Source organism: Bacillus sp. GBSW19, assembly GCF_002998655.1.
Lineage (GTDB): Bacteria > Bacillota > Bacilli > Bacillales > Bacillaceae > Bacillus.
In genome coordinates this window covers 575,422-690,764 of record NZ_PVRF01000001.1, presented here as the reverse complement: position 1 = coordinate 690,764, position 115,343 = coordinate 575,422, and the positions used below count along the sequence as shown (strand labels likewise).

117 protein-coding genes and 1 riboswitch (2 of these 118 only partly in view) are annotated in these 115,343 nt (G+C 42.5%); of the genes, 2 read left to right on the top strand and 115 right to left on the bottom strand.

Annotation, left to right across the window (positions count from 1 at the left end; genetic code table 11):
- From C6344_RS03655 to C6344_RS03280, 76 genes are all read right to left on the bottom strand, one after another.
- On the bottom strand, window positions 1-3,725 hold the 5' portion of the coding sequence (locus C6344_RS03655) for a PolC-type DNA polymerase III (RefSeq protein WP_240667871.1). Its footprint begins 529 nt before the window's first position; the window shows 3,725 of its 4,254 coding nt (coding positions 1-3,725); its start codon is at window positions 3,723-3,725; its stop codon lies off the left edge, out of view.
- A 134-nt stretch (window positions 3,726-3,859) separates the two neighbouring features.
- Window positions 3,860-5,557 carry a proline--tRNA ligase gene (locus tag C6344_RS03650; RefSeq protein ID WP_060596281.1) on the bottom strand — a complete coding sequence of 566 codons (1,698 nt, stop codon included), beginning with the start codon at window positions 5,555-5,557 and terminating at the stop codon, window positions 3,860-3,862.
- A gap of 80 nt (window positions 5,558-5,637) precedes the next feature.
- Window positions 5,638-6,903, bottom strand: coding sequence for an RIP metalloprotease RseP (gene rseP, locus C6344_RS03645; protein WP_095285177.1), 1,266 nt, complete (start codon window positions 6,901-6,903; stop codon window positions 5,638-5,640).
- A 6-nt stretch (window positions 6,904-6,909) separates the two neighbouring features.
- Window positions 6,910-8,061: a 1-deoxy-D-xylulose-5-phosphate reductoisomerase gene (gene dxr / locus C6344_RS03640; protein WP_060596277.1), complete on the bottom strand. Its 1,152-nt coding sequence runs from the start codon at window positions 8,059-8,061 to the stop codon at window positions 6,910-6,912.
- Window positions 8,062-8,100: 39 nt separating this feature from the next.
- On the bottom strand, window positions 8,101-8,895 hold the full coding sequence (locus tag C6344_RS03635; protein WP_060596276.1) for a phosphatidate cytidylyltransferase: 795 nt from the start codon (window positions 8,893-8,895) through the stop codon (window positions 8,101-8,103).
- Between the two features lie 12 nt (window positions 8,896-8,907).
- Window positions 8,908-9,690: an undecaprenyl pyrophosphate synthase gene (gene uppS / locus C6344_RS03630; protein WP_034662319.1), complete on the bottom strand. Its 783-nt coding sequence runs from the start codon at window positions 9,688-9,690 to the stop codon at window positions 8,908-8,910.
- A gap of 129 nt (window positions 9,691-9,819) precedes the next feature.
- A complete protein-coding gene (frr, locus tag C6344_RS03625; RefSeq protein ID WP_003212469.1) occupies window positions 9,820-10,377 on the bottom strand; it encodes a ribosome recycling factor in 558 nt (185 codons plus the stop codon).
- 1 nt (window position 10,378) lies between these two features.
- Window positions 10,379-11,101: a UMP kinase gene (pyrH, locus tag C6344_RS03620; RefSeq protein ID WP_008344767.1), complete on the bottom strand. Its 723-nt coding sequence runs from the start codon at window positions 11,099-11,101 to the stop codon at window positions 10,379-10,381.
- A 134-nt stretch (window positions 11,102-11,235) separates the two neighbouring features.
- Window positions 11,236-12,117 carry a translation elongation factor Ts gene (gene tsf / locus C6344_RS03615; protein WP_012009978.1) on the bottom strand — a complete coding sequence of 294 codons (882 nt, stop codon included), beginning with the start codon at window positions 12,115-12,117 and terminating at the stop codon, window positions 11,236-11,238.
- A 91-nt stretch (window positions 12,118-12,208) separates the two neighbouring features.
- Complete coding sequence (gene rpsB / locus C6344_RS03610) at window positions 12,209-12,943, bottom strand: 30S ribosomal protein S2 (RefSeq protein ID WP_003212093.1); 735 nt, start codon at window positions 12,941-12,943, stop codon at window positions 12,209-12,211.
- Between the two features lie 155 nt (window positions 12,944-13,098).
- The gene (locus C6344_RS03605) at window positions 13,099-13,638 is read right to left on the bottom strand and encodes a hypothetical protein (RefSeq protein WP_060596274.1); all 540 of its coding nucleotides are present in this window, start codon (window positions 13,636-13,638) and stop codon (window positions 13,099-13,101) included.
- 21 nt (window positions 13,639-13,659) lie between these two features.
- Entirely contained in the window at window positions 13,660-14,427 is a 768-nt protein-coding gene (locus tag C6344_RS03600; protein ID WP_012009976.1) for a FliA/WhiG family RNA polymerase sigma factor, read from the bottom strand.
- A gap of 24 nt (window positions 14,428-14,451) precedes the next feature.
- Window positions 14,452-14,952 carry a chemotaxis protein CheD gene (locus tag C6344_RS03595; RefSeq protein WP_106030845.1) on the bottom strand — a complete coding sequence of 167 codons (501 nt, stop codon included), beginning with the start codon at window positions 14,950-14,952 and terminating at the stop codon, window positions 14,452-14,454.
- A complete protein-coding gene (locus tag C6344_RS03590) occupies window positions 14,952-15,578 on the bottom strand; it encodes a chemotaxis protein CheC (RefSeq protein ID WP_034662328.1) in 627 nt (208 codons plus the stop codon). The genes C6344_RS03595 and C6344_RS03590 overlap by 1 nt, the downstream gene beginning before the upstream one ends.
- A gap of 12 nt (window positions 15,579-15,590) precedes the next feature.
- Complete coding sequence (locus C6344_RS03585) at window positions 15,591-16,052, bottom strand: chemotaxis protein CheW (protein ID WP_034662331.1); 462 nt, start codon at window positions 16,050-16,052, stop codon at window positions 15,591-15,593.
- A 24-nt stretch (window positions 16,053-16,076) separates the two neighbouring features.
- Window positions 16,077-18,107, bottom strand: coding sequence for a chemotaxis protein CheA (locus C6344_RS03580; RefSeq protein WP_060596272.1), 2,031 nt, complete (start codon window positions 18,105-18,107; stop codon window positions 16,077-16,079).
- A 5-nt stretch (window positions 18,108-18,112) separates the two neighbouring features.
- On the bottom strand, window positions 18,113-19,186 hold the full coding sequence (locus C6344_RS03575) for a protein-glutamate methylesterase/protein-glutamine glutaminase (RefSeq protein WP_060596270.1): 1,074 nt from the start codon (window positions 19,184-19,186) through the stop codon (window positions 18,113-18,115).
- A complete protein-coding gene (locus C6344_RS03570) occupies window positions 19,183-20,088 on the bottom strand; it encodes a MinD/ParA family protein (RefSeq protein ID WP_106072718.1) in 906 nt (301 codons plus the stop codon). The genes C6344_RS03575 and C6344_RS03570 overlap by 4 nt, the downstream gene beginning before the upstream one ends.
- Window positions 20,085-21,200, bottom strand: coding sequence for a flagellar biosynthesis GTPase FlhF (gene flhF / locus C6344_RS03565; RefSeq protein ID WP_060596268.1), 1,116 nt, complete (start codon window positions 21,198-21,200; stop codon window positions 20,085-20,087). The genes C6344_RS03570 and flhF overlap by 4 nt, the downstream gene beginning before the upstream one ends.
- Window positions 21,200-23,233 (bottom strand): flagellar biosynthesis protein FlhA, encoded by a 2,034-nt coding sequence (flhA, locus tag C6344_RS03560; RefSeq protein ID WP_106072717.1) that lies wholly within the window; start codon window positions 23,231-23,233, stop codon window positions 21,200-21,202. The genes flhF and flhA overlap by 1 nt, the downstream gene beginning before the upstream one ends.
- Window positions 23,234-23,262: 29 nt before the next feature.
- Window positions 23,263-24,351, bottom strand: a complete 1,089-nt coding sequence (flhB, locus tag C6344_RS03555; RefSeq protein WP_106072716.1) for a flagellar biosynthesis protein FlhB — start codon at window positions 24,349-24,351, stop codon at window positions 23,263-23,265.
- Window positions 24,348-25,127 carry a flagellar biosynthetic protein FliR gene (fliR, locus tag C6344_RS03550; protein ID WP_012009967.1) on the bottom strand — a complete coding sequence of 260 codons (780 nt, stop codon included), beginning with the start codon at window positions 25,125-25,127 and terminating at the stop codon, window positions 24,348-24,350. Before fliR ends, flhB begins: the two co-directional genes overlap by 4 nt.
- Window positions 25,128-25,133: 6 nt before the next feature.
- Window positions 25,134-25,403: a flagellar biosynthesis protein FliQ gene (fliQ, locus tag C6344_RS03545; protein ID WP_003211206.1), complete on the bottom strand. Its 270-nt coding sequence runs from the start codon at window positions 25,401-25,403 to the stop codon at window positions 25,134-25,136.
- Between the two features lie 16 nt (window positions 25,404-25,419).
- On the bottom strand, window positions 25,420-26,085 hold the full coding sequence (gene fliP, locus C6344_RS03540) for a flagellar type III secretion system pore protein FliP (protein ID WP_007499580.1): 666 nt from the start codon (window positions 26,083-26,085) through the stop codon (window positions 25,420-25,422).
- Window positions 26,078-26,737 carry a flagella biosynthesis regulatory protein FliZ gene (gene fliZ, locus C6344_RS03535; protein WP_066030907.1) on the bottom strand — a complete coding sequence of 220 codons (660 nt, stop codon included), beginning with the start codon at window positions 26,735-26,737 and terminating at the stop codon, window positions 26,078-26,080. The genes fliP and fliZ overlap by 8 nt, the downstream gene beginning before the upstream one ends.
- Window positions 26,738-26,755: 18 nt before the next feature.
- Window positions 26,756-27,118, bottom strand: coding sequence for a chemotaxis protein CheY (gene cheY / locus C6344_RS03530; RefSeq protein WP_007499584.1), 363 nt, complete (start codon window positions 27,116-27,118; stop codon window positions 26,756-26,758).
- 27 nt (window positions 27,119-27,145) lie between these two features.
- Window positions 27,146-28,270 (bottom strand): flagellar motor switch phosphatase FliY, encoded by a 1,125-nt coding sequence (gene fliY, locus C6344_RS03525; protein ID WP_106041899.1) that lies wholly within the window; start codon window positions 28,268-28,270, stop codon window positions 27,146-27,148.
- Window positions 28,260-29,258 carry a flagellar motor switch protein FliM gene (fliM, locus tag C6344_RS03520; protein ID WP_003212239.1) on the bottom strand — a complete coding sequence of 333 codons (999 nt, stop codon included), beginning with the start codon at window positions 29,256-29,258 and terminating at the stop codon, window positions 28,260-28,262. Before fliM ends, fliY begins: the two co-directional genes overlap by 11 nt.
- Before the next feature lie 32 nt (window positions 29,259-29,290).
- A complete protein-coding gene (gene fliL, locus C6344_RS03515; protein ID WP_034662353.1) occupies window positions 29,291-29,719 on the bottom strand; it encodes a flagellar basal body-associated protein FliL in 429 nt (142 codons plus the stop codon).
- Entirely contained in the window at window positions 29,716-29,931 is a 216-nt protein-coding gene (gene swrD, locus C6344_RS03510; protein ID WP_034662354.1) for a swarming motility protein SwrD, read from the bottom strand. The genes fliL and swrD overlap by 4 nt, the downstream gene beginning before the upstream one ends.
- A 37-nt stretch (window positions 29,932-29,968) precedes the next feature.
- The gene (flgG, locus tag C6344_RS03505; RefSeq protein WP_066030908.1) at window positions 29,969-30,760 is read right to left on the bottom strand and encodes a flagellar basal body rod protein FlgG; all 792 of its coding nucleotides are present in this window, start codon (window positions 30,758-30,760) and stop codon (window positions 29,969-29,971) included.
- Window positions 30,761-30,777: 17 nt separating this feature from the next.
- The gene (flgD, locus tag C6344_RS03500; RefSeq protein ID WP_106047793.1) at window positions 30,778-31,224 is read right to left on the bottom strand and encodes a flagellar hook assembly protein FlgD; all 447 of its coding nucleotides are present in this window, start codon (window positions 31,222-31,224) and stop codon (window positions 30,778-30,780) included.
- The gene (locus tag C6344_RS03495; protein WP_066030909.1) at window positions 31,224-32,546 is read right to left on the bottom strand and encodes a flagellar hook-length control protein FliK; all 1,323 of its coding nucleotides are present in this window, start codon (window positions 32,544-32,546) and stop codon (window positions 31,224-31,226) included. Before C6344_RS03495 ends, flgD begins: the two co-directional genes overlap by 1 nt.
- Complete coding sequence (locus C6344_RS03490; RefSeq protein WP_066030910.1) at window positions 32,547-33,245, bottom strand: MotE family protein; 699 nt, start codon at window positions 33,243-33,245, stop codon at window positions 32,547-32,549. It lies immediately after the preceding gene.
- 11 nt (window positions 33,246-33,256) lie between these two features.
- Window positions 33,257-33,700 (bottom strand): flagellar export protein FliJ, encoded by a 444-nt coding sequence (fliJ, locus tag C6344_RS03485; RefSeq protein WP_034620036.1) that lies wholly within the window; start codon window positions 33,698-33,700, stop codon window positions 33,257-33,259.
- A gap of 8 nt (window positions 33,701-33,708) precedes the next feature.
- Window positions 33,709-35,025, bottom strand: coding sequence for a flagellar protein export ATPase FliI (fliI, locus tag C6344_RS03480; RefSeq protein WP_034662365.1), 1,317 nt, complete (start codon window positions 35,023-35,025; stop codon window positions 33,709-33,711).
- Window positions 35,022-35,786, bottom strand: coding sequence for a flagellar assembly protein FliH (fliH, locus tag C6344_RS03475; protein ID WP_034662367.1), 765 nt, complete (start codon window positions 35,784-35,786; stop codon window positions 35,022-35,024). The genes fliI and fliH overlap by 4 nt, the downstream gene beginning before the upstream one ends.
- Window positions 35,779-36,795, bottom strand: a complete 1,017-nt coding sequence (gene fliG, locus C6344_RS03470; protein ID WP_008344808.1) for a flagellar motor switch protein FliG — start codon at window positions 36,793-36,795, stop codon at window positions 35,779-35,781. The genes fliH and fliG overlap by 8 nt, the downstream gene beginning before the upstream one ends.
- 11 nt (window positions 36,796-36,806) lie before the next feature.
- A complete protein-coding gene (gene fliF / locus C6344_RS03465; RefSeq protein ID WP_060596256.1) occupies window positions 36,807-38,399 on the bottom strand; it encodes a flagellar basal-body MS-ring/collar protein FliF in 1,593 nt (530 codons plus the stop codon).
- A gap of 49 nt (window positions 38,400-38,448) precedes the next feature.
- The gene (gene fliE, locus C6344_RS03460; RefSeq protein ID WP_007499609.1) at window positions 38,449-38,766 is read right to left on the bottom strand and encodes a flagellar hook-basal body complex protein FliE; all 318 of its coding nucleotides are present in this window, start codon (window positions 38,764-38,766) and stop codon (window positions 38,449-38,451) included.
- A gap of 11 nt (window positions 38,767-38,777) precedes the next feature.
- On the bottom strand, window positions 38,778-39,230 hold the full coding sequence (flgC, locus tag C6344_RS03455) for a flagellar basal body rod protein FlgC (RefSeq protein WP_012009953.1): 453 nt from the start codon (window positions 39,228-39,230) through the stop codon (window positions 38,778-38,780).
- Window positions 39,230-39,619 (bottom strand): flagellar basal body rod protein FlgB, encoded by a 390-nt coding sequence (gene flgB / locus C6344_RS03450; RefSeq protein WP_012009952.1) that lies wholly within the window; start codon window positions 39,617-39,619, stop codon window positions 39,230-39,232. The genes flgC and flgB overlap by 1 nt, the downstream gene beginning before the upstream one ends.
- A gap of 287 nt (window positions 39,620-39,906) precedes the next feature.
- Entirely contained in the window at window positions 39,907-40,686 is a 780-nt protein-coding gene (gene codY / locus C6344_RS03445) for a GTP-sensing pleiotropic transcriptional regulator CodY (protein WP_012009951.1), read from the bottom strand.
- Between the two features lie 34 nt (window positions 40,687-40,720).
- Window positions 40,721-42,121: an ATP-dependent protease ATPase subunit HslU gene (hslU, locus tag C6344_RS03440; RefSeq protein WP_106030838.1), complete on the bottom strand. Its 1,401-nt coding sequence runs from the start codon at window positions 42,119-42,121 to the stop codon at window positions 40,721-40,723.
- Window positions 42,122-42,137: 16 nt separating this feature from the next.
- Window positions 42,138-42,683: an ATP-dependent protease subunit HslV gene (hslV, locus tag C6344_RS03435; protein ID WP_003211247.1), complete on the bottom strand. Its 546-nt coding sequence runs from the start codon at window positions 42,681-42,683 to the stop codon at window positions 42,138-42,140.
- 14 nt (window positions 42,684-42,697) lie between these two features.
- Entirely contained in the window at window positions 42,698-43,615 is a 918-nt protein-coding gene (gene xerC / locus C6344_RS03430) for a tyrosine recombinase XerC (RefSeq protein WP_060596252.1), read from the bottom strand.
- Window positions 43,616-43,677: 62 nt separating this feature from the next.
- Window positions 43,678-44,982: an FADH(2)-oxidizing methylenetetrahydrofolate--tRNA-(uracil(54)-C(5))-methyltransferase TrmFO gene (gene trmFO, locus C6344_RS03425; protein ID WP_034662383.1), complete on the bottom strand. Its 1,305-nt coding sequence runs from the start codon at window positions 44,980-44,982 to the stop codon at window positions 43,678-43,680.
- A 70-nt stretch (window positions 44,983-45,052) separates the two neighbouring features.
- A complete protein-coding gene (gene topA, locus C6344_RS03420) occupies window positions 45,053-47,128 on the bottom strand; it encodes a type I DNA topoisomerase (protein ID WP_060596250.1) in 2,076 nt (691 codons plus the stop codon).
- A 193-nt stretch (window positions 47,129-47,321) separates the two neighbouring features.
- Window positions 47,322-48,224 (bottom strand): DNA-processing protein DprA, encoded by a 903-nt coding sequence (dprA, locus tag C6344_RS03415; RefSeq protein ID WP_034662389.1) that lies wholly within the window; start codon window positions 48,222-48,224, stop codon window positions 47,322-47,324.
- Between the two features lie 63 nt (window positions 48,225-48,287).
- Window positions 48,288-49,190: a succinate--CoA ligase subunit alpha gene (gene sucD, locus C6344_RS03410; RefSeq protein ID WP_003212080.1), complete on the bottom strand. Its 903-nt coding sequence runs from the start codon at window positions 49,188-49,190 to the stop codon at window positions 48,288-48,290.
- A 22-nt stretch (window positions 49,191-49,212) separates the two neighbouring features.
- The gene (gene sucC, locus C6344_RS03405; protein ID WP_012009945.1) at window positions 49,213-50,373 is read right to left on the bottom strand and encodes an ADP-forming succinate--CoA ligase subunit beta; all 1,161 of its coding nucleotides are present in this window, start codon (window positions 50,371-50,373) and stop codon (window positions 49,213-49,215) included.
- 176 nt (window positions 50,374-50,549) lie between these two features.
- Complete coding sequence (locus C6344_RS03400) at window positions 50,550-50,825, bottom strand: FlhB-like flagellar biosynthesis protein (protein ID WP_003211418.1); 276 nt, start codon at window positions 50,823-50,825, stop codon at window positions 50,550-50,552.
- On the bottom strand, window positions 50,822-52,558 hold the full coding sequence (locus tag C6344_RS03395; RefSeq protein ID WP_106072715.1) for a glycosyltransferase: 1,737 nt from the start codon (window positions 52,556-52,558) through the stop codon (window positions 50,822-50,824). The genes C6344_RS03400 and C6344_RS03395 overlap by 4 nt, the downstream gene beginning before the upstream one ends.
- A 27-nt stretch (window positions 52,559-52,585) precedes the next feature.
- Window positions 52,586-53,350: a ribonuclease HII gene (locus tag C6344_RS03390; protein ID WP_106072714.1), complete on the bottom strand. Its 765-nt coding sequence runs from the start codon at window positions 53,348-53,350 to the stop codon at window positions 52,586-52,588.
- A 76-nt stretch (window positions 53,351-53,426) separates the two neighbouring features.
- Complete coding sequence (gene ylqF, locus C6344_RS03385; RefSeq protein WP_106072713.1) at window positions 53,427-54,275, bottom strand: ribosome biogenesis GTPase YlqF; 849 nt, start codon at window positions 54,273-54,275, stop codon at window positions 53,427-53,429.
- Window positions 54,276-54,363: 88 nt separating this feature from the next.
- Window positions 54,364-54,711, bottom strand: a complete 348-nt coding sequence (gene rplS / locus C6344_RS03380; RefSeq protein ID WP_003212364.1) for a 50S ribosomal protein L19 — start codon at window positions 54,709-54,711, stop codon at window positions 54,364-54,366.
- Between the two features lie 137 nt (window positions 54,712-54,848).
- A complete protein-coding gene (trmD, locus tag C6344_RS03375) occupies window positions 54,849-55,583 on the bottom strand; it encodes a tRNA (guanosine(37)-N1)-methyltransferase TrmD (protein WP_012009939.1) in 735 nt (244 codons plus the stop codon).
- Window positions 55,580-56,104, bottom strand: coding sequence for a ribosome maturation factor RimM (rimM, locus tag C6344_RS03370; protein WP_060596242.1), 525 nt, complete (start codon window positions 56,102-56,104; stop codon window positions 55,580-55,582). Before rimM ends, trmD begins: the two co-directional genes overlap by 4 nt.
- An 8-nt stretch (window positions 56,105-56,112) precedes the next feature.
- Complete coding sequence (locus tag C6344_RS03365; RefSeq protein ID WP_106072712.1) at window positions 56,113-56,499, bottom strand: YlqD family protein; 387 nt, start codon at window positions 56,497-56,499, stop codon at window positions 56,113-56,115.
- 103 nt (window positions 56,500-56,602) lie between these two features.
- Entirely contained in the window at window positions 56,603-56,848 is a 246-nt protein-coding gene (locus tag C6344_RS03360) for a KH domain-containing protein (RefSeq protein WP_106030835.1), read from the bottom strand.
- On the bottom strand, window positions 56,848-57,120 hold the full coding sequence (rpsP, locus tag C6344_RS03355) for a 30S ribosomal protein S16 (RefSeq protein ID WP_003212139.1): 273 nt from the start codon (window positions 57,118-57,120) through the stop codon (window positions 56,848-56,850). The genes C6344_RS03360 and rpsP overlap by 1 nt, the downstream gene beginning before the upstream one ends.
- 105 nt (window positions 57,121-57,225) lie before the next feature.
- The gene (ffh, locus tag C6344_RS03350) at window positions 57,226-58,566 is read right to left on the bottom strand and encodes a signal recognition particle protein (RefSeq protein ID WP_066030917.1); all 1,341 of its coding nucleotides are present in this window, start codon (window positions 58,564-58,566) and stop codon (window positions 57,226-57,228) included.
- A 13-nt stretch (window positions 58,567-58,579) separates the two neighbouring features.
- Window positions 58,580-58,912, bottom strand: a complete 333-nt coding sequence (locus C6344_RS03345; RefSeq protein ID WP_012009935.1) for a putative DNA-binding protein — start codon at window positions 58,910-58,912, stop codon at window positions 58,580-58,582.
- 141 nt (window positions 58,913-59,053) lie between these two features.
- On the bottom strand, window positions 59,054-60,040 hold the full coding sequence (ftsY, locus tag C6344_RS03340) for a signal recognition particle-docking protein FtsY (protein ID WP_060596238.1): 987 nt from the start codon (window positions 60,038-60,040) through the stop codon (window positions 59,054-59,056).
- Window positions 60,041-60,062: 22 nt separating this feature from the next.
- Window positions 60,063-63,623 carry a chromosome segregation protein SMC gene (gene smc / locus C6344_RS03335; RefSeq protein WP_106072711.1) on the bottom strand — a complete coding sequence of 1,187 codons (3,561 nt, stop codon included), beginning with the start codon at window positions 63,621-63,623 and terminating at the stop codon, window positions 60,063-60,065.
- A gap of 105 nt (window positions 63,624-63,728) precedes the next feature.
- The gene (gene rnc, locus C6344_RS03330; RefSeq protein ID WP_060596236.1) at window positions 63,729-64,472 is read right to left on the bottom strand and encodes a ribonuclease III; all 744 of its coding nucleotides are present in this window, start codon (window positions 64,470-64,472) and stop codon (window positions 63,729-63,731) included.
- A gap of 184 nt (window positions 64,473-64,656) precedes the next feature.
- Window positions 64,657-64,890: an acyl carrier protein gene (acpP, locus tag C6344_RS03325; protein ID WP_003212028.1), complete on the bottom strand. Its 234-nt coding sequence runs from the start codon at window positions 64,888-64,890 to the stop codon at window positions 64,657-64,659.
- A gap of 81 nt (window positions 64,891-64,971) precedes the next feature.
- Window positions 64,972-65,715, bottom strand: a complete 744-nt coding sequence (fabG, locus tag C6344_RS03320; RefSeq protein ID WP_060596235.1) for a 3-oxoacyl-[acyl-carrier-protein] reductase — start codon at window positions 65,713-65,715, stop codon at window positions 64,972-64,974.
- Window positions 65,715-66,659: an ACP S-malonyltransferase gene (gene fabD, locus C6344_RS03315; protein WP_066030920.1), complete on the bottom strand. Its 945-nt coding sequence runs from the start codon at window positions 66,657-66,659 to the stop codon at window positions 65,715-65,717. Before fabD ends, fabG begins: the two co-directional genes overlap by 1 nt.
- A gap of 15 nt (window positions 66,660-66,674) precedes the next feature.
- Window positions 66,675-67,673 carry a phosphate acyltransferase PlsX gene (gene plsX / locus C6344_RS03310; protein WP_034662420.1) on the bottom strand — a complete coding sequence of 333 codons (999 nt, stop codon included), beginning with the start codon at window positions 67,671-67,673 and terminating at the stop codon, window positions 66,675-66,677.
- A 15-nt stretch (window positions 67,674-67,688) separates the two neighbouring features.
- On the bottom strand, window positions 67,689-68,255 hold the full coding sequence (fapR, locus tag C6344_RS03305) for a transcription factor FapR (protein ID WP_024424199.1): 567 nt from the start codon (window positions 68,253-68,255) through the stop codon (window positions 67,689-67,691).
- Between the two features lie 112 nt (window positions 68,256-68,367).
- Window positions 68,368-70,416, bottom strand: a complete 2,049-nt coding sequence (gene recG / locus C6344_RS03300) for an ATP-dependent DNA helicase RecG (RefSeq protein ID WP_106072710.1) — start codon at window positions 70,414-70,416, stop codon at window positions 68,368-68,370.
- Window positions 70,394-71,296, bottom strand: coding sequence for an L-serine ammonia-lyase, iron-sulfur-dependent, subunit alpha (sdaAA, locus tag C6344_RS03295; RefSeq protein WP_034663849.1), 903 nt, complete (start codon window positions 71,294-71,296; stop codon window positions 70,394-70,396). Before sdaAA ends, recG begins: the two co-directional genes overlap by 23 nt.
- 20 nt (window positions 71,297-71,316) lie before the next feature.
- The gene (sdaAB, locus tag C6344_RS03290; RefSeq protein WP_034662425.1) at window positions 71,317-71,979 is read right to left on the bottom strand and encodes an L-serine ammonia-lyase, iron-sulfur-dependent subunit beta; all 663 of its coding nucleotides are present in this window, start codon (window positions 71,977-71,979) and stop codon (window positions 71,317-71,319) included.
- A gap of 149 nt (window positions 71,980-72,128) precedes the next feature.
- On the bottom strand, window positions 72,129-73,802 hold the full coding sequence (locus C6344_RS03285) for a DAK2 domain-containing protein (RefSeq protein WP_106072709.1): 1,674 nt from the start codon (window positions 73,800-73,802) through the stop codon (window positions 72,129-72,131).
- A 15-nt stretch (window positions 73,803-73,817) separates the two neighbouring features.
- Window positions 73,818-74,180 carry an Asp23/Gls24 family envelope stress response protein gene (locus C6344_RS03280; RefSeq protein ID WP_003211680.1) on the bottom strand — a complete coding sequence of 121 codons (363 nt, stop codon included), beginning with the start codon at window positions 74,178-74,180 and terminating at the stop codon, window positions 73,818-73,820.
- 271 nt (window positions 74,181-74,451) lie between these two features.
- Between C6344_RS03280 and rpmB the strand changes: the two genes are divergently transcribed.
- Complete coding sequence (rpmB, locus tag C6344_RS03275) at window positions 74,452-74,640, top strand: 50S ribosomal protein L28 (protein ID WP_003212514.1); 189 nt, start codon at window positions 74,452-74,454, stop codon at window positions 74,638-74,640.
- A gap of 69 nt (window positions 74,641-74,709) precedes the next feature.
- On the opposite strand, the gene spoVM is transcribed toward rpmB, so the two are convergent.
- The 17 genes from spoVM to C6344_RS03190 all read right to left on the bottom strand — a co-directional run bounded on the left by spoVM (window position 74,710) and on the right by C6344_RS03190 (window position 92,277).
- A complete protein-coding gene (spoVM, locus tag C6344_RS03270; RefSeq protein ID WP_008354550.1) occupies window positions 74,710-74,790 on the bottom strand; it encodes a stage V sporulation protein SpoVM in 81 nt (26 codons plus the stop codon).
- A 71-nt stretch (window positions 74,791-74,861) separates the two neighbouring features.
- Entirely contained in the window at window positions 74,862-75,506 is a 645-nt protein-coding gene (locus C6344_RS03265; RefSeq protein ID WP_106072708.1) for a thiamine diphosphokinase, read from the bottom strand.
- Between the two features lie 60 nt (window positions 75,507-75,566).
- The gene (rpe, locus tag C6344_RS03260) at window positions 75,567-76,217 is read right to left on the bottom strand and encodes a ribulose-phosphate 3-epimerase (protein WP_106038753.1); all 651 of its coding nucleotides are present in this window, start codon (window positions 76,215-76,217) and stop codon (window positions 75,567-75,569) included.
- A 3-nt stretch (window positions 76,218-76,220) separates the two neighbouring features.
- Window positions 76,221-77,117, bottom strand: coding sequence for a ribosome small subunit-dependent GTPase A (rsgA, locus tag C6344_RS03255; RefSeq protein ID WP_106072707.1), 897 nt, complete (start codon window positions 77,115-77,117; stop codon window positions 76,221-76,223).
- Between the two features lie 12 nt (window positions 77,118-77,129).
- Complete coding sequence (gene pknB / locus C6344_RS03250) at window positions 77,130-79,085, bottom strand: Stk1 family PASTA domain-containing Ser/Thr kinase (RefSeq protein ID WP_060596223.1); 1,956 nt, start codon at window positions 79,083-79,085, stop codon at window positions 77,130-77,132.
- Window positions 79,079-79,849: a Stp1/IreP family PP2C-type Ser/Thr phosphatase gene (locus C6344_RS03245; RefSeq protein WP_034662439.1), complete on the bottom strand. Its 771-nt coding sequence runs from the start codon at window positions 79,847-79,849 to the stop codon at window positions 79,079-79,081. Before C6344_RS03245 ends, pknB begins: the two co-directional genes overlap by 7 nt.
- Before the next feature lie 3 nt (window positions 79,850-79,852).
- Window positions 79,853-80,935 carry a dual-specificity RNA methyltransferase RlmN gene (gene rlmN / locus C6344_RS03240; protein ID WP_034662441.1) on the bottom strand — a complete coding sequence of 361 codons (1,083 nt, stop codon included), beginning with the start codon at window positions 80,933-80,935 and terminating at the stop codon, window positions 79,853-79,855.
- A 3-nt stretch (window positions 80,936-80,938) separates the two neighbouring features.
- Window positions 80,939-82,282 (bottom strand): 16S rRNA (cytosine(967)-C(5))-methyltransferase RsmB, encoded by a 1,344-nt coding sequence (gene rsmB, locus C6344_RS03235; RefSeq protein WP_060596222.1) that lies wholly within the window; start codon window positions 82,280-82,282, stop codon window positions 80,939-80,941.
- Entirely contained in the window at window positions 82,269-83,222 is a 954-nt protein-coding gene (gene fmt / locus C6344_RS03230) for a methionyl-tRNA formyltransferase (protein WP_060596221.1), read from the bottom strand. Before fmt ends, rsmB begins: the two co-directional genes overlap by 14 nt.
- Window positions 83,223-83,227: 5 nt before the next feature.
- Window positions 83,228-83,710, bottom strand: a complete 483-nt coding sequence (def, locus tag C6344_RS03225) for a peptide deformylase (RefSeq protein WP_034662448.1) — start codon at window positions 83,708-83,710, stop codon at window positions 83,228-83,230.
- Between the two features lie 15 nt (window positions 83,711-83,725).
- Window positions 83,726-86,134 carry a primosomal protein N' gene (gene priA / locus C6344_RS03220; protein WP_106072706.1) on the bottom strand — a complete coding sequence of 803 codons (2,409 nt, stop codon included), beginning with the start codon at window positions 86,132-86,134 and terminating at the stop codon, window positions 83,726-83,728.
- The gene (coaBC, locus tag C6344_RS03215) at window positions 86,131-87,348 is read right to left on the bottom strand and encodes a bifunctional phosphopantothenoylcysteine decarboxylase/phosphopantothenate--cysteine ligase CoaBC (protein WP_060596219.1); all 1,218 of its coding nucleotides are present in this window, start codon (window positions 87,346-87,348) and stop codon (window positions 86,131-86,133) included. The genes priA and coaBC overlap by 4 nt, the downstream gene beginning before the upstream one ends.
- A gap of 117 nt (window positions 87,349-87,465) precedes the next feature.
- Window positions 87,466-87,669 (bottom strand): DNA-directed RNA polymerase subunit omega, encoded by a 204-nt coding sequence (gene rpoZ / locus C6344_RS03210; RefSeq protein WP_003211647.1) that lies wholly within the window; start codon window positions 87,667-87,669, stop codon window positions 87,466-87,468.
- A gap of 3 nt (window positions 87,670-87,672) precedes the next feature.
- A complete protein-coding gene (gmk, locus tag C6344_RS03205; RefSeq protein ID WP_003212381.1) occupies window positions 87,673-88,287 on the bottom strand; it encodes a guanylate kinase in 615 nt (204 codons plus the stop codon).
- Between the two features lie 9 nt (window positions 88,288-88,296).
- Window positions 88,297-88,566: an extracellular matrix/biofilm regulator RemA gene (gene remA / locus C6344_RS03200; protein ID WP_008344898.1), complete on the bottom strand. Its 270-nt coding sequence runs from the start codon at window positions 88,564-88,566 to the stop codon at window positions 88,297-88,299.
- A gap of 76 nt (window positions 88,567-88,642) precedes the next feature.
- Window positions 88,643-89,518, bottom strand: a complete 876-nt coding sequence (locus C6344_RS03195) for a YicC/YloC family endoribonuclease (protein WP_060596218.1) — start codon at window positions 89,516-89,518, stop codon at window positions 88,643-88,645.
- 83 nt (window positions 89,519-89,601) lie between these two features.
- Entirely contained in the window at window positions 89,602-92,277 is a 2,676-nt protein-coding gene (locus tag C6344_RS03190) for a calcium-translocating P-type ATPase, SERCA-type (protein ID WP_066030926.1), read from the bottom strand.
- 164 nt (window positions 92,278-92,441) lie between these two features.
- Here C6344_RS03190 and C6344_RS03185 point away from each other — a divergent pair, with 164 nt between their 5' ends.
- A complete protein-coding gene (locus C6344_RS03185) occupies window positions 92,442-94,151 on the top strand; it encodes an Rqc2 family fibronectin-binding protein (RefSeq protein ID WP_060596217.1) in 1,710 nt (569 codons plus the stop codon).
- A gap of 30 nt (window positions 94,152-94,181) precedes the next feature.
- On the opposite strand, the gene C6344_RS03180 is transcribed toward C6344_RS03185, so the two are convergent.
- The 22 genes from C6344_RS03180 to ileS all read right to left on the bottom strand — a co-directional run.
- Window positions 94,182-94,685, bottom strand: coding sequence for a precorrin-2 dehydrogenase/sirohydrochlorin ferrochelatase family protein (locus tag C6344_RS03180; RefSeq protein ID WP_060596216.1), 504 nt, complete (start codon window positions 94,683-94,685; stop codon window positions 94,182-94,184).
- Window positions 94,666-95,451 (bottom strand): sirohydrochlorin chelatase, encoded by a 786-nt coding sequence (locus C6344_RS03175; RefSeq protein ID WP_106072705.1) that lies wholly within the window; start codon window positions 95,449-95,451, stop codon window positions 94,666-94,668. The genes C6344_RS03180 and C6344_RS03175 overlap by 20 nt, the downstream gene beginning before the upstream one ends.
- Window positions 95,452-95,524: 73 nt before the next feature.
- Window positions 95,525-96,280 carry a uroporphyrinogen-III C-methyltransferase gene (gene cobA, locus C6344_RS03170; RefSeq protein ID WP_034662468.1) on the bottom strand — a complete coding sequence of 252 codons (756 nt, stop codon included), beginning with the start codon at window positions 96,278-96,280 and terminating at the stop codon, window positions 95,525-95,527.
- A gap of 29 nt (window positions 96,281-96,309) precedes the next feature.
- On the bottom strand, window positions 96,310-96,903 hold the full coding sequence (gene cysC / locus C6344_RS03165; protein WP_034662471.1) for an adenylyl-sulfate kinase: 594 nt from the start codon (window positions 96,901-96,903) through the stop codon (window positions 96,310-96,312).
- 14 nt (window positions 96,904-96,917) lie between these two features.
- Complete coding sequence (gene sat, locus C6344_RS03160; RefSeq protein ID WP_034662474.1) at window positions 96,918-98,054, bottom strand: sulfate adenylyltransferase; 1,137 nt, start codon at window positions 98,052-98,054, stop codon at window positions 96,918-96,920.
- Window positions 98,055-98,111: 57 nt separating this feature from the next.
- A complete protein-coding gene (gene cysP, locus C6344_RS03155; RefSeq protein ID WP_106047778.1) occupies window positions 98,112-99,176 on the bottom strand; it encodes a sulfate permease in 1,065 nt (354 codons plus the stop codon).
- Window positions 99,177-99,189: 13 nt separating this feature from the next.
- Window positions 99,190-99,891, bottom strand: coding sequence for a phosphoadenylyl-sulfate reductase (locus C6344_RS03150; RefSeq protein WP_034662479.1), 702 nt, complete (start codon window positions 99,889-99,891; stop codon window positions 99,190-99,192).
- Window positions 99,892-99,927: 36 nt separating this feature from the next.
- Window positions 99,928-99,987: a DUF2292 domain-containing protein gene (locus tag C6344_RS19090; protein WP_240667870.1), complete on the bottom strand. Its 60-nt coding sequence runs from the start codon at window positions 99,985-99,987 to the stop codon at window positions 99,928-99,930.
- A 157-nt stretch (window positions 99,988-100,144) separates the two neighbouring features.
- A riboswitch (SAM riboswitch) is annotated at window positions 100,145-100,247 on the bottom strand.
- 139 nt (window positions 100,248-100,386) lie between these two features.
- Window positions 100,387-101,025 (bottom strand): orotate phosphoribosyltransferase, encoded by a 639-nt coding sequence (pyrE, locus tag C6344_RS03140; RefSeq protein WP_106047776.1) that lies wholly within the window; start codon window positions 101,023-101,025, stop codon window positions 100,387-100,389.
- 7 nt (window positions 101,026-101,032) lie between these two features.
- Entirely contained in the window at window positions 101,033-101,737 is a 705-nt protein-coding gene (gene pyrF / locus C6344_RS03135; RefSeq protein WP_066030934.1) for an orotidine-5'-phosphate decarboxylase, read from the bottom strand.
- Window positions 101,709-102,641, bottom strand: coding sequence for a dihydroorotate dehydrogenase (locus C6344_RS03130; RefSeq protein WP_066030935.1), 933 nt, complete (start codon window positions 102,639-102,641; stop codon window positions 101,709-101,711). Before C6344_RS03130 ends, pyrF begins: the two co-directional genes overlap by 29 nt.
- Entirely contained in the window at window positions 102,635-103,411 is a 777-nt protein-coding gene (locus tag C6344_RS03125) for a dihydroorotate dehydrogenase electron transfer subunit (RefSeq protein WP_060596209.1), read from the bottom strand. The genes C6344_RS03130 and C6344_RS03125 overlap by 7 nt, the downstream gene beginning before the upstream one ends.
- Window positions 103,408-106,623 (bottom strand): carbamoyl-phosphate synthase (glutamine-hydrolyzing) large subunit, encoded by a 3,216-nt coding sequence (gene carB / locus C6344_RS03120; protein ID WP_066030936.1) that lies wholly within the window; start codon window positions 106,621-106,623, stop codon window positions 103,408-103,410. The genes C6344_RS03125 and carB overlap by 4 nt, the downstream gene beginning before the upstream one ends.
- Window positions 106,608-107,702, bottom strand: coding sequence for a carbamoyl phosphate synthase small subunit (locus tag C6344_RS03115; RefSeq protein ID WP_034662495.1), 1,095 nt, complete (start codon window positions 107,700-107,702; stop codon window positions 106,608-106,610). Before C6344_RS03115 ends, carB begins: the two co-directional genes overlap by 16 nt.
- Window positions 107,699-108,985, bottom strand: coding sequence for a dihydroorotase (locus tag C6344_RS03110; protein ID WP_060596206.1), 1,287 nt, complete (start codon window positions 108,983-108,985; stop codon window positions 107,699-107,701). The genes C6344_RS03115 and C6344_RS03110 overlap by 4 nt, the downstream gene beginning before the upstream one ends.
- Entirely contained in the window at window positions 108,969-109,892 is a 924-nt protein-coding gene (locus tag C6344_RS03105) for an aspartate carbamoyltransferase catalytic subunit (RefSeq protein WP_106061518.1), read from the bottom strand. Before C6344_RS03105 ends, C6344_RS03110 begins: the two co-directional genes overlap by 17 nt.
- 130 nt (window positions 109,893-110,022) lie before the next feature.
- A complete protein-coding gene (locus C6344_RS03100) occupies window positions 110,023-111,351 on the bottom strand; it encodes a solute carrier family 23 protein (protein WP_106072704.1) in 1,329 nt (442 codons plus the stop codon).
- A gap of 155 nt (window positions 111,352-111,506) precedes the next feature.
- On the bottom strand, window positions 111,507-112,049 hold the full coding sequence (gene pyrR / locus C6344_RS03095) for a bifunctional pyr operon transcriptional regulator/uracil phosphoribosyltransferase PyrR (protein WP_024424234.1): 543 nt from the start codon (window positions 112,047-112,049) through the stop codon (window positions 111,507-111,509).
- A 170-nt stretch (window positions 112,050-112,219) separates the two neighbouring features.
- Window positions 112,220-113,134, bottom strand: a complete 915-nt coding sequence (locus tag C6344_RS03090) for an RluA family pseudouridine synthase (protein ID WP_106072703.1) — start codon at window positions 113,132-113,134, stop codon at window positions 112,220-112,222.
- Entirely contained in the window at window positions 113,131-113,598 is a 468-nt protein-coding gene (lspA, locus tag C6344_RS03085; protein ID WP_012009890.1) for a signal peptidase II, read from the bottom strand. Before lspA ends, C6344_RS03090 begins: the two co-directional genes overlap by 4 nt.
- A 94-nt stretch (window positions 113,599-113,692) precedes the next feature.
- Window positions 113,693-114,067, bottom strand: a complete 375-nt coding sequence (locus C6344_RS03080) for a TraR/DksA family transcriptional regulator (protein ID WP_060596201.1) — start codon at window positions 114,065-114,067, stop codon at window positions 113,693-113,695.
- Window positions 114,068-114,227: 160 nt separating this feature from the next.
- Window positions 114,228-115,343, bottom strand: the 3' portion of a protein-coding gene (gene ileS / locus C6344_RS03075) for an isoleucine--tRNA ligase (protein WP_060596200.1). The gene runs 1,650 nt beyond the window's last position; 1,116 of the gene's 2,766 nt are visible here — the last part of the coding sequence; its start codon lies beyond the right edge, outside the window; its stop codon occupies window positions 114,228-114,230.

Genomic DNA, 115,343 nt, shown 5'->3' with positions numbered 1-115,343 from the left:
TATTTGATCTTTTTACAAGAATCAATATACCAGTTCGGTACATTATTATTCTTCATTTCTTCTTCCCATTCAGGGGGAAGTCCCTTTCCTTTACGAACAGACTCCATGATTTTAAATGCGAGTGACGGCTCTAAGCCCTGATAGATGAGATAGACCATAATATCGTCACGACACCCAATCACTTCACTTAGTTCACACGTTTTATTGTGAATGAGTTCTTGCGCGTTTCCGAGCCATACATCCGTCCCGTGTGATAGTCCAGAGATCTGAACGAGCTCTGAGAAGGTCGTTGGTTTTGTATCCTCAAGCATTTGCCGAACAAACCTTGTCCCAAACTCCGGAATACCGAGTGTACCTGTTTTACAGCCAATTTGCTCTTCTGTTACACCTAGAGGCTCTGTTCCTTGGAAAATTTTCATCACTTCTGGATCGTCTGTTGGAATCGTTTTTGGATCGATTCCGCTTAAATCCTGTAGCATACGAATAACCGTTGGATCATCGTGCCCTAGTATATCAAGCTTGAGCAAGTTGTCATGGATTGAATGGAAATCAAAATGCGTCGTTTTCCAATCAGAACCTGTCGCATCTGCTGGATATTGAATTGGTGAGAAATCATAAATGTCCATATAATCCGGCACTACGATAATACCGCCTGGATGCTGGCCCGTTGTCCGTTTGACCCCTGTACAGCCTTGGACAAGCCGGTCGATTTCTGCGCCCCTCATATGAAGATTATGATCTCCAGCGTAGCCTTTCACGTAACCATATGCTGTTTTTTCTGCAACAGTACCAATCGTACCTGCTCGGTATACATACTCTTCACCGAACAGCTCTTTCGTATAGTTATGTGCAATCGGCTGATATTCACCTGAGAAGTTCAAGTCGATATCAGGGACTTTGTCTCCTTTAAAACCTAAGAACGTTTCAAACGGAATATCATGTCCGTCTTTTTTGTACGGCGTACCACATTCTGGACAGTCTTTGTCAGGAAGGTCAAAGCCTGAACCAACAGATCCGTCATTAAAGAACTCCGAATGCTTACAGCTTGGACATACATAATGCGGAGCAAGTGGGTTCACTTCGGTAATCTCTGTTAATGTTGCAACAAGAGATGAGCCGACAGATCCCCTTGAACCAACAAGATATCCATCATCAAGTGATTTCTTTACAAGCTTATGAGAGATTAAGTAAATAACGGCGAATCCATGGCCGATAATACTTTTTAATTCTTTCTCAATACGGTCTTCTACAATTTTCGGCAAATCATCTCCGTAGATGCTGCGCGCCATTTGATAGCTCATTTCCCGTATTTCTTCATCTGCACCTTCAATTTTTGGTGTGTATAGGTCATCTTTGATTGGTTTAATGCTTTCGACCATCTCAGATACTTTTTTCGTATTCGCCACGACGATCTCTTTCGCTTTTTCGTCTCCTAGGAAGGAGAATGCTTCAAGCATTTCATCTGTCGTTCTAAAATGAACTTTTGGCAGTTCGTGACGGTTAAGCGGATTTGCTCCACCCTGTGATGAAATTAAGATTTTACGATAAATTTTGTCTTCTGGATGCAGATAATGCACATTTCCAGTTGCCACGACTGGTTTATTGAGCTTTTCGCCAAGCTTCACAATGTTTGTGATGATTTCTTTTAACGCACGTTCATCTCGAACAAGCTCCAGCTGCAGCAGATGCTGATACACTTCTGGCGGATGAACTTCTAAATAGTCGTAAAATGCTGCAATGTCTTCCACCTCATCAGGTGATTTTTGCATCATCCCTTCAAAGACCTCACCCTTATCACAGGCAGACCCGATAATTAAACCTTCTCGATATTTCTCAAGCTGTGAGCGCGGAATGCGCGGCACCCGGTAGAAATAATGAATATGAGAAAGAGAAACAAGTTTGAATAAATTTTTCAGACCGGTCTCATTTTGTGCGATCAGAATGGCATGGTAAGGACGTGAGCGCTGGTAGGCATTAGACTGACCCATGTTTTCATTCAATTGATCGTGATAGGCAATTTCTTTTTCAGCCGCATCTTTTAGCATCTTCAGCATGAGGTAGCCTGTCGCCTCTGCATCGTAAATGGCCCGGTGATGCTGCGTCAGTTCTATATCGAACTTTTTACAAAGTGTATTGAGCCGGTGATTTTTAAATTCAGGGTAAAGGAATCGGCCAAGTTCAAGTGTATCAATCACAGGGTTTGACGCTTTATCTGTTTTTAACAGGCGTTTGTACGCTGCATTTAAAAAGCCCATATCAAAACTTGCATTGTGCGCAACAAGGATATCTTGTCCAATCCATTCTTTGAAATCGCGCACGACATCGACGACATCTGGAGCATCTCTGACCATATCATCCGTAATACCCGTTAATTCGATCGTTGTCGCTGATAATGGGTGATGAGGATTTGCAAATGCCTCAAAGCGGTCAATGATTTCCCCGCCTTTTATTTTCACTGCTGCCAGCTCAATGATCGTGTCATAAACGGCTGAAAGTCCAGTTGTCTCTACGTCAAATACGACATACGTCGCGTCATCTAACAAACGGTGCTCCGGATTATAGGCAATGGGTACTCCGTCGTCGACCAAGTTGATTTCCACACCGTACATCATTTTGATGTCATGTTTTTTACTTGCTGCATACGCATCTGGGAAGGATTGTACAACCGCATGATCCGTCAGGGCAATCGCTTCATGTCCCCATTTTTTTGCTTGTTCCACCAGCCTGCCAATGCCAGTGACAGCATCCATTTGGCTCATTGGGGAATGCAAATGAAGCTCGACACGTTTTTCACCCTCAGGTGCCGTATCCTCTTTCAGCTGAGGTTTCATTTCATTGACGTCATTGGCAATCATGACAAGGTCTCTGACAAACGTATCGTTTTGAATGCTTCCTCTTGCTTTGACCCACATGCCTTTTTTCAATGATTTCATCAGCTGGGCATCTTCTTTTTCTCTTGCAAACATTTTGATTAAAATACTGTTTGTATAATCTGTAATCTTAAAGATACAAAGCGTTCTGCCGCTTTTCAGCTCACGCGTTTCTGCATCGAATACGTAGCCTTGAACGGTGATTCTTCGTTCCTCATCCATAATACTATCAAGCGTACGAATTTCTTCATTGTCTTTAATTTGATAGCCAATCATGAGAGGACCAGACGGAGCTTCATCCTGCTCCTCACTTTCCTTCTTCTCCATCTCAGTGAGGGCTTGCATCGCTCTTTCTTGATCTTCAGCAAGCTTTTGTTCTCTGAACTTCTGAATCTCTTGATCTGATACAAAAATTTCTGTATCGAATTGCAGCTCTGGAAAGCCCACTTGTTTAAAAGCAGCCTGGAGCATTGGGCTGTACTTCTTCTTGATGGCCAAAGCCTCTGTTTCGCTTTTCGTTTTGATGATGATTTTATGTCCAGACAGCGATGGTTTTTGCTGCTGAAGCAAGCTGATGATTGGAGGAGAAATTCCTTGAAGCTCTTCCACACAATGTGACCAATACGATTGAACGAGCTCTTCAGAGATGTTCGGATCATTGACTTCAATCGTACAAGTGACTTGTGCAATATGAGAAAATGCATTTGTCAGCCTGCTGAGAAACATCGCATATACCTTGTAAGGCAGAAGCGCCTTAAATTTAAAAAGGAAATGCCACGTTTTCGTCGCCTTATGCACCGTCAATTTGACGATTTCTCCTTCTTCAAAGTAACGACTGAGGTCATCATCTGTCATTTGAATCTGATTGAGTAATATATGAAATTGCCGCCGTGTGATCGGTAATTGTTCATCCAAGACAGAACCCTCCTTTTGTCAATCAGAAAGGTACCTCTTTTCTACAGGAGGTACCTTCATTTTTTTGTTCGTTTTTATGCTTGGCGTATAAATGAAATCAGCTCATCAACAGATACTTCATGTGATTCACCTGATTTTCTAAACTTCACTTCAACAATGCCTTCTTCTGAACGTTTTCCGCAGCTAATGCGAATTGGCAGCCCAATTAAATCACTGTCTGCAAATTTTACTCCGGCACGCTCTTGGCGGTCATCGAAAAGTACGTCAAAGCCCTCATCTTCTAAGCGCTCGTATAACGTTTCAGCCAGCTCTTTTTGAGCATCGTTTTTCATATTTAATGCAAGGAGATGAAGGTCATATGGCGCAACAGTTTCGGGCCAAATGATTCCTTTCTCATCGTGATGCTGTTCAACAATTGCTGAAAGAGTTCTAGAGATACCGATACCATAGCATCCCATAATCATTGGCTGCGCTCGTCCATTCTCATCGAGGTACGTCGCATCCATTGACTCAGAATAACGAGTGCCTAGTTTAAAGACTTGTCCTACTTCAATCCCTTTGGCAAATTGGATTGTGCCTTCTCCATCTGGAGAAACATCTCCTTCTTGAATCAAACGAAGATCTGTGAATTCTTTCACTGATACATCACGCGCAGGATTGACATTGACATAGTGATAATCCGCTTCGTTTGCACCTGCGACAGCATTTGTCATGCCTTTAACCGCAAGGTCTGCATAAATATCGACTTCTGCTTCCAGCTTCACAGGACCAACAAATCCAGGCTCTGTTCCAATGACTTCTAGTACTTCTTCGCGAGTAGCAAGCTCTACAAGCTGTGCTCCTACCAAGTTTTTCACTTTCACATCATTTACTTCATGGTCGCCTCTAGTCAGGATTAGAACATACGCATCATCTGCTTTAAACAAAACAGATTTGATACAAAGAGAAGAATCAACTTCTAAAAATCCAGCGATGTCTTGAATCGTTTTCACTTGCGGTGTGTGGACTTTTTCAAGTTCTTTGAAGTCCGCAGGATTTGCTTCTTCTCCGTGATAAACAGCTTCAGCCATTTCAATGTTCGCAGCATAGGAAGATGTGTCAGAGTATGCAATTGTATCTTCTCCTACTTCTGACAGTGCCATAAACTCATGTGTATCTTTTCCTCCCATTGCACCAGAATCTGCAATGACTGGTCTAAAATTAAGACCTACTTTTGAGAATACATTGGAGTAAGCTGTAAACATCTTGTTGTATGTGTCATCAAGGCTTTCTGGTGAAGAATGGAATGAGTACGCATCCTTCATAATAAATTCACGTCCGCGCAGCAGCCCAAAACGCGGTCTCTGTTCATCGCGGAATTTTGATTGAATTTGATAAAGAGTTAAAGGAAGCTTCTTATACGATTTTACTTCGCTGCGTACGAGTGATGTGATCACCTCTTCGTGCGTTGGGCCAAGTGCGAACTCGCGGCCATGACGATCTTTCATACGCATCAATTCTGGACCGTATGTATACCATCTTCCTGACTCTTGCCACATTTCTGCCTGCTGCAGCACTGGCATTAACAGCTCAGCTGCTCCTGCCTTTTCCATTTCCTTGCGAACAATGGATTGAATATGCTGGATGACTTTATGAGCAAGCGGCAGATAATGATAGATTCCGCTTGTATTTTGTCTAATGAACCCAGCTCTTACTAAGAGCTGATGACTTTTTGCCTCAGCATCTGCCGGCACCTCTCGAAGAGTTGGAATGAAAGTCAGGGATTGTCTCATGTCGTTACACCTCATTTATGAAATAGGACTACTCACAAAAACTCTTGTTTCCCGTAATGAGAAACAAGAGACATTGGTTTTTATAAAAATAATCGCTGGATGTCATTCCACGTAACCACTAGCATTAACAGCATGAGGAATGCAACACCGATAAAGACAACAAGTGCTTCTTTCTCACGATTAATTGGTTTACCACGAATGGCTTCAACAAACAAGAATAGTAAACGTCCTCCGTCTAGTGCAGGAATCGGTAATAAATTCACGATGCCTAAGTTGATACTAAGGAACGCCGCAAACTGCATTAATGTTAACACACCTTGCTTGGCTACTTCTCCTGTCATGTCATAGATCCCAACAGGACCTGCTAACATATCTAGTGAAAATTGTCCTGTGACAATTTTTTGCAAGTTCGTTAAAATCAGTCCTGCTGTTGAAATCACAGTCGTTCCTGAGGATGAAATAACCTTCAGAAATCCATTTTCAGTTGGCGGATAAGATCCGAAACGGCCAATGCTTTTTCCGTCTGCTTTCACAGCTTCTGGTACAACCTGCACAGTGCTTTCTTTGCCGTCTCGGTCAATGACGACATTCATTTTTTTCTCAGGGTTCTTTTGAACGGTTTGAACGACGTCTGTCCAAGAATTCATTTTATCCCCGTTAATGGACACGATGTGGTCTCCCTGCATGAGTCCAGCTTCTGCCGCTCGGCCGTCTTTCGTCAGCTTGCCGAGTACAGGATCATCAACGGTTACCCCTTGAATAAAGCCTAAAGCAACCAAAATCACATACGCCAGGATAAAGTTCATAATCGGTCCAGCTGCGATCGCTTTAATACGCTGCCATACCGTTTTTGATCCAAATTGACGATTGTATGGTGCGATTTGAATTTCTTCACCATCTGCAATATAAAAGCTTGTTTGACTGACATTGTAGCCAGTTAAAATATCTTCATTTCCAGCTTCATATCCTGAGATTCTCATGGCATGATCTAAATCAATCTGCTCAACTTCGATGACAAGTGCATCAGGATATTTTTCTTTGTCATTTAAAATGATTTTTTCTACTTCATTTTGCTCATTGAATAAGAGCCCCACTGTATGACCTGGTTTAATTTCAATGACTTCAGGGTCCTCTCCTGCCATTTTAACAAATCCGCCAATAGGGAGCAGTCTAATGGTATAAACGGTTTCCTTTCGTTTAAAGGAGAAAATCTTCGGCCCAAAACCAATTGCGAACTCGCGGCATAAAATCCCCGCTCGCTGCGCCATAATTAAATGGCCAAGCTCGTGGAAAAAAACGAGCGTTCCAAAAATAATAATAAACGCAATCACTGTATTCACGAACATACCACCTTATGTGAGGATTGATTGAACAAAGTCTCGTGTATCTTTGTCCACTTCATGGATATCTTGCAAACTAGGCGTTGAAATCACATGATGTCTATTTAGTGCCTTTTCAATCAATTCTTCAATTTGCAGGAACGTTACTTTGCCTTTCAGAAATGCATCAACTGCCATTTCATTTGCTGCATTGAGCACAGCAGGCATTGTCCCTCCTATTTTACCTGATTCATAAGCAAAATGTAAGCAGCGATACCTGTCAAAATCCGCTTTTTGGAAATTCAATTGTCCAATCTCCCAAAGGTTCAATGATTTCGCTTCTGGTAATGGCGCCCTGTCAGGGTATGTGAGTGCATATTGAATCGGCACTCTCATGTCTGGTGTCCCTAACTGAGCCATGACGCTTTTGTCGTGAAATTCCACCATCGAATGGATAATGCTCTCTTTATGTAACAGCACATCAATTTGTTCATACGGTATATCAAACAACCAATGTGCCTCAATCACCTCGAGCCCTTTATTCATCATCGTCGCTGAATCAATGGTAATTTTCGCTCCCATTGACCAGTTTGGGTGGTTCAGCGCTTCTTCAACCGTAACACCTTCAAGTTCAGTTCGTTTTTTATCTCGGAAACTACCACCTGAAGCTGTCACGATTAAGCGTTCAATGTTTTTAGCTTGTTCACCTTGCAGGCATTGAAAAATAGCGGAATGCTCACTATCGACAGGAAGTAAAGGTACATCATATGTTTTCGCGTACTCTTTTACTATATGACCAGCTGTGACAAGTGTTTCCTTATTTGCGAGTGCAATCGTCTTTTTTTGTTCAATGGCCTTTAATGTTGGAACAAGCCCAACACTTCCTACAAGTGCATTGACCACAACGTCCACTGCATCATAGGTCGCTGCCTCGATGTTGGCTTCATCACCAGCAGCCATCTTGACATCGTATTCAAATGAATGACCTTTTAGCGTCTGATAAGTCTCTTCACTTAAACATCCGACAAATTCAGGCTGAAACTGTTCTATGATTGGAATGGCCTTATCTACATTTCGGCCAAATGTCATGGCTTTCAGCTTAAATTTGTCTGGGTGCTGCCTAATCACATCTAATGTTTGTTCTCCAATTGATCCTGTTGCGCCTAATAGCGAAATATATTTCAAATTGCCACTCCTTCTCTCGTTCAATAAGTTTCTATGAGGTTAGCTGGCAAACGTTGCGAGCAGTAAATATAAAAACGGCAGAACGAACAAAAAGCTGTCAAACCTGTCCAAAATCCCGCCATGTCCAGGGAGAATTGTCCCTGAATCCTTTACGTGATAATGACGCTTTAAAGCAGATTCCACAAGGTCGCCAAGCTGTCCAAAGATACTGAGCAAAAGAGTAATAAACATAACAAGCAGATATGATGGCAAAAATCCTGTAACCGCCTGAAACACAAATGACAACACGACCGCTGTGACGATTCCGCCGATAAATCCTTCTACTGTTTTGTTTGGACTGATCTCTGGCCAGAGCTTTCGTTTCCCCATAGATTTCCCAATAAAGTAAGCACCTGAGTCAGTGGACCAAATAATCACTGCTGCGAAGAAGATCGCACTCATGCCATATAAGCCTCTAATTTGGATGAAATAATAGAAACTGACGCCAATATATAATGTCGCTAATACAACAAAAGCAACCTCATCGAATGTGAAAGAGTTTTTGCTCAACACTGTATAAGTTAAAAGGATTAAGACTGCAAATAAAGCAATTTGCATTTTTGATGCGTCTACGTTCGGGAAGAAGCTGTTCTCTCCGCCCATTAAAAGCCAAAGCAATATTAAGCTGACAATACCAGGAAAGCTGAAAATCGATATCTTTTTCATTCTTAGAAGCTCAAAGAGAGCGACACTTCCCATTAAGTAAATCAGCAGGGTAAATGGCATCTGTCCATATATAACCGCAAGTAAAAAGACTGCAGCTGCCAAAACACCCGTCAAAATTCTTTGTTTCATCTGCACCACCCTCTAAATTCCACCGAACCTCCGGCCGCGGCGCTGGTATTCTCCGATAGCGCCTATAAGATGCTCATCAGAAAAGTCAGGCCAAAGCACATCCGTAAAGACAAACTCGCTGTATGCAATTTGCCAAAGCATAAAGTTACTTAATCTAATTTCTCCACTTGTGCGAATAAGCAAATCCGGATCTTGAAGAGATTCTGTCATTAAATAAGCTGAAAACATCTCTTCTGTGATGTCTTCTGCTTGAAGCTTACCTTCTTTGACTTTTTCAGAAATTTGTCTGCATGCGGAGACGATTTCTGTGCGCCCTCCATAGTTGAGCGCAAAATTCAAAACGAGTCCGTCGTTATTCGCCGTACTCTTTACTGCGTTCTCTACCGCTCTTTTCGTATGCTGCGGGAGGCCGTCTGGATCACCTGTTAAGCGCACACGGACATTTTCCTCGATGAGTTCAGGCAGGTAGATGTTCAAAAATTCTTCAGGAAGCTTCATTAAAAAGTCTACTTCTAGTTTTGGACGTTTCCAATTTTCCGTAGAGAAAGCATACAAAGTCAGCACTTTGACATTCAGCTCATTTGCAAGCTTTGTCATGCGCTTGACGACTTTCATTCCTTCATGATGTCCTGCTACCCGTGGAAGAGCACGTTTTTTCGCCCATCTTCCGTTCCCATCCATGATAATGGCGATATGTTCAGGAATTTCTCCATTTAATATGTCTTCTTTTGTCAGGCTTTCTAAGTTGGAAGCAGCAGTTTGCTGATTCTTCCAATTTTTGAGTATATTGAGCATGAGATTCCTCCATCACCCAAAAAGGTTGCGTTCCCGCTAATAATATAGTCACCAACAGTATTAACAAAAAAACCCCCTGTAAACATGAAGAGGGTCTTTTCACTATTATCTATTGTACATAGTTTTTTCTTAAACTTCCATGATTTCTTTTTCTTTATCTTTCGTCACGTCATCAATTTTAGCGACATATTCATCTGTCAATTTTTGAACATCCTCTGTCGATGATCTTAATTCATCTTCAGTGATCTCACCATTTTTCTCAAGCTTTTTCAACTCATCGTTTGCATCACGACGAACATTACGAACAGCTACTTTTGCTTCTTCTGAATATTTTCTTACCACTTTCACAAGCTCTTTACGTCTTTCTTCTGTTAGTGCAGGAATCGCAATGCGGATCACATTTCCGTCACTTGTTGGCGTGATGCCAAGATCAGACTTTTGGATCGATTTTTCGATATCACCGATGGCTGTTTTATCATAAGGTGTGATAATCAGCATACGTGCTTCTGGCACTGTGATTGACGCGATTTGGTTGAGTGGTGTTTGTGCACCGTAATAATCAACCGTCACTTTATCAAGCAATGAAGCATTTGCTCTGCCCGCACGAACAGTTGCTAGTTCACGTCCGTATGCTTGAACAGCTTTTTCCATTTTTTCTTTCGTTTGGTTCAATACTTCTTTTGACACGTTATTTCCCCCTCACAATCGTTCCAATTGATTCGCCATTTACGGCACGTTTAATATTTCCTTCTTCCATAATGGAGAATACGATTAATGGAATGTCATTGTCCATACATAATGAGGACGCAGTAGAATCCATTACAGCAAGCCCTTCTTTTAACACGTCAAGATATGAAAGCTTATCATATTTTACTGCATCCGCATCTGTACGAGGATCAGCACTGTAGACACCGTCTACATTATTTTTCGCCATTAAAATGACATCTGCTTCAATTTCTGCTGCACGAAGTGCTGCCGTTGTATCTGTAGAGAAATAAGGGTTACCAGTACCTGCAGCAAAAATCACGACACGTTTCTTCTCAAGATGACGGATCGCTTTTCTTCTTATGTATGGCTCTGCAACCTGTCTCATTTCGATAGAGGTTTGTACCCTAGACTGAATGCCAAGCGTTTCTAGGCTGTCCTGTAGCGCGAGTGAATTCATCACTGTTGCCAGCATGCCCATGTAGTCTGCTGTTGCACGGTCCATTCCCAAGTCACTGCCTGTCTTACCGCGCCAAAGGTTTCCTCCGCCTACAACAACTGCAACCTCAACATCAAGCTCTGCAATTTCTTTTACTTGCTTTGCAATTGATTGAATGACAGTTGGGTTAATTCCATTTCCAGCATCACCTGCTAGTGCTTCGCCACTTAGCTTCAGTACAATGCGATTATATTTCGGTTTGCTCATGATAACCTCCAAGTGTAAACTATACCGTCTCTTATTATGCGTAAGAAACTGTCTTTTGTAAATCAATATCCTCTAAAAAATAGGGAACACAGTGCTTGTGCTCCCTAAAAAAGCCCCAGAGAGCTTTTCAAACATTATTTTTTCACTTGGCTCATAACTTCTTCAGCAAAGTTGTCTTGACGCTTTTCAATACCTTCGCCCACTTCATAGCGAACATAAGTTTGAATGCTTGCGTTTTTCGCAGCTACTACTTGTTTCACTTTTTCATCTGGGTTTTTAACGAATGCTTGGTCAAGTAAGCAAATTTCTTCGAAGAATTTGTTTAGACGGCCTTCTACCATTTTAGCTACGATATTTTCAGGCTTTCCTTCTTGAAGCGCTTGCTGTGTTAATACTTCGCGCTCACGGTTTGCTTCTTCTTCTGACACTTGGTCACGAGAAATGTATTTAGGGTTTACAGCAGCAACGTGCATTGCAATGTCTCTTGCAAGCTCTTCGTCAGTTGTTCCGTTAAGAACAGCTAACACACCGATGCGTCCGCCCATGTGTAAGTAAGAACCGAATGCTGCGTTATCTTCTTTCGTGATAACAGAGAAACGACGTAGAGTGATTTTCTCTCCGATTTTTGCAATTGCAGATGTGATATGCTCTTCAACAGTTGAACCGTTTTCCATTTTAGAAGCATGAGCTTCTTCAATTGTTGCAGGTTTAGCAGCAAGCAAATGATCAGCAAGTTCGTTAAGAAGTGATTGGAATCCTTCGTTTTTCGCAACGAAATCAGTCTCAGAGTTCACTTCTAGGATCACGCCTGTGTTGCCGTCAGTTTTGATAAGAGTTAATCCTTCTGCAGCAATACGGTCTGCTTTTTTCGCAGCTTTTGCAATTCCTTTTTCTCTTAGAAGATCGATTGCTTTGTCGATGTCACCATCAGTTTCTGTTAACGCTTTTTTACAGTCCATCATACCTGCACCAGTTTTTTGACGCAGTTCTTTAACTAATTGAGCAGTAATTGCCATTTTACATTTCCTCCTTCTATGTTAAAACACGGATTACTAGGTGAAAAAAAGGTGATAAAAGGCATTTCCCTCTTATCACCTTTTGAATAGGTTACGCAGTTGTTGTTTCAGTTTCTGTCGTTTCTTCTACAACAGCTTCTTCTTCGCCTTGTTTAGACTCAAGAATCGCATCTGCCATTTTAGCAGTTAGAAGTTTTACAGCACGGATTGCATCATCGTTTGCAGGGATCACAACATCAATTTCGTCTGGATCACAGTTTGTGTCAACGATACCGATGATTGGGATATTCAATTTACGAGCTTCTGCAACTGCAATACGCTCTTTACGAGGGTCGATAATGAAAAGTGCATCCGGAAGACCTTTCATGTCTTTGATTCCGCCTAGGAATTTTTCAAGACGCTCTAATTCTTTTTTCAGTTGAACGACTTCTTTCTTAGGAAGAACATCGAATGTACCGTTTTCTTGCATTTTTTCAATATCTTTTAAACGTTTGATACGTTTTTGGATTGTTTCAAAGTTTGTTAAAGTTCCACCAAGCCAGCGTTGGTTCACATAGAACATACCAGAACGGATTGCTTCTTCTTTCACTGAATCTTGTGCTTGCTTTTTCGTACCAACGAAAAGGATTTTCCCTCCGTCAGCAGCAAGGTTTTTCGTGAAGTTGTAAGCTTCTTCTACTTTTTTCACCGTTTTTTGAAGATCGATGATGTAGATACCGTTACGCTCTGTAAAGATGTAACGCTTCATTTTTGGGTTCCAACGGCGCGTTTGGTGACCGAAGTGAACACCAGCTTCTAGCAATTGTTTCATAGAAATAACTGACATTTTGTTGCCTCCTAATATAATGGTTTTTTTTCCTCCGCTCAAGTCATGTTCACATAAAACTGCGCCACGGCAGCACCTTCATACGAATCATTAAGCGTGTGTATTTAACACCAAGAAATAATATAACACATGATGGACTGACAATCAAGAATCCTTTACAGCTTTCCGCTAAATTTTAATAAAAGCTCGATTTCTGTCTTGCCCGTTTTCAGTTCTTTCGCTATTTCTTCTAGCGAATGCCCTTTGTCATATAAGGTCTTCACTTGGTCCTCGAATGTTTCTTCTATTTCACTTTCAGAAGGCACAGAAGCTTCTGATTCAAGATGTGGAACGGGTTCGTTTACCTTCTCTTCCTGCACTTCAACTTCACTAAGGAGAGCCGACAAGTGCTCTGGTACTGGATCTTCACTTTCTACCGATTGCTGGGATTCAATTGGTGGTTGTGGCTGCTTTGGTGTCTGAAAATCCGATTTCAGCTCTTCAGCAGAAAAATCAGGGGAAGCGGCTGCCACTTTTGATAGTTTGTCATTCTCTTCTTTGACTTCCATCAAAAATGCAGCCAGCGTATTTTCCGTTTCTTCTAGAAGTTCTCGCTGCTTTTGTTCAGTTATCTTCAGCGAATTCATTCTCGTATATAAAATGATCACAAAATAAATAAGTGCAGCATGAAGCATGAAGCTAATCAGCCATAACATATTTTTTCACTCACTAACTCTTTAAGATTGAATGGCTTTATCAAGCAGATGCTTAAGCTTGAACAATGCCTTTGAATGAATTTGCGAAATGCGCGAGGTCGATAAATTGAGCACATGACCGATTTCTGTTAACGTCAGTTCCTCTTTATAGAAAAGACTGATCACGAGCTTTTCTTTTTCCGATAGCTCGGTCATTTTTTCAGCAAGCTGTTCTATTAATTCATCTTTCAGCATCTTCTCTTCAGGTGTCACTGTTTTCTCGTCGCGAATCATGACTTGGACGTTTTCACCGTCTTCTTGATCATGCAGCTTCTCGTCGATTGAAAGCAGATTCGCAAAGAAACCTTCATTCATTGTTGTGACAACATCCTGTTCACTCATGCCAAGTTCCTCTGCCACTTCTGTCGGCGTCACATTTCGTAAATAGCGCTGTTCAAGCTTTTCAATAGCCGCTTCTACTTTTTTTGTTTTTTCTCTTGATGTACGAGGCAGCCAGTCCTCTTTACGAAGACCGTCGATGATGGCCCCGCGGATTCTGAAGGATGCATATGTATCAAACTTCAGATCTCTTCCGGGGTCGAATTTTTCAAGGGCATCATATAAACCGAGCATCCCTAGACTGATCAAGTCTTCTTTATGCACTGACTTCGGGAGTCCGATGGAAATTCTTCCAACATGATATGTGACGAGCGGCATATAGCGGCGCATAAGATCATCTCCAGCAGCTGGGTCCTTCCACTCTTTCCATCTAGCCCATAGCGCCTGATCTTCGTAATTTAAGGATTGCATCTTTCTCCCCCTATACTTCCTTAGTTATATCTTCATAGTGCCTTGCTTCACAGTGCGGATCTCAAGCTCTGTCGTAAGCGGATCAAATTCAATCGTACGGCCATTGTTCCCGCCCGTATCCTCACTAATGATCGGGATGCGATAAAGAGACAGATGTTCTTTAACAGCTGATACGTTTCTAGGTCCAATTCTCATCAGATCATTGGTTGACTTAAACTTAAACATTTCTGCGCCGCCAGCAAGTTTTGCCTTTAGCGCATGTTTGCGTGCTCCTTCTTTAAGAAGCAGATCAATTGTATGCTTGACACCTGTATCTGCATATTTAGCCAAGTTCTCCACTGCCCCTTTTGCAAGGGATGAGTCTGGAAGCATGACATGGACAAGACCTGCCAGTTTTTTTTCTTGATCAAACAGAACAAGTCCTACACAAGAACCAAGTCCGGATGTCCGAATGCGGTCCGGTGTTTTCACAATCTGAACATCCGCTATACCAACCTTTACAACTGCCGGAATCTGAACGTTCATTACAGGTTACCTAATGCTTTGAATAGTTTTTCAAACGATTCAAAGTCTGGTAATAGAAACATATTTCCTTTCAGCTCTTGCTTATTTTGATCATCAAAAATCGATGTATCAATCACAATTGCCTGATCCCCTAGAGGGCTGAATTGCATTAACCCTTCACTAATGACAGCCCCGAACATATCGAGCGTAACATCTGGAACACTTGGGTGAAGCTGCAATTTTGTTAAATCGGCAAGGGCTGATAAATAAGAGCCTGCTAAAATATTTCCCAGCTCGTGTAGTGCTGACGTCCCCATCACATGCTCGTGAATGGTATCAATATCAAATGCCGGATCCTGTACAAGCTCTCTTACAAATTGCTCTGCTTGCTCAAATGGCATAATGAAAAAGATAGAGCCGGATAAATCTCCTTCCATCCGCAGGAAAATACTTGCAACTGGGAGGTCTGCACCGCCAAAGAAATCCATTAATTCTTCAAACGAGAGAACCTTGACAAACGGAACAGCCATATCTATTTTGCGATCCAATAGGCTGGCAAGAGCAGACGCGGCGTGGCCTGCTCCAATATTCCCAACCTCTCTTAATACATCCAGCTGTTCATCTTTTATTTCATTGAAAATGCTCATTTCACATCCTCCTTAATGAACAGGTGCATCTTGAACGCTCTTGTCGAGGACGGCACCAGGATGAATGATATTAAATAGACGCTGATCATGCTTAATGATACCTGTCACCCATGATTGTCCTTCTTTTTCAGCTGATTCAGGAGAAGATTCTACTTCTTCTTGATGGACTGTAATGACATCATTCGCTTCATCAACAATCCAGCCGACTTCAATGTCACCAACTTGTACAATAATCATTCTTGTTTCATCTGTAATGTCGTTGTCAGTTGATCCAAGTCTGACTCTAAGGTCGATGACAGGTGTCACGACACCGCGCAGATTAATAACACCACATATATAAGGGGCAACGCCAGGGACTCTTGTCGGCTGCTGCCATTTTTCAATGGACTTTACTTCTGATACTGAAATGGCGTATTCTTTTTTGTTTACGATAAACACAATCATCTTTTCGCCAGTTTTGATATCTGTACTCATTTCAGACCGCTCCTCTATTGTTTTTTACTTGATCAGTGCATTACAGTCAACGATGAGTGCAACTTGACCGTCACCTAGGATTGTTGCGCCTGAGATCGCAAACACGTTTGGCAGGTAATCTCCTAGTGATTTCAATACAACCTCTTGCTGACCAATAAATGAATCGACCACAAATGCTGTCAGCTTATCTCCTTTACGAACAACGATGATGTGCAGTTCTTCCTCTAATTCATTCGCATTTGGTACGTGGAATTGTTTCTTCAAGTACACGACCGGTACGATAAATCCGCGGAAATCAATCACTTCACGATCATGCGTTTGAAGGATGTCGCTTTTCTTAATGACAGCCGTTTCAATAATAGAAGAAATCGGAATCGCAAATGTTTCCTCTTCCAATTTCACAAGAAGAACGGAAATAATCGATAATGTAAGCGGAAGCTGGATCGAGAATAGTGAGCCCTGTCCTTCTGTTGAGTTGATGCTCACAGATCCGCCTAGTGATTCCAGCTTGTTTTTCACAACGTCAAGGCCTACACCGCGGCCTGAGATGTCAGAAATCGTATCAGCTGTAGAGAAACCTGCTGCAAAGATCAATGAATCAATTTGATGATCTTCAAGCGTTTCCGCTTCTCTTTCAGTAATAACCCCGCGCTCTAATGCTTTTTCAAGCACTTTCTTACGGTTAATTCCGCCGCCATCATCTTCTACTTCAATGAAGACGTGGTTTCCGCTATGATACGCCTTTAATAGAACGGTGCCTTTTTCTGGCTTGCCTTTTTTCACACGTTCTTCTGGCGATTCAATACCGTGATCTAGACTGTTTCTAAGTAAGTGTAAGAGCGGATCTCCAATCTCATCGATGACTGTTCGGTCAAGCTCTGTCTCAGCACCTTCAATGATCAGTTCAATTTTCTTATTCAGCTCTTTTGTCAATTGACGGATCATACGAGGGAATCGGTTAAACACTGTTTCCACAGGGACCATTCTCATGTTCAGGATGATCGATTGCAGATCTCCAGAAATACGTGTCATTCTTTCAACTGTGTCTGTAAGTTCATTATTTTCTAATTCTTTGGCTATCTGCTCTAAACGGCCTCTGTCAATCACCAGTTCTTCAAATAGATTCATGAGAGAATCGAGACGGTCAATGTTGACACGAATCGTTTTTGTTCCGCCGGCAGCTGCACCGTTATTGCCGTTTGCTTTTGGCGCATCGTTTGCTGGTGCTTTCGCAGCAGGCACGGAGACTTCTTCTTTTTCCTGTTCAGGTTTTGCTTCTTGTTTTTCAGCTGGAGCCGCGTCTTCAAATGCAGAGACTTCTGAGATCTCAACTTGTTCAACTTCTGAGATCGTCATCACGATTTTTTTCACTTCATCCATCGGTTGTTTAGATAAATAAGAAATACTAAATTCAGATTCGAAATCTTCTGATTCTAAAAGTTCTGCATTTGGAACTGTTTTGACGACCTCGCCTGCTTCGTTCAGTCTTTCAAAGATCATATAGACACGAACAGCTTTTAATAAGCATGCGTCACTTAATGTTACATTGAGTTCATAACATTTAAAGCCTTGTTCTCTCGCTTCATCAAGCACTGTTCGTTCAAATTCGTTATAGTCTAAGTCGTTAGCAGCCGCAGCTGATACATCCGCTGTTTCAACACTAGGAGCTGCCTCAGCATGGCTTCCTGTCACATCTAGCTTTTTACTAACCTCTGTGACATCGCGTTTCCCATCTCCGCCTTCTGCAATTGATTGAACCATTGCTTCAAGGTGATCAAGTGCTTCAAACATCGTGTCCATTGACTCAGGTGTGACAATCATTTGTTCATTTCGAATGGCATCAAACATGTTTTCTAAATGATGTGTGAGCTGAGCCATATCAGCGTAGCCCATCGTTGCACTCATGCCTTTCAATGTGTGAGCCGCTCTGAATATATCATTCACTAGCTGCAAGTCGGTTGGGTTCTTTTCTAAATCAAGAAGTTTTTCATTACAAGTTTGTAAGTGTTCTCTGCTTTCATCTAAAAAGATATCTAAGTATTGGTTTACATCCAACGTGTTCACGCCCTCTCTTTTTTCATGGAGCTTATAATTGCATGTGCGATGTCATCCACATGCCTTGTTTCATGTGCAAGGCCTGCTTTAATGACTGATTTAGGCATTCCGAAAACAACACATGATTCTTCTTTTTCTGCAATGACTTTCGTATGACCGCTTGCGACCATTTTTTTGACACCTTCTGTGCCGTCACTACCCATGCCTGTCATAATGACAGCAATTTTCTCGTAACCCTTTATATTGCTGATGGATTCAAATAAATAGTTAACAGAAGGTTTGTGCCGGCTTTCCGTGTCCTCTGGAGACAGCCTGATGACTAAGGATGCCCCTTGTTCATGAAGTGACATATTCATTCCACCAGGAGCTATGTAAGCCACTCCATTTTTAGCGATATCTCCATCTTGTGCTTCTTTAATCGAAATTTGAGATAAATGGTCTAACCTAGTAGCAAGTGATGCCGTAAATCCTGCCGGCATATGCTGCACAATCAAAATGGGTGCTTCTATGTCCTTTGGCAGCTTCGTGACGACTCGTTGAAGTGCTCTTGGCCCTCCCGTCGATGTTCCGATTGAAATAATCTTTCGGAGTGAGCTGCTTTTTACTGCTTGCGGGCGAGGAAAAGCCACTGGACTTGGCGTCTTCATCACCGGCTTAGGAGAAATCTGCACTTCTGTGCGTTTCCTTGACATCCCTGCCGCAAGCACCCGCTCTACAATTTGGCCTCTTACTTTGTGCAAATCGAGGGAAATACTTCCTGAAGGCTTTGTCACAAAGTCAAACGCACCAAGTTCTAAGCAATGGATAGTTAAATCTTTCCCTTGCTTTGTCTGGCTTGACACCATAATCACGGCAAGGTCATGTTCAGCCAGAATTTGTTTTAATGCTTCTGTTCCATTTAAAACAGGCATTTCCACATCTAGTGTGACAACATCTGGATTCAGTTCCTTGATCCGTTTTAAGGCATCTTCCCCATTTCGCGCCGTTCCGACGACTTCTATTTCTTGCTCGGCACTTAGGAAATCACTAATGAGCTTTCGCATAAAGGCCGAGTCATCTACTACAAGCACTCTAATCATGAGTCCACCTTCCTCCTTTTAAAAAAAGAGGACAACTTATCTATAAACGTATGCTGCTCTCTCTGTGCCTCTCTTATCTGCTGTTGATAAAGTGTTTCTGCCAGCATCTTGATCGTTTTACTCAGCCTTGAGTGAGGCTGCTTGATATAAAATGGAATTTGTTCAGCCACTGCTTTAGGAACCGCAGGATCATCTGGCACAGCACCAGCAAATACTAGCTTTCTGTGTAGAAATGATGTGACCACTCCTGCTAATTTCCGGTAGGTTTCAGACCCTTCTGACGGGGTTTTACACCGGTTGACAATGATTTGCACAGATTGTTCAAACTGATGAATAGCTAAGTGTTTAATTGCGCTGTAAGCATCCATGATCGATGTTGGTTCTGGCGTTGTCACAACCACAACTTCTCCTGCTGATAAAACAAAAGGCAGTTGATCTTTTGACAAGCCGGCACCCATATCAAAGAAGATACAATCAAAGTCGTGCATCATTCTTTCCATTTCCTCTAGAAAGAAAGACCATTGATCTTTATCTAAAGAAAACAGCTGTTCAAGTCCGCTTCCGCCAGAAATGTAATAAAGGTTGTTCGTTCCTTGTGTCATAGCTGCTCGGATAGATTCCTTCCTGACAAGAACATCTAATATAGAGCTAGTCGATGTTTTTCCTAGTAAAATATCAATATTCCCCATACCAAAATCAAGGTCGATGACTAACACTCGCTTGCCTGCATTTGCGATAGACAGTGCCATATTCAGCGTCAAATTTGATTTTCCTACTCCGCCTTTACCGCTCATGACAGCAATGGTTTTTGCCTGTTTGCTTATACCAAGAGGAGCTGGTGTAATCGTTTGATTCTGCTGAACGAGCTTTCTTAAACCTTCCGCTTGGTCGGGCTTCATCATTGTAAGACCATCCTTGTTAATTCAAGAGGAGAGCCCTCAAGAATATCCTCAGGTACATTTTGACCATTTGTTAAAAAGCCAAGTCCGATTTGAGAGTCTGTAATGATTTGAAAGATTGTTCCCATCGTGTCTGTTTCATCTACCTTTGTAAAAATGAATTGGTCGATTGGAACGTGTTCAAATCGTTTAACCATGGCTCTCATGTCCTGATACTTCGAGGTCGCACTCATCACTAGGAAACTTTGAAAGCTTTCATCAAATGGAATAATGTCTGTCAGCTCTTTGATATACGCTTCTTCTTTAAAGTTACGACCGGCTGTGTCTACGAAAATATGATCATACTCTTTAAAGGTCTCTTGAGCTTTCACAAAATCCTCTCTCGAATAACAAACCTCAAGCGGTGCATTGAGCAGTTCCGCGTATGTTTTCAGTTGTTCGATCGCTGCAATTCGGTACGTATCTGTTGTAATAAAAGCGATTTTCTTTTGCTTCTGAATGGCAGTTTTGGCAGCCAGCTTTGCAATTGTTGTTGTTTTACCAGCCCCAGTTGAACCAAACAGCACAATGTATTTTGAACGAATCATCGGCTCATCAGAGGTATGAGCCGGCAGCATACCTGTCAGCAGTTGTTCAAGTTCTTTTTGAATTTGATCTTCCTTGACAGCACCCTTCGTTAAAAGACCTTTTAGGCATTCGTCTCGAATTGAATCATCAAGACCTTGATCCTTAAGCTTTTGATCGATTGCCATGAGAGGATCGGGCAGAATACCAGCATGCCGCTCATTCCTCGCATATTCTAAAGGCTGAGCATGAGAAGGTACTGGTTTCACTGCCTCAGGAGCAAGGGATGGCTCTGCAGGCCGGTGTTGAACCTGCTCCTTTTTCGGAATTACTGGAAGAGGAGGCGCAGGATGTACACCTTTACCCGCTCTTTCTTCAAAATCTTGATCCAGCACAGCTATTACTTCAACCATTTGCTGTTTCTTTAAACCGAATAGCTTTCGTTTAACAACGGTTTTGGAATTTAAAATGACGGCATCCTTCCCAAGCTGCTGCCTAATTTGAATCGTTGCCTCCTGCATTGAATTCGCTGTGATTTTTTTCATTTTCATTAGATATCCACCACTCCGATGCTCTGTACTTCCACATTTGCTTCTAGTTCGTTATAAGATAGTACCGGTAAATCCGGGAAATATCTTTCTAACAGCTGCTTGACGTACATTCTTATAGGAGGTGAGCACAATAGAACCGGCGTTTCCTGACGAAGCGAAAGCTGTTCAATTTCTCTCGCCACTGATTGAATCACACTTTCAGAGGATTCTGGATCTAATGATAAGTAGTTGCCATGCTCTGTTTGCTGTACGCTGTCAGCAATTACCTTTTCGACTCGACCTGAGCATGTCACGACTTTGAGCGATTCATTTTCTCTTGCATATTGTGCGGTAATCTGTCTTGCCAGCGCCTGTCTGACATACTCTGTTAACAAATCTGTATCCGTCGTTAATTTTCCGTAGTCTGCAAGCGTCTCAAAAATGGTGACAAGATTTCGAATAGAAACCTTTTCTTTCAGCAGTTTTGCCAATACTTTTTGAATATCACCAACTGCTAGTGGATTTGGCGTCACCTCATCCACTAAGACAGGATAACTTTCTTTCAGATGATCGATTAATTGCTTCGTTTCTTGGCGTCCGAGCAGTTCGTGTGTGTTTTGTCTAATCTTCTCTGTGATGTGAGTAGACACAACAGATGCAGGATCTACAACCGTATAGCCAAGCATCTCAGCCTGATCTTTTTCTGCTTCTGAGATCCATTTAGCCGGAAGACCAAAGGATGGCTCGATTGTTTCAATCCCTTCAATCGGATCATCATCAGGCGTAGGAGACATCGCTAAGTAGTGATCAAGCAGCAGCTCACCTTTTGCCACTTCGTTCCCTTTTATTTTGAGCCGATACTCATTTGGGTTAAGTGCAATGTTGTCTCGAATTCGGACAACTGGAATCACAAGACCTAGTTCAAGGGCAAGCTGCCTTCGGATCATCACAATTCGGTCTAACAGGTCACCGCCTTGATTTGCATCGGCTAGCGGAATCAGGCCGTAGCCAAATTCAAATTCAATGGCATCCATTTGCAGAAGGTTAATGACGCTTTCTGGACTTTTCATCTCTTCTACCTCTGCCTGTTCCTCTAGTACCTCTTCGATTTCTTCTTGATCCTGTTTGTTTTTCGACATCAAGTATGCGCCGAGGGCAAGTAAACCTGCGATCGGTCCTGTCAAAAGTACGCCGATTGGAGTAAACAACCCAAGAAGGAAGATCGTACCTGATGTGACGTAAAGCATAGCCGGGAATGCAAACAGCTGTTCAGTGATATCTGAACCAAGGTTCCCATTAGAAGCAGCCCTTGTGACGACAATCCCTGTCGCTGTTGAAATGAGAAGTGCAGGAATTTGTGAAACAATCCCGTCTCCTACCGTTAATAGTGTAAAGTGGGAAGCTGATTCTTGAATCGACATTCCTTGCTGAAGCATCCCAATAATAATGCCAAAAATAATATTAATAATGACGATAATAATACCTGCGATGGCATCCCCTTTAACGAACTTACTTGCACCATCCATCGCACCATAAAAGTCTGCTTCTCTCGCTACTTTTTCACGGCGATTTCTTGCTTCACTTTCTGTCAGCATCCCTGCATTTAAATCTGCATCAATACTCATTTGTTTCCCTGGCATTGCATCGAGGGTAAATCTTGCCGCAACCTCTGAAACACGCTCAGCCCCTTTGGTGATTACAACAAATTGAATGATGATCAGAATAAGGAAGACCACCAGACCCACGAGTACATTACCTCCAACAACAAATGAACCAAACGTTTCTACAACCTTTCCAGCGTCTCCAGTTGATAGGATAGATCGTGTTGTAGAGATGTTAAGCCCTAAGCGGAACAGCGTTAAGAGCAAAAGCAATGATGGAAATATTGAAAATTGCAGTGGTTCTTGCATGTTCATTGTGGTGAGAAGCACGATAAGCGCAAGAGAAATATTAATAATGATTAAAATACTTAATAGCATTGGCGGAAATGGTATGACCAGCATCGCCACAATTAAAATAACACTGAATAAAACAGATAAATCTCTTGCTGCCATGCCTGTTCTCTCCTTTTAAAACCAAAAATTCATAAAATCTTTTGTTTCGTTTTATATACGTAAGCTAAAATTTCTGCGATCGCCTTAAAGTATTCCTCTGGCACCGCTTGGTCGATGTCGACCTGATCATATAGTGCACGAGCGAGCGGCCGGTTTTCTACGGTCATGATATCGTGCTCTTTCGCAATCGTTCTAATTTTCAAAGCCAAAATATCTGTTCCCTTTGCCACAACAAAGGGCGCCTCCATCTTTTCTTCGTCATATTTTAAAGCAATTGCATAGTGGGTTGGGTTTGTAATGATGACGTCCGCTTTTGGGACTTCCTGCATCATCCGTCTCATGGCCATTTCCCGCTGGCGCTGTTTAATCTTTGATTTTATGAGCGGGTCACCCTCAGATTTTTTATACTCATCTTTGATGTCTTGTTTGGACATCCGCAAGTTTTTTTCATAATCAAATTTCTGATACATATAATCAAGCCCTGCTAAGATCATGAGAGCACCTGCTGCATATAGACCCATAATCAAGGTCATATTTGCGACGAAATGAAGGGTTTCCTCTGCTGTTAATAAAGGAAGCCGCAGAATTTCGTCAAAGTGCATCCAAAGTGCAATAAATGTCGCAAAACCAACAAAACCAATTTTCAAAATAGATTTTAATAGCTCTACGAGGGCTCGAATACTGTATATCCGTTTAAACCCTTTGATAGGATCTAGCTTTTCTAATTTCGGTTTGATGACTTCTGTTGAAAAGAGAAAGCCAACTTGTAAATAGTTACTGATGACACCTGCCAGCATACCAACACCAAGGATTGGCATGAGAAGGAGCGCTGTTTCCTGAAGCAATTCCATGAATAGTTGATGAATATTAGATGTGCTAACCTTCATTAGCATGGTTGTTGAATAAAAACGTTCAATAAGCGCAATAATACGCTCTTTCATAAAAGGCCCAATAAAAAAGAATGATAAAAAGATTAATAGAAATGAGATGGCTGTATTGACGTCGGTACTTTTGGCAACCTGACCTTTTTTACGTGAATCTTGTCTCTTTTTCGGCGTTGCTTTTTCTGTTTTTTCACCTGCGAAAAATTGCAAGTCTAGTCTAAGCCTTGTCATCATGACGAACCACCGACCAATGCTAAGAAATTCCTCATGGTGAGTACAATCGTATCAAATGTATTTTGGACAACACCGAAGATGACGCCCATACAGATGATGATCATAATAAAACTCACACCCATTTTAATAGGAAGTCCGACCACAAAAACGTTCATCTGAGGAACTGTTCGTGCCACAATGCCCAGTGCCAAATCGACCAAAAACAAGCTGGCGACAACCGGTGCTGAGATTTGAAAGGCAATGATGAACATTTGGTTGAAGCTCTTTGCAATAAAGTAAGCAAAGGATTCACTGCCGAAATTCAGTGCGTACTGATCAACTGCAATATATTGAAAGCTGTAATAGATTCCATCAAGCAGCAGGTGATGTGCATTGGTTGCCAGCATCAATAGCAATGTGACCGTATAAAAAAACTGCCCCATCAGCGGCGTTTGCGCCCCTGTTTGTGGATCAATCACATTGGCGATCGCAAAGCCCATTTGAAAATCAATGAATGAGCCGGCAATTTGAACAGCGGACACCATGATATATGCAATCAGCCCAAGCAGAAGTCCGACCATTGCTTCTTTCACCGCAAGCATCATATAAAGACCGTCTATGTCGAGTGCTGGCGGTTCCTTAATCGTGCTAAAACTAATCACGGCTAAAAACAGTGAGAAGCCAACTCTGTGTACAGCTGGGATCGTTCTATGCGCTAAAAGCGGTACTGTCACAAAAAAAGCGGTGATCCGAATAAAAACTAACAGAAAAGCAGGGAATAATTCTATGATTGACATCGCTGGTTAACCTGCAAATCGATCTAAATTCGAGAACAGCTCTGTCGTAAAGGACACAATGGTTGACAGCATCCATGGACCAAACACAACAAGCCCAATCAGAACTGCAACAATTTTAGGAATGAACGCAAGCGTCTGTTCTTGAATTTGGGTTGTCGCCTGAAACACACTGACAATCAGTCCCACAATAAGAGCGAGCGCTAGAAGCGGCCCACTGACAAGCAATACCACATACACTGATCTTTCAGCCATCGTAATGACAAATTCTGAACTCATGTTTTAAGCACCTACTCTAAAAGCTTTGCAGCAAAGATTTAACAATCAAATACCATCCATCGACTAAAACAAATAACAATATTTTGAAAGGGAGCGATATCATAACCGGCGGAAGCATCATCATCCCCATTGACATCAGGACACTTGCGACCACCATGTCAATAATTAAAAATGGAATAAAGATCATGAAACCAATTTGAAATGCCGTCTTTAATTCTGAAATCGCAAAAGCGGGTACCATCGCCGTTAACGGAATATCTTTTATCGATTCAGGTGTATCCATTTTTGCGTAACTAAGAAATAAAGCCAAATCCTTCTGTCTCGTATGTTTACTCATAAACTCTTTAATCGGCACTTCGGCTTTTTCATATGCCTGATTTAGCGTAATGTCATCATTTAAAAGCGGCGTCAGTGCCTCTTTATTAATCTCTGAGAACGTGGGTGCCATGATAAAAAATGTGAGAAACAAAGCAAGCCCTACAAGCACTTGGTTTGGCGGCATTGAGTTGGTTGCAAGTGACGTTCTAACGAATGAAAGTACAATCACAATCCGTGTAAAACACGTCATTAAAATGAGAATGCCTGGTGCAACCGAAAATACGGTTAAAAGTAAAAGAAGACGGACAGACGTGCTAATATTCCCTGCACCGCTGGAATTAAATAAATCGATAAACTCATTCATTTTGTTTCGGGCCTTTCTTTCTGACTTCTGATTGGGTCTTTTTCAATTCGGCTAGCTGCGCCTTCAAATTGGCTGAAAAAGAAGAAGTGGTTGGCTGATTTTGTTTCTTTACCTGCGATGTGAATTTTTGAACGATTTTTGGTAAATCTGTTTTGCTTTCCATCGCTTCTTCATATTGTTTCACGATCGCTTCACATTCTTGTTCATCATCAATTTCTTTTAGCAGCTGGATTGAGTCCGCTACACCGACAACTAATACTCGTTTGCCCACTTTGATAAGCTGGACTGAACGGTTTTGGCCAACCGTCGTTCCGCCAATATTTTCAACATAGCGAAATGGTTTGAGTAAGCGGTTTTGCTTACCAACAAATCTCACCAATCCATATATGAGCAGGATGACAAAAAGTAAGGCACCAATCATTTTGACAAAATCCATAATGGAGACAGAAGAAGAGGGAACTTCTTCTGCCGGATTCGTTTGATTGTCAGTGGTTGTCTTTTCTGTATCCTTTTTGCTGCTTTTCTCTTCTTTGATCCATTCATTCACTGTGCCATTTTCAGGATCTTTCGTTTCAGCAAGCAGTGAGGCAGGCTGCATCGTCAAGAAAAGCATAAAACTGATCATTGCTATACATATCAAACGTTTTTTCAACAAGTCTTACACCCTTTTTTAGCCTAACGTTTTATTAATTGCTTCAAGTACGCGGTCTGCCTGGAACGGCTTCACGATAAAGTCTTTTGCACCTGCTTGGATCGCGTCAATAACCATTGACTGCTGCCCCATTGCAGAACACATGATGATTTTTGCAGAAGCGTCAATTTGTTTAATTTCTTTTAGTGCTGTGATCCCGTCCATTTCTGGCATTGTGATATCCATTGTGACAAGATCTGGAGACGTTTCTTTGTATTTTTCAACTGCTTGAGCGCCGTTTTCTGCTTCTCCTACGACATCAAATCCGTTTTTTACAAGAATATCCTTTATCATCATTCTCATGAATGCTGCATCATCTACGATTAATACCTTAGTAGCCATTTACTTATTCTCTCCCTATATGTTTGTTTATTTTAAATTAGAAAGTCTTTCTGACTGACTTAAAATATCAGTCACACGAACACCAAAGTTCTCATCAATGACAACGACTTCCCCTTTGGCGACGATTCGTTTGTTCACCAGAATGTCTACTGGCTCACCAGCAAGTTTGTCCAGTTCAATGATACTTCCTGCTGAAAGCTCAAGGACTTCTTTTACACTTCGCTGAGTTCTGCCAAGTTCCACCGTAATGGAAAGCGGAATATCCATCAGCATATCAAGATTTCCAAGCTGGCTTGTTGTATGCTGAGGCTCACTGAATGCTTCAAATTCAACTGGTGCCACATTTACAGGTGCTGCCGGCTTTGGCTTTGCCTGTCTTTTCGGCGGAGCAGTTTGCTGCGCTGGTGCAGACTGCGTTTGAGGTGCTGCTGGCTGAGGTTCAGGTGTGCTCACTTGCGTGTCTTGAACCGGCTCTTCTTCCTGCGCTGGGTCTGTTAATTCTGCGATTAGATCTTTTGCAAATGTAATAGGATAAAGCTGCATAATATTTGAATCGATGAGTTCACCTATTTTTAATCTGAAGGATACTTTGACAAGCATTTCTTCAGCTGGAATGCGGTCTGTCCCTTCTCCTTCTTTCACATCAAGTAATTCGACGCGCGGCGGAGAAATATCAATCTTTTTATTAAAGACCGTCGACATGGATGTCGCAGCAGACCCCATCATTTGGTTCATCGCTTCTTGCACTGCACTTAAGTGAATCTCGCTTAAAGAAGGGTCAGCATTTGTCCCGTCTCCGCCCATCATTAAGTCCGCAATGACTGCTGCATCTGTTTGCTGGACGACAAGCAAGTTACTTGCGCTGAAGCCTTCTGTATAATTCACTTCAATAGCGACATACGGATGAGGAAATTCCTCATTCAGCATACTTTTTTGAATCACTGTAACAGTTGGAGTAGTAATCTCCACTTTTTGATTTAATAGGGTTGAAAGTGCTGTTGCAGAGCTACCGAATGAAATGTTTCCGATTTCCCCAATGGCATCTTGCTCCATTGCAGAAAGGATTGTATCAGGCTCTATATCGTCATTGCTGCCTCCTTTAAGGAGCGCATCGATTTCGTCTTGTGATAATTTACTTCCGTTATTCTCCATCTTCTTCACCTCTTATGTCGTGATCTAGAATTTGAATCGCCTGTTTCCGATTCACGCGGCCGGCCTGTCCCAAGAATTTCGGTTTATTTCCGACCATAACAGTAAGAGGCGCATTTACTGGTTTGTCCAAGGCAATACAATCACCAATTTCCAAATTCAAAAACTCTTCCACCGTCATTTCCGATTCCCCTAGCTCTGCGACTACCGGTATTTTTGCCGTCATAATCCGTTTTTCAATGGCCTTTGTTTCTTGTTGTTTTGGTTCATTTCGTTCAGACTGCATCCAGTAGTGTACAGACAGCTTCGGAATAATAGGCTCCAATACAACATGAGGAATACATAGGTTAATAACCCCGCTGACCTCACCAATTTGTGTATTAAGAGAAATGACGACAACTGTTTCGTTTGGTGACACCATTTGAACAAACTGGGGATTTACCTCGAAATCTGCCATTTCAGGCTCGATGTCGGTTATGGACTGCCACGCTTCTCTGTAATTTTCCAAAGCTCCCTCAAACATGTTTGAGATAATCTTTGTTTCGATTTCTGTAAGTGATTCTGTCTTATTATGACTAATGCCAATCCCGCCCATCAGCCTGTCCATCATGGCATAGCCGATTGTTGGGTTCACTTCAAGCATGATTCTTCCTTCAAGCGGGCTGACGTAAAATAAGTTTAATAATGTCATATTAGGAATCGAACGAATAAATTCTTCGTATGGTACTTGGTCAACCGAGCTGACAGTAATTTGAATATATGATCTTAGCTGAGCTGAAAAGTGCGTGGTGAGCAGTCTAGCGAAGTTATCATGAATCCTTGTTAAACTTCGAATCTGGTCTTTCGAAAAGCGCAGTGCACGTTTAAAATCATACACCTTCACTTTTTTCGTCGTTTCTTCTTTTTTCAGCTCTTCTGCATCCATTTCGCCTGTAGATATGGCGGATAATAATGCATCGATCTCATTCTGGGAAAGCACTTCTCCTGACATTTCTTCACCTCCATCGTGTCAATTAATCGCCTCTATTGCAGATTAAAGGAGGTTATATATACTTCTTTCACCTTGCCATCTTGCAAATAGTTATTCACTTTGTTTTTGACTAGTGTTTTAAAATGTTCTCTGCCTTTTTTGCCATCAAGTTCATCTGCATTCGTGTCTGATAAAATGTCGATTACGGCGTCTTTCACTTGAAAACTTCTTTTCTCGAGCTCTTCTTTTGCTTTTTCAGAATCCGTTTCAATATTCAATACAAGTTTGACAGCATTTCCTTCAGACTTTAAATTAGTAATAATCTCAGGAATTTCAACAGAAGCTTTTACGACTTCATCTGCTGTTGGCTCTTTTTCTGCTTTTGCTTCGTCTGACCCATTCAGCAGAAAAAAGATGCCTGCTCCAATTCCGACGATGGCAATAATCATGATTAGCATTACTACGACTAATTTCTTCTTCATTCAAACTCCTCTATTCCTTGATTCAATGAAATGACTTGGATTTTTCTGTAGAAAGAAATGATTTTCTCTTGAAGCTGCTCTTTATCTTCTTTCACAACGAATTTCTTTCCATTGGCTAATGTAATGGTCGTGTCTGGAAAGCTTTCGATTTGCTCGATATGGAGAGCGTTCAGCATAAATCCTTTGCCATTTAATCTTGTCACTTCAATCATATTAAGCAGAGAAGCGATAAACCGCTCCCCCTACCTCCTATCGTTTCAGATTCACAAGCTCTTGCAGGATTTCATCAGATGTTGTGATCGTCTTTGCATTCGATTGGAAACCACGCTGTGCGATAATCATTTCAGTAAACTCGTCTGTTAAATCAACGTTTGACATTTCAAGTCTACCTGTTTGGATGACGCCCGTTCCTTGTTCACCAGGTACGATAGGGTTACTTGGAGCACCTGAGCTTAACGTTTGGCGGTAAAGGTTGTCACCAACTTTGTCTAATCCTCCTGCGTTACGGAAAGATACGAGTGATACTTGACCAACGGTTCTTGATACATTGTTTTCAACAACCGAAACCGTTCCATCTGGACCAACACTCACACTCGAAACGCCGTCTGGAATCGTTATCTTTTGTCCATTCATTCCAAGCAGATAATTTCCATCAGGGGTGACTAAGCTTCCCTCTGAATCAGTGTCGAAATTCCCTGTTCTTGTATAAAGAATTTCTCCTTGACTTTCAATCCGGAAAAACCCATCTCCATTGATATAGAAGTCGTAAGGTTCATTTGTATTTTGAGAAGATCCCGCTGACATGATTTTATCAATAGAAGATAAAGATGATCCTAAACCAATTTGTTTTGAGTTGATTGAACCAGAGTTGTTCGTTGGTCCACCAGAACTTCCAATGGTTTGGCTGACCATATCTTTAAAAGTGATACGGCTTTTTTTGTATCCGTGTGTATTGACGTTGGCTACGTTGTTGGCTACAACATCTAATTTTGATTGGAAGTTTTTCATTCCGCTAATTCCTGAGTAAAGTGAGCGTAACATTTATTTTCCTCCTCGAATTACTTCGTTTTTTCTCCAACTGCTGTAACATCCCAAGGGCTGATTTTCGTTCCATCTTCTAAATACAAGAAGTATTCATTGTTTATGTTTTTAACAGACTTCACAGTGCCTGATATCTCTTTATCATCTTGTTTACCGGATACTTCTTTACCAATCCATCCTACATACGTCGTAAACGGATCTTGGTGAGCAACAAATGTAGACATGAGCTGATTCAGCTTGGTAATAGAATCATTCATATTGGTTTGTTGTTCTAAAGATGAAAATGTTGCAAGCTGTGTGACAAACTCACGGTCATCTAGTGGGTTTGTTGGATCTTGGTTTTGAAGCTGTGTAAGCAATATTTTCAAGAATTGATCTTTACCGAGCGTATCTGTTTTCTTTTCTGTCTTTGAAGAAGTGTCTGTTTGTGCGACTGTTCTATTTGTAGCATCAACTGTTGCCATTAGATTTCCTCCTCTTCTTCATCTGACCCAACAAGAGCATCCAGTACATCTTGGAATTCTGCTTCCTGTTCATCAGGCTTCTGGAAATTCTGCCCTTTTGACTGCTGCTGCTTGTTTTCTTCATTAAACTGTCCAAATAACGACTGCTCATTTGATTGAAGCGGTATATGGAAACGGTCCACTTGAACCGACATATTCGGAAGCGCCTGTTTGAGCTGCGGCAGATGGTGCTCTAACAGCTCTTTCGCTGCTTGCGTTGAAGCTGTAATTTTACTCGCATACATGCCGTTTTGCTTCGTCAGCTGAATCGTGATAAATCCGAGATTTTCTGGATTTAATCGAACTGTGAAGCGTCCGCTTGAGTTTCCAAATGGCGTGAATTTCATTTGCTTCCACGTATTTAGTATTTGTTGATCAACCGTTCCTGGCTTTTCATCAGTTGTTTGTGTCTGTTGAACAGGAGCTGCTGATTGCAGTTGAAAAAACTGCTTATGACCTGGCAAAAGCGTATGAGTGATGTTTTTTTCAGAAGCAGGTGCAGCAGTGCTTTGTCCTTTGACAACTTCCTTTTTGATGAGCCATTCAAGGGAGGAAGCACCTTTTGCCGGAGAAGCAAGAGTAGATTCTTGTCTTGGAGAGACCAATTCTTTTAACTCTCCTAAAGCAATTTTCAACTCTTTGTCTGATCCTTTTGCGTTTGCCATCATATGGTCGATTAACTGATTAAAGTGTTTCAGCTCACTTTGAGACATCGAATTCAGCTTTGGTGCTGAACCCTGCGAGAAAAACTGCTCTTTTACTTGCTGAATCAGTTTCTCATCTACCCCATTTTTTGAAAGAAAGTGAATGAAGTCTTGACCCTTTGCTTCAATATCCTGCACTAACTTTGCATCAAAGCTGAGCGGCTGTTGATTGAGCAGTTGATATAAGAAAAAGTGGACTTGTATGAGCTGCTCACTATGTTCAGAAGCTGGCTTATCAGCTTGATCACCGTAAATGGATGATTCCATTTTTTTAAATAGCTCTTCTAGTGACTTGAGATCAGACGAATCAAGCGTTTGACCTTGAAGTGTTTGAAGCGCGCTAAGAAGGTCTCCGTTGATGCCTTCTTCAGGTGATTGCATCCATTTTTCAATGATTTGCATCGCATCATTGATGGAAAGAGTGGCACCCGCTGTCTCAGTATTCACAAGGTCGCTTTGAGCGCCTGCCCCGCTAAGTAATTGTTTAAACAACCCGCTTGCAGAGGCCACGCCGCTCCCCTTTGGTCCCGAGAGACCTTGAGACGATTGCTGTAAGGCTCCAATATCCAATAGCTTCACTTATTGTCCACCCCCATTTTCACTTTCTTTTTTAGAAAGCTCTTTCGTAAACGTAGCTGCCTTCTGAGGTGTTAGTTTTGCTAATATGTCTGTTAGTTTATTTTTGCTCAGCTCTTCGAGGATCTTCAATGCCTCTTTATCACTTAATTCTGATAAAATTTTGGCGGATTTCCCTGCGTCCATGCTTTCATAGATACTGACAATCTTCCCTTTAGGTTTCTGGTTAGAGGCTCCTGCCCCATCAGAAGTTGTCCCTGACGCATTATTACCTGATGTATCTCTTGATGAGCTGTTGTTTGTTGAACTATCACTCGCTGACGTATTATTCGCATCATTTTTAGATGTTTTTTCAAGCGAACTGATTTTTTGATTCAGTCTTTTAATCTCTTCATCACTTGTTTTTAAATCTTTTTGCGCAATTTCAAGTTCATTTTTTTGCTCTTTAATGGTCTTTTTCAGTTCCTTCAATTCTGCATCGCTTTGATCATTATGTGAAGATGACGTTTTTGAGGTGTCATCTGAACCAACCAAACTGCTGATCACCGGAATGTTTTGGAGCGGTTTCTTTAGATCAAAACCCGCAATATAAAGGATTGTGCCAGTCACAATCACAAGCACAATCAATGGGATAATGACAATAAACAAGATCCATTGAAATTTACCGCCGCTTGATTCCTTCGTTTTTTCCTTCTTAGGCATTATCTCGACTCCTAATGTCCTTGAAACATGAATTGGCTGATAGAGATATCATCCATTTCTTTCATTTCAATGGCCTTATGTTCAAGGGAAAACTTTTCATACTGCTTTTCTTTCATTTTTTCAAACTTTTTAAACTCAATGTTTTTTTCAGTTAAATCAGATTGTTTTTCATTCATTTGATGGCGTTTCATGATCACAAGCTGCTGATAGTGCTGAATGGTGTTATCTAAATTGGTCACAAATTGCTGGTAATGACGCATTTCTTGAACACTCATACCACTTCTCAGCTTTTCTTCTTTGCTTTTTTCCATTAATTCTTTTTTACTCATATTTTCATAGAGTTTTTCAGCGACTTGCTCAAATGCTGAAACGGATTGTTGGTACGCTGCGAGTGACTTGTCTTTTTCACTTTCTTTCAGTTCTAAGAGCTTTTGAAATTTGTATTGATATCTCACTGTTTTTGTCAATCCTCTCTATTCATCAAACGGAGCAATAAATTCACACTGTCTTCAATAGATACAGCCTCTTCTACATCCTGCTTCAAAAATGAAATCAGATGAGGATAAGCCTGCATGGCCTCATCAATGTCTTTCGAGGAGCCTTTTTTATAAGCTCCAATGTTAATGAGGTCTTCAGCGTTTTGATAAGTGGATAAAAGCTGGCGGAACCGGTTGGCCGCCTCCTTGTGATCATGACTTGCGATATTGCTCATAACGCGGCTGATACTTTTCAGAATATTGACAGCGGGAAATTGTCCTTTGTTGGCTAAAGCACGATCAAGTACAATGTGGCCATCTAAGATCCCCCTGACTGTATCAGCGATTGGCTCATTCATATCGTCACCATCAACAAGCACTGTGTAAAACGCTGTGATGGAACCAAGCTGATTCGTTCCAGTTCGTTCAAGTAATTTAGGCAGTATAGCGAACACCGAAGGCGTATATCCTTTTGTCGTTGGCGGTTCGCCAGTTGCAAGACCGATTTCCCTTTGTGCCATAGCGACCCGTGTAACAGAGTCCATCATGAACATGACATTTTTCCCTCTGTCTCTAAAATATTCCGCAATAGCTGTTGCTGTATAAGCAGCTTTCATTCTCGTCAGTGCAGGCTGGTCAGAAGTTGCGACAACAACAATTGATCGCTTCAGTCCTTCGGCACCTAAATCCTTTTCAATAAACTCACGAACTTCACGGCCACGCTCTCCTACAAGGGCAATGACATTCAGATCTGCTTCTGTCTGCTTTGCAATCATCCCCATTAAGGTACTTTTTCCAACACCACTTCCAGCAAAAATCCCGATCCTTTGACCAGTGCCAACTGTGAGCAGACTATCGATCACTCTGACACCAACGCCCATCTTTTCTCGAATCGGCGGCCTGTCCATCGGATTTGGGGGAGACTGTTCTGTCGAAACAGGCGCAAGTCCCTTTGGAAGCATACTGCCGTCCAGCGGATCACCGAAGGCATCAACGACTTCGCCGATTAATCCAGTCCCAACTTTGACCTTCAGCGACTCACCTGTCGCTTCAACTAGACTTCCTGGTGAAATATTGGATGCTTCTACATAAGGCATGAGCAGAATGTTTTCATCTCTAAACCCTACGACCTCTGCTTTTATCGGATCGTGCCTACGCCCTTTTTTATGAATGAGACACACGTCTCCGATAGAACTCTCCGGCCCCTTAGATTCAATCATCAGCCCAACAACTCGATTGACTTTGCCAAATCGTTTATAAGGATCGGCGGTTTCAATTGTTTCTTTTAACACATCAATGTTCATTTGTGATCACCTGAATCAATGACTTCTAGTAACTTTTCTTTCAACTGATTCATTTGGGTATCAACACTCGCTTCCACTTTTCCAAAGCTTGTTTCTACGTAACAAGTCCCTTTTGGCGCTTTTTCATCCGAGTAAATGGCAAGGTGTGTATCCTTTTGAAGGATTCTGATTAATTCGTCTTTATACTCCATCACATGATCGTAATGTTCAGGGTCAACATAGATGGAAATATCGTCATATTCTTTCACTTCTGAAATGACCTGCTTCACGAGAGCCAAAAATTGATCTTTCGTGTCCTCAGCCGAGTACCAAACGCGTTTGGCGAGTTCGAAAGCCAGTTCCACAATTTTTTCTGCGGAGCTTTCAATTTTTTCTTCGTAATCCTGCTTGGCAAGACTGACAATGTCATTCGCTTGATCAAGAATCGATTGGTACTGCATATTCGCATCTGTTTCACCCTTTTGGAAGCCATCTTGGTAACCTGCTTGTTTCGCTTCTTCAATGAGCTGCATTCTTTCTTCTTCAAAAGCAGCGCGGCGCTGATTGATTTCAGCCATTGTTTTTTCAAGCTCACTATTTGCTTGTTCTACTATACGGCTTGCTTGATCTTCAGCATCACTTAGTACAAGCTGCGATGCTTCTGTTTCATTGACAAGCTCTTCTTCGTGATGTTCTTTTTTAAACTCCACTTGCTGCAAAGGAATCGTTTGCCGGCCTTGCTCAGGAATAACAGATGTTTCATGTTTGATAATCCTAGACAATGATATCGTCTCCTCCGCCTCGAGCTATGACGATTTCTCCAGCTTCCTCGAGTCGTCTTACGATGCTGACAATACGAGTTTGTGCTTCCTCGACATCTCTAAGCCGGACAGGTCCCATAAACTCCATTTCTTCTTTGAACGTTTCGACCATTCGCTGTGACATGTTGCGGAAGACAATTTCTTTGACCTCTTCGCTTGCCACTTTGAGCGCGAGCAATAAGTCGTCATTTTCAACATCTCTGATCACGCGCTGAATCGCTCTACTGTCAAGAGTGACAATATCTTCAAAGACAAACATACGTTTCTTAATTTCATCAGCAAGCTCAGGATCTTGAATTTCAAGTGTGTCTAAAATGGTCTTCTCGGTCGCACGGTCTACACCATTTAGTACTTCTACAACCGCTTCGACCCCGCCCGTTTGCGTATAGTCCTGCGTAAAGGTTGAAGAAAGCTTTTGTTCAAGAATGCGTTCCACTTCATTGATGATCTCTGGAGATGTGCGGTCCATTAAAGCAATACGTCTCGCAACCTCTGTTTGTACTTCCTCTCCTAATTCAGATAAAATCTGCCCAGCTTGGACTGGATCTAAGTAGGAAAGGATGAGCGCGATGGTTTGTGGATGCTCATGCTGGATAAAGTTTAAGATTTGTTCTGGGTCAGCCTTTCGAGCAAAATCAAACGGTTTCACTTGAAGCGAGGATGTTAATCGGTTTAAGATGCTGTCCGCTTTGTCCTCACCAAGCGCTTTTTCAAGCACTTGTCTTGCGTACATAAGACCGCCTTGTGATATGTAGTCCTGCGCGATGGCGATGCTGTGAAACTCTTCGATGATTTCATCTTTCTTAGCAGTATCTACACTTCGTACATTGGAAATTTCTAATGTTAATTTTTCTATTTCGTCTTCAGACAGATGTTTGTATACAGATGCTGACACGTCTAGCCCTAAGGAAATCATTAGGATTGCTGCTTTTTGTCTGCCTGTTAGTCGATTTGGATCTTTTCTCGACATGTGTATTCCTCCTAATCCTCGGACAGCCAGCTGCGTAGCAATTTAGCAAAGTCTTCTGGTTTTTCTTTTGCCATTTTTTCAAGCTGATTTTTTCTCACCATTTCTTCTGTTTCTGGTTCAGTGTCGATATCAGGAACATGGATTGGTGTACGTTCATCAAACTCAAACTCTTCTTCCTCTTCTTTTCTGCGTTTACGCACAAGAAGAATAATGAGAGCGATAATTGCAAGTAGTAGCACACCGCCTACAATATAAACCCAGATTGGAATATTGTTTGATGGGTTTTCTGCTGCAGTTTGCTGTTTACCGTCTAATTTTGATACAGATAAAACAATTTTGTTATCTAAGTCCGCTTGAGTGAGCGCTTGACCATTTGTGTATTCTTTATCAATTGAAGTGCTAATGATCGTTGAAAGAATCTTTTTGATATCATCTTGCCTTTCAGGTGTTAAAGAGTTCACATCGTTTGCAGTTGGTGGTTCGACCAATGCTTGAATGCCAACATCTCTAATTTTATAAGGGCTCTCTTTGATATCTTTATGAATGCGGTTGACTTCATAGTTGATACGATCTTCGCTCTTTTCGTAATCTCCGCTACCGTTCGCTCCATCGGCGCCTTGATAATTTGTGACATCATCGTCGCCTGTTCCAGCGGTGCCTCCAGCTGCTGCACCATTTCCTGAATAAGTTTCAGCAATCTTTTCAGCACTGACAGCAATGCCTTGCATGTTTTCTTTATCAACTGGTTCTACAAGATCTTCTTTTCTTTTCTCTTCAGTAAAATCAATGTCTGTTGTGACCGATACAGCCACTTTTTCTTGACCCATCATTGTTCCGAGCAGCTGTTGAATTTTTCTTTGAAGGTTCTTTTCAATCTCTTCTTTTTTCTGCTGCTGTGCATCCATTCCACTTGCATAAGAATCGGAACTGCTGTTTAAGTCGTAGTAGTTGGAATCTTGGTCCATAATGACAATGTTTTCTGTCTTTAAATTCGGCACACTTTTTGAAATAAGATGATAAAGGCCTTTTACTTGCTGCGGCGCGAGCGTGTAGCCAGACTCAACTTGCAGCACAATGGATGCTGATGCATTACTTTGCTCTTCTCCAACAAAAACGGAATCTTTTGGCAGGTTAATCATAACTTTTGAATCTTTAATCCCATCAATCGTGTTGATCAGATTGGATAGTTCTGTCTGAGTTGCGTCTACTTTCAGAACATCAAATTCATTATCTGTTAAACCGAAGCCGGAATTGTTCGCAAAGAAGGAATAATCAATATTCCCTGTCTTAGGGAGACCCTCAGATGCGAGTGTTACTTTTAAAGTGTCGGCCTGCTTTTCTGGAACGAGAATCGTTGTTCCATTATTCGCAAGTTCCGATTTAACGTTTTTGCCATCCAGTTCCTGTTTGATTTGCCCAGCTTCTGCCTCAGACAAATCTCTAAACAATGGAACCATTTTTTCAGAAGAAGCAAAGATGCTAACAACCGTAATAATGATTGCTAGGGCAGCAACGCCGCCAATCATGAGTATTTTTTGTAATTTTGATCGATTTCGCCAAAACTCAACTGTTTTTGTTCTTAATTGCATTAAAGTACGATTCATCTTAACCCCCGGTCATTCCATTCAGTCTTTTTTTGTCCGTCAGCACCTCCTACATCTGCATTCTCATAATCTCTTGGTACGCTTCGACTGCTTTATTTCGAAACTCCGTTGCAGCTGTGAGTGTCACACTCGCTTTTTGCGAGGCAATCATGACTTCATCGAGATTGACATCTTTTCCTTGTGCAAGAGCATTTGTATACTGGTCTGATTTCAGCTGTGATTGATTTAATGCCTCAATGGAATTCTTCAGCACATCAGAGAAATTCGTTTGACTTTTAGGTGCAGCCGCCTGAACGGACGATGCATTCGTCAATTCACTTGCTTGCTGAGCGGTTTGAAGCTGGAAAGGAGATATTGCGTTAACCAATTCTTTTCACCTTACTTTCCTATTTCTAAAGCTTTCATCAACATGCTTTTATTCGCATTTAGTGCGGTCACGTTTGCTTCATATGACCTTGAGCTGCTGATGAGGTCAACCATTTCCTTTAATGGATCAACATTAGGTGTTTGAACATATCCATTTTCATTGGCATCGGGATTTGTAGGATCATATTGAAGGTTGAATGGAGTTTCGTCTTCTGTAATCTTCGTTGCTTTCACGCCGTTTCCTAATTTGCCGCTCGAATTCATACTTGAGTTCAATATAGATGAAAACGATTCACCTGACGGCTGTAATGTGACGAGCTTACGTCTATAAGGCTCCCAGTTGCCATCAACCTGTTTCGCTCTTGTTGTATCCATATTTGCAAGGTTAGAGGATACAACGTCCATTCTGAGCCTCTGAGCTGTTAATGCTGAGGCCGAAGCGTTAACGCCTGAAAAAATTGACATCACTTACCTCCTGTCAAAACTGTTTTAAGAGAATTGAATTTTCCACTCATTCTTTCAACCAACGCATTATACTGAATTTGGTTTTTAGCGAGTTCACTCATCTCTTGATCAATATCGACATTATTTCCGTTTTCTTGATATGAAGTACGGTTGCTCGAAACAACTGAATAATTAGACCCTGTTTTAGAAAAATCAATGTGACCTTGGTATGTTTTTTTAGCATCTAACTTGATCGACGCATCGTTTAGCATATCATGAAAAGCGACGTTTTTCGACTTGTAGTTCGGTGTGTCTATATTCGCGATATTATTGCTTATGACTTTTTGCTTAACATTCGCTCTGCCCAAGGCATTCTCAAGGTTGCTTATCGTTCCAGAAAATATATCCAAAACCATATACCTCCAATCATATGTATTTCATTCCATTTAATCATGTCGAGATTTGTAAAACCATATGTTCATTGTAAGAAATAATAGGATTAAAGTCTATGATGTATATGTAAAAAAAACTCGTAATATATATCTATTTTACGAATAGGTATAAAGACCTAGATTCAAAGAACTAAGAATTGTAAGGGTTTTCTTGGAAAAAAGAGTGTCATTTTTCGGACAAATCCTCTTTTTTATAAAAAAATACCCCTTTTCAGCTTGTAATTTTGGCCGAAAAGGGGTTTTGATTAATGAGATTTTAAATTTTCAAGTTCGATTAAAAATTTGTTGTTTAACACTTTGATATACGTTCCCTTCATTCCAAGAGAACGAGATTCGATGACGCCTGCACTTTCTAACTTACGTAAGGCGTTCACGATCACTGAACGAGTGATTCCTACACGGTCAGCAATTTTACTTGCCACAAGAAGCCCTTCGTTGCCATCAAGTTCTTCAAAGATGTGCTCAATGGCTTCAAGCTCACTATATGATAGAGAACTAATCGCCATTTGGACAACGGCTTTACTTCTTGCTTCTTCTTCGATTTCCTCTGCTTTCTCACGAAGGATCTCCATTCCAACAACTGTTGCACCGTATTCAGCAAGAATTAAATCATCATCTTTGAATGTATCTTGCAAACGAGACAGGATTAACGTGCCTAAACGATCTCCTCCTCCGATAATTGGAACAATGGTTGTCAAACCTGATTCGAATAAATCACGGTTCTCAATCGGGAAAGCTGTATACTCACTATTAATGTCAAGGTTTGAAGATGTTTCAGGGATGTTGAATAGACTCTTTGTATATTCTTCAGGGAACTGACGGTCTTCAAGCATTTTCTTCATACGCGGATTTTCAATCTGCTGGTTGATCGAGTAGCCTAGAAGCTTCCCTCTTCTGCTTAACACGAAAATGTTTGAATCAATGACATCTCTCAACGTTTCTGCCATTTCCTTAAAATTAACTGGTTTCCCCGCTGCATCTTGCAGCATTGAGTTAATAATCCTTGTTTTTTGTAGTAACGCCATATTAATGATCCTCCTAGATTACTTTATTCATTTGTTAAAGTATAAATTGACTTAAGTCTTTGTTATTTGCAATCTTTCCTAGCTTCTCTTCTACATACTGAGGGGTAATGGTCACTGTCTCCAGTGTAATATCAGGCGCCTCAAATGAAAGCTCTTCAAGCAGCTTTTCAAGTATGGTATGAAGCCTTCTTGCACCGATGTTATCTGTCTCCTGATTGACATGATAAGCCACTTCGGCAATCTTATGAATAGCATCGTCAGAAAATTCAAGAGATATACCTTCTGTTTCAAGTAAAGCTTTATATTGCTTTAATAATGCATTATCTGGTTCCGTTAAGATTTTCACAAAGTCTTCGATACTTAATTTATCTAATTCTACACGGATTGGGAAGCGCCCTTGAAGCTCTGGAATCAAATCTGATGGTTTCGCCATATGAAATGCACCTGCTGCTACAAAAAGCACATGGTCTGTTTTCACTGCCCCATATTTCGTCATCACAGTTGAACCTTCTACAATCGGTAAAATATCACGTTGAACACCTTCACGAGAAACATCTGCAGATGATGCACCACCGCTTTTGGCGATTTTGTCGATTTCGTCGATAAAAATAATCCCTTGCTGTTCTGCTTTATAAACGGCTTCCTGACTGACTTCATCCATGTCAATTAGTTTTGAAGCTTCCTCAGCAGTTAACGCCTTTCTTGCTTCTCTGACGGTCAGCTTTCTGCGTTTTTTCTTTTTAGGCATGAGATTGCCGAGCGCATCCTGCATGTTCATGCCCATTTGCTCCATACCCGAGCCCTGAAGCATATCAAACATGGATGGTTGCTGCTCTTCAACTTCGATCGTGACGTAATGATCTTCAAGTTCTCCCATAGCCAGCTGATGTGCGATTCGCTTTCTTGTCGATTCAAGTTCAACTTCTTCACTTGATTGATCTCGATCACGGTCATCTTCATCAGAACCGCCAAACAGCATCTCAAAAGGATTTTTCACAGACTGGCTTTTTTTCTTGCCAGGAACAAGTAAATGAACAAGACGTTTATTTGCTTGTTTTTCTGCTTCTTCTTGAACGTCTTTCATCTTTTCTTCTTTGACAATTCTGATCGCTGTCTCAACTAGATCTCTGACCATCGATTCTACATCACGGCCGACATAACCAACTTCAGTAAACTTCGTCGCTTCCACTTTAATAAAAGGCGCACCAGAAATTTTTGCAATTCTGCGGGCAATCTCTGTTTTCCCCACACCTGTTGGGCCGATCATTAAAATATTTTTCGGAACGACTTCATCCTTTAGCTTATCATGTAAAAGGCTTCTTCTGTAACGGTTTCTTAAAGCCACCGCCACTGCTTTTTTCGCATCAAGCTGACCAATAATATATTGATCAAGCTTTTCAACTATCTCTCTTGGGGTGAACGGCTTTTTCTCCATACGTCTCATGTCCTTTCTATTCAAGCTCTTCTAAAGTGATTTGATCGTTCGTGTAGACACAGATTTCTCCGGCGGTTTCAAGAGCAGCCTTTGCAATATCTCTCGCTGTGAGGTGATCACCTGCATGTGTTTTGAGTGCTCTCCCGGCGCTAAGCGCATAATTGCCGCCTGAGCCGATGGCCAAAATACCGTCATCTGGTTCGATGACCTCTCCTGTCCCAGAGACAAGCAGGATGCTGTCTTTGTTCATAACGATCAGCATGGCCTCAAGCTGTCTGAGCATCTTGTCACTTCGCCATTCTTTCGCTAGTTCTACGGCTGCCCGCTTTAAGTTACCACCATATTCTTCAAGCTTCGTTTCAAACTTTTCAAAGAGTGTAAATGCATCTGCTACTGAACCTGCAAAACCTGCAAGCACCTTGCCTCCGAAAAGACGGCGCACTTTTTTTGCCGTGTGTTTCATCACGACAGCCTGCCCGAAAGTGACTTGACCGTCTCCAGCCATCGCACTTTTTCCTTTATGTTGAACGGCAAAGATGGTTGTTGCATGAAATGATGACATGAAAAAACCTCCTTTTAGGATCGTTTAAAAGCCCTTGGGTGATGAGACATGTATGTTTTCCTTAAAGAATCTTTTGATACATGCGTGTACACCTGAGTTGATGATAAATTCGAATGACCGAGAAGTTCTTGAACACTTCTCAAATCTGCCCCCTCATTTAAGAGGTGTGTGGCAAAGGTGTGCCTTAACATGTGAGGATGGATATGTAGTGTGCCTGACGCCTTTTTCATTAATTCAGTGAGAATGAATCGAACGCCTCTGTCTGTAAGAGGCGCCCCGCGCTGATTCAAAAACACATATGCATCAGCACGATCATTCCCCTTAGCTTTCAGTTTCTGCCTTCCATCCTCTAAATAAGTGATGAGCGCTTCATGAGCATATGAACCGAAAGGAACATACCGCTGCTTGCTGCCTTTCCCATGAACAAGCACTGTATCCAACGATAAATCAAGATCAGATTCTTTTAATGAACATAACTCACTGACCCTCATACCTGTTGCATAAAGAAGTTCTAAAATCGCTTGGTTTCTTTGCCCAAGCGGTGTGCTGACATCAGAAACTGTAAAAAGCTCTTTAAGTTCCTCTTCATACAAAAATGAAGGAATTCGCTTATCCTGCTTTGGTAAGCTAACGAGTAAAAAAGGATTTTCTTTCACAAGCTGTTCTCTTAATAGAAATTTATAAAAGCTGCGAAGCGCAGAGACTTTCTTACTAATCGTTCTTCTTGTCAGGCCTTTTTCATAAGCTTCTGTTAAATAAATTCTCGTATCTTGATAGGATACCTCTTCAAAACCGTCTATTCCTTGAATGTTCATAAATCTGACAAACTCTTCAATCGCTTCTGTATATCCTGAGATTGTTAAAGCAGAATAGTTTTTTTCAATTTGCAGATATTCAATGAATAAGTGGACAAGACGCTGTTTATTCGTCATTTTTACACCTCTTTAAGGCTTTTAAATGGTATCACATATCTTGCTTTCCGTGCAATGTTTTACTACAGAGATTTCGAAATAGTTTGAATAGTTTCGATTGCGCGCTTAGCGTACTCTGCATAACGCTCTTGTTTGTTTTTAATCCGAACACCAAGATCTTTCAGCAAGCCAAAGTTCGCATTCATCGGCTGGAAGCTTTTCTTGTTTGTCGATGTGATGTAATAAGCCATGCTGCCGATCGCCGTTTCCTCCGGAAGTGTCACAAGCTCTTCTCCTTTGACAAAACGAGCGGCGTTAATTCCAGCCACTAGTCCGGAAGCTGCGGACTCGACATAGCCTTCAACGCCTGTCATTTGTCCGGCAAAGAATAGATCCTCTCTATTTTTAAACTGATACGTTGGTTTTAAAAGACTTGGTGAGTTAATAAATGTATTGCGGTGCATTACGCCGTATCGAACGATTTCTGCTTCTTCAAGACCTGGAATCAAGCGGAATACTTCCTTTTGGTCGCCCCACTTCAGATGTGTCTGGAAGCCGACGATGTTATATAAAGTACCTGCTGCATCATCTTGTCTTAATTGAACAACAGCGTAAGGTCTTTTTCCTGTTTTCGGATCTTCAAGTCCTACTGGCTTCATCGGACCAAACAGCATCGTTTTCTTTCCTCTTTTCGCCATGACTTCAATTGGCATACAGCCTTCAAAGAAGATTTCTTTTTCGAACTCTTTTAATGGCACAGTTTCAGCAGAAATGAGCGCCTCATAAAAACGATCAAATTCCTCTTCTGTCATTGGACAGTTTAAATAAGCGGCTTCTCCTTTGTCATAACGTGATTTCAAGTACACCTTATCCATATCAATGCTATCTTTCTCTAGAATAGGTGCCGCTGCATCGTAGAAGTACAGATACTCTTCACCAGTTAAAGATTTTAATTCTTTTGAAAGTGCTTCAGATGTAAGCGGGCCCGTTGCAATAATTGTCGGACCTTCAGGAATGCTTTGCACTTCTTCTTGAAAAACCGTCACATTCGGATGATTTTTCACGCGATCGGTAACGTTTGCTGCAAATTCATGACGATCTACTGCAAGCGCTCCGCCAGCAGGGACTGAGCTTTCGTCTGCTGCTGCGATAATCGCTGAATCTAAATGACGCATTTCTTCCTTTAATACACCGACCGCATTCGTCAAAGCGTTGGCACGCAGTGAATTGCTGCATACAAGCTCTGCAAATTTATCTGTGTGGTGAGCTGGCGTTTGTTTGACAGGTCTCATTTCATACAAGTTGACTTTAATTCCGCGTTTGGCAATTTGCCATGCCGCTTCACTTCCGGCTAAACCTGCTCCGATCACATTTACAAATTGACTCATTGTACAACTCTCCTATTTCGTAAGTTCTGTTTGATGACATAAAAAAGCAGGTGAACAAGGCTGTTCACCGCTATTTTTGTTGTTCCTCTTTATAATCACAGTTCACACATTGAACTTGAATGCCTTTTTTCAGTTTTTTCTCTACAAGCATATTTTCGCATTTTGGACACTTTCTTTCAATCGGTTTGTCCCAAGAGACGAATTCACACTCTGGAAAACGATCACAGCCATAAAAAATGCGGCGCTTCTTAGATTTTCGTTCAACAATGTTTCCTTCATGACATGTCGGGCATTTCACACCGATGTCTTTGACAATTGGTTTTGTGTTACGGCAGTCAGGAAAGTTAGAGCAAGCCATGAACTTACCGTATCGACCCATTTTGTACACCATCGGATGTCCACACTCTTCACAGTCAACTCCGGCGTATTCAGGCTCAATCTCAACTTCTTGCATCTCTGCTTCTGCTTTTTCTACCCGTTTTGCAAAGTCTTGATAGAAGCTGTCGATAATGCGAACCCATTCGATCGTACCTTCTTCAACGCTATCAAGTTCTTTTTCCATTTTCGCTGTGAATTCCACGTTAATGATTTCAGGGAAGAATTCAATGATTAAGTTAAGAACAATTTCCCCAAGCTCTGTTGGGATAAACCGTTTATTATCAAGTGCGACATAGCCGCGCTTTTGAATCGTATCTAATGTTGGTGCGTACGTAGACGGACGGCCTATACCCAGCTCTTCAAGTGTTTTGACAAGTCTTGCCTCAGTGTAGCGCGGAGGCGGCTGCGTGAAGTGCTGTTCAGGTTCGATATCTTTTGAAAGAACCGTATCACCTTCTTTAAGATCAGGCAGCATTTTGTCCTTTTCTTCTAGCTGGTCGTCCTTCCCTTCTACATATACCTTCATGAATCCAGGGAATTTCACTTTGCTCCCGTTAGCACGGAATGTAAGCCCGTTATTGTCAAGGTCTACACTCATTGTATCAAGAACAGCCGGCGCCATTTGGCTTGCCACGAATCGTTCCCAAATCAATTTATACAGACGAAGCTGATCTCGGCTTAAGACATGTTTGACATCTGCTGGTTTTCTTAGCGTAGAAGTCGGCCTGATGGCTTCATGAGCATCTTGTGCATTTTCGTTCTTTTTAGCGGTTCGTTTTGTTGTATTTAAGAAATTCTTACCGTACGTCTGATCAATGAAAGCAGATACTTCTTCAATCGCCGTATTGGAAATACGTGTTGAGTCCGTTCTCATATATGTAATGAGTCCGACTGTACCTTCTTTACCAAGATCTATTCCTTCATATAATTGCTGTGCAATCATCATCGTCTTTTTCGCACGGAAGTTTAATTTTCTTGCAGCCTCCTGCTGTAAAGTAGATGTTGTAAACGGAACAGCTGGGTTGCGTTTACGCTCTTTTTTCGTCACTTTCTCTACAGAGAATTTGCTCCCTTTTAGTTTCGAAAGGATTTCTTTTACATCTTCTTTTGTTTTCAGTGGATGCTTTTTGCCATTGACGCCAAAGAAGCTCGCTTCGAAGCTTTCTTTTCCTTTTAGGAATGTACCGTCAATTGTCCAGTATTCTTCTGGTTTAAATTCATTAATTTCATTCTCGCGATCAATAATCAGGCGGAGTGCAACTGATTGAACACGACCGGCACTTAAGCCCTTTTTCACTTTCTTCCATAAAATCGGACTGATTTTATACCCGACGAGACGATCTAAGATCCGTCTTGCCTGCTGTGCATCAACTAAATCCATGTTGATCATACGTGGATGCTTAAAGGAATCTTTAATGGCATCTTTTGTAATCTCATTAAAGACAACGCGGCAGTCAGAAGAGAGGTCAAGGTCAAGGCTATGCGCTAAATGCCAAGCAATCGCTTCTCCCTCTCTATCAGGGTCAGCTGCGAGATAGACTTTCTTTGCTTTTTTCGCAGCTGTTTTTAATTCTTTTAAAACGGGGCCTTTCCCGCGAATCGTAATATATCTCGGTTCGAAGTCATGCTCAGTGTCAACACCAAGCTGACTTTTCGGTAAATCTCTTATGTGCCCCATTGAAGCCTTTACTTTATACTTTTTACCTAAATAACGCTCAATCGTTTTCGCCTTGGCTGGCGACTCAACGATGACTAAATAATCAGCCATACTCAAAATCCCCCTTAAGAGGTGTTCTCTCTTTATACATTTCACAATTCATATTTATGTTAATTGCACTTATCTAACAGGCAATCATTAAAAATTCTTTATGATGAACATCATTATAAACACGAAAAACAAAGTGTAAACTTAAATCCTCACTATTATTAAATATTCCTATGTCTTTTGTCAAACGATATTTTTATGAGAGTTCAGTATATTGAACGCTGCGGAAGGAGAATTCCTCTAAAATATCCTTCGTTGAATGAACAAGCTTTGCTCCCTGCTGTATAAGTCTGGCTGGTCCTGTGGAATTAGGATCAAAGATAGATCCTGCAACCGCAAATACCTCTTTACCTTGCTCAAGTGCTTGATACGCGGTAATGAGCGAACCGCTCTTTTCTTTGCACTGAATCACGATGGTTCCACTTGTCAGCGCACTAATTAAACGATTCCTCATTGGGAAATGCCACTTTTCTGGTTTCACATAAGGCGGATGCTCGGATAAAAGCAAATGATGCTCTCCCATGTATTGAGCCATTTGCACATGTTCCTTTGGGTATAAGTGCTGAAATCCGCCTGCTATAATACCGATGGTTTTCCCTTTATTCCGAATGCACTCTTTATGTGCAAGTCCATCAATTCCTTTTGCTAAGCCACTGACAATCGTCCAATCTTCCTTTACAAGCTCACCAACAATTTTCTTCACACATGCTTCTCCATAAGACGATGGAACTCGTGTGCCTACTACACCTAAACTTTTTTCTTCATTTAAATATGATATGTTTCCTTTTAGGAATAACACAGGGGGAGGATCATAAATATGTTTTAGTGTGCTGGGATATAAGGGTGATGTGATGGGTATCATGTGAATGTTTTGCTTTAAATAGGCTTGAACGATGTGTTGAAAAATGGGGAATTCATTTTCTTCGGCTTGTTTTAAGCGGGTAAAGTCGATCGTTTGTAATGATCGATCCTGTTTGAAATGTTGTGTTTCTTCATTTATATATAGCTCAGGATCGACTTTCCACCATTTTGTTAACAAAGAGGGTGAGATGAGGCCTTTTAAGCGGTGAAAAATCATTCTTTCGGACACGTTGTACATACCATTCCTCCAGTTTAAGATAGAAAGAAGAAGACTTGTCAAAGAACAAGTCTTCTTGTGTCATTAATGCGTTTTACAAGCTTCGAAGAGATTTTTCTCTTTTAACACTTTAATCAAAGTTTCTCCCATGACAGATGGTGTCTCTGCCACTTCAATTCCACATTCACGCATTGTTTTTACTTTTTCATCAGCTGTTCCTTTACCACCAGAAATAATGGCACCAGCATGTCCCATGCGTTTTCCTGGAGGCGCCGTTTTACCGCCAATAAAGCCAACGACTGGCTTTGTCATATTTGCTTTTACCCATTCAGCTGCTTCTTCTTCAGCCGTACCGCCGATTTCACCGATCATAATCACAGCATGTGTATCAGGGTCTTCATTGAATGCTTTTAATACATCAATAAAGTTCGTCCCATTGACAGGGTCTCCGCCGATTCCTACAGCTGTCGATTGACCAACGCCAGCTTCTGAAAGCTGATGTACCGCTTCATATGTAAGCGTTCCAGAACGAGAAACAACACCCACATGACCTTTTTTATGAATGTAGCCAGGCATGATCCCAATCTTACATTCTTCAGGTGTAATGACACCTGGGCAGTTAGGGCCAACAAGTCTTGTCTTTTTCCCTTCCATATACCGTTTCACTTTGACCATGTCAAGCACTGGAATATGTTCTGTGATACAAATGACTAGATCGACTTCTGCATCAACAGCCTCTAAAATGGCATCTGCTGCAAATGGTGCTGGTACATAGATAACAGAAGCATTTGCTCCAGTTGTTTGAACAGCTTCAGATACTGTATTAAATACAGGAACTCCTTCTACTTCAGTTCCACCTTTTCCAGGTGTGACACCGCCAACAATATTTGTTCCGTACTCAATCATTTGTTTTGTATGGAACAATGCGGTTGAACCGGTAATCCCCTGAACAATTACTCTCGTATTTTTATTAATAAATACACTCATTTAGGTTCCCTGCCTTTCTGCTCTACTTGACTAAAGATACAATCTTTTCTGCCCCGTCAGCCATAGACTCAGCAGAAGTGATATTTAAGCCTGAATCACTCAGGATTTTCTTCCCTAATTCAACGTTTGTTCCTTCAAGACGTACAACGAGTGGTAATGTTAAGCCGACTTGTTTCGTCGCTTCAACGACACCTTCTGCAATGACATCACATTTCATGATACCGCCAAAAATGTTCACGAAAATCCCTTTTACATTTTGATCAGATAAGATGATTTTAAATGCTTCCGTTACTTTTTCAGCTGTTGCACCGCCCCCAACATCCAGGAAGTTTGCAGGGTCCCCGCCGTAATGCTTGATGATATCCATTGTAGACATCGCAAGACCTGCACCATTGACCATACAGCCAATATTTCCATCTAGAGAAATGTAGCTTAGATCATATTTAGATGCTTCAATTTCTTTTGGATCCTCTTCATCAAGGTCACGGTATTCTAATATATCTTTTTGTCTATATAAAGCATTGCTATCAAAGTTTAATTTCGCATCAAGTGCCATGACTTTTCCATCGCCTGTTACAACAAGTGGATTAATCTCAGCAATTGAACAATCTTTTTCAATAAACGCATTGTAAAGACTTGTCATAAACTTAACAGCTTGGCCAACTAATTTTGTTGGAATATTAATTTTAAACGCTACTTCTCTTGCCTGATAGCCTTGCAAGCCAATCGCTGGGTCGATGACCACTTTGACGATTTTCTCTGGCGTTTTTTCTGCTACTTCTTCAATTTCAGTACCGCCTTCTTCAGAAGCCATCAATACAATTCTTGATGTCGCTCTGTCCAAAACAAGTCCAACGTAGTACTCCTTTTGAATATCGCAGCCTTCTTCAATAAGTAAGCGTTTTATTTCGCGCCCTTCAGGCCCAGTTTGATGTGTGACAAGTGTTTTACCGAGCAATTCCTCTGCAAACCCTTTCACTTCATCTTTTGTTTTTGCAATTTTTACCCCGCCTGCTTTACCACGGCCGCCTGCATGAATCTGTGCTTTTACGACATATACAGAGCTTTCTAGCTCTTCTGATGCTTTCACTGCTTCATCAGGTGTAAATGCTACTTTACCATTTGGAACTGAAACCCCATATTTTCTTAGGATTTCTTTTCCTTGGTACTCATGGATATTCATTTCCCATCCTCCCAACATATGTAGAAACAAAAATTATAAAATAGACTGCGCTTTCATTTTAAAGAATAAAAAAGAGAATGTCTAGGGTTCTATGTAAAATCGTAAAATCCTTCTAAACATTCAAACTTTTATTTTATTAAAAATATAAATTTTTCAGCCAAATCACTTATTTTTCCTTATTTTTTCATTTTTTGATCTAACCTATAGATAAACGAAAATATTTCTGCTACAGTATCGTATAACGCTTCAGGGATCTCCTCATCAAGTGTTAAATGGCGCATGAGTTCGACTAAATTACGGTCTTCTTGGATAGGAACTCCCGACTTTTTTGCTTCTTCAATAATATGGTCTGCCACATAGCCGCTCCCTGTTGCGACGACTTTTGGCGCCTTTTGTTTTTCTTCATCATAATGTAGAGCGACCGCCCTTCTAAGCGGTTTTGAATCCTTCATACTCGTAAGTCCAGCCCTTTCTCGCTGATTTTATGAAAGTGTTCATCTAGAAAGTGAGACGGATCTACTGGCTCTTGTCTCTTCTTTGCTGTAATTCCCGTTAGACTGTATCCTAAGGCATTTAAATTCTCCCGAACAGCTGGAATCATCGGATTAATGGTTCCTTGAAGTTCATGACCGGTTTCAACTGTAATTGACATGACCTTTTGCTGAATCGTACAGTCGATTAATGTCTCTTCGAGGTTTTCCATGTTTAAGTAAAACATGAGACGGCACTGAGAAATATCAATAGAGCCATCTTTTTTCTTATGTCCTTTTAGAATAAAGGTTAAATCTTGAACACTATGTTTTGAAAAGAGCGGATAAGAGACCATCATTTGGCTGATGGTTTGGTTCTCCTGCTGCACAAATAACTGCCCGTTCAATCTATGAAACAATTGATCGACTTCTTTTTTTACGGGTTCTGGTAAATCAGCCTGCCTCACATCATTTAAGACGAGCTTTAATTGGTGAAGCTCCTGACTTTTTACATCCTGGCTGCCTTTTTCGAGTAGTTTCAGCATACCGATTTCATCTCGTACACCTATTGCCTTTTTCATCGTCATGAGTAAATCGAGCACATCGGTTTTATTGCTTAATGCGGGTTCCGTCTGCTGCACCACCTGAGCCAATGCTTTCGCCTCTGTTTTTGACAGGAACGGAAATTCTTTTTGAAGCACGGATGCTTTTGCGTCAGGCTGAGATCCTGCCTGCTGAAGCCCTTGCAGCAATGACGTGAGCTGTTTTAAGCTAGGCTCTTGCTGCCCGTCTGCACCTTGCTTCGTCAAACTTGCCATTATCCGCTCAATTTGCTGAAGCGGGATTTGCAGCTCTTTTGGACTTGTTGACTGCTGCACGTTAGTTTGAAGAACTTGGGTCGTCTGACGCTCTTGAGCGATTGGAGTTTGGCTATTTTCTTTTGGCTGAGACAGATTGGGCTGAGGCGTTACAGGTAGACTGCCTCCTTGCTTCGCCGCCCCTTCTCTCGCTGCTAGAAGGACCGATAAGAGCTTTTCTGCATGGACGTTCGTCTCAGCATCTATGACTGATCGAATGGCTTGTGTAAGGGCCTGTGTGGCGTCTGAGTGCTTCGGGAGCTGTGTTAATCGTTCTAGCAACGCTGTCATATCCTGATGAAGAGCAGAGGATGATTTCACGGCTAAAATTGATTGAAGCACTCCTTCCTGGATCGGCAAGTCTTTTTTTAAAGCAAATAGGAGTGCCTGAAGACCTTTTTTCACATCAGCTCCTTGAAGCTGTTCGATCCACTTCACTGCCGTTTTTAACTCTGCTTCGTTGATAACGGATTTTTCTTTTAAAAAAGCTGTGGCTGTTAGGATGTTTTCAAGTCCGTTTTTAAGTGAGAGACCTTCTAATAGTTTGGCAGCTGCATCCTTTAATGTCTTAGGGTCTTGATCAAATTGCTGTACTGGCCTTAGTTTATTGAGGCTGCCTCCACCCTCTTGTTCAAATTGGAACCAATAAAATGCGTCTGCTTTGAGCTGAGCCGCTAGCTGTGCTTTTATTTTTGTTGAGCCTATTTGAACAAGGGCTGTATCATCTCCAAGCATTTTCAGTACTTTACCGAGAATCAGCCGATGCACATTTTCCTTTCCTTCGGTGTTTAATGTAACAGATTCTGCCGCACTTAACCGGCTATTCAGTGCTGTATGTATGTCCTCAACTCTTGTCATCACAGGCAGCCTCCTTAGGTCAAAAATTTATGATATAACGGATTTCACTGGCGCAAACGATAATCGATGGATTGGGGCAGCTCCATGTGTTTGAATGGCAGCCAGATGCTCTTTTGTTCCGTACCCTTTATGTTTTTCAAATTGATACTCAGGGTACTTACGCCCGTATTCTTCCATCATCTGATCCCTTGTCACTTTTGCAATACATGCACCAGCTGCGATGGACGCACTTTTTGCATCTCCTTTGATGATATTCTCTTGGTGAATAGGAAGCGGGAGCGTCATGGCATCTATGAGTAGATAATCAGGTATATGAGTTAACTGCTCCACCGCTCTCACCATCGCCAGTCTTGATGCCTCGTAAATATTGATTTCATCAATCGTAGCCGCATCAACAATGCCGATTCCGATATCAAGTGCTTCTTTTTGGATCAGGTCATAATACGCCAATCTTTTTTTCTCAGATAATTGCTTTGAGTCGTTTAAACCGAGCAGGACTGTGTCTTCCTTTAATATGACAGCTGCTGCGACAACGGGGCCTGCCAGCGGTCCTCTTCCTGCTTCATCTATTCCAGCAATACATGTGTATCCCTGCGCCTTAGCTTTGTTTTCAAATTGCAGCATTTCATTCCATGCTGCACGAAGTTGCTGCTGCTTTTCTCTCTCTTTGTGCCACTTCTCTATCAGTTTTTGGACACTTTTTCTCGTATCATCTTTTACCAGCTCACGAATGTATGACTCGTCTTGCGAATGCTTTTCTATCAGTTTTTTTATTTGTTTCACCGTGTACATCAGCTTTTCGTCAGCCTCCTTCTTTATATCGGCAGTTTTCCGCAAAAAATAAAGACCCGCATGAGCTGCGTGTCTTTTAGCTTTCAGGCTTCTCAAAAGTGAGGGGACCAAATTTTTCTGTTCGAATATCCCGAATAATGATTTCGGTGGTTTTGTCGTAATTAATAAATCCACCGCTCATGAGACAGCCGCGCTTTGTACCTATTGCATCAAACAGCTCAACCGTATCTTCAGGGATCTCCGCCAGGTCATAGCGTTTTTTTAATCGCTCTGGATAGTTCTCTTCTAGAAAGCGAAGTCCATACACAGCGACATCCTGTAAGTTGATGATAGAATCTTTGATCGCTCCAGTCACCGCTAGCCTGAGTCCTACTTGCTCATCTTCAAACTTAGGCCAGAGGATTCCAGGTGTATCAAGCAGTTCAAGTTCTTTACCTACCTTCACCCATTGCTGTGAGGTGGTAATACCAGGCCGGTCTCCTGTTTTGGCAATGTTCTTTTTCGCTAAACGATTGATTAAGGTCGATTTCCCGACGTTGGGAATTCCGATAATCAGCGCCCGGATTGCACGCGGTTTGACACCTTTTGCTTTCATGCGGTCGAATTTTTCTTTTAAGATTTCTTTTGAAGTTGTGATGATCTGATTTAACCCTTGTCCATCGACAGAGTTAATAGCAAGTGACCGAACACCTTGCTGCTCAAAGTGCGCCTGCCACTCCTTTGTCACACGAGGATCCGCTTTATCTGCTTTGTTTAATAGCAAGATTTTGGGTTTGTTCTGAAGGATTTCTTCGATCATTGGGTTTCTAGAGGACATCGGAATTCTAGCATCGGTTAATTCAAATACGATGTCGATGAGCTTTAATTTTTCTGTGACTTCACGTCTTGCTTTTGCCATATGGCCTGGAAACCATTGAATCGTCATATGTGCACCTTCTCTTCTATCGATTATCTCTATACATTGTACAAAAAAAGAGCCTGTTACAGGTAACAAGCTCTTTCTTTTGATATCATTATCGTCTGATTTCTTTGATACGAGCCGCTTTACCGCGAAGTTCACGTAGGTAGTAAAGTTTCGCACGACGTACCTTACCGTGACGTACAACTTCGATGTTAGCGATTTTTGGTGTGTGTACAGGGAATGTACGCTCAACGCCTACACCGTAAGAAATCTTACGAACTGTGAAAGTTTCGCTGATTCCACCACCACGACGCTTAATTACAACACCTTCAAAGATCTGGATACGCTCACGAGTACCCTCGACAACTTTAACGTGTACACGTAAAGTGTCACCAGGACGGAACGCAGGAAGATCAGTGCGTAATTGTTCTTTTGTGATTTCTTCAATCAAATGTTGCATCGTTTTCAACTCCTTCCAACAGATGCTCATGTCCTCTTTCTTCATTGCAGCGGAACATCGTTTTCAAACTTGAATCGGCAAGCCGTCCAAGTCACAAGTAGTATCATACCATACCTATATGCAGTGTGCAATACAATCTAGTCATTATGAAGCTGCCAAAGCCATCTTTTTTCTTCTTCTGTTAACGTTTTGCAAGAATCGATCAAATCTGGCCGTCTTGTATAAGTTCGCTTCAAAGATTCTTTGCGCCGCCACTCTTCTATTTTGGCATGATTTCCAGAAAGGAGCACATCCGGCACTTTTAGTCCTTTATAATCGGCTGGTCTTGTATAGTGAGGATGCTCTAGCAGACCTGTACTAAATGAATCTTCAATGTGAGACGCTTCTTTTCCAAGCACATGAGGCAAAAGCCTGACCACACTGTCTGCAATCATCATCGCTGGCAGCTCTCCGCCTGTGAGAACGAAATCTCCGATTGAGATTTCATCTGTGACAAGATGCTCCCTGATGCGCTCATCGTAGCCTTCATAATGGCCGCAAATGAACATAAGGTGTTCTTCTTTTGCAAGTTCCTCTGCCTTCTTTTGCGTATATCTTTCTCCTTGAGGACAGACAAGAATAATTCGGGGCTTCTTGCTTGCTTTGTTCGTCAAATCTTCTACCGCATCGAATACGGGCTGTGCTTTCAGTACCATACCAGCACCGCCGCCATACGGATAGTCATCTACTGTTTTATGCTTATGATCCGAATACTCTCTAAAATTGACAACATTGAATGAGACAGCTTCTTTCTCCTGTGCCTTTTTTAAGATCGATGAGTGGAGCACACCTTCGAACATTTCAGGAAAAAGTGTTAAGAAGTCGATTTTCATTCGTCAATGAGTCCTTCCATCACTTCAATGTGTATGGTTTTGGATGAGATATCGATCTTTTTGACGACAGATGGGATATAAGGAATCAAGGCATCTTTTTTACCTTTTCTTCCGACAACCCAGACATCATTTGCCCCTGGTGTTAAAATCTCTTTGATTTGACCGACAAGCTGATCATCTTCATCGTATACTTCACAGCCAATGATTTGGTGGAAATAAAACTCTCCTTCATCTAAAGAGCCGAGATGTTCTTTTTCTACTTTTAAGATTGATTCTTTCAATAGCTCTGCTTCATTTAATGAGCTAATTTCTTCAAATGTGAGCAAATCAAACTGTTTGTGCTGCCTATGTGATGCGACAGTGACTTTCAGCGGCTCCCCTTGACCTTGCTTAAAAATATAGAGGACGCTTCCTTTTTTGTATCGCTCTTCTGGGAAATCTGTCTTTGACACGACGCGTACTTCTCCGCGAACTCCGTGTGTATTAACAATCTTTCCAACATTTAACCATTCTTGTTCCATGTTCTCAATCACCCCTGACGTATTTCCACAATGGTGCCGTCTTTCACGACGATGACATTATCTTGCATCTTGTCATCCCATTTATCACCTATTTTCACTTCAACCAGCGCATCCACTTCTGTCTCTTTCAATTCACTCCCAAGCGGCAAAATATGCAGCTGTTCTACTTGAAAGTCAATTTGCTGGATCTTCTCCTGCCGTTTATCGATGGCTTTTTGAAATTGAGGGATGGCTTCTTGCTGATGTGGTTCTTTTTCATGTTTTTTCAGTTGAAAATATAGTTGATTGCACTCACGTTCTAGTCTTTCTTTTTTCTCCAAAAAAGTCGTTAACAGTTTGTCCTTACTGCTTTCAGTTAATACTTGCATGACGGTGACATGTTGAATGATCTGCATCTTCCTTTTTGTCCCCCTATCCGAAGGCATTTGTCCTCTACAGTATAACGAAAAATAGATTTAAACGTGTAAAAAAAGGGGAGGTCCTAAGCCCTCTCCCTTTTTAGTCAGCAATCTCAAGTTGAACTTTCTTAGAAGACTCTGCACTTGCTGCAAACATGACTGTTCGTATCGCTTTTGCTGTACGTCCCTGCTTTCCGATCACTTTTCCGGTATCTTCAGCATTGACAGACAGTGTGTAAATCACTTGCTCATCTTTTTCTAATGAAGATATGTGAATATCTTCAGGGAAATCAACAAGTGGCTCGACGATGGACACAATCAATTCTTCCAAGGACAGCTCATTCATTATTTGCTGTTTTTCGCATTATGAAATTTTTCAAGAATTCCTTGGCTTGAGAAAAGGTTGCGAACTGTATCAGATGGTTTCGCACCATTTTGAAGCCATTTAAGCGCTAATTCTTCGTTGATTTTCACCTCAGCTGGTGATAACACTGGATTGTATGTTCCAACTGTTTCGATGAAACGACCGTCACGTGGTGAACGAGAATCTGCTACAACAATACGATAGAAAGGAGATCTTTTTGATCCCATACGTTTTAAACGAATTTTTACTGCCATTTTACTAGCACCTCCGAAAATATTTCAACAAGATAGTATATTAACAATGATAAAAGGGTTTGTAAAGTGTTTTTTCTTAACAACGGTTTTATCATGTATAACCAATTACATAAATGGTAATTTAAAGCCTTTTTTCTTCCCTTTGGACATGTTGGTCATTTGCTTCATCATCTTTTTCATTTCGTCAAATTGCTTTAAAAGGCGATTGACTTCCTGTACAGATGTTCCGCTTCCTTTTGCAATCCGTTTTCTTCGGCTTGCATTGATGACCTCTGGCTGTTCTTTTTCCTCGGTCGTCATTGATTTAATGATCGCTTCGATGTGATTGAGCTGCTTTTCGTCTACTTGGACGTTTTTGAGCCCTTTCATTTTACCGGCTCCCGGCATCATTTGGATCAATTCATCAAGTGGACCCATATTACGAACTTGCCCAAGCTGCTCGAGGAAATCATCGAGCGTAAAGCTCATGGTCCGCATTTTTTGTTCAAGCTCTTTCGCTTTATCTTGGTCAACGTTTGCCTGTGCTTTTTCAATAAGTGTAAGCACATCTCCCATGCCAAGAATTCTTGATGCCATCCGCTCCGGGTGGAATGGTTCAATCGCATCCAGCTTTTCTCCTAGTGCGGCGAATTTAATCGGCGTATTGGTGACAGCTCGAATGGAAAGTGCTGCCCCGCCTCGTGTATCCCCGTCTAGTTTCGTTAGAACGACACCTGTTAAACCAAGCTGTTCATTAAAGCTTTTTGCTACATTGACAGCATCTTGACCTGTCATAGAGTCAACAACAAGGAAAATTTCTTCTGGACTCGCTACTTCTTTTACTTTCTGAAGTTCATCCATCAATTCTTCATCGATATGAAGGCGTCCTGCTGTATCTAAAATGACATAATCGTGGTGTTCTTCTTTCGCTTTTTCGATTGCCTGTTTGGCAATGTCGACAGGGCTGACTTGATCACCTAATGAAAACACAGGCATATCAAGCTGTTTCCCCAGCGTTTGAAGCTGCTGGATCGCTGCTGGTCTGTAAATATCTGCAGCCACCATCATCGGCTTGCGATTATGTTTTTTGCGAAGTAAATTGGCAAGCTTCCCAGTTGTGGTTGTTTTACCTGCCCCTTGAAGACCAACCATCATAATGACTGTCGGAGATTTTTTCGCTACAGCGATTTTACTCTCTTCCCCACCCATTAATTCAGTGAGTTCTTCTTTTACAACTTTAATGACCTGTTGTCCAGGGGTAAGGCTTTTCATCACCTCTTGTCCAACTGCCCGCTCGCTTACTTTTTTCACAAAGTCTTTGACTACTTTAAAATTGACGTCAGCTTCAAGAAGGGCAAGGCGTACCTCGCGCATCATTTCTTTTACATCTTGCTCTGACACTTTTCCTTTGCCGCGGATTTTTGAAATCGTCTGCTGCAGTCGGTCGGCTAATCCTTCAAATGCCATACTGTGCCGCCTCCTAATCTAATTTCTCAAGCGATTCAATTAAAGCTTCTGCTTCTTCCGTCTGAGCGGAATCTGCTACGAGCTCTCTCATTTTTTTGAGAAGTTCTTTACGCTCTTTAAATTTCTTAAACAAGAGCAGCTTTTCTTCATATTGTTCAAGCATCGCTTCAGTCCGTTTAATATTATCATAAACAGCCTGTCTTGATACTTCATATTCATCCGCAATTTCACCGAGGGAAAAATCGTCTAGGTAGTAAAGCGACATGTAGCTCTTTTGCTTTGCGGTTAACAACGATTGATAGAAGTCAAACAAGTAGTTCATTCTCGTTGTTTTTTCAAGCGTCATGGGCTCTCTCCCCTTTGTTAAGTTCATTCCCTTTACATCAACTAAGTTTACACGGTTCTCTACTGTGTGTCAAGTTTTTATCTTGTCACTCCATAAAGCGGCGTATAAATAAAAATGCCAGCAGTTTTGCCGGCATTTTTGTTAGTCCTCTTGATCAATCACGTCTGAGAATAATCCATACACATACGATTCTGCATCGAATTCTTGCAGATCGTCTACCTTTTCACCTAAACCGACAAGCTTCACGGGGATGTTCAGCTCATTTCGAATTGCAAGGACAATCCCGCCTTTTGCAGTCCCGTCAAGCTTTGTTAAAGCAATTCCTGTCACATTCGTCGCTTTAGAAAATTCCTTCGCTTGTGCCATCGCATTTTGACCGGTTGTTGCATCAAGAGCGAGCAGTACTTCATGCGGTGCATCTGGAACCTCGCGTTCAATAACTCTCTTGACCTTCTCTAGCTCTTTCATCAAGTTGACTTTGTTTTGCAGTCGTCCTGCTGTATCACAGATGAGTACATCCGCATTTTTCGCTTTTGCTGATTGAACGGCATCATAGATCACCGCTGCAGGGTCAGAGCCAGCCGTCTGTTTGACAACAGGGACACCTGAACGCTCTCCCCATACTTCAAGCTGCTCAATCGCACCGGCACGGAACGTATCACCTGCTGCTAAAATGACGGATTTCCCTTCATTTTTCAGCTTATTCGCAAGTTTGCCGATAGTCGTTGTTTTCCCAACGCCATTGACACCTACAAATAAAATGATATTTAATCGGCCCTCTTCGATGTTCAGCGCAGAGATTTGTTCCTCTCCGCTATTGTAGATTTCAACCAGTTTTTCAGAGATGACCGATTGTACTTCACTTGGGTCTTGAATGTTTCTTAGTTTCACTTCTTTTTTCAGCTCATCAATCAGTTCCATCACCGTTGTGAAACCGACATCCGCGCCGATCAGAACCTCTTCTAATTCTTCAAAAAAGTCTTCATCGACTTTACGGTAGCGAGAAATTAGTTCGTTTACTCTTCCTTGAAAGGAGTTTCTCGTTTTTTCAAGTCCATCTTTAAACTTTTCTGATACTGAATCGGTTTGCTGCGTAAATTTTTCTTTTAATTTCTTAAAAAAGCTCATTTGGTTCAAAAACCTCCTTTAATTACTGGACAAGCTCTTTCGTTTCTTCTAGTTTGACGGATACAAGCTTAGAAACACCTGACTCCTGCATAGTAACGCCGTAGAGCACATCTGCTTCTTCCATTGTTCCTTTACGGTGCGTAATGACAATGAACTGTGTTTCCTGGCTGTATTTCTTTAAATATTGCGCAAAGCGGAAAACATTTGCTTCATCAAGCGCCGCTTCGACCTCATCTAACACGCAGAATGGAACAGGTCTGACTTTTAAAATAGAGAATAGTAAAGCAATCGCTGTTAATGCTCTCTCTCCGCCTGAAAGCAGGCTTAAGTTTTGCAGTTTTTTCCCTGGCGGCTGCGCGACAATATCAACGCCAGAGTTTAGTAAATCGTTTGGATCTGTCAGCTTAAGATCTGCTCTTCCGCCGCCAAATAACGCTTGGAAAACTGATTCAAAATGCCCGCGAATTTGCGAGAATGTTTCAGAGAAGCGCTTTGTCATCTCTTGATCCATTTCTTCGATCACTTGGAATAATGTATTTTTCGCTTCTGTCAGATCGTTTCGCTGTTCTGTTAAGAAGAGATAGCGTTCATTTACTCGTTCATACTCATCAATGCTGCCTAAGTTCACTGTTCCTAGCTCTTCAATGGCTAATTTGATCAGCTTCACTCGTTTTCTTGCTTCATCTGGTGATAACGTCAGATGATACATCTCTTTTGCCCCTTCAAACGAAAGGGCATACTCTTCGTTCAAATAAGCGATGAGGTTGTCGAGCTCAACTTCCATACGGCCAAGCTTAATCTCTTCATCTTTTAAGCTTGTGGTGAGCTGCTTGTAAAGGCGCTTTTGCTCTTTCAGTTCACGTTCAGCAAATTCTAACGTTTCAGAAAGAGCCAGGCGCTGTTTACGACGCTCTGAAATAAGTGCGGTTGTTTTGTTTTTGTTTTCCAGTTTCTCTTTCGCCGCTTCTTCCAGCTGTTCTGCTCCGCTTGAGCTAGACGTCATTTCACTTGTTAAGAGTGACAGGTCTTCTTTTGTTTCCATCAGCGTTTGTTCAGCCTCTTCTAATTCGGCCATTAAGCTCGAAAGCTTTTCTTGTTCATTCGCTAAGGACTGCTCTTTTTTGGCCAGCGAGATTTTCAGCTCTGTTAATTCGGCAGAAATGGTTTCTTTCGTTGAGCTTTGAGTCTGCTTACGCTTTGTTAATGTATTGATCTCTTGATCAAGCGTGGTCAGTTTCTCCCCTATTGAAACTTCAAGGGCTGCCTGCGTTTTGTCCTTATCTGTAAGTTCAGTAGAACGCTGCTGCAATTCTTCTTTTTCTTGATCATAGAGTTCAAGGTGAGCATTAATATTTTTTTCGGCTACTTGCAGTTCGTATAGCTTCCCTTTGAGCTCTTGCTGCTTTTCTCGAAGGGTTTCTCCGCGTTGACGCAGTTCGTTTAATTGGCTTTCGTTTGCTGCAATCAATTGCTTCGTTTCTTTTGTTTCTTTTTCAAGGATCGTTGTTTTTTCTTCCATTTCAACGAGCTGCTTTGTTAATGTTTCGATCTCCCGGTTTCTTGAAAGAAGGGAGTTGTTCTTTTTCTTTACACCGCCACCGGTCATTGAACCGCCGGAGTTCACGACATCTCCATCAAGGGTCACGATGCGATAACGATGACCAAGCATTTTTGCCAGTTCATTGGCGCCTTTTAAGTCTCTAACGATAAGTACCGTTCCAAGCAAGTTCTGTATGACTTTTTGATACTTTTCATCAAAGGAAACAAGGTGACTTGCTACACCGATAAATGCAGCAAGCTGCTCAGCTGTTTGGACGTCCCTATGCTGAATGGTTCGTTCTTTGATCACATTCATTGGCAGGAAGGTCGCACGTCCAAAGGAGTGCTGCTTTAAGTATGCAATTGCTTGTCTCGCAGCTGCTTCATTTTCTGTGACTACGTGCTGCGTTGCTGCGCCTAGCGCGATTTCAATCGCTGTCTCATGCTGCTGATCTGTTTGAATCAGCTCTGCAATGGCACCGTGAATACCGCCTAAACGCTCTTTTGCCTTTAAGACCTCTTTCACTCCTTGGAAAAAGCCTGAAAAGTCTTCCTGCATGGATTCTAGCATCTCTTTTTTTGATCTTGCCTGCTGCACATATTGATAGGCTTGGTAAAGAGCCGTTTCTTTTTTCTCGTATTGACGTTTCATTTGCTCAAGCTTTTGTTCCGCTTCCCTAAAGCGCTTGACCTGACCCAGTATGTCTTCTTCTAGTGCGGAAAGCTGCTGCTCAGCTTCTATTTTCTTTTCTTTGACAGACACACGTTCTTCGATGTGTTTTTGGTTGTTTTGCGTAAGCCGCTCCAGCTGCATGGCCGCTTGGCGCTGCTGTTCTTCTAGTAATTTACGTTCATTGCGGATGGAAGCCTGTTCATTGAGCAGATCAAAATAATCGCTTTTCAGCTGTTCAATTTGACCTTCCACATCTTCACTATGGAGCGACAGTTGATGCTGCTTTGTTTTCACTTCATCTTTTAGCTGCTGCACTTCTTTTTGAAGGCTGTCCCGCGTGATTTTCTGCTGCTGAATCTTTTCGGTTAACTGCGTCTGCTTTTCAGTTAAGCGAATGAGCGTTTCTTCTAGCTGTCCTTGGTTTGCTGCTGCGTTTTTTTTCCGTTCTTTTAATACTTCTTTTTTTCCTTCAAGCTTTTCTAATTCCTCACTTGTGAAAAGAAGAACTTCTTGCAGGTCATTAATTGATTCGTCAAGTGCTTGAATGCGGTCTCTTGACTCTTCAATTTTGGCTTCTTTTGCTTGAATATCTGTGGACTGCTTCATTTCATCTTGTTTGAAGCGCTCGACAGCTTCACCAAGTGTTGTCCATTTTTCATGAAGTGCTTCGATGTCATGGACAGTTAAGGCAATTTCGACATTTTCAAGCTCTTCTTTTTTTTGCAAATAGTCCTTTGCAATAGATGCCTGCATTCTTAATGGTTCTACTTGATCTTCTAGTTCATGCAGAATATCTTCTACTCGGTTTAAGTTGTCCTGCGTTTCAAACAGTTTATTCTCGGCTTTTTTCTTTCTTGTTTTATATTTCAAAACACCAGCCGCTTCTTCAAAGATGCTTCTTCTCTCTTCTGCCTTGCTTGATAGAATTTCCTCTACCTTTCCTTGGCTGATGATCGAAAAAGCTTCTTTTCCAAGACCTGAATCCATGAAAAGATCAATAATATCCTTCAAGCGGACAGATTGATTGTTTATGAGAAATTCACTTTCTCCTGAACGATAGACTCTTCTTGTCACACTGACTTCGTGAAAATCGATCGGTAAAAAGTGATCTTCGTTATCTAATGTTAAAGTCACCTCTGCTAGATTGACTCTTTTTCTTGAGTCGCTTCCTGCAAAAATGATGTCTTCCATTTTTCCTCCGCGGAGGCTTTTCGCTGATTGTTCTCCAAGCACCCAGCGGATGGCATCGGTAATATTACTTTTGCCGCTTCCGTTTGGTCCAACAACAGCTGTGACCCCTTTGACAAAGTCCACGGTCACTCGCTGTGCAAAAGATTTGAATCCTATCACGTCTAAACGTTTGAGGAACATGAGAGTGATCCTCCTTATGTATTTAAAGTACTATCATCTTACCATATGAAGTGAAAAAAGATGATGGAAAACAGAGTGAAATCCCCCTGAATGACGAGGGGGATTTTATTGGTTCATATGATGTTTCTGCAATTTAGCAAGTGCTTCCTGTGCAGCATGCTGTTCTGCTTCTTTTTTAGAGCGGCCATTTCCAATTCCGAGCACTTCTCCGCGAAGGGATACATTTGCTTCAAATTCCCGGTTATGTGCTGGTCCTTTTTCATGCAGGATGTGGTATTCCAGTACACCTTTTCCATCGCGCTGAACGAATTCTTGCAGCTGGCTTTTAAAGTCCATGACGTGCGAGAACGCTCCATCGTTAATTTTCGGATAGACATAGGCAACTAGGAATCGTTCCACTGGCTCCAGCCCCTGATCTAAATAAAGTGCTCCGATAAACGCCTCGAATACGTCCGCTAAGAGTGCTGGGCGTTTTCTCCCGCCTGTCATTTCTTCGCCTTTTCCTAAAAGAACAAGGTCTCCGAAGGACAGCTCATGTGCCAGTGACACAAGTGACGGTTCACATACGATTGCCGCTCTCAGTTTCGTTAAATCTCCCTCGCTCATCGCTGGATATTTCGCAAATAAGAATTGAGAGATCGTCAATTCTAAAACAGCATCTCCTAGAAATTCAAGTCTTTCATTATCCTCGTATGGCTTTTTCCGGTGTTCATTCACATAAGAGGAATGCGTAAAGGCTTGATATAGAAGTTTTTCATTTTGAAAGTGTACAGAAATGCGCTGCTGGAACTCTCTAAATTGCTCTAGTTTTTTGCTCTGTTTCTGTTTGTCTTTATAGTGTTTTGGCATAGCAACCTCCAGGTAGGCTTAATCGCCTTTAAGGATACTGATTATATGGAGTCTCTCTTTCTACATGCAAGGAAACATTGCTCCTTAGCATCTGAAAAAGGCTGACAATTGATCAGCTGAATGTGTTGAAACTAACATAAATTTTCAAAGTCCCGTCATGAAAATAGACGGGACTTTGTTACGCTTATTGCTGGCTATTTATGTAGTTCACAGCGTCACCGACTGTTGCAATTTTTTCAGCATCTTCGTCAGAAATTTCCATATCGAACTCATCTTCAAGTTCCATAACTAGCTCAACTACATCAAGGGAATCAGCGCCTAAATCTTCTTTAAATGAAGCTTCCATTTTCACGTCAGCCTCATCAACGCCAAGGCGGTCTACAATAATTTTTGATACACGCTCTAATACGTCTGCCATTGCCTTTCACCTCCCCTCAAAGTATTATAGTTGATTCGTTTTTAAAAAACTAGAGAAAACCTAATGAAATTTTGATATTTCTTAGGACATAACCATTCCGCCATCTACTTGGATGGTTTGGCCTGTAATATAACCTGCTCCTTCTGAAGCTAAAAAGACAACGACGTTGCTAATATCTTCAGGTGCACCAAAGCGTGCAAGCGGGATTTGTTTGAGCATTTCAGACTGCACATTCTCATCAAGCTTGTCTGTCATATCTGTCGAAATAAAGCCTGGTGCTACTGCATTGACTGTAATATGACGGGTTGCCAGCTCTTTTGCTGTTGTTTTCGTTAACCCGATGACGCCAGCTTTTGCTGCAACATAGTTTGCTTGTCCAGGGTTTCCACATACGCCAACCACTGAAGCCAAGTTGATGATTCTTCCGCTGCGCTGTTTCATCATTTGACGTGTCACGGCTTTTGTACAGTTAAAGACCCCTTTTAAGTTTATGTTAATGACGTCATCCCATTCATTTTCTTTCATTCTCATGAGCAGGTTGTCCTTTGTGATCCCTGCATTATTGACAAGGATGTCAATTGAACCAAATGTGTCAATTGCTTGTTTCATGAGCGCTTGTACTTCTTCAGCATTTGAAACATCAGCTTTAACGGCAAATGCCTGCTGGCCAAGTGCTTTGATTTCGTCTACGACTTCATTTGCTTTTGCTTCGTTTCCAGAATAGTTGACGACAACATTTGCACCATTCTTCGCTAAATCGATCGCGATGGAACGGCCAATCCCGCGTGATGCACCTGTTACAACGGCTGTTTTATTTGTCAGCATCAAGAATCCTCCTTCAATGTTTGAATAGCTGCTTCAATTGTTTCCTGATCTGAAACAGAAATGGTTGTCAGGCGGCGATTGACCTTTTTCACAAGGCCTGAAAGTACTTTGCCCGGACCAATTTCAATAAACGTTGTCACGCCTAAATCAATGAGGCGTTCCACACTTTCTTCAAATCGAACAGGAGAATACAATTGTTCAATGAGCTTTGTCTCAATAGCATCACGAGATGTGACGATGTCTGCTGTTACATTTGAGATCACTGGTGTTTTGGCATCCGAAATGTCTAGCTTTGACAGAACATCTGTGAATTTTTCAGCGGCTGGTTTCATTAAGGCAGAATGGAAAGGTCCGCTCACTTCAAGGGCAATCGCACGTTTTGCGCCTTTTTCTTTCGCTTTCTCTGAAGCTAGTTCTACACCTTTTGCTGTACCAGAGATGACGATTTGACCAGGACAGTTTAGGTTAGCGAGTTCTACAAGGTGACCGCTCTCTGTCACTTCTTTTGTCACTTCTAGAAGCGCCGCTTGATCTAAGCCAAGAATCGCTGCCATGGCGCCTTCTCCTGCTGGAACAGCTTCGTTCATTAATTCGCCGCGCTTTCTTACTGCATAGACAGCATCTTGAAACGAAAGTGCGCCTGCTGCAACGAGGGCCGTATATTCACCAAGGCTATGTCCTGCTGCGTAATCTGCTTTGATTCCGCTCTCTTCAAATTTCTTTAAGATGGCGATACTTGTCGTTAAAAGAGCTGGCTGCGCATTATAAGTGAGCGTCAGTTCTTCTGCATCTCCTTCAAAAATCATCGAAGATAAGTCAAAACCGAGGGTCTTGTCTGCTTCTTCAAATACAGCTTTAGATACTGCTTCTTGGTCAAATAAATCTTTTCCCATGCCAATTTTTTGAGAGCCTTGGCCAGGGAATAAAAATGCAATTTTAGTCATGCTGCTTTACCTCCATTAAGACTCGTTCGTGGTTTCTTTTTGGACTTCTTGATGAATGATGGCTGAAACGTCTTTTTCTACGATATCACGTGCCTGACGAATTGCATGAAAAATGGCGTTTTCATCAGAGGAGCCGTGTGCTTTAATGACAGGTGCTTTTAAACCAAATAAAGCGGCACCGCCATATTCGGAGTAATCCATTTTAGACTTCATCTGCATCAATTTCGGCTTCATCATGCCAGCTGCTATTTTTGCTGTGAAGCTGGATGTTAATGTTTCTTTCAGCATTTTAAATACAGAAAGGGCTGTGCCTTCAATCGTTTTCAAGGCGATATTTCCTGTGAAACCATCTGTGACAACAACATCAGCAACACCTTCTAGTAAATCACGAGACTCCACATTCCCTACGAAATTCAAGTCTGATGCTTTTAATAATTCAAAGGTTTTTTTCGTGAGATCGTTACCTTTTTTATCTTCTGTTCCTACATTTAACAATCCAACGCGCGGATTGCTCTTTGGAAAGACACGCTCTGCGTAGATTGATCCCATCATGGCATATTGCATTAGGTGTTCTGGTTTGGCATCAACGTTTGCGCCGACATCCAGTAATAAAAACCCGCTGCCATCAAGTGTTGGCAGTGTTGGAGCAAGTGCCGGTCTGTCTATGCCGTCGATTCTGCCTACGATAAACAATCCTGCTGTCATGAGAGCTCCAGTATTTCCTGCTGAGATGCAGGCATCTGCACGTCCCTCGGATACTTCCTGCGCCATTTTCACCATAGATGAATCCTTTTTACGTCTAACTGCACGCACTGGTTCATCTGTCGGTTCAATGACTTCTTTTGCATCTAAAATCGTGATGCGCTCGTTATTTGTTATGTATGGTTTGATTTTGTTTTCATCGCCGACAAGTGTAATCTCGATATCTGAAAATGCCGTTAAGCTTTTTTGCACACCGTCAATAATGGCTTTAGGGGCATGGTCTCCCCCCATTGCATCGACTGCAATTCTCATATTACGTGCCACCTTTTACTTTTGTTTTGAGCGATACATGACGAAGTCACCTGAGAAGACAACTTCCTCACCGACATAGCTGTTTACTTCAACTACAGTTCTGCCTTTTTCTTTATCATGTGAGGCTACTTTAGCTTTTGAGACGACTCGTTCGCCTTGTTTAACCTGCCTTGTAAATCTGATATTCGCTTTTGCTGTCAGCGCCAGTTCATCGTCGATGACGGCTACTGCGAGCGAATTAGCCTGGGCGAAGAGATGATGTCCCCTGGCAATTTGATTTCGGCTAAATACATGCTCTTTTCTCACTTCTAAAATGGAAATGGCTTGGTCATCAAGCTCTACATCAATCATTTCTCCAATCACTTCATCCAGCGGAAGTGACTTCACTTCATCCTCTAATGTCTTTTCGGCCACATGCTTAATTCTTTCGCGTAATTCAGGAATCGACAGTTCCAAACGATCAAGACGAACCGTTTGAATGCTTACACCGAATTTACTTGCCAATTCTTCATCAGTAATGAACGGAGTCGAGCTGATCGTTTGCTGGAGAAGCTTTTGACGTTCTTTTTTATTTAGTTTCATATGCAGACACCATCCGTACATTTATGACTAGGTACTAATAGTAGTATATAATCTCATAGATGATAAATCAATCCTTGTTTCAAAAAGACAAGAAAATTCCTCCAGCGCTTGATCAGCTTAATTTATCTCCGCCCAGCACCCCGCTGTCTACAAGTGTTTGCCGAAGTTCTTTGTATTCGGGGTCTGTCCAAAATGCGTCTGATTGCACAAGTTCTGCCGCATCTTTTCTAGCGGTTTCCAGCGCTCTGTAGTCATGAACCATATCTGCTACTTTAAATTCAGGCATTCCGCTTTGTTTTTTACCGAAGAAATCGCCGGGTCCTCTTAGTTCTAAGTCCTTTTCAGACAGCTCAAAACCGTCGGTTGTTTCGGACATGATCCGCATCCGCTCTTTCCCCGTTTCTGATTTTGGATCCGCCATTAAAACACAAAATGATTGATGCTCTCCGCGTCCAACCCGGCCTCTGAGCTGATGAAGCTGAGACAGTCCGAAGCGGTCTGCATCATAAATGACCATGATAGTCGCATTCGGTACGTTGACCCCGACTTCAACGACTGTGGTTGAAACGAGAATTTGAACTTCATTTGCTGTAAAGTCTCTCATCACCTGATCTTTTTCGTCACTCGCCAGTTTCCCGTGCATTAAGCCGATCGACCACTTACCGCGGTAAGCCTCTGTCAGCATACTGTGGACATCGATCGCATTTTGCACATCCAGCTTGTCTGATTCTTCTATGAGCGGACAAATAATATACGCCTGTCTTCCTTTTCTCAGCTCTTTATCCACAAATGCAAGAATCCTCTCAAGCATGTCATGCTTGACCCAATACGTTTCGATCTGTTTTCTGCCGGCTGGTAATTCATCAATGACGGATACGTCCATTTCTCCAAAGACAGTGATTGCAAGTGTTCGCGGAATAGGTGTGGCAGTCATAAACAAGACATCTGGGTCCTGCCCTTTACTTCTTAGTTTTTTTCGCTGTTCTACGCCAAACCGGTGCTGCTCATCTGTGATAACAAGACCGAGCTGCTGAAATTCGACTTCGTCTTGAATGAGCGCATGCGTACCGACTAATATATCAATCTCGCCCTCTTTTAGACGTTCCAGCAATTCTCTGCGGCGCTTTCCTTTCACAGAGCTTGTCAGAAGGGCGATATTCAGTCCCCATTTTTCAAACAGCTGGTAAAGTGAATCTGCATGCTGTTCTGCCAAAATCTCTGTTGGGACCATCAATGCACCTTGATAGCCGGATAAATGAGCGGCATAAAGCGCAATGGCTGCAACAGCTGTTTTCCCTGAGCCTACATCCCCTTGAAGCAGACGGTTCATCCGGTACGGGGATGCCATATCAGACATAATTTCATCAAGCACTCTTGATTGTGCCTTTGTCAGCGGAAATGGCAGGCTGTGAACAAACTCAAAAACAGCCTCTTTGGAAAACGGATGCTGGATGCCTGATGTTTTTTCTCGCTCTTTCTTTCTGATTGCCTGCATCTTCAATTGAAAGATGAGAAATTCCTCGTACACAAAGCGGCGTCTTGCTTGCTTGAGCGAGTCTCTTGTTTCTGGTAGATGAATGGTTTTTAACGCTTCCTGATAGGACATGAGTTTATAGGCAAAGGCAAGCTGCTTTGGCAGTGGATCTTCGGCTTTGTCTACATAAAGTGACAGGGCTTGTTTTACAAAACGCCTCATCATCTTCACGGTTACATTTTCTTTTACTGAATAAACAGGCTCTATACTGCCATCTTGCTCGTGCGTCCCTTTTTTAAATTCCTGCACCATGATGGATTGACGGTTTTTATCCCATTTCCCAGTGACGGATACTGTATCACCTAAAACAAGGCTTCGTTTTAAATAAGGGCGATTGAAGCAAATCGCTGTGATGAGAAAACGCCCGACAAGCAGCCTGAATGTCAGCCTGCTTCGTTTTTTTCCATAATAGGTGAGGACGGGCTCACTGTGCACTTTCCCTTCAATTGTGACACGTTCATCATGCTTAACTTCTTCTAAATTACGAAGCTCATAGTCGTCATATCGATAAGGAAAATAGCCAAGCAAATCGGCTACTGTATAGATTCCAAGTTCATTGAGTGTTTTTTCGGTTTCTTCTCCAATCCCTTTGAGGACAGAGACATTATCTTGCAGTTTCTGTATCACGAGATGAGGTCACACCTCCGAAAATCTTCTTTTCAAGCTCTCTTGCTGTCGGTGTTGCAGCAAGTCCGCCTTGTGCTGTTTCACGAAGTGCCGTTGGCATGGTTTGACCGATTTTATACATCGCATCAATGACTTCATCACATGGAATACGGCTTGTGATGCCGGCAAGTGCCATATCTGCTGCGATCATCGCATTTGATGCACCCATTGCGTTTCGTTTTACGCACGGTACCTCGACAAGTCCAGCTACTGGGTCACAAACAAGTCCAAGCATATTTTTCAGTGTAATCGCCATCGCTTCAGCAGATTGCTGAGGTGTACCGCCTGCCATTTCGACAATGGCTGCTGCCGCCATACCTGATGCTGAACCTACCTCTGCCTGACAGCCGCCTGCTGCACCAGAGATGCTCGCATTATTGGCCACAACAAAGCCAAATGCGCCAGAGGTGAATAGGAATCTGACCATTTGTTCCTTAGTTGGCTTTAATGTTTCTTTTACTGCAAATAACGTACCCGGCACAACACCTGCTGAGCCTGCTGTAGGCGTTGCACAAATCGTCCCCATTGCGGCATTGACTTCATTCGTTGCCACTGCCTTACTGACAGCATCTAATATTGTATGTCCAGACAGCGTTTTGCCTGATGCGATATATGCTTGAAGCTTGACCGCATCTCCGCCTGTTAAACCTGATAATGATTTCACACCTTTCAGCCCGTTTTCTACGGCCTGTTCCATCACTTCTAGGTTGCGGTACATCTGGGAGAAAATATCTTCACGTGACTTCCCTGTCACTTCCATTTCTTGCGCGATCATTATTTCTGAAATGGAGGTATTCCGTTCTTCTGTTAGCTGCACGAGTTCTTTGACGTTTTTAAACATCATTCATAACCTCCTTGTTGTTACTCTGCAATTTGTGTGACTTGAATAATGTTTGGCAGCGTTTCAAGCTCTGATAGGACAGCTGGGTCAATATTTTGATCCACTTCGATGGTCATCAGAGCCTCTTGCCCGACATCTTTACGTGCCACTTCCATATGACCGATGTTGATGGCGAATTTCGCTAACACATTGGCCACTGCTGCAATCGTGCCGTAGCGATCGTTATGAACCACAAGAATGGCAGGATGATTTCCTGAAAGCCTGAGCTCAAAGCCATTCAGTTCAGTGATTTCAATTTTACCACCGCCGATGGAAATCCCGATTAATTCAAGCTTTCCATTTGCATCTGATATCTCTACTTTTGCTGTATTCGGATGCGCTGGCACCGCATCTTCTTCTTTAAATTCAATGTCGATCTCTTTGCTTTTTGCAATATCAATCGCTGTTTTGATGCGTTCATCAAATGTATCAAAGTCAAGAACACCGCCGATAATGGCGACATCTGTACCGTGTCCTTTATACGTATCTTTAAAAGAGCCATAAAATGAAACGACAATTTGTTTCGGTTCTCTTCCAAATAAGCTGCGAGCCACTCTTCCTATACGAGCCGCACCCGCTGTGTGCGAACTTGATGGACCAATCATGACGGGTCCAATAATATCAAACACACTTCTAAATTTCATAGGTCTTCCCCTCTCATAACCACTCACATATTGGTTTGGTTCTTTCTTTAGACTAATGGATTCATTCGTTTCCCGCAACTCATTTCACCGTTGAATCACTAGTAAAAAATTGCAAAAGAAGAAGAAGGGCTTTATTTGCCCTTCTTTCGTTATTCAACAGCCAAAATATATGAATAAAGCGGCTGTTTTCCATCGTGGACTTCAACTTCTACCTCTTCAAATGTTTCTTCAATAAAGGCTTCTAACGCATCCATCTCTTCAGATGATGCATCTTCCCCTTTAATGATCGTGACAATCTCATCATCTTCTGTCACCATTTTGGTCAAAAGCTCTTTTGCTGCATCTAATTGATTTTTCGCGGTTAAGGTAATTTTCCCGTTAAAGAGACCCATATAATCGCCTTTGGCAATATCAATACCATCAATTTGGGTATCTCTTACTGCAAAGGTAATTTGGCCGCTTTTCACGTGGTCAATCGCTTCTAGCATCGCTGCTTCGTTGTCTTCATTTGAAGCTGCTTCATTTAGAGAAAGAAGTGCCGACATTCCTTGGGGAACGGTCTTCGTCGGAATGACAACGACCTCACGACTTGAGACAGTTGCCGCCTGTTTCGCTGCCATGACAATATTAGAATTATTAGGTAAGATAAAGACGGTTTCGGCATGTACGCTTTCAATTGCTGTGACAATGTCTTCTGTGCTCGGGTTCATCGTCTGTCCGCCTTCAATGACGACGGAAGCTCCGATACTTTTAAACAAGTCAGCAATTCCTTCTCCCATTGCGACACTGACTACTCCAAAGCGCTGTTTTTCAGCAGCAGGTGCCTTTGGTGCAGCGGGCGCGTGTTCTCTTTCTTCGTTCACAATCGAGCTATGCTGCTCTCTCATATTTTCAATTTTCATATTGATCAGGCTGCCGTAGCGCTGTGCATAGGATAAGACATCTCCAGGCTGCTCTGCATGAATATGAACTTTCGCCAGCGTTTCATCAGACACTACAAGAAGTGAATCTCCGAATTCGCTTAAGTCTTCTCTGAAGGCATTCTCATCAAAGGACTGTTTGTCTTCTTCAAATTTCACCATAAATTCAGTACAATAACCAAATTCGATATCTTCAGTGTTCATATGGCTTTGTGCACTTTTATGATGCTCTGCACTGACAAGTTCTTTTAACGTTGGCAAAGAGGCCGCTTTCAGATGGAGGTCCTCTCCTCTTAATGAAGCAAGGAAACCTTCATATACGCACAGAAGTCCTTTACCCCCACTATCGACAACGCCCACTTCCTTTAAAACAGGAAGCAGATCCGGCGTTCGATCAAGTGATGCTCTCGCTTCCTCAATCGTTAACTCAAGAACGCGGTCAATGTCATTTTCTACCGCTGAAACAGCAACCGCTTTCTTTGCTGCATCCTTTGCAACCGTTAAGATGGTCCCTTCAATCGGTTTCATCACGGCTTTATATGCTGTATCAACACCTGCCTGTAAGGCAAGGGCAAATTCTTTTGCATCAATCGTTTCTTTTTGTTCAATATGTTTACTGAAACCTCTAAAGAGCTGTGAAAGGATCACGCCTGAGTTTCCTCTTGCGCCCATCAATAGCCCTTTTGACAAGGCCACGCCGACCTTCCCAATATGATCGGTATTTGTTTCTTCAACTGCTTTTGCCCCTGAAGTCATCGACAAATTCATATTTGTCCCCGTGTCTCCGTCTGGCACTGGAAAAACATTTAACGCATCAACAATTTGTGCGTTTTGAGAAAGATGGTGAGCACCTGCAAGAATCATTTTTGCAAATGAGCGGCCATCAAGATTTCTAATAGACAATATATTTCCTCCTTACTACGGGTTCGTAACTCTTACTCCTTGTACATAAATGTTGACCGAATCAACAGAAAGTCCAACTGTGTGAGAAATCGTATATTTGACTTTCGTTTGAACATTATGTGCGACTTCTGATATTTTTGTACCGTAGCTGACGATGATGTACATATCAATATGAATGCGGTCTTCTTTTTGACGCACAAGAACACCCCGGCTGAAGTTCTCTTTGCGGAGAATATCCGTCAAGCCGTCCTTGATTTGATTTTTGGACGCCATCCCAACAATACCATAACAATCGATCGCAGCGCCTCCTGCCACCATTGCAATGACTTCATTTGATATATCAATTTGTCCGTATTTCGTTCTAAGTTCAATGGACACATTGGTTCCCCCTTTTTGAGAAATTGCCCTGAGTTATCACTATTTTACTATAAGACCCTTCTTTTTAAAAGAAATCATTCAATCCGACCCAATCCTACTTATACTATAGCCTCGATTTTTTATCAAGATGTCAAGGTATTTTTCTTGAAAGAGGAGTAAACAATCCTTGCAAACCCCTTGAAGCTGTGGTAAATTATTAAAGTATCTTGAGGCATCTCTAAGTACGTATATGAAGAATATGATGATGTTTTCGCAGTTAGGAGGGAAACAAATGGCACGTAAATGCGTTATTACAGGCAGAAAAACAAAAGCTGGGAACAACCGTTCTCACGCAATGAACTCTACAAAACGTACATGGGGCGCGAACCTTCAAAAAGTTCGTATTCTAGTGGACGGTAAGCCTAAAAGAGTATATGTATCAGCTCGAGCTTTGAAATCTGGTAAAGTTGAGCGTGTATAAGCAAGAGTAAACGCCTGCTACAATTAATTGTAGCAGGCGTTTTTATGTGGAAATAAAGGAGATTACTCATTAATCTTTCTTAAATGAACCAAGCATCGCACGGACAATGCCGCCAAGAAATCTAGGCAGTTTGATTGTATAAAATTTCATTTTGTCCCCCTCCTAAAAGTACCGCTTGCAGCACAATTGAGCTTAATCAGCCATCCACATTGATAGGTTGGTCAATCTTTGCTTCTTACCATTATTAATATGCCTTCATGAAAAGAAAAAGTACCATTTGAGTGGATGAGTTCGTTACTAATACATAGTGTGGAACCAGGCTCAATATGACAATTTTTCAGAGGATATTTGAAACCTTTTAATGTCAGCTTTTGAACCGGTGTTCCAAAGGGTAGAAACGACACATATTTTTTATCCTGATCTTCTTTTATTTCGTATGTACCAGGTTCAAACATTTGAATGATATTTTGTTTGTCTACAAGGGTGATATTCTGCTTGTGCTGAATCCCTTTGTAAAGAAGATGGATATTTCCTAGAAAATGATCAGCCCTTCCTCCCGTAATACCGTAGATGTAAATATGTGCTGGATGCTGACTCAATGCCCAGTTCAGTGCAAGCTCTAAATCGGTTTCATCCTTTTCAGCTTGAAATACATTCAGGGCAGGCAATTTTTCTTTCAGCTCCCGAAGCTCTTCTTCTGTCACACTGTCAAAATCACCAAAGGCTTTGGCAGGGATGATGCCTTGCTCTAGTAAGAAGAGGGTTCCACGGTCTACGCCAATCCAGAGAATATCCTTCTGTGATGCTTCATGTTCAAGTGGCGGAATGTATCCAAAAGGACCGCCGGCTACGATATGTATGTGCATGATATACGCTCCTCTCTATATAAAAAGAACCAAAGATCACAATGACTTTGGTTCCTTTCTTTACGCTTCTCGAATTGCCTGGATCGCTGCTGCGCGGTTGTCTTTACTGTATACCGCTGAGCCCGCTACAAGTAAATTAGCGCCTGCTTCTTTGCAATCCTTTGCAGTTTCTACATTGACACCACCGTCTATTTCTATCAGTAAATCGGTTAAGCCCTTTTGTTCACTCAGTGCTTTTACTTCTTTTACCTTCGTGAGAACAGATGGAATAAATGCTTGTCCCCCAAAACCAGGATTTACCGTCATGAATAACACAAGGTCCACATCCTCTAATACATGCTCAATGTGAGAAACAGGTGTGTGAGGATTCAAGACGACCCCTGCTTTTACACCTTGTTCTTTAATGTGCTGTATTGTTCGGTGTAAGTGCGGACAAGCTTCCACATGAACAGAAATAATATCAGCGCCTGCTTTTGCGAATGCAGGAATATACCGGTCTGGCTGCTCAATCATTAAGTGAACATCAAGCGGAAGACGCGTATGCGGTCTGATCGCTTCGACAACATTCGGCCCAAATGTCATATTCGGTACAAAATGACCGTCCATGACATCGATATGAATGTAATCCGCACCGCCTTGTTCCACATCACGGATATCTTTCTCCAAATTGGCAAAATCTGCCGATAAAATGGAAGGGGCAATATAAACCATGATTTAGTACCTCGGCTTTCTGTCTTTGATTTCAGTTAAAAACTCTAAATAATGCTGATAGCGATACTCTCTGATTTGATCATGCTCGACCGCATCTTTTATCGCACAGCCAGGCTCTTTCACGTGCAGGCAGCCTCTAAATTTACAATCTGCACTCCGCTCTCTGATGTCTAAAAAGTATAGACCTAGATCTTCTGCTTCGATCCCAGTAAATTCGAGCGAGCTAAAGCCAGGAGTATCTGCAATGAGCCCGTCTGCTGTTCGAATAAGTTCAACATGCCTTGTCGTATGCTTTCCTCGTCCGAGATGGGATGAGATATCATTTGTTTTCAGCGCCAATTCAGGACTCATCGCATTTAAAAGGGAGGACTTGCCTACACCAGACTGACCGGCAAATACAGTGATCTTATTGTGAAAATGCGGGGTCAGCTTCTCAATGCCATCTCCTTCAATCGTAGAGGTTAAATGAACCTCATAGCCCATTTGCCGATAGTCGTCTGCATATGCCATGATCGTTTCACGCTCTTCGTCTGTTTTCAATAAGTCCATTTTAGTGATGCAGATAATCGGCTCAATATGATTGGCTTCAACAAGCACTAAAAATCTGTCTAAAAGTGATGTGCTAAAGGTTGGTTCTGCTGCTGAGAAAACAAGTACCGCTTGATCGACGTTACTAATAGGCGGACGAACAAGTTCGTTTGTCCGTTCTTTTACTTCTAATAAGTAGCCTTCTTTATCGTTGTCTGCTTGATACACGACATAATCTCCAACAAGAGGTGTGATTTTGTTTTTTCGAAAAATGCCTCTTGCTCTGCACTGAACCACTTTTCCACTTTCTTGTGACTCATCCAGCACATAGTAGAATCCACTTAATGCTTTAATAATTTTGCCCTCAGGCATAAAGTCCCTCCTTTATTCATCATCAGGGTATTCGATCGTTTTAGAGCTTACGACTTTATCATCAACCGTCACTTGATAATATCCTTTTTGACCTGGTTCAATCTTAAACTTAATGGTCCGCTCAGTCGGCGCAGTGATTTTAAAGCTTTCATATGAATCAGAGATGCTATGCTCCGCATCATCAATGGAAATTTGGACATTCATCTCCTGCCCTTCCGTTTCTGGTTCATAAGGGATCGCAATCTTTTCAGTCACCGTTTTGGCTGGTTTTTCCTTCGGTCCAAGAGAGAATGTAATCTTAACCGTATCACCTGGTTTAACAGCAGTTCCTGCTCCTGGTTCCTGCTTCATGACCTCGCCTTTTGGCACATCGTCAGAATGCGCTTCTTTTTCATCAAGCTTTAATCCGTTATCCTCTAAATAATTCGATGCCGCCTGCTTACTATACGTCGTTAAATCACGTAATGTAATATCGGCAGGACCTATGCTGACAGTCAACGTGACTTCTTCATCTGCTGCTACAAGCTCTGTATTCGCTGAAGGATTCTGTTCCATGACAATCCCAGATTCGGTGTCATTATCATTCACTTCCTCCACAACGACCTGTTTAAACCCTTTTTTCTCTAATAATTCTTTTGCTTTATCGACCTTTTCGCCTGTAACATCAGGTAATTCGGTCTTTTCCTTGCCAGTACTTTCGTAAAGCTGAATTTCTGTCCCTTCTTTTACCTTTGTGCCGATTTTCGGATCTGTTTTGACGACAAGCCCTTTTTCAATTTTCTCATCAGCGATCTCAATTGGTTCCGAAGCGACGGTGAACCCAGCTTTCTTCAAGGTATCTTCTGCTTTTTCAACCGTCATGCCAGATACATCCGTGACCTCAACATCTTTTGGAAAAAGCAGCCCTGGAAACACAGTGATGGCTAAAATCGTCGCAGCGGTCAAAATAAATAAGATGGATGCCACAATCCATGGCCATTTTTTTCGTTTCTTTTTCGGCTTTTGTTTCTCTTTTTTCTTCGGTTTTTGAGCCGGGTGGACAGCTGTTTTTTCATTGTCTTGATCGATTAGATGATCTTGAATGATTGGGATCGCTTTCGTTGCTTCATGGTCTTCTTCAATGACAAAGCGTTTTTCTTTTAATCTGGCTGGATCGAAAGCGGTTTTTAAGTCTTTTTGCATTTCAGATGCATCTTCATATCGATAAAATGGATCTTTGGCCATCGCCTTTAAAATGATGTTTTCCACGCTTTGTGGAACAGAAGGATTCCATCTCCTCACAGATGGAGGCTCTGATTGCAAATGCTTCAGTGCGACACTGACAGCCGATTCCCCTTCAAATGGCATGCGTCCTGAGATGAGTTCATAAAGCACAATCCCAAGCGAATAGATGTCTGACTTTTTCGTTGCAAGACCTCCGCGTGCTTGTTCTGGAGACAAATAGTGCACGGAGCCTAGGACAGAATTTGTATGGGTAATGGTCGCTGAGCTGAGTGCCATGGCAATCCCAAAATCAGTGACTTTGATATTCCCCATATTGTCTATTAATATATTGTGAGGCTTAATGTCACGGTGGACGAGCTGTTTCGCATGGGCTTCTTCCATCGCCGCAACGACTTGCTCCATGATGCGAACGGCTTCTTTCGGATGAAGCGGGCCATTGGCGTGTATGTATTCTTTCAGCGTCATCCCCTCGACATATTCCATCACAATATAATAAATATCATCTTCTTCCCCTACATCGTAGATGCTGACAATATTCGAATGATCTAAGCTTGCAGCTGATTGCGCTTCCCGTCGGAATCGTCTAATAAAATCATCATCGCTCGCAAAGTCAAACCGCAAAATTTTAATCGCTACTTCGCGATCTAAAATCATATCCTCCGCCAAATAGACGTTTGCCATTCCGCCTCCGCCTATGACGCGAAGAATCTGATAACGGCCGCTGATCCTTTTTCCGATCAACACTTGCTGTCACCCTCCTCTGGCTGGGAGGAGATTTCTAACAGTACTGCTGTAATGTTATCTTCACCGCCGTTGTCATTCGCTGTTTGAATTAACTCTGTTACTTTTTCCTCTGGTGCGTTCGTTTGCGTTAAAATATGAATCAAATTCTCTTCTTCTACTTTATTCGATAGACCATCTGAGCAAAGCAGGATTTGATCTCCTGGGTCCACTTCAAAGGTGCGTGCATCAATTTGAACACGTTTATCTGTTCCTAATGCTTTCGTGAGCACATTTTTTCTTGGATGATATTCTGCATCCGCTTTTGAAATTTCACCTGTTTTCACAAGTTCATTCACAAGTGAATGATCATCCGTTAATTGGGTCAGCGCTCCTTCTCTTAGCAGGTAGCAGCGGCTGTCTCCAATATGCGCAATTGTGACCGTTTGCAAATGAACGAGCGCACACACAATGGTCGTCCCCATTCCTTGGCACTCCTCATTGTTTTTCGCATGTTCATATACTTGGTCATTAATGTCACTGATTTTTGAGATTAACCAGCTTTCTTGATCGGCTGGCTTTTCTGGAATTGAAGATGTTTTTTCCCAGTATTCTTTCAAAGAAGAGACTGCCATCTTGCTGGCGACATCACCAGCAAGATGACCTCCCATGCCGTCTGCTACAACAGCGAGAAGTGAGTCTTCTTTTGCTTCAAAAATACCTGCATCATCTTCATTATGCTGACGGACTTTTCCTGTATCGGTTAGAAAGGCTGCCCTTATCAACATTCGTCACCTCGTCTCTTCCTGACGCTCCTTCGCTCTTAGCTGACCGCAAGCAGCATCAATGTCATGGCCTTGCTCTCGTCTAATCGTTACGTTTACGCCGCGTTCTTTCAGCGTTTTTTCAAATAGGAAGATTTGTTCTCTAGGTGTTCTCACATAATCTCTCTCTGGTACATAGTTCACCGGAATGAGGTTTACGTGGCACTTGATTCCTTTTAAAAGGTCTGCAAGTTCTTCCGCATGGTGAACTTGATCATTTACTCCGCCAAACAGGCCGTATTCAAAGCTGACACGTCTACCCGTCTTTTGAATGTAGTATTCAATGGCTTCCATTAATTTTGGCAGCTTATATGCCTTATTGATCGGCATCAGGCGGCTTCTGATCTCTGTGTTCGGTGCGTGCAGAGATACAGCAAAGTTGATTTGCATTTGCTCATCAGCGAATTGATAAATCTTTGGAATGATTCCGCTTGTCGAAACTGTAATATGACGTGCACCAATATTTAAGCCGTTGTCATGGTTGATGATTTTAAGGAAGGCAAGCATTTCTTCAAAGTTATCAAACGGTTCGCCAATTCCCATGATGACAACAGAGCTGACTCTCTCATCTGTTTCGTCAAGTGCCTGCTGCACTTTTAATACTTGTGCAACGATTTCTCCCGCTTCAAGGTTTCGTTTTAAACCGCCAAGTGTAGATGCACAGAATGTACAGCCAATTCTACAGCCAACCTGAGTCGTGACACAGACAGAGTTTCCATATTCGTGACGCATAAGCACTGTTTCAATTGTATAGCCATCATGCAGTTCAAATAAAAACTTGATCGTTCCGTCCTGAGACGTTTGTTTGATCACGGTTTTTAAAGTTGTGATTGTAAATTGATCTTTTAATTTTTCTCTTAAATCTTTGGAGAGGTTAGACATTTCATCAAAGGATGTCACACGTTTCTCATAAAGCCACTCAAAAATTTGAGCTGCGCGGAAAGGCTTTTCGTCTTGTTCTTTTAACCATTCTTTCATTTCGTGAAGCTCAAATGAATAAATCGACGGCATATCTGTTTTCAGTTCTTTTCTTACTTTTTGTTCTGTCATTTTTTATCCCTTCTTTCTCATGCTGCAAATAAAGAAACCATCTGTTCCGAAATAATGAGGAAGAATTTGTACACTTCCGTTTTGAACAAACGGAGCAACCTGCTCAGGCAGCCGTTCATTAAGAGATAGATCGGGTTCGAAGTCTTGGTGTTCTTGTAAAAACGCATGAATCACTTGTTGATTTTCTGTTGGGTCCATTGTACATGTACTATATACAAGGGATCCGCCAGGCTTTAAAAGCGGAGCTGCTTCTTTTAAGATTGCCTGCTGAATAGCAGCAAGCCTTGCTGAGTCTTCTGGAGACTTAGTATATTTCATATCTGGTTTTCGTCTGATGACGCCAAAACCAGAACACGGCGCATCAATCAGAATACGGTCAAATGAAGCTTCGCTGTAATAGTCTTTCGCTTTCCTCGCATCAAGCGCTTTTGCCTCAATCTGAGTAAGGTTCAGGCGTTTTGCTGCTTGTTTGATGAGTTTCACTTTGTGTTCATGTAAATCAAGTGAAACAATTTGTCCTTCGTCGTTCATACGCTCTGCGATATGTGTTGATTTTCCGCCTGGAGCCGCACAGGCGTCAAGCACTGTTTCTCCCGGCTGAGGGTCTAGTGCTCTTGCGACAAGCATTGAGCTTTCATCTTGAATGGTCACATAGCCTTCTTGAAAAGAAGGGGTTGAAACGATGGACCCTTTCATCAGCTTGAGTGCATCTTCAGATAAGTCGCCGAGCTCCGTTTCGATTCCGGCATCCAGCAGTTCTTGCTGCAATGCCGCGCGGCCGGTTTTCATTCGATTGACACGGAGGGTTTGCTTTGGCGGTACTAAATGAATGCGGCACATGCTTTCTGCCGCTTCAAATCCGTACGACTGAACCCATTCCTGCACGAGCCATAATGGGTGGCTTGTCTCAATTGAAAGCCGCTTGACCGGATCTTTGATGTCATCAAAAGCCGGAACACCTTCTCTTTGCACGGAACGAAGAACGCCGTTCACAAGTGAAGAAATGCCCTTGTGCCCTCTCTTTTTCGTTAGCTCAACTGCTTCATGGATGGCTGCACGGTCTGGAATCTTTTCAAGGTAGACCATTTGATAAAGAGACATTCGCAAAAGCTGCATGACCCATGGAGCCACCTTTTGCGGTTTTTTCACAAATGGCGCCAGCATATAATCTAATGCCAGCTTATTTTGCAGTGTACCGTACACAAGCTCTGTTAAGAGCGGTTTGTCCTGATCTGCCAAGTCTTTGTCTTTCATGACTGACTGCAAAAGCAAATTACTGTAAGCTTGGTTTTGTTCAAGTTTGATTAAAGCGTCCAGCGCTACTTCTCTCACATTACTTTTCTTCATTCATTAACCCTAATTTCTGTCCAATTTCGATATTTGCGCCTCTTAAGAAGTCTTCGCCGCTCATTTTTTTCTTACCAGCTGGCTGCACACCTGTTAATAAAAGGCCTTGCTTATTCCCAGTTCCAATGACCGGACCTTCTTTTTGAAGCTCAATCACTTTCCCAGGTTCTTCTTGCACTTGAAGTGGAACTTTTTTCGCTTCCCATACTTTTAGATGAGCCCCGTTCCATTCAGTATAGGCAACTGGCCATGGATTTAAGCCGCGAACTTGGTTGTAAAGCTCTTCTCCGGTCTTTGTCCAGTCTAACCTTTCTTGCTCTCGCTTTATATTAGGTGCGTAGGTTGCCGCTTCTTCATTTTGCGGAATTGGAGAAATAGATCCGCTCAGAACATTTGGCACAGTATCTTTCAGCAATGCGGCGCCTGCTACACTTAATTTGTCATGTAATGTACCGACATTGTCTAATTCGTCGATTTCTACTTCTACTTTACTGATCATGTCCCCTGCATCGAGTCGTTCCACCATGTACATGATGGTGACGCCTGTTTTCTTTTTACCTTGAAGGATCGCATAATGGATCGGCGCGCCGCCTCTTAGTTCTGGCAGCAGTGAGGCATGAACATTGATACAGCCAAACTGAGGTTCATCCAGTAATCGTTTTGGTAGAATTTGTCCAAATGCCGCCGTTACAATTAAATCGGGCTTTAATGAAAGCACTTTATCAATTTCTTCATCAAGACGCACCTTTTCAGGCTGCAGTACAGGAATGCCGTGCTTTAAGGCTTCTACTTTCACAGGAGGCGGTGTGAGTACTCGTTTTCTGCCTTTTGGGCGATCTGGCTGCGTGACGACCCCGACAACTTCGTATCCTTCTGTTATGAGTGTTTGCAGCACAGGTACTGAGAAATCAGGGGTTCCCATAAATACAATACGTGCCATTTTCTTCACCCTTCCATTTCCGCAAGTTCTTTTTCTGTATAGGTTTGAATGATTTTCGACGTGAATAATATACCGTCTAAATGATCAATTTCGTGCAATAAGGCTCTTGCTAAAAATCCTTCTGCTTCTATTGTAAATGGTTTGCCTTTCTTATCAAAGGCTTTTACCTTCACATAGCTCGGTCTTTCTACTGTGCCGTATAAAGATGGAAAGCTCAGGCAGCCTTCAATATCTGTTTGACTTCCTTTCACTTCAAGAACCTCGGGATTCACTAAATCAATTCTGCCAGGTTCCTCTCCGATATCGACAACAGCCATTCTTTGTGAAATGCCGATTTGTGGTGCTGCTAGTCCGACTCCATCTAGCTCAAGCATTGTATCATACATATCATCAAGCAGTTTTTTGAGCTTTTTATCGAACGTATCAACAGGCTCTGCCTTTTGTTCAAGTACTTCTGCCGGATGTATGACTATTGGTTTTACTGCCACTTAAAGCCCTCCGTTTTACATCATCATATATGGATTCATATCTATTGAAATCATCAATTGTTTTTGTTCCATTTCCTTTTGATAATGATCTTGTATTTTCCGTAGTAAACTTGCCAGTTCATTTTCCCTTTTGTATTTTATCACGCATTGATATCGATATCTATCTTTGATCTTAGCGATTGGTGATGCAGCCGGACCAAGGATTCTTGTATTCGGTGCACAGTTCATTTTTAGGAACTGGACAATTTGATCAGTGACATGCGCTGCCTTCGTCACTTCCTCGTGTGATACCGTCACCATTGCCAAATAGTAATACGGCGGATAGGACTGGTGGCGGCGATGCAGCATCTCCTGTTCATAAAAGGCTTCATAGTCATGCTGCTTCGTTAATTCAATACTATAGTGAGAAGGCGTATACGATTGAATGATCACAGAACCCGCTTTTTCATGACGTCCTGCCCTGCCGCTGACCTGCGTGAGAAGCTGAAATGTTTTTTCACTTGAACGAAAATCAGGAATATGAAGAGACGTATCCGCACTGAGAACACCAACAAGTGTGACATCTGGGAAATCTAGCCCTTTTGCTATCATTTGCGTCCCGAGCAAAATGTCCGCTTCTTTATTGCCAAAAGACGTGAGGAGCTTTTCGTGAGCACCTTTACGAGACGTTGTATCTACATCCATTCGGATCACTCTTGCCTCAGGCAGTACTTTTGTGAGCTCTTCTTCTACACGCTGCGTACCCGTCCCAAAATAGCGAATATGCTCACTATGGCATTCTGGACATTCAGCAGGCACCGGTGCTTCGTGCCCACAATAATGGCATTTCAGCCGTTTTTGATAGCGGTGATAGGTGAGAGAAATTTCGCAATGAGGACATTGCTCCACATATCCGCAATCACGGCACATCACAAAGGATGAATAGCCCCTTTTATTCAGAAATAAGACGGCTTGTTCTTTTCTTTCAAGCACTTCCTTTAATCTGAGCATTAATTCTTCTGAAAACATGGACCTGTTGCCATTTCTCAATTCTTCTCTCATATCAATTAACGAAACGTGCGGCAGCTGCTGCTGGTTGACGCGATGTTTAAGCGTCAGCAATGTAAACACGCCTTTTTTCGCACGCGCGTAGGTTTCAAGTGAAGGGGTTGCACTGCCTAAAACGACTGGGCATCGATGCCTTCTGGCTCGTTCAATGGCGACATCCTTGGCATGATAACGAGGCATTTCTTCTTGTTTATAAGAAGATTCATGCTCTTCATCTATGATAATCATGCCTAGATTTTCAAATGGAGCGAAAACAGCAGATCTCGCGCCCACGACAAGCTTGACTTCCTTGCGGTGGATTTTCCGCCATTCATCATATTTTTCCCCTGTCGATAAGCCGCTGTGAAGTACAGCCACATTTGAGCCGAACCGTTCTTTAAACCGCTGAACCATTTGAGGGGTTAACGAGATTTCAGGAACGAGGACGATCGCTTCTTTTCCTTTTTGAAGGGCATGATCAATCGTCTGCAAGTATATTTCCGTTTTACCGCTTCCTGTCACCCCGTGCAGCAGAAAGGTTTCATGCCGGTCATCACTGACTGCTTGATGAATATGTTTTGCCGCTTCTGCTTGTTCTGGCATGAGATCAAGTGAAGCAGATGGTGTAAACGCCCGGTCACGATAAGGATCACGGTAGACCTCTTCATAGCTTTCTGTTAGCAGCCCTTCTTGAATAAAGGTTTTAAGCGTTTGAGAACTCGCGCCTGTTTGCTGCTGCAAGTCTTTCGCTAAAAAGGTCGTCTCACTCGCTTGAAGCAAAAAGGAGAGCAGTGCCTTTTGTTTCACCGCATTTTTCTTAAGCTGCTGTTGTTTTTCTTCAAGCTTATCTTTCGATACAGCTAGATGGAGCATGCGCACCTTTTTCTTTCCAGATTTTTGCGAGACGTGATACCTTACCTCTAGATGACCTTTTTGGACATGCTTTTGAATCTGTTTTAGTTGTTCGGCCGGGATGTCATCGTAAAGGATGCTATCTCGCTGACCGAAAAGCTCTTTCAATGACTGCGGAAGTTCTTCATCTGACAGCACCTGAATTTCTTTTTCATACTTCGCCTTCATGGCTGCAGGCAGCATCGATTGAAGTGCCGTAATGTGATAGGACAATGTTTTTTCCGTCAGCCAGTGGGAAAGCTCCAATAGCTCATCTGTCAGAACAGGTGATAAATCAAATAAATCGACAATGTCCTTGATGTTTCCTGTCTTTATGTCTGTTTCGTCTTTGACTTTTGTCACAAACCCTTGAATCTTCCTTGGGCCAAAGGGAACGACCACCCTCATTCCCGCTTTGACGAGATCTTTGAATCGATCTGGTACACGGTAATCGAATGGCCGGTCAATGGCTTTCGTTGTGACATCCACGATGACTTCAGCAATCATGCTCGATCACGCTCTTTTGGCAACAGCTGTTTTGCCTCCTTTAAGATTTCAAAAGCGAGGTCTTTTTTGCTCATCATCGGCAGCTCTTTTGTTGTACCATCTGCTTTGATGATTGCTGCTACATTTGTGTCTGTGCCAAAGCCTGCACCTTCTTTTGTGACGTTGTTGGCCACAATCATATCTAAATGCTTGGATTCGATTTTCTTTTTCGCGTAATATTCTACATCCTGCGTTTCAGCTGCAAAACCGACAAGCACTTGATGCTCTTTTCTTTTCCCCAGCTCTTTTAAAATATCTTTTGTCCGGGTGAATTCAATCTCTAAGGCGCCGTCCTGTTTTTTCATTTTATGAGGATATGATGTCACAGGGGTATAGTCGGCGACCGCTGCTGATTTAATGACAAGGTCCGCTTCCTCGTACACATCTAATACGGCTTGATACATGTCCTCTGCCGATTCAACGTGCACCACATGTACATGGTCAGGTGCCGTTAAAGAAACAGGTCCTGAAATGAGCGTGACATCAGCCCCCATTTGCTGCGCAGCCTCTGCAATCGCATAGCCCATTTTTCCTGACGATCGATTTGTAAAGAAACGCACAGGATCGATGACTTCTCGTGTAGGACCTGCTGTCACCACGACTTTTTTACCTGAAAGCGGTAAGCTTTTTGGCTCTTCAAAAAATGCACGGATGTGCTCAACAATTTTTTCGGGCTCCTCTAACCGCCCTTTTCCAATGTAGCCGCAGGCTAAATAACCTTCACTCGGCTCAATAAACCGGTAGCCGTCCTCATATAATGTGCGAATGTTCCGCTTTACAGCCGGGTGATCATACATATGCACATTCATTGCTGGTGCGATCCATACAGGAGCGGTTGAAGCAAGTAAGGTCGTCGTGAGCATATCATCTGCAAGCCCTGCCGCCATTTTACCAATCGTATGTGCTGTTGCAGGGGCAACAAGAATGAGATCGGCCCAGTCAGCTACGTCAATATGCGCAATGACTTTTGGATTGTTTTCTTTAAATGTATCCACATACACCTCATGTCGAGACAGAGCTTGGAAGGTAAGCGGAGACACAAACTCACGGGCAGATTCCGTCATAATCACTCTTACATTTGCGCCCGCCTGTACGAGTTTACTAGTAAGAGCAGCTGCTTTATATACGGCGATTCCTCCGCTGACGCCGAGCAAAATATTTTTTGACTGTAACATTTGTTTGTCCCCCTTAACGGCCTTTTTCACAAATTCGTCTACAATTCAAAAAAGTCAAAACCAATCATAGTTTTGACTTTTTTGAACGTATCGTATCTGCATAGCAGAAGCGATGTGTTATTCTTGATCCTCTTTTTCAAATGTCAAAAGACCGGCATCGATTTCTTCCAGTGCTTTGCCTACGAATTTGTAAGACTTTGTATTTTCGATTTGCTGATCTTGGTGGATCTGCATTTCACGTGCACGGCGTGCAGACACTGTCACAAGTGTATATTTTGAATCAAGTTTGTTCATCAATGAGTCAATTGAAGGATCTAACATAGTTTATTCTACCCCCAGCATTTTTTTATATCTTGGTGCGACTCTGTCTCTGCGCAGGTGTTCTGCAAGGACGATCGCTTTGATTCTTTCACAAGCAAGCTCGACATCATCGTTTTCCACGACATAGTCGTAAGCATCCATCATTTCAATCTCTTCTTTTGCAGCAGCCATTCGATTGCGAATGAGCTCCTCAGACTCTGTACCACGTGTAATGATGCGGTTTTGAAGTTCCGAAAGACTAGGCGGTGCAAGGAAAATAAAAAGACCTTCTGGGAATGCTTCTCTTACTTGAAGTGCACCTTGCACTTCGATTTCAAGGAAAACATCTTTTCCTTCGCTTAATGTCTGTTCTACATAGTCAACAGGCGTGCCGTAGTAATTCCCGACATACTCTGCCCATTCTAACAGCTTTTTGTTTTCAATCATATGTTCAAATTCTTCCCTGGATTTAAAGAAATAATCGACACCATTTCTTTCACCTTCACGCGGTTTACGTGTCGTCACAGAAATAGAGTATTCAAATTTCGTATCTTCCTGGGAGAAAATGGCTTGTCTGACCGTTCCTTTTCCAACTCCCGAAGGTCCAGAGAGAACGATTAAAAGTCCTCTTTCTTTCATAATGGCGTATTACCCCTGCCCTTCATCTATGATTTCTTCTTTTACAGAAAGTCTTTGCGCGACAGTCTCAGGCTGAACGGCAGATAAGATGACATGGTCACTGTCCATAATGACAACAGCACGGGTTCTTCTTCCGTATGTAGCATCTATGAGCATGCCTCGATCTCTTGCGTCTTGTATCATTCGTTTAATCGGTGCTGATTCTGGACTGACGATCGAAATCATCCGATTCGCTGAAATGATGTTTCCAAATCCGATATTGATCAACTTTATGGTCATCTTCTAACGTCCCCCTGTAATATAAACGTCTCTAGTCTCGCCGAAAGAGACGCACTGTAAACAGCTTACACAATGACTATTCTATATTTTGCACTTGTTCTTTTATTTTTTCAATAGCACTTTTCATTTCAACCACCAGCTTTGTTAAATGATGATGGTTCGCTTTTGAGCCAATGGTGTTCACTTCACGGTTGAGCTCCTGTACAAGAAAATCAAGTTTTCTGCCGGCAGCACCGCCTTGCATCAAGATTTGCCGGAATTGCTGAAAGTGACTTTTCAATCTCGTAATCTCTTCTGTAATGTCACAGCGGTCAGCAAAGATGGCAGCCTCTGTTGTCAATCTGCTTTCGTCAAGCGCCTCTCCGATCCATTCTTGCAATCGCTGATTGAGCCTGTCTTTATACTGACTCACAACCTCTGGTGCAAAGACTTTGATTTCTTCTGTATAGGCCTCTAATTCAGAAAGCCTCAGCTCACAGTCTTTTTGAAGTGATGTCCCCTCCTGCTCTCTCATGAAGCAAAGCTCCTTGACAGCCGTTTCACAAGCATCCATCAGCAATTGCTCTAACTGCTCATTTCGGCTGGCCGACTCTTCTACTTGAACGGCATGCTCCAGCCCCAGTAAGTCATGTGCATGCTGAATGCCTGAAATGTGATAGCGCTTCTCGAGGTCTTTTGCGGCTTTCATGTATTCATCAAGCAGCGGCCAGTCGATCTGCAAGGACCGGCTTGCTAGTTTACCGCCTTCAATCGTGACAAACAGCTCAATTCTACCGCGCTGCACGTGACGAAGAATGATTTTTTTTAATGTGTCTTCGAAATATAAAAGCGGCCTCGGCAAACGGGCATGAACCTCTTTAAAACGGTGATTGACCGATTTTAGCTCAACTGACACTGTCAGTTCTCCATCCGTTTTACTCGCTTGGCCGAATCCCGTCATACTGCGTATCATGTCAAAACACCCAATTCTTTCATATTAATAAAATGAAAAAGGTAATAGCAGACACTATTACCTCAAAATTATACCATAACGAATTATTTTTTTCTTGTCAAAAGTGATCCTGCCAGTAAAAAAGTTGGCAGTGCAGACATACCGATGATCAGCAGCCAATCAATTGGTGCAATGGCCACCGTTTTGAAAATCGGCTGAAGCGGCGGATAATAAATGACCACAAACATAAGTAAAAGTGATGACAAAACCGCACCGATCAAGTAAAGATTCCCGAATGGATTGCGTTCAAAGATGGACCGTTCACTGCGGCAGTCAAATACATGAATGAGCTGCGCCAAAACAAGCGTACTAAATGCAACAGTCTGTGCATATTGCAGGTTGTTTGGATCGCGGTGATACACAAACATAAATGCTAAAAGGGTCGCAAGCCCGATGAGGAATCCTCTAGATACAACCTTCCAGCCGAGCCCTCTAGCAAAAATGCCCTCTTTCATGTTCCTCGGCTTTCGCTTCATGACATCGCCTTCTGGCTTATCCATGCCAAGTGCCATCGCTGGAAGACCATCTGTGACAAGGTTGACCCATAAAATTTGAATAGGAACGAGAGGAAGCGGAAGTGCTAGGAGCATCGCGAACAGCATAACCAAAATTTCTCCCACATTGGATGCCAGCAAATACCGGACAAACTTCCGAATGTTTTCATAAATATTCCGGCCTTCTTTAATGGCGGATTTAATGGTCGCAAAGTTGTCATCAAGTAAAATAAGAGAAGATGCTTCTTTGGCTACGTCTGTTCCAGTGATGCCCATGGAGATGCCGATATCTGCTTGCTTAATCGCAGGCGCATCATTGACCCCGTCACCTGTCATCGCCACAATATGTCCATTTTTTTGATAGGCCTTCACAATTCTCAGCTTATGTTCAGGTGATACCCGTGCAAAGACGTATACATTTTCAGCCGTTTGCTCAAGCTCTTTGTCACTCATCTGATCCAGCGCTTTTCCGTCGAGCACCTTTCCTTGCTTTGGTAAAAGGCTCAAGTCTTTGGCAATCGCTTTGGCTGTTTCCACGTGATCCCCTGTAATCATGACTGTTTTTATACCAGCATCCCTGCACTCTTTAATCGCTCGTCTGACTTCAGGACGAGGTGGATCGATCATGCCCTCTAACCCGATAAATGTCAAATCGGTTTCAGCCTGCTGGACAGAGTTGATTTTTTCTGTCAGACCGACTTTTTTATACGCAATGGCAATCGTTCTCAGCGCTTGTCTTGCTAAGCCTTGAATCGCAGCCTCTGTTTCTTGCCTGTGAGTGGTTGAAAAAGAAGCTGTGCGGCCGCCGTGCATGATATGACTTGAACGGTTCATCAGGACATCCGGCGCACCTTTTGCAATGACATACCGCTCTTTTTGATTCGTTTCGACGACGACTGACATCATCTTTCTTTCTGAATCAAAAGGAAACTCCTCTACAACGTGAAATCCGGCTTCGATGAATTGCTCAGTAAACCCTGCTTTACGTGCTGCTGTGAGAAGCGCCCCCTCTGTCGGATCACCATCAAGCCTCATTTCGCCGTCTTTTTCAACGATGGTTGATGTATTACAAAGCGCCCCGTATAATAACACCTTTTGCAGACTTGGATGTTTGTCTACATGGACAAGTTCTCCGTTTAAGGTGAAATCACCAGATGGCTCATAGCCCGTACCAGAAATATTCCACGTTTTGCCCTCTGCCCATACATGTGTCACAGTCATTTTATTTTGCGTCATTGTTCCTGTTTTATCTGAGCAAATGATCGACGCGCAGCCAAGTGTTTCCACCGCCGGAAGCTTTCTGACAATCGATTTTTGTTTGATCATCCGCTGCACTCCTAAGGAAAGTGCGACGGTGACAATCGCCGGCAGTCCTTCAGGAATGGCAGCAACCGCAAGAGATACTCCCGCCAGGAACATATGGTACAAATCATGTCCTTGCACAACGCCAAGAACAACAACGAGAACCGTTAAAAATAAAGCAGCAACAATTAGGATTTTCCCCAGCTGTTCGAGACGTCTTTGCAGCGGTGTTTCCATATTCCCTGCTGCATCCAGCATGCCGGCAATTTGTCCCATCGCTGTATTCATCCCTGTACCAATGACAACGCCCACGCCGCTTCCTCTAGTGACAAGCGTCCCCATAAAGGCCATGTTCGTCAAATCTCCAAGCGAGACATGGTCTCGTGAAAGCGGACTTGCGTGTTTGACCGCAGGGATGGACTCGCCAGTGAGAGCGGACTCTTCAATTTCTAAACTTTTGGTTTCTAGTAATCTAATGTCTGCCCCAATCCGGTCTCCACTCGAAAATTTCACAATATCCCCTGGCACGAGATGTTTAGACGGGATCTTGACCCATTCATTATTTCTCCTAGCATACACATGCGGGGTTGATAATTCCTTTAGCGCTTGAAGAGATTTTTCCGCGCGGCGTTCTTGATAAAAGCCGAGCACTCCATTAATCAGAACAATGGCTACAATTGCTACAGCATCAATGTATTCGCCTAAAAAAGCAGAAATGATCGTTGCCGCAAGCAAAATTAACACCATAAAATCTTTAAATTGCGCTAAAAAAATGATCAGAGCCGACGCCTTTTTCCCTTCCTGCAATTCATTTGGCCCGTGTTTTTCAAGCCGTTTTTGTACATCTTTTTCTGACAGTCCGTCACCTATCGATGTATTCATTGTTTTTAATAAATCGGTTTGGTTCAGTTCATGCCAATTCATTTGACCTCGTCCACTCCTCTTTTGTTCTCTCTCATATGCAGTGTTCTATAAGCCAGTTTATTCAGACTCGTCCTAAATCATGCTATAATAATAAGACTGCCTAAAGAACGAGAAACGGAAGGTTCTTTCAGTAGATTTGTGTGAAAGAAGAGGGTGTATCCAACATGTCATTTGACGGCATTTTTACATATGGTATGACAAATGAATTGCAAGAGACATTAACTGGCGGAAGAATTTCAAAAATTCATCAGCCATATAAGCACGAGCTGATTTTTCATATCCGGGCAAACGGAAAAAATCATAAGCTCCTTTTATCCGCTCATCCGAGCTACGCTAGAATTCAGCTCACAGAGCATCAATATGACAATCCAAGCGAACCTCCAATGTTTTGTATGCTCCTCAGAAAGCATCTTGAGGGCGGATTCATTGAACGTTTTGAACAGATTGGATTTGACCGGGTGATCGTACTTCATGTACGAAGCCGCAATGAAATTGGCGACGAACAGACTCGAAAGCTCTACATTGAAATCATGGGAAGGCATAGTAATTTGATTCTTGTAGAAGATGACACGCAGCAGATCATCGATGGCCTAAAGCATCTTTCTCCATCTGTGAACAGCTATCGAACGGTACTTCCTGGTCACGAATACCTTCTGCCGCCTGCACAGCAAAAATTGAATCCGTTTGAAGTGACGAAGAATGATATTTTAAAGCATTTACGCTTTCAAGAAGGAAAGATCGCAAATCAAATTGTCGATACATTCTCTGGGGTTTCTCCGCTGTTTGCAAAGGAAGCTGTACACAGGGCCGGTCTTGTCAATCAGGAAACGATTCCAAATACACTGCTCGACATGTTCCAGCTTATTCGCATGCACTCCTTTACCCCGCAGCTCACAAGAAAAGACGGGAAAGAATATTTCTATTTATTAGAACTTCAGCATGTCCATGGCGAGATGAAGACATTCGACTCTCTCAGCCAGCTGCTTGACCGCTTTTATTTCGGAAAAGCTGAGAGAGACAGAGTTAAACAGCAGGCGTCTGACCTTGAACGGTTTGTCGTAAATGAAAAAAAGAAAAATGAAAACAAGCTCAAAAAACTGAAAAGAACTCTTGAAGAATCTCAACATGCACATAAATATCAGCTCTATGGCGAATTGTTAACAGCCAATTTATATGCCATCAAAAAAGGGGATAAAGAAGCGACTGTCATCAATTATTACGATGAAGATGGCGGAGAGATCACGATCCCGCTCAAAACAAACAAAACCCCTTCTGAAAATGCGCAAGGGTATTTCACAAAATATCAAAAGGCAAAAAATGCAGTAGAAGCGGTCAATGAACAAATTGAGCGGACGCATGAAGAGATTGCTTATTTTGAAGAGTTGATTCAGCAGCTATCCTCTGCCTCACCGAAGGATTTAGAGGAAATGAGAGAAGAACTTGTTGAAGGAAAATATTTACGCGCCAAACAAAAGCGCAACGCCAAAAAGAAAAAACAGGCGGCCATTCAGCTTGAAACGTATGAATCGTCTCAAGGTATTCCGATTTTAGTCGGAAAAAACAACAAACAAAACGAGTATTTAACCACAAAGGCTGCTGCCCGTGACGACATTTGGCTGCACACGAAGGATATTCCTGGATCACATGTCGTCATCCGTCATCAAGCACCTGATGAAGAGACGCTGCGTGAAGCGGCTCAAATCGCTGCCTACTTCTCGAAAGCAAAGGAGTCGAGCTCCGTTCCTGTCGATTATACGAAAATCCGGCATGTGAAAAAACCAAATGGAGCAAAGCCGGGATTTGTGACGTATGATCAGCAGCAAACATTATTTGTCACGCCTGACGAAGATGTGGTCCTAAAGCTGCGAAAATAATAAAAGCCGATAAAATCCCTTAAAGAGATTTTATCGGCTTTTTCTTTGTTGTTTTTTTCTTTCGATATAGAGAGCGTCAAGTGCATCTACATCCTCTTGTTCTAGCAACGCCTCAATTTCCGCAGCCAGTTGTTTTGTCCGGGCTGGGCTCGCACCGCTTGTAGAGACTGAAATCGTCACTTTCCCTGCTTTGACCACCTTTGGCACGATCACATTGCCAAGCTCTGATTGGCTCACACAATTCACTAGCTGGTGAGGCCGGGCTGTTTGTGCAATCCATTCATTTACCGCTGGATCGTTTGTAGCAGCTACAATGAAAAATGCACCCTCTAAATCTTCCACGTCCACTTTCTTTTCCTTCCAATTCAGGTTGTATGTATCAATGAGACGTGCCATCTCTTTAGAAATGTCAGGACTCACGACGGTTATATGGCAAGGCTCCATGCATAGCGCCTCTGCCCTTCTTGCGGCTATTCGTCCACCGCCGGCGATGAGCACTTGTTGATCGGTTAAATCAAGATGGACTGGAAGCATGGCTTTCTCCTTGGAAATGAAACGCATCGTCTTTGTTTAAAATGGTTTCTTGCACGCGTTCAATATAAGCCGCTTTTACATGCGGATGAAAGCCAATATACCGGCATACCCGGACATCTTTCAGCCTCTTTCTCGCCTGAGCCGCTTCATTTTCAATCTCTTTCATTAAAATACCCGTAAACAACAAGTAAGGAACGAGATAAACAGGCGCATCATCATCTGCTGTTAATTGCGCAAGAACATCTCGGTAATTTGGCTCACATGCCGTAATAAAACATGGCAAGACCTCTGCGAGAGGGAGCAGGCGCCGGACATCGTCCGCAATGCCAAACACATCCCGCTTCACATCGGGGTCAGAGCTTCCGCGGCCAATTAAAAGAATCCGTGCTTTCCCGCCTTGATATCCTGCCTCTTCAATTCTTGCAACAACCGCTTTTGTCACTTCTTGATTGACCCCGATTGGTTTTCCGTATGTGACCTTCACTTGCGGATATCGCTTTTGTACTTTCTCAATCTCGACTGGAATATCTGATTTGGCATGCATGGCAGTTAAAAGGAGGAGCGGGACGATCGCAATGTGTGTAGCTCCTTTTTTCACACAGGCTTCAAATCCTTCTTCTATAGAAGGGGCTGTCAGTTCTAAAAAACAAATTTCTTGTATATCTGCTTCTACTAACGGCATACAGCTTTTCATAAAAGAAATGGCTTTATCTTGTGCTTCTTTTACTCTGCTTCCATGCCCAACATAAAGTACAGCTTGTTTCATGTGGCTCCTCCCTCTACTTGTTTTGATCAGACGAAAAGACACGATCGATGTACGTGTCTTTTCTTTATCATTCTCATTTCTCGATTAAGGCGGGTTCAAACCAGCTCAGTTTTTGGTGAAAATGAACGACATCTCCAACTACAATTAAACTTGGATGCTCGATGCCTTCTTTTTCAACTGTTTCAGACAGTGTCGCCACAGTGCAGCAAGTCGTCTTTTGCCTCGTCGTGGTTCCCCAGTGTATAAACGCTGCTGGCGTTTCAGGATCGCGTCCATTTTTTAAAAGAAGCTGCTGCACTCTTTTCACGTTTTTGACGCCCATGTAAATCACAAGGGTATCAATCCCTGTAGCCAGCGCTTCCCACTTTTCTTCAAAATGCTCATCCTTTTGATAGTGACCCGTGACAAAAGCGACATTTGAGCTGAATTCACGATGCGTCACGGGAATGCCTGCATAAGCGGCCGCTGCAATACCAGAGGTAATTCCAGGGACGACTTCATACGGAATTCCGTGCTCAGCTAAGCATTCGATTTCTTCACCGCCTCGGCCGAATACAAAGGGGTCGCCGCCTTTCAGCCGAACGACAACGTTCCCTTCCTTTGCATGGGCCACAAGGGCTTCATTGATGGCTTCCTGTCTCATCGTATGATGATTTGGCAGCTTGCCGCAATAGATTAATTCCGCCTCGGGTTTGGCGTGGGCGAGTATTTCTTGATTGACAAGGCGATCATATAAAATGACATCTGCCTGCTGTATTGCCTTATGGGCTTTTAATGTAATTAAGTCTGGATCCCCAGGTCCAGCCCCCACAATGTATACTTTCCCCATCGTGCTTTTCTCCCCCTGCCATCAGGCAATTATTTCGCTCTTCCCTTTACATAATCAACAAGACGCTGTTTGGACTCTTCACGAGATAATTCACCTGTATCTAGTACGAGCTCAGGCGCAGCTGGTTCTTCATACGGTGAATCAATTCCGGTAAAGAACGGAATTTCTCCATTTCTGGCTTTTTTATATAACCCCTTTGGATCACGCTCTTCGCATACGTTCAGATCACATTTCACAAACACTTCGTGAAATTCTCCCGCTTCAACTAACTGTCTGACAATGCGGCGGTCTTCTTGAAACGGAGAAATAAAAGCCGTGATGACAATCGTTCCTTGTTCAACAAATAACTTTGCCACTTCTCCGATGCGGCGAATGTTCTCTTTTCTGTCATCATCTGAAAACCCTAAATCTTTATTCAGTCCATGCCTTACATTATCGCCATCAAGAACGGTGACTTGATAGCCTTGTTCAAACAGCTCTCTGGCCGCTGCATTTGCGATCGTTGATTTACCTGACCCACTTAGACCCGTAAGCCAAATAATGCCGCTCGTATGATTGTTTTTCTGTTGATATTCTTTTTTTGTAATAGATGAATCATGCCACACGATATGTTCATTGCTCATGTCATACCCTCCCATTAAGATACCGTCGTTTTTAATCCTTCGATTAATGTTTCAATAACTTCTTTTCGGCTGAACGTGCTTGGCGGTAATTCACCGTTTCTCAGCATCGTTCGAACCTTTGTACCTGAAAGAATGACATGCTCGCTTTTATCGTGAGGACATGTTTTTGGTGTTGCCATTGCTTCACATGTATTACAGTAGAAGCTATGTTCAAATTTTAACGGGGTAATGCCAATTTCTTCACTTGTAAATTGTTCAAATAACTCCTGCGCCTCGTATGTGCCGTAATAATCACCAACACCCGCATGATCTCTTCCCACAATAAAATGAGTGCAGCCGTAATTTTTTCGAACAAGCGCGTGAAAGATTGCTTCCTTTGGTCCAGCATAACGCATTGCCGCAGGAAAAACACCTAAAAAGACGCGATCCTTTGGATAATAACCGTTCAATAACACTTGATAGCTTTTCATTCTCACGTCTGCCGGAATATCGTCTGATTTTGTTTCACCGACAAGTGGATTTAAAAACAAACCATCGACTGTTTCAAGTGCTGTCTTTTGAATATATTCATGGGCACGGTGAACAGGGTTTCTCGTTTGGAAACCAACAATGGTTTTCCAGCCGTTTTCTTTGAAATGCCGTCTTGTTTCTTCTGGCTCATACGTAAATTGAGGGAATGGTTTTTCACTGCGTTTCGTCAGTGTAATTTTACCACCAATGTATATGTCACCGCGTTCAAATAATTTTTTCACGCCTGGATGATTGCGGTCATCAGTTTTATATACATTCACCGCTTCTTTTTCCTTATCTGGTGTGTATTGATCCTCTACTTCAATCACCCCATATACAGTTCCATTATACGATAGACGCACAATATCACCTTGATGGATCTCCGCTGCCTTTTCCTTTGTCACTGGCAGTGTAATAGGAAGAGACCAAACAACACCACTTGCTAACCGCATACTGCTCACAACGGCTTCATAATCAGCTTTTGTTAAAAACCCTTCAATTGGACTATACCCGCCAATTGCTATGAGTTCAAGGTCTGCAAAGGAGATAGCATCTAGTTCAATTTCCTTTGCAGCCGTGCTGAGATCATACTCTTCATTTACTCGATTAATTAATACGCCACCATGTGGTGTTAAACTCATTTGTTCATCTTCCTCTCAATGTTCATATTTATTAGATGTAAATAGTCGGATTTGCCGTTAAATCCCGCCGCCCTGTTCATGAATCGAGCTGCTTTCATTTTTGACTGCCTTCATCAGACTCAGCGCACCAAGTGAGGCAAGCAGTACACTCATCATGATAAAGATAGAATAATAGTCTCCTTTTAAGAAAAGGCTCACCAGCAAATACGATAGGCTAAGTGATAAAAAGGGTGACACTACCCACACTTTCAGCATTTTTTTCACCACATGTTTATGAAAAATATTTGGTCCGCCTTTTGCCATTCCAAGCCCAATGATAGACGAGGAGGTGATTTGGGTAAGTGGAACTGGCAGCCCAAAAATAGAGCTGACGATGACAAGTCCAGCACCGGTACTCGAAAGCAAAATCCCTTCACCTGTTTGATAGCGGGTGATTTTCTTTCCGTTTGTTTCAAGCACTCTTCTTCCTAATAAAAGGGCACCCAGTGCAACGAAAAGTCCGCCGTAAAGCGTTCCTTGCCCAACGGATAAAATGCCTGAAGCAACAAGGGGGCCTACAGCATTTGCGACATTGTTCATCCCAGCAGAAAACGCTTCTAGAAATCCACTGATGATCAAAACGATCGATAAAATCATGTTGCCTTTTTTTGACAAGGTTCGTTTCGGGAACATTCTGATGATTTTGACTACAACGAATGTAAAAAGAAAAGCAACAATAGGAATGATGACCCAAAATGACACAATGACTAAAATGGATTTCACATACAATACTTTATACGCTACTGCAACTCCAACGACAGCACCTACTGTGACCTCACTTGTTGATAAAGGGATGGCCATCAGATTCGCTATAAAGAGTGATAATGCAGCAGAACCAATAATAATACAAACAATTTCAAGTGTAATGACAGATTCAGGCATAATTCCAGAGCTAATCGTTTTGACGACCTCACCGCCGCCAATGACTGAACCTGCTAAAATCCCAACTGCACATACGCTAAGTGCATAGATAGGCTTTTGAATAGCACCTGACCCGTACGCGATGCCCATCGAAGCAGCTGCACCACTCGCGCCAATGTTTAGAGCGAAAAATAAACTAAATAAAATTGCGGCGATTTCCATACATTATGCTCCCTTACTCATGTAATCCGCACTCAGTCTTAGCTGTGCCTGACCATCTGCCAGAACGAAGATCCTCGGCAGTAAATGCCGGCTGTGTACACGGGGCACAGCCGATACTTGGATATCCCTGATCATGCAGCGGATTATAAGTAAGTTCCTCTCTAGATGCATATCTCCATATGTCCTTCCACGTCCAGTGGATAAGCGGACATACTTTCACTGATTTGAATTTTTCATCCTGGTTTAAAAAGTTCGTCCCTGCTCGCTTGGGTGACTGCTCTCTTCTTAAGCCAGAAAGCCATGCCGGATAGCCGGATAGCGCTTCTTGCAAAGGAATGACCTTACGCATATGGCAGCAGCTTTGAGGGTCCGTTTTCCATAGCTGATCACCATGCTGCTCGTTTTGCTCCTCAACCGTCAGCTCAGGGGTTTTCAGCACAATATCTAAACCTGGGTATCTTTCCTTTACCGCATCAATTGTGTCGTACGTTTCCTTAAAATGCAGACCTGTATCTAAAAAGACAATTCTTGCATCCTTTTTTACTTTCGCAATAAGATCAATGAGGACGATGCCTTCAATACCAAAGCTGCATGCATAAACGAGCTGATCACCATAATGACCGTATGCCCATTTCAGCACAGATAAGGCCCCTTTATACAAATCATCCTCTTGAAATGTAATGGACGGCTCTTGCCAATTTTCATAAGTTAACATTGTTTCTCCCCTTCCGGAGTATCACTACTCTCCGCACTACGTCAACCGACTTTTTCTGTTTTCTTCCACTTGAATCACTTGACCGTCCTGAACAATCAGCGTAACTGAACCGAATTCATATCCCCAATCAGTTTCTGCATATGCTTCAATAAGTCTTCATCCTGATTTCGCTTCACTTCCATCTCGTCTTCCTCCTCACCGTTAAAATAAAAAAACTTCCTTTCAGTCCGAAAGAAAGATGAGGAAGCTCATTTCCTTATCTTTCAAAATAGAATCATTTTGCAGGAAGTAGCACCTTGCAAATCGCAGGTTGCCGGGCTTCATCGGGCCAGTCCCTCCACCTCTCTGGATAAGTGTTTTAATTTGTCTTAAATATTAACACAATTCAAACAAAAGTCAACCCGACTTTATTGATAGGATTAGTTTTTATTTGAATTTGAGTCTATTTTACTATTTTTAACCAAATAAAAAAGCTGTGCGGGTACGCACAGCTTTTTAGACGGTTTCTTCCATCCAAGATTCAGAGGAAGGATCTTGTCTCCAGCGTTTTAGTTTATTCATAGCAGAAGGCTCGATCGCTTTCAGCTCAAGTGCCACGTCTGTCAGTGTGTCATAGTCTGTTAGGGTGACATATGGAATGTTTTTCTCTTGAAAAGCTGCTGCAGCTTTTGGCAGTCCGTATGTGAAGATCGCGGCAACGCCTAGTACGTCACAGCCCGCTTCTTGAAGAGCAGCGACCACTTCAAGCACACTGCCTCCTGTTGAAATCAAGTCTTCTACGACGACCACCTTTTGACCTTTTGATACGGCTCCTTCAATTTGATTCCCTTTTCCATGTGCTTTTGGCTTACTTCTCACATAACACATCGGCACGTTCAGACGGTCTGCCGCTAATGCCGCATGCGGGATGCCTGCTGTTGCAGTACCAGCAACAACCTCCGCTCTTTCAAAATGAGTGAGAATCAACTCTTTAAGACCTTCAGCAATGTCGTGTCTTACTTCTGGGTAGGACAAGGTAAGACGGTTGTCACAATAGATCGGTGATTTGATACCGCTTGCCCATGTAAACGGTTCGTCTGGTTTTAATGAGACCGCTTTGATTTGTAATAGGTGTTTAGCGATTTTTGTTTTCATCTGGCAGTCACTCCCACTCTTTTAAAATTTGATGATAGGCTTCCAATGGTTTTTCAGCTTTTGTGATTGACCTTCCGACAACAATTTGTGAAACACCTTGCTCTTTTGCATAGGCAGGAGTCGCCACACGCTTTTGGTCATCGGTTTGATCATTTTGTAAGCGAATCCCCGGCGTGACAGTGAGAAAGGCAGGTGAGATGTGCTCATGAAGGGCTTTGGATTCATGAACAGAGCAAACAACACCATCTAGTCCACTTTCATATGCCAATTGCCCGTACCGGATGACAGTCTCTTGCAGCGGACGGTCTATGAGTAATTCGCTCCTCATCATGTCTTCTGACGTACTCGTCAGCTGTGTCACTGCAATAATGCCTGGACGTTTTTGTCCAGCAGGCGTCCCGCTTTCAAGCCCTTCTAACGCAGCTTGCATCATATGTTTCCCGCCAGCAGCATGCACATTGACCAAATCAACACCAAGTGCGGCAAGCCGGTTCATTGCTTTTTGCACCGTTGTTGGAATGTCATGTAATTTGAGATCGAGGAAAATGCGGCAATTTTTTTCTTTGAGCTCGTCAAGGATAGCAGGTCCTTCTTGGTAAAACAGCTCCATGCCGACCTTCACAAATAATGGCGTCCCTTCAAAGGGTTCTAAAAAGGCGAGCGCTTCCTGCGCTACCGGAAAATCAAGCGCGATGATGGGCAAGTGCTTCATGTTTCCAGCTCCTTCCGATACATTCCTCTACAGATGAATAGCCATATGCTGCTAACACTCTTGGCAGTTCTTCAATGATTTCTGGGCAAATAAACGGGTTTACAAAATTGGCTGTGCCAACAGCTACTGCACTTGCACCTGCTAGTAAAAATTCAAGTACGTCTTCAGCATTTTGTACCCCGCCCATTCCAATAATCGGAATAGAAACCGCTTGACTGACCTCATGTACCATGCGCACAGCGACAGGTTTTACTGCCGGTCCTGATAATCCGCCTGTTTTATTGGCAAGAATCGGTTTCCCCGTTTTTAAATCTAAACGCATACCGATTAACGTGTTAATCATCGTGAGTCCATCCGCTCCAGCAGATTCAATCGCTTGAGCAATCTCCACAATATTGGCTACGTTAGGAGACAGCTTGACATAGACAGGTACCGAAGAGACTTCCTTCACCGCTTTTGTCAATGCTGCTGCCATATGAGGATCTGTACCAAAGGCAATTCCGCCTGTTTTGACATTCGGACATGAAATATTCAGTTCAAGGGCATGGACATTTTTTGCTTGGCTGATTTGCTTGGCTACTTCGACATAATCATCGACCTGTGAGCCAGCGACGTTTGCAATGATCGGCGTATCAAACTGCTCAAGCCAAGGCAATTCATTTTCCAGCACGCCTTTTAGGCCTGGATTTTGAAGACCGATTGCATTGAGCATACCGGCACCTGTCTCCGCTACCCTTGGTGTCGGATTGCCAAATCTCGGTTCAAGGGTTGTGGCCTTGATCATGATACCGCCCAGCACTGATAAGTCATATAATGAAGCAAATTCCCTTCCGAATCCAAAGCAGCCTGATGCAGGGATAATCGGATTCTTTAAAGATAAGCCGGGTAACTCAACGTTTAGCATGACAATGCCACCTCCTCTGCTTTAAATACAGGTCCATCCAGACAGACTTTGACGTAAGGTTTTTCGTGCTGGTCGGTATGACAGACACATGCAAAGCAAGCACCAATTCCGCAGCCCATTCGTTCTTCCATTGAAATATAGACAGGCTTATCGGGATAAGAGTCTTTTAGTGCTTTTAACATAGGTGTCGGTCCGCAGGAAAGCATGACATCAAAGCTCAAATCATTCTCTTCAATGACACCTGTCACGAAGCCCTTTGAACCATATGTCCCATCAACTGTCGCGATAAACGTATCTCCGAGTGCTTGGAATTTCTCCTCGTAAAATACATCCTTTTTCGATTGAAAGCCAAGGACATGCTTGACGATGACACCTTTTTTCGTTAAACGCTTGGACAGTTCATATAAAGGCGGTACACCAATTCCACCGCCGACTAGTAAGGCTGTCTGACCTGGCTGAACAACTGAAGGATCGTACCCGTTGCCAAGCGGTCCTAATACATCGATGGATTCCCCATCCCGCTTTTGGGAAAGGAGCTTTGTGCCCTCTCCCTCTGCGCGGTAGATGATGGTTGCTTCTTGTTTCTCGGCATGAATATTGGCAATACTGATCGGTCTTCTCAGCAGCGGTGTCATGGACTCGCTGACCTTGATATGAAGAAATTGTCCAGCCGTTTGAAAGGAGTCCACAAGGTCTCCTTTTAATGTCATTTCGTAAATATGATCAGCGATCTCTCGGTTTGAGACGACCGTCAAGTATGCTTTTTTCATATCGTTACTGTCACCTCAGCATTCGTTTTCACTACTGGCATTTCGTCCGCTCTAAATGTCATGCTTTCCAGCACTCTTAAAATGGCTTCTGCTGTATCTAGCGATGTTAAGCAAGCTACGCCATTTTCAACAGCTTCACGTCTGATTCTAAAGCCGTCTCTTGCCGGCTGTTTTCCTTTTGTTAGAGTGTTGATGACAAATTGAGCTTCCCCGTTTCGAATGACATCGAGAAGGTTTTTGCCTTCTTCTCCTATCTTGCCGACAACACTTGACGGGATGGAGGCTTGTTTTAAGTAATTCGCCGTTCCTTCTGTCGCTAAAATATGATAGCCGATCGAATGGAATCTTCTTGCAATCTCAAGTCCTTCTTCTTTATCCTTATCAGCAACTGTTAGAAGAACTGTTCCGTCTTTAGGAATTTGAATGCCCGATGCAATTAATCCTTTGTAGAGGGCTTTTTCAATTGTGACATCTTTCCCCATGACCTCACCTGTAGATTTCATTTCAGGCCCGAGTGTAATATCCACTCTTCTTAGTTTTGCAAAAGAGAAGACTGGAACTTTGACGTACACCCCTTCTTGCTCTGTGTGAAGTCCTTCTTCGTAGCCATAGTTTTTAAGCTTGTCACCTAAAATGACTTTTGTCGCTAGATTTGCCATCGGGATGCCTGTAATTTTACTTAAGAAAGGAACTGTCCGGCTTGAACGAGGATTCACTTCAAGTACGTACACTTCACCTTTCGAGAGAACAAATTGAATGTTTAGCAGCCCAATAATATTGAGGCCTTTTGCAAGCTTGATCGTGTATTCTGCGATCTTCGCTTTGATCTCATCAGACAATGTTTGCGGCGGGTAAACCGCAATCGAGTCACCGGAGTGGACCCCGGCTCTTTCAATATGTTCCATAATGCCTGGGATCACGACAGTTTCCCCATCAGATACGGCATCTACTTCAATTTCTTTTCCCGTCAAATATTTGTCAATTAACACTGGGTGCTGCGGATTGACTCTCACCGCATTCTCCATGTAGTGAAGAAGCTCTTCTTCTTGATAAACGATTTCCATCGCACGACCGCCTAATACATAGGAAGGACGGACAAGGACTGGGTAGCCGATCTGATTGGCAATCGCTACAGCTTCAGGCACAGACGTAGCTGTTTTCCCTTTAGGCTGCGGCACGCCGAGTGCTTCTAATGTTTGTTCAAACTTGTCTCGGTTTTCGGCGCGGTCTAGGTCTTCAAGAGAAGTGCCGAGAATCTTCACCCCTCTATTTGATAATTCATCTGCTAGGTTGATCGCCGTTTGTCCGCCGAACTGGACGACGACTCCTTCAGGCTGCTCAAGATCAATGATGTGCATCACATCTTCTACAGTGAGTGGTTCAAAGTAGAGCTTATCTGAAATACTAAAGTCTGTTGAGACCGTTTCAGGGTTGTTGTTAATAATGATTGCTTCATAGCCTGCTTGTTTAATTGCCCACACAGAATGAACCGTCGCATAATCAAATTCAACTCCTTGACCGATTCTGATAGGACCTGAGCCTAATACGATGACGCTTTTCTTGTCTGTGCGTTCTGATTCATTTTCATCTTCATACGTGCTATAGAAATATGGCGTCTCGGATTCAAATTCAGCCGCACAAGTATCTACCATTTTGTAGACAGGTACGATGCCTGCTTCTTGTCTTAGCTTGTAGACATCCGCTTCATTCATATTCCACTCGCGGCTAATATAGATGTCTGAGAAACCTTTATCTTTCGCATCTTTTAATACGTCTGTATTGCCTTTGTTTTCTTTTAATGTCTTTTCAAATGCGATGATGCCTTCCAGCTTATGAAGGAAGAAGTAATCAATTTTTGAGAATTCATGTATTTGTTCAACCGTATAGCCTCTTCTAAGCGCCTCGGCGATATAGAATAATCGTTCGTCTCCCGCCTTGATAATCCGCTTTTCAAGCACTTCGTTTGTGATATCTGCTTCATCTTTTAATTCAATGTGATGCACATCAGCTTCAAGTGAACGGACAGCCTTTAGAAGGGACTCTTCTAATGTACGTCCGATCGCCATCACTTCACCAGTTGCTTTCATTTGCGTCCCAAGACGTCTGTTAGCAGATTCGAATTTATCAAACGGCCAGCGCGGGATTTTAGACACAATATAGTCAAGTGCCGGTTCGAAGGCAGCATAGGTTTTCCCTGTGACTGGATTCATCATTTCATCAAGCGTTAAGCCGACAGCAATTTTCGCTGCAAGTTTGGCAATTGGATAACCAGTTGCTTTCGACGCAAGTGCAGAAGAACGACTGACGCGCGGGTTTACTTCGATGATATAGTATTGAAAGCTGTCTGGGTCAATCGCCAGCTGTACGTTACAGCCGCCTTCAATGCCAAGTGCCCGGATCAGCTTGAGCGACACATTGCGAAGCAGCTGATATTCACGGTCACTTAATGTTTGGCTTGGCGCCACAACGATACTGTCACCTGTGTGGATACCGACAGGATCAAAGTTTTCCATGTTACAAACAACGATCGCATGATCACCGCTATCACGCATGACTTCATATTCAATTTCTTTAAAACCTGCAATGCTTTTTTCAAGTAAGCATTGTGTGACTGGGCTTAACTTCAGGCCGTTTTCGACGATTTCCTTCAGCTCTTGCTCGTTTGTACAAATTCCGCCGCCTGTTCCGCCTAATGTATAAGCTGGTCTCACAATGACAGGGAAACCGATTTGATTCGTAAACGCTATCGCTTCTTCAAGGTTATGGATGATTTCACTTTCTGGTACAGGCTCATTTAGTTCATTCATCAGATTACGGAATAAATCTCTGTCCTCTGCTTTTTGAATAGCTGACAGCTTTGTTCCTAATACTTCAACACCGCATTCAGCTAATACGCCAAGGTCTGATAATTCAACAGCAAGGTTAAGTCCAGTTTGTCCGCCAAGTGTTGGCAAGATCGCATCAGGACGTTCTTTTCGAATGATTCGTGTTAAGAATTCTGGTGTCAGTGGTTCGATGTATACCTTATCGGCCATTTCTGTATCTGTCATGATGGTCGCTGGATTGGAATTCACAAGAACGACTTCATAGCCCTCTTCTTTCAGTGCTAAGCAAGCCTGTGTGCCTGCATAGTCAAACTCCGCTGCCTGTCCGATGATGATTGGACCTGAACCGATGACTAAAATCTTTTTGATGTCTACGCGTTTTGGCATACTTCTTCCCCTTCTTTCTCAGTTGTATGAATCATGTCCATGAACTGGTCGAATAAGTAGTTCGCATCTTCTGGACCTGGTGACGCTTCTGGGTGGTACTGGACAGTGAATGCTGGTGCTTCTTTATGTTTTAACCCTTCAATCGTATTGTCGTTTAGGGCGATATGTGTGACTTCGAGCACGTCCTCGTTAATTGCACTAACTGTGTAGCCGTGGTTTTGAGATGTCAGTGTCACCTTGCCGGTGGCTAGTTCTTTGACTGGGTGATTCGAGCCTCTGTGTCCGAATTTCATTTTTTCAGTACTTGCGCCGCACGCAAGAGCGAATAATTGATGTCCAAGGCAAATGCCAAAGAGCGGAACCTTTCCAATCAATTGCTGAATCATCTCGACTGCTTCTGGTACATCAACAGGGTCTCCAGGGCCGTTTGAAAGCATGATCCCATCAGGCTTTAACTGCAGCACTTCATCTGCCGTGATATTGTACGGCACCACGATGACATCACAGTCACGTTTATTGAGCTCGCGCAAAATGCCATGCTTCATGCCGAAATCGACAAGGACAATTCTTTTTCCTCTTCCCGGGCTTGGATACGCATTTTTCACAGATACTTGACTCACTTGATCAGTCGGCAGCTGCATTGTTTGAAGGCGGCGGACTACGTCTTCCACTTGTTCTTCCGGTCCTGCAAACGCCCCTCTTAAAGTCCCTGCACTTCGAATCATTCTCGTCAGCTTCCGTGTATCGATTCCGCTAAGACCTGGAATGTTTTTCATTTTTAAGTATTCATCTAGTGAGTATGAAGAGCGCCAGTTTGAGGGCTTTTCACAAAGCTCCTTCACAATCAGCCCTTTTACAAACGGTGTGATCGATTCAAAATCATCACGGTTAATGCCATAGTTGCCGATGAGCGGATAAGTGAGTGTGACAATTTGTCCGCAGTATGATGGATCAGACAAAATTTCTTGATAGCCCGTCATCCCTGTATTAAAGACGACTTCTCCGACTGACGATTCTAAGCTGCCAAAGCCTGTTCCTTCGAATACTGTTCCGTTTTCTAGCACTAAGCGTCTCTTCATTTTACTAGTCTCCCCTCTTCATACACGACTTTCCCAGATGCAAGTGTCATGACCGGCCATCCTGATACAGTCAATTTGTCAAACGGTGTATTTTGCCCTTTTGATAAGAAGCTTTTTTTATCGATTGCCATTTCTTTGTTTAAATCAATGAGTGTGATATCAGCTGTTTGTCCTTCTTCCAGCTTTCCATATGGAAGAGAGAAGGCTTCTGCTGGCTTGATTGTCATATAATCAACGAGTTCTTTTAATGTCCATTCGCCTGTTTTGACAAATCGTGTATACAGAAGCGGGAACGCTGTTTCAAGCCCGACAATTCCAAAAGGTGCACGCTGCATCGTTTCGTTCTTTTCTTCTTCAGTATGCGGCGCATGGTCTGTTGCGATGAAATCAATCGTTCCATCTAAAAGTCCCTCGATCAGTGCCTCGCGATCCTCTTTTCCTCTGAGCGGCGGGTTCATTTTATAGTTTGTATCAAGACCAGGGATGTCCGCATCACATAACAGCAGGTGATGCGGTGACACCTCAGCTGTCACACGGATGCCTGCTTTTTTTGCATCGCGAACGACTCGCACAGATTCTTTCGTACTGATATGACATACATGATAATGGCAGTTCGCTGCTTCTGCTAAAAGAACATCTCTTGCAATATGCACCGATTCACAAATGGACGGTATACCGTTTAATTCATTTGCTTTTGAAAATTCTCCTTCATGAACGCATCCTCCGTAAATGAGCGAGTTATCTTCACAGTGTGCCACAATCGCTTGATCAAGACTTGCTGCCTTTTTCATGGCTTCGTACATCATGCCTGCTGTTTGGATGCCGACTCCGTCATCTGTAAAAGCGAAGGCGCCTGCTTCTTTTAGTGCTGCAAAGTCCGTCATTTCTTCCCCAATCTGTCTAGTTGTAATGGAGGCGTATGGCAGTACTCTGACAGAAGAGGTCTCTTCGATTCGATCCATGAGCCATTCCATTTGCTCTTTTGTATCTGGAACTGGGCGTGTATTCGGCATAGCTGCAATCGTCGTATATCCGCCTCTTGCGGCTGCTTTAGAGCCTGTTTCAATCGTTTCCTTTTTCTCTCCGCCTGGCTCTCTTAAATGTACATGCAGATCAATTAAGCCTGGTGAAACAAATAGCCCTTTAGCATCAATGACCTCTTCTCCGTCTTCTCTTTCTAAGTGACCAATCGCTTGAATTACTTCTCCTTCTACCCTAATATCCTGCTGCACTTTTTCGCCTGTGCTTGTTAAGATAAAACCGTTTTTAATGAGATATGACATAGACAGAATCTCTCCCTTTTTGATGTAGTCTGCTATTTTGAAAAGCTCTTTTTAATACGGCCATTCGGATATAGACTCCATTTTCCATTTGCTTAAAAATCCTTGACTGCTTTGACTCTACTAATGAATCATCTATTTCAACACCTCTGTTCACTGGTGCTGGATGCATAATAATGGCTCGTTCTTTCATGTTGTTTGCCCTGTCTACTGTTAATCCATAAGTCGATAAGTAATCTTCACTGCCCATTTTTTCAGCATGTCGTTCATGCTGAATTCTGAGCAGCATCACCACATCAGATTGTGTGATGGCTTCATCTACTTGGACATACGTTCCGTGAGGGTTTTGCTCATCTTGAAAGGAAGCAGGCCCTGAAAAAAGGACTGTTGCTCCCAGCCTTGAAAGAACCTCAGCATTCGACCTTGCCACCCTGCTGTGTTTGATGTCTCCATGAATCGAAATCGTTAAGCCCTCAAAGCCGTCAAACTCTTCATAGATGGTCATTAGGTCAAGCAGTGATTGGGTCGGATGCTGCCCGCAGCCATCTCCAGCATTGATGATGGGAATCCCAACCTTCCCGATCAGCTCATTGTAATATTCATCGGTGCTGTCTCTGATCACACATGCTTTCACGCCGATGGATTCGAGCGTTTTTACCGTATCGTAAAGTGTTTCGCCCTTTTGAACGGAGGTGCTTGCTGCATCTAAGCTCAGTACATTCATCCCCAGTTTCTTTTCGGCAACTTCGAAGCTAAATCGTGTTCTTGTACTTGGTTCAAAGAAGAGGTTTGCTACAAATTCTCCCGCTAAGCCAAGTTCTTGCTTCCCCTTTTTGAGAGCCGCTGCTTCTTCAATCAGCTGTAAAATCTCTTCTTTAGACAAGCTGCTCATTGTCGATAGATCATTCATTTTTTCTTCCCCCTCTAGTTTTTCATCACTTTCAGGTTCAAAAAAACCCTAAGCCTCGGCAGCTTAGGGTTCTCCAAAAGAAGCAGCGGCACTTTCGTGCATTCTGCTCATTTTAGAACCCTTGTCAGCCTCACTGGACTTCTTTTAAAAGGTTTTCTGTATTCGATTCATTTGACTTGTCATCCTCCGCTTTTTGCTGCGGCAGGATCAGGTTTAACAGGACACCCGTGATGGCAGCAAGTGCCATTCCAGATAGTGTGAGGTTGATTTGTTTCACCTCAATGAATGCCCCGCCAATTCCAATGACTAAGATGACTGATGCGATAATGAGATTACGCTTTTCTTCAAAATTCACTTTATGATCAATCAGGATTCTCAGACCGCTTGAGGCAATGATCCCAAAGAGCAGGAACGAAACGCCTCCCATGACCGCGGACGGCACTGTACTGATTAATGCTGAAATTTTTCCGACAAAGCCGAAGCAGATCGCAAAGACTGCTGCTCCGCCGATGACGAAGATACTGAACACTCTTGTGATGGCAAGGACCCCGATGTTCTCTCCATACGTTGTTGTTGGCGGTCCGCCAATGAGTGAAGCGAAGATCGTCGCTGCACTGTCTCCTAAAATGGAGCGGTGAAGACCAGGTTTTTTAATAAAATCTTGCCCTACAACTTTACTTAACACCACTTGATGGCCGATGTGCTCAGACATTGTCACAAAGGCAACCGGCACCATCACTGTGAGAATGCTTAAAGTCACAGCAGGTGTGTAGTCGACAAATGGTACGACGAAGTCTGGTACAGCAAACCATTTCGCGTCAATGACCGGCTGGAAGTTCACAATGCCTTGTGTTAAAGCAAAGAGATAGCCGCTAATAATTCCGATTAATACTGGGATCAAGCTTAGGAATCCTCTTAGGAAGATCATGCTGATAATCGTGACAGCCAGTGTGAAGCCGGCGACCATTAGGTGCTTAAGGCTGTAAACAAGCTCGGTTGCATTCGGATCAACATACATCGCCATGTTGACAGCTGTTCCAGCGAGTCCGAGTCCGATGACCATAATGACTGGCCCTACGACGACCGGCGGCAGAAGTTTCATCAGCCAGCCTGTGCCGAGCCATTTAATAAATAGTGCAATGAGTGCATAAGCGACACCCGCCATGAAGGCACCAACCATTGCGGCTCCAGGGCCGCCTGTTGCTTTGACATTCAGTATGGGGGCGATAAAGGCAAAGGACGATCCAAGATATGCCGGAATTTGTCCTCTTGTAATGATTAAGTAAACAATGGTTCCAACACCACTTGAGATGAGCGCGACGGCCGGACTCATATCAATGATTTTTGGTACAAGAATGGTCGCACCAAACATGGCAAACAAATGCTGAAGGCTAAGTGACAGCCATGTGAACGGTTTTGGGATATCTCGAATGCCTAAATTGGCTTTTTGCTGACTCATGATTTTCCTCCTAGATGTGTCCTTTTTCATTAAAAAAGCCTCTTTGCGAGTATGCGCAAAGAGGCCTAGAAAAACCGTACACGTCACTTAAGCCGTGTGCTCGGTATCTCTGTTATTGCCCTCTTTGCAAACTCTCTGGAATGCATTTAAAAAGGTTATTTTTCATATATAGCGACAAGGTCGTTTTGATCTACTTCATTCAGCTGAACCATGACGGTCTCTGCTTTTGATGTCGGAATGTTCTTCCCGATATAATCCGCTCGAATCGGAAGCTCCCGGTGTCCCCGGTCGACGAGAACAGCAAGCTGAATGGAAGATGGTCTTCCTACATCCACAAGGGCATCCATGGCCGCTCTGACGGTTCTGCCTGTAAACAGGACATCGTCAACGACGATCAGTGTTTTGTCATTAATGTCAGCTGGGATGTCTGCACCCTTTACAAGCGGGTCTTGGTTGTCTGTCTTTTTTGTCAGGTCATCACGGTATAGCGTAATATCAAGTTCACCCACTGTGACTGGATTTCCTTCAATTTGCTCGATGCGCTCTGCAAGGCGCTTTGCAAGATGAATGCCTCTTGTCTTGATCCCCGCAAGGATGACATCTTTCATCCCTTTATTGCGCTCAATCATTTCATGTGCAATTCGGGTAAGCGCTCGTCTGATCGCTTGTTCATCAAGAATGACTGCTTTTTGTTCCATCTTTTACACCTCTTTTTGACAAATAAAAAGCCCCTTCTGCAAAGGGCAGAGAGGGGCGTTCATTTGTGCATACACGTGCACAAATTGATCCGTTATCCTTCTCAGCCTCTCTGGACTGTTTTAAAGAATCTTCATTTCTTCGTTTATTATTTCAAAAAAAGAACTGCCTGTCAATCGTTATTTCTTAATGAATCGATAAAAGCTTGCATATCAGCAGGAATCGGTGCTGTGAACTCGATATATTCTCCTGTTCTAGGATGATCAAATCCTAGAACACCTGCATGAAGCAGCTGTCCATTAAAATCGACTGTCTTTCTCGGTCCATATTTCGGATCTCCTGCAAGCGGATAGCCGATATATTTCATATGAACACGAATTTGGTGTGTTCTTCCTGTTTCAAGACGGCACTCCACAACCGTGAAGTCCTGAAAGCGTTCAATCACATCAAAGTGAGTGACTGCTTGTTTTGCACTTTCTTTTGTAACCGTCATGCTTTGGCGGTCTTTTTTGTCTCTGCCAATTGGGGCATCAATTGTGCCTGTATCATGCTGGATAATTCCATGTACAACGGCCGTATATTTCCTTGTGACGGTCTTAGCCACGAGCTGATTGACGAGTGATTGATGCGCCATATCGTTTTTCGCGACCATTAACAGTCCAGACGTGTCTTTATCAATTCGGTGGACAATTCCAGGACGCATCACACCATTAATGCCTGATAAGTCCGTGCAATGTGCCATCAGTCCATTTACAAGTGTTCCAGAGACGTGACCTGGCGCTGGATGAACAACCATTCCTCGTGGTTTATTCACCACTAGCACATCTGCATCCTCATAATAAATATCAAGATCCATTGGTTCTGCTTCTACATCTAGTACTTCTGGGTCTGGAATCTCGACTTTAATCTCATCTCCAGCTTGTACTTTGTAATTGGCTTTCACTTGTTTCCCGTTTACTTCGATCAGCCCATCCTTTACCCACTGCTGGACTTGGGTTCTTGACCATTCTGGTTCTGTCGTGCTTAGAAATTTATCAAGCCGTTCACTCGTTTGATCTTCTGAAACGGCAATATTTACTTGATTCATGTAGTTGACTCCTTCGTTTTCTTTCCATCTAAAAGCATTTGAATGAAGAGCAGAATAACCCCTACACATAGAGAAGAATCTGCAATATTAAAAATTGGGTAGTGATAATTCCCAAAGACGAAATGAGCAAAATCTACCACTTCCTGACGGAAAACGCGGTCGATAAAGTTTCCAATCGCTCCGCCAAGCATTAAGGCCAGCGCTACTCCAAGCAGCTTGTCCTTTTGCCCATGCTTTTGCAAATAATAAACAATTCCCGCAATAACAACGAGTGTGATCACATAGAAAAACCACATTTGTCCTTGGAGAATTCCCCATGCGGCTCCTGAATTTCGGTGAGACGTGATATAAAAGAAGCCATCAATCACTGGATAAGAATCTCCGAGCATCATATTTTTGACAATGAGCCATTTTGTTAATTGATCTAAACAAATCATCACGAATGCGATTATGTAATAGAACACACACGTTCCTCCATCTTCATACTTTGATCTTTAAGCATTTTATCAAGAAAACAGGAAGGAGTAAAGAAACTTTAGTTGACAGACAAAAACCTCCCTACATGTGGAAGGCTTCAAAATGAGAATCATCTGATTCGTGAGGATAAGGAGTGAAGGCTTTTTTCTCGTATTGCTTATGATATAGAAAGTCGTCAGCCGTGCGGGCGGTAGGAAGAATACTCATTTGTTCAAGCGGAATGACCTCACCTGTCGCCTCACATATACCATAGGTTCCCTGCTCAATTTTTGCAATAGCAAGAGACACATCTTGCAACTCTTCTTTGATGTGATAAAGAAGCGTGGTCGTTTGGACCTCGTTCATTGTGACATGCTCAGCGGGTGAACGAAATGATGCGTATTCAAACAGTTTAGATTGCAGCTCTTCTTTCATTTGAAGGAGTTCCGTGTAAATCGTCTCTAGATCGCCATTCATGTCGCTATTTCAACTCCTGCCCTGTCGTGATAATCATATTGTTGCCCCGGCTGCTCACTTTAAAGCCATAAGATTTTTCCTTTCGTTCTAAACGCTGTCATTTTCGCAAAAAAGAAAACGCCCCGCATATGGCGGGGCGCTAGTTGGTCATATCACACTGTTAATTCTGGTAATATTTTTCCACGATTTCAGCATTTTTCAGTGACAATGTTGGGTATTTCGGATTTGCACCAACATCTTTTGAAATAATGCGGGAACGTTCGCACAGTTCTCCTTCTGCTTTTTGAACCAGAATCCGTCCTGATGTGTATCCAGGTGCTGATGCGTCAGCATTTTGCTCATCTTCTACCGTTAATTCAGAGATGATAAAGAGCTGCTTCACATCTTCTTTAATGGATGCAAGAAGATTTTTCACTTCTTCTGTCGCATAAAGAGTCACATTTGCTTCAAGTGAACGTCCGATGACTTTCTCATTACGCGCAATTTCGAGCGCTTTTAGCACATCGTCACGCACTTCCATAAAGCGGTCAAACTTCACTTCTGTCGCTTCCGCTTGAGGAACAGTCACACCTTCTGGCATATCTGTTAACTGAACACTTGGCTCTTCAACAAAACTTAAGTGGCTCCATAATTCATCTGCTGTATGCGGAAGAATTGGTGCAGTCAGCTTCACTAATGCCATTAATGTTTCGTAGAAGACCGTTTGCATGCTGCGGCGGTCTGGATGATCTGCATGCTCAATGTACACGACATCCTTTGCAAAATCGAGATAGAAAGAGCTTAGCTCAATCGTACAGAAATTGTGAATCGCATGATATACGACCGCAAATTCGTAATCATCATAGGCCTTTTTCACTTTATCAATCAATTTGTTTAATTTGATCAAGATATATTGATCCACTTCGCGAAGCTCTTCTACCGGCACCGCATTGACTGCTGGGTTAAAGTCAAATAGGTTTCCATGCAGGAATCGGAACGTGTTACGGATTTTACGATAGACCTCTGCTACTTGTTTCAAGATATCATCAGACACTGGGTGATCGGCTTGATAGTTGACAGAAGATACCCAAAGTCTAAGAATCTCCGCCCCAAGCTGCTTCGCTACCTTTGTTGGGTCAATCGTATTGCCTAATGATTTACTCATCTTGCGTCCTTCTTTATCAAGCGTAAAGCCGTGGCTTAGAACACCTTTATACGGTGCTTTTCCAGTAACAGCAACTGCTGTTGATAAGGAAGAGTTAAACCAGCCGCGATATTGGTCAGAGCCTTCAAGGTA

Coding starts and splice junctions, on each gene's coding strand:
- C6344_RS03650 (WP_060596281.1), bottom strand. CDS start 5,557: ATGAGACAATCCCTGACTTTCATTCCAACTCTTCGAGAGGTGCCGGCA.
- rseP (WP_095285177.1), bottom strand. CDS start 6,903: ATGTTCGTGAATACAGTGATTGCGTTTATTATTATTTTTGGAACGCTC.
- C6344_RS03635 (WP_060596276.1), bottom strand. CDS start 8,895: ATGAAACAAAGAATTTTGACGGGTGTTTTGGCAGCTGCAGTCTTTTTA.
- uppS (WP_034662319.1), bottom strand. CDS start 9,690: ATGCTCAATATACTCAAAAATTGGAAGAATCAGCAAACTGCTGCTTCC.
- pyrH (WP_008344767.1), bottom strand. CDS start 11,101: ATGAGCAAACCGAAATATAATCGCATTGTACTGAAGCTAAGTGGCGAA.
- tsf (WP_012009978.1), bottom strand. CDS start 12,117: ATGGCAATTACTGCTCAATTAGTTAAAGAACTGCGTCAAAAAACTGGT.
- rpsB (WP_003212093.1), bottom strand. CDS start 12,943: ATGTCAGTTATTTCTATGAAACAATTGCTAGAAGCTGGTGTTCACTTC.
- C6344_RS03605 (WP_060596274.1), bottom strand. CDS start 13,638: ATGTTATGGCTGATTAGCTTCATGCTTCATGCTGCACTTATTTATTTT.
- C6344_RS03600 (WP_012009976.1), bottom strand. CDS start 14,427: ATGCAATCCTTAAATTACGAAGATCAGGCGCTATGGGCTAGATGGAAA.
- C6344_RS03595 (WP_106030845.1), bottom strand. CDS start 14,952: ATGAACGTTCAGATTCCGGCAGTTGTAAAGGTTGGTATAGCGGATGTT.
- C6344_RS03590 (WP_034662328.1), bottom strand. CDS start 15,578: ATGAGCATTTTCAATGAAATAAAAGATGAACAGCTGGATGTATTAAGA.
- C6344_RS03585 (WP_034662331.1), bottom strand. CDS start 16,052: ATGAGTACAGATATCAAAACTGGCGAAAAGATGATTGTGTTTATCGTA.
- C6344_RS03575 (WP_060596270.1), bottom strand. CDS start 19,186: ATGATTAGAGTGCTTGTAGTAGATGACTCGGCCTTTATGCGAAAGCTC.
- C6344_RS03570 (WP_106072718.1), bottom strand. CDS start 20,088: ATGATGAAGCCCGACCAAGCGGAAGGTTTAAGAAAGCTCGTTCAGCAG.
- flhF (WP_060596268.1), bottom strand. CDS start 21,200: ATGAAAATGAAAAAAATCACAGCGAATTCAATGCAGGAGGCAACGATT.
- flhA (WP_106072717.1), bottom strand. CDS start 23,233: ATGGCAGCAAGAGATTTATCTGTTTTATTCAGTGTTATTTTAATTGTG.
- flhB (WP_106072716.1), bottom strand. CDS start 24,351: ATGATGACAAGGCTTAGACTAGACTTGCAATTTTTCGCAGGTGAAAAA.
- fliR (WP_012009967.1), bottom strand. CDS start 25,127: ATGTCAATCATAGAATTATTCCCTGCTTTTCTGTTAGTTTTTATTCGG.
- fliQ (WP_003211206.1), bottom strand. CDS start 25,403: ATGAGTTCAGAATTTGTCATTACGATGGCTGAAAGATCAGTGTATGTG.
- fliP (WP_007499580.1), bottom strand. CDS start 26,085: ATGAATGAGTTTATCGATTTATTTAATTCCAGCGGTGCAGGGAATATT.
- cheY (WP_007499584.1), bottom strand. CDS start 27,118: ATGGCTACTAAGGTATTAATCGTAGATGATGCAGCATTCATGAGAATG.
- fliY (WP_106041899.1), bottom strand. CDS start 28,270: ATGGAGAATAACGGAAGTAAATTATCACAAGACGAAATCGATGCGCTC.
- fliM (WP_003212239.1), bottom strand. CDS start 29,258: ATGTCAGGAGAAGTGCTTTCCCAGAATGAGATCGATGCATTATTATCC.
- fliL (WP_034662353.1), bottom strand. CDS start 29,719: ATGAAGAAGAAATTAGTCGTAGTAATGCTAATCATGATTATTGCCATC.
- swrD (WP_034662354.1), bottom strand. CDS start 29,931: ATGATTGAAGTGACAAGATTAAATGGCAAAGGATTTATGCTGAACGCT.
- flgG (WP_066030908.1), bottom strand. CDS start 30,760: ATGTTACGCTCACTTTACTCAGGAATTAGCGGAATGAAAAACTTCCAA.
- flgD (WP_106047793.1), bottom strand. CDS start 31,224: ATGGCAACAGTTGATGCTACAAATAGAACAGTCGCACAAACAGACACT.
- C6344_RS03490 (WP_066030910.1), bottom strand. CDS start 33,245: ATGCCTAAGAAGGAAAAAACGAAGGAATCAAGCGGCGGTAAATTTCAA.
- fliI (WP_034662365.1), bottom strand. CDS start 35,025: ATGAACATTGATGTGTTAAAAGAAACAATTGAAACCGCCGATCCTTAT.
- fliG (WP_008344808.1), bottom strand. CDS start 36,795: ATGTCGAGAAAAGATCCAAATCGACTAACAGGCAGACAAAAAGCAGCA.
- fliF (WP_060596256.1), bottom strand. CDS start 38,399: ATGAATCGTACTTTAATGCAATTAAGAACAAAAACAGTTGAGTTTTGG.
- flgC (WP_012009953.1), bottom strand. CDS start 39,230: ATGTCAATTTTTTCAGGCGTTAACGCTTCGGCCTCAGCATTAACAGCT.
- codY (WP_012009951.1), bottom strand. CDS start 40,686: ATGGCGTTACTACAAAAAACAAGGATTATTAACTCAATGCTGCAAGAT.
- hslU (WP_106030838.1), bottom strand. CDS start 42,121: ATGGAGAAAAAGCCGTTCACCCCAAGAGAGATAGTTGAAAAGCTTGAT.
- hslV (WP_003211247.1), bottom strand. CDS start 42,683: ATGTCATCATTTCATGCAACAACCATCTTTGCCGTTCAACATAAAGGA.
- xerC (WP_060596252.1), bottom strand. CDS start 43,615: ATGACGAATAAACAGCGTCTTGTCCACTTATTCATTGAATATCTGCAA.
- trmFO (WP_034662383.1), bottom strand. CDS start 44,982: ATGAGTCAATTTGTAAATGTGATCGGAGCAGGTTTAGCCGGAAGTGAA.
- topA (WP_060596250.1), bottom strand. CDS start 47,128: ATGGCTGATTATTTAGTCATCGTTGAGTCGCCAGCCAAGGCGAAAACG.
- dprA (WP_034662389.1), bottom strand. CDS start 48,224: ATGTACAACGTGTCCGAAAGAATGATTTTTCACCGCTTAAAAGGCCTC.
- sucD (WP_003212080.1), bottom strand. CDS start 49,190: ATGAGTGTATTTATTAATAAAAATACGAGAGTAATTGTTCAGGGGATT.
- sucC (WP_012009945.1), bottom strand. CDS start 50,373: ATGAATATCCATGAGTACCAAGGAAAAGAAATCCTAAGAAAATATGGG.
- C6344_RS03400 (WP_003211418.1), bottom strand. CDS start 50,825: ATGAAGGATTCAAAACCGCTTAGAAGGGCGGTCGCTCTACATTATGAT.
- C6344_RS03395 (WP_106072715.1), bottom strand. CDS start 52,558: ATGACAAGAGTTGAGGACATACATACAGCACTGAATAGCCGGTTAAGT.
- C6344_RS03390 (WP_106072714.1), bottom strand. CDS start 53,350: ATGTACACGGTGAAACAAATAAAAAAACTGATAGAAAAGCATTCGCAA.
- ylqF (WP_106072713.1), bottom strand. CDS start 54,275: ATGACGATTCAATGGTTTCCAGGCCATATGGCAAAAGCAAGACGTGAA.
- rplS (WP_003212364.1), bottom strand. CDS start 54,711: ATGCAACATTTGATTGAAGAAATCACAAAAGAACAATTACGCACTGAT.
- trmD (WP_012009939.1), bottom strand. CDS start 55,583: ATGAAAATCGACTTCTTAACACTTTTTCCTGAAATGTTCGAAGGTGTG.
- rimM (WP_060596242.1), bottom strand. CDS start 56,104: ATGGAACAAGAATGGTTAAATGTTGGAAAGATTGTTAATACACACGGA.
- C6344_RS03365 (WP_106072712.1), bottom strand. CDS start 56,499: ATGCAGATCATTCAACATGTCACCGTCATGCAAGTATTAACTGAAAGC.
- C6344_RS03360 (WP_106030835.1), bottom strand. CDS start 56,848: ATGAATGAGCTGTCCTTGGAAGAATTGATTGTGTCCATCGTCGAGCCA.
- rpsP (WP_003212139.1), bottom strand. CDS start 57,120: ATGGCAGTAAAAATTCGTTTAAAACGTATGGGATCAAAAAGATCTCCT.
- ffh (WP_066030917.1), bottom strand. CDS start 58,566: ATGGCATTTGAAGGATTAGCCGACCGACTGCAGCAGACGATTTCAAAA.
- C6344_RS03345 (WP_012009935.1), bottom strand. CDS start 58,912: ATGACGCTTGAAAAAACAACGAGAATGAACTACTTGTTTGACTTCTAT.
- ftsY (WP_060596238.1), bottom strand. CDS start 60,040: ATGAGCTTTTTTAAGAAATTAAAAGAAAAATTTACGCAGCAAACCGAT.
- smc (WP_106072711.1), bottom strand. CDS start 63,623: ATGTTCCTCAAACGTTTAGACGTGATAGGATTCAAATCTTTTGCACAG.
- rnc (WP_060596236.1), bottom strand. CDS start 64,472: ATGCCAAAACACTATAAAGACAAACAGAAACAGAGCAAAAAACTAGAG.
- acpP (WP_003212028.1), bottom strand. CDS start 64,890: ATGGCAGACGTATTAGAGCGTGTATCAAAAATTATTGTAGACCGCCTT.
- fabG (WP_060596235.1), bottom strand. CDS start 65,715: ATGCTGACAAATAAAACAGCCGTTGTAACAGGTGCATCACGCGGGATT.
- fabD (WP_066030920.1), bottom strand. CDS start 66,659: ATGACTAAAATTGCATTTTTATTCCCTGGCCAAGGCTCTCAAAAAATT.
- plsX (WP_034662420.1), bottom strand. CDS start 67,673: ATGAGAATTGCAGTCGATGCAATGGGGGGAGACCATGCCCCTAAAGCC.
- fapR (WP_024424199.1), bottom strand. CDS start 68,255: ATGAAACTAAATAAAAAAGAACGTCAAAAGCTTCTCCAGCAAACGATC.
- sdaAA (WP_034663849.1), bottom strand. CDS start 71,296: ATGTTTAAAAACGTCAAAGAACTCGTGCAGCTAACAGAAGAACGGAAT.
- sdaAB (WP_034662425.1), bottom strand. CDS start 71,979: ATGAAATTTAGAAGTGTGTTTGATATTATTGGACCCGTCATGATTGGT.
- rpmB (WP_003212514.1), top strand. CDS start 74,452: ATGGCACGTAAATGCGTTATTACAGGCAGAAAAACAAAAGCTGGGAAC.
- spoVM (WP_008354550.1), bottom strand. CDS start 74,790: ATGAAATTTTATACAATCAAACTGCCTAGATTTCTTGGCGGCATTGTC.
- C6344_RS03265 (WP_106072708.1), bottom strand. CDS start 75,506: ATGCACATACATATCGTAGCCGGCGGTCCTTTTGGATACATTCCGCCA.
- rpe (WP_106038753.1), bottom strand. CDS start 76,217: ATGGTTTATATTGCCCCTTCCATTTTATCGGCAGATTTTGCCAATTTG.
- rsgA (WP_106072707.1), bottom strand. CDS start 77,117: ATGCCTGAGGGCAAAATTATTAAAGCATTAAGTGGATTCTACTATGTG.
- C6344_RS03245 (WP_034662439.1), bottom strand. CDS start 79,849: ATGTTGATAAGGGCAGCCTTTCTAACCGATACAGGAAAAGTCCGTCAG.
- rlmN (WP_034662441.1), bottom strand. CDS start 80,935: ATGACAGAACAAAAAGTAAGAAAAGAACTGAAAACAGATATGCCGTCG.
- rsmB (WP_060596222.1), bottom strand. CDS start 82,282: ATGAAGAAAAGTAATGTGAGAGAAGTAGCGCTGGACGCTTTAATCAAA.
- fmt (WP_060596221.1), bottom strand. CDS start 83,222: ATGGCACGTATTGTATTTATGGGAACCCCTGATTTCTCAGTACCTGTG.
- priA (WP_106072706.1), bottom strand. CDS start 86,134: ATGATTGCTGAAGTCATCGTGGATGTCACAACGAAAGCCATTGACCGG.
- coaBC (WP_060596219.1), bottom strand. CDS start 87,348: ATGTTACAGTCAAAAAATATTTTGCTCGGCGTCAGCGGAGGAATCGCC.
- rpoZ (WP_003211647.1), bottom strand. CDS start 87,669: ATGTTAGATCCTTCAATTGACTCATTGATGAACAAACTTGATTCAAAA.
- gmk (WP_003212381.1), bottom strand. CDS start 88,287: ATGAAAGAAAGAGGACTTTTAATCGTTCTCTCTGGACCTTCGGGAGTT.
- remA (WP_008344898.1), bottom strand. CDS start 88,566: ATGACCATAAAGTTGATCAATATCGGATTTGGAAACATCATTTCAGCG.
- C6344_RS03195 (WP_060596218.1), bottom strand. CDS start 89,518: ATGATACGCAGTATGACGGGATTCGGCCAAGCGAGTAAAACGGATGGA.
- C6344_RS03190 (WP_066030926.1), bottom strand. CDS start 92,277: ATGAATTGGCATGAACTGAACCAAACCGATTTATTAAAAACAATGAAT.
- C6344_RS03185 (WP_060596217.1), top strand. CDS start 92,442: ATGTCATTTGACGGCATTTTTACATATGGTATGACAAATGAATTGCAA.
- C6344_RS03180 (WP_060596216.1), bottom strand. CDS start 94,685: ATGCTTCCAGTCCATCTTGATTTAACCGATCAACAAGTGCTCATCGCC.
- C6344_RS03175 (WP_106072705.1), bottom strand. CDS start 95,451: ATGAAACAAGCTGTACTTTATGTTGGGCATGGAAGCAGAGTAAAAGAA.
- cobA (WP_034662468.1), bottom strand. CDS start 96,280: ATGGGGAAAGTATACATTGTGGGGGCTGGACCTGGGGATCCAGACTTA.
- cysC (WP_034662471.1), bottom strand. CDS start 96,903: ATGAGCAATGAACATATCGTGTGGCATGATTCATCTATTACAAAAAAA.
- sat (WP_034662474.1), bottom strand. CDS start 98,054: ATGAGTTTAACACCACATGGTGGCGTATTAATTAATCGAGTAAATGAA.
- cysP (WP_106047778.1), bottom strand. CDS start 99,176: ATGGAAATCGCCGCAATTTTATTTAGTTTATTTTTCGCTCTAAACATT.
- C6344_RS03150 (WP_034662479.1), bottom strand. CDS start 99,891: ATGTTAACTTATGAAAATTGGCAAGAGCCGTCCATTACATTTCAAGAG.
- pyrE (WP_106047776.1), bottom strand. CDS start 101,025: ATGAAAACAAAAATCGCTAAACACCTATTACAAATCAAAGCGGTCTCA.
- pyrF (WP_066030934.1), bottom strand. CDS start 101,737: ATGAAGCACTTGCCCATCATCGCGCTTGATTTTCCGGTAGCGCAGGAA.
- C6344_RS03130 (WP_066030935.1), bottom strand. CDS start 102,641: ATGCTAAACGTTGAGTTACCCGGCTTATCTTTAAAGAATCCGATTATC.
- C6344_RS03125 (WP_060596209.1), bottom strand. CDS start 103,411: ATGAAAAAAGCATACTTGACGGTCGTCTCAAACCGAGAGATCGCTGAT.
- carB (WP_066030936.1), bottom strand. CDS start 106,623: ATGCCAAAACGCGTAGACATCAAAAAGATTTTAGTCATCGGTTCAGGT.
- C6344_RS03115 (WP_034662495.1), bottom strand. CDS start 107,702: ATGAAGAGACGCTTAGTGCTAGAAAACGGAACAGTATTCGAAGGAACA.
- C6344_RS03110 (WP_060596206.1), bottom strand. CDS start 108,985: ATGTCATATCTCATTAAAAACGGTTTTATCTTAACAAGCACAGGCGAA.
- C6344_RS03105 (WP_106061518.1), bottom strand. CDS start 109,892: ATGAATGATCTATCGACAATGAGCAGCTTGTCTAAAGAAGAGATTTTA.
- C6344_RS03100 (WP_106072704.1), bottom strand. CDS start 111,351: ATGAGTCAGCAAAAAGCCAATTTAGGCATTCGAGATATCCCAAAACCG.
- pyrR (WP_024424234.1), bottom strand. CDS start 112,049: ATGGAACAAAAAGCAGTCATTCTTGATGAACAAGCGATCAGACGAGCG.
- C6344_RS03090 (WP_106072703.1), bottom strand. CDS start 113,134: ATGAATCAAGTAAATATTGCCGTTTCAGAAGATCAAACGAGTGAACGG.
- C6344_RS03080 (WP_060596201.1), bottom strand. CDS start 114,067: ATGAATGGCGATCTAGAGACGATTTACACGGAACTCCTTCAAATGAAA.